The sequence below is a fragment of the Micromonospora sp. NBC_01796 genome (assembly GCF_035917455.1).
Taxonomy (GTDB): Bacteria; Actinomycetota; Actinomycetes; order Mycobacteriales; family Micromonosporaceae; genus Micromonospora_G.
Map to the genome: position 1 here is coordinate 2,467,436 of NZ_CP109078.1, position 112,517 is coordinate 2,579,952.

The 112,517-nt window shown below is 70.3% G+C and carries 114 protein-coding genes, 1 tRNA gene and 1 pseudogene (2 of these 116 running past the window's edge); 54 read left to right on the plus strand and 62 right to left on the minus strand.

Going from position 1 to position 112,517, the window contains the following annotated elements; all coding sequences use genetic code 11:
• From OIE47_RS11290 to mqnC, 4 genes are all read right to left on the minus strand, one after another.
• A protein-coding gene (locus tag OIE47_RS11290) for a hypothetical protein (RefSeq protein ID WP_326561451.1) crosses the window boundary here: on the minus strand, positions 1-474 show its 5' portion. The gene continues 27 nt to the left of window position 1, outside the view; only the first 474 of its 501 coding nucleotides appear in the window; the start codon lies at positions 472-474; its stop codon lies beyond the left edge, outside the window.
• 149 nt (positions 475-623) lie between these two features.
• Positions 624-1,334, minus strand: coding sequence for a demethylmenaquinone methyltransferase (locus OIE47_RS11295; RefSeq protein WP_326563056.1), 711 nt, complete (start codon positions 1,332-1,334; stop codon positions 624-626).
• Between the two features lie 156 nt (positions 1,335-1,490).
• Positions 1,491-2,651, minus strand: coding sequence for an LPXTG cell wall anchor domain-containing protein (locus tag OIE47_RS11300; RefSeq protein WP_326561452.1), 1,161 nt, complete (start codon positions 2,649-2,651; stop codon positions 1,491-1,493).
• Positions 2,652-3,046: 395 nt separating this feature from the next.
• Entirely contained in the window at positions 3,047-4,237 is a 1,191-nt protein-coding gene (gene mqnC / locus OIE47_RS11305; RefSeq protein WP_326561453.1) for a cyclic dehypoxanthinyl futalosine synthase, read from the minus strand.
• A gap of 126 nt (positions 4,238-4,363) precedes the next feature.
• Here mqnC and OIE47_RS11310 point away from each other — a divergent pair, with 126 nt between their 5' ends.
• Positions 4,364-5,902: a hypothetical protein gene (locus tag OIE47_RS11310; RefSeq protein WP_326561454.1), complete on the plus strand. Its 1,539-nt coding sequence runs from the start codon at positions 4,364-4,366 to the stop codon at positions 5,900-5,902.
• A gap of 59 nt (positions 5,903-5,961) precedes the next feature.
• Here the strand turns inward: OIE47_RS11310 and OIE47_RS11315 are convergent, their stop codons facing one another.
• Positions 5,962-6,945, minus strand: a complete 984-nt coding sequence (locus OIE47_RS11315; protein ID WP_326561455.1) for a zinc-binding dehydrogenase — start codon at positions 6,943-6,945, stop codon at positions 5,962-5,964.
• A gap of 55 nt (positions 6,946-7,000) precedes the next feature.
• Between OIE47_RS11315 and OIE47_RS11320 the strand changes: the two genes are divergently transcribed.
• Positions 7,001-7,771, plus strand: coding sequence for an AraC family transcriptional regulator (locus OIE47_RS11320; protein WP_326561456.1), 771 nt, complete (start codon positions 7,001-7,003; stop codon positions 7,769-7,771).
• A gap of 85 nt (positions 7,772-7,856) precedes the next feature.
• Here OIE47_RS11320 and OIE47_RS11325 read toward each other — a convergent pair whose 3' ends face one another.
• Entirely contained in the window at positions 7,857-8,462 is a 606-nt protein-coding gene (locus OIE47_RS11325) for a TetR/AcrR family transcriptional regulator (protein WP_326561457.1), read from the minus strand.
• 136 nt (positions 8,463-8,598) lie between these two features.
• Here OIE47_RS11325 and OIE47_RS11330 point away from each other — a divergent pair, with 136 nt between their 5' ends.
• Positions 8,599-9,285 carry an SDR family NAD(P)-dependent oxidoreductase gene (locus OIE47_RS11330; protein ID WP_326561458.1) on the plus strand — a complete coding sequence of 229 codons (687 nt, stop codon included), beginning with the start codon at positions 8,599-8,601 and terminating at the stop codon, positions 9,283-9,285.
• 4 nt (positions 9,286-9,289) lie between these two features.
• Entirely contained in the window at positions 9,290-9,682 is a 393-nt protein-coding gene (locus OIE47_RS11335) for an ester cyclase (RefSeq protein WP_326561459.1), read from the plus strand.
• A 262-nt stretch (positions 9,683-9,944) separates the two neighbouring features.
• Here OIE47_RS11335 and OIE47_RS11340 read toward each other — a convergent pair whose 3' ends face one another.
• The 3 genes from OIE47_RS11340 to OIE47_RS11350 form a co-directional block, all read right to left on the minus strand.
• Positions 9,945-10,673 carry an LPXTG cell wall anchor domain-containing protein gene (locus OIE47_RS11340; protein WP_326561460.1) on the minus strand — a complete coding sequence of 243 codons (729 nt, stop codon included), beginning with the start codon at positions 10,671-10,673 and terminating at the stop codon, positions 9,945-9,947.
• Positions 10,674-10,837: 164 nt separating this feature from the next.
• Positions 10,838-11,029 carry a DUF397 domain-containing protein gene (locus OIE47_RS11345; protein ID WP_326561461.1) on the minus strand — a complete coding sequence of 64 codons (192 nt, stop codon included), beginning with the start codon at positions 11,027-11,029 and terminating at the stop codon, positions 10,838-10,840.
• Positions 11,020-11,814 (minus strand): helix-turn-helix domain-containing protein, encoded by a 795-nt coding sequence (locus OIE47_RS11350; RefSeq protein ID WP_326561462.1) that lies wholly within the window; start codon positions 11,812-11,814, stop codon positions 11,020-11,022. Before OIE47_RS11350 ends, OIE47_RS11345 begins: the two co-directional genes overlap by 10 nt.
• 408 nt (positions 11,815-12,222) lie before the next feature.
• Between OIE47_RS11350 and OIE47_RS11355 the strand changes: the two genes are divergently transcribed.
• The 4 genes from OIE47_RS11355 (at position 12,223) to OIE47_RS11370 (ending at position 13,481) form a co-directional block, all read left to right on the plus strand.
• Positions 12,223-12,492 (plus strand): hypothetical protein, encoded by a 270-nt coding sequence (locus OIE47_RS11355; protein WP_326561463.1) that lies wholly within the window; start codon positions 12,223-12,225, stop codon positions 12,490-12,492.
• Positions 12,489-12,773 (plus strand): hypothetical protein, encoded by a 285-nt coding sequence (locus tag OIE47_RS11360; RefSeq protein WP_326561464.1) that lies wholly within the window; start codon positions 12,489-12,491, stop codon positions 12,771-12,773. The genes OIE47_RS11355 and OIE47_RS11360 overlap by 4 nt, the downstream gene beginning before the upstream one ends.
• Positions 12,774-12,987: 214 nt before the next feature.
• Positions 12,988-13,194 carry a hypothetical protein gene (locus tag OIE47_RS11365; protein WP_326561465.1) on the plus strand — a complete coding sequence of 69 codons (207 nt, stop codon included), beginning with the start codon at positions 12,988-12,990 and terminating at the stop codon, positions 13,192-13,194.
• Positions 13,194-13,481 carry a hypothetical protein gene (locus OIE47_RS11370; protein ID WP_326561466.1) on the plus strand — a complete coding sequence of 96 codons (288 nt, stop codon included), beginning with the start codon at positions 13,194-13,196 and terminating at the stop codon, positions 13,479-13,481. The genes OIE47_RS11365 and OIE47_RS11370 overlap by 1 nt, the downstream gene beginning before the upstream one ends.
• Positions 13,482-13,677: 196 nt before the next feature.
• Here OIE47_RS11370 and paaE read toward each other — a convergent pair whose 3' ends face one another.
• Genes paaE through paaA form a run of 5 tightly spaced genes read right to left on the minus strand, consistent with a single transcriptional unit; the run spans position 13,678 to position 17,372 of the window.
• Positions 13,678-14,793 carry a 1,2-phenylacetyl-CoA epoxidase subunit PaaE gene (paaE, locus tag OIE47_RS11375; RefSeq protein ID WP_326561467.1) on the minus strand — a complete coding sequence of 372 codons (1,116 nt, stop codon included), beginning with the start codon at positions 14,791-14,793 and terminating at the stop codon, positions 13,678-13,680.
• Complete coding sequence (paaD, locus tag OIE47_RS11380; RefSeq protein ID WP_326561468.1) at positions 14,790-15,269, minus strand: 1,2-phenylacetyl-CoA epoxidase subunit PaaD; 480 nt, start codon at positions 15,267-15,269, stop codon at positions 14,790-14,792. Before paaD ends, paaE begins: the two co-directional genes overlap by 4 nt.
• 11 nt (positions 15,270-15,280) lie before the next feature.
• Positions 15,281-16,006, minus strand: a complete 726-nt coding sequence (gene paaC / locus OIE47_RS11385) for a 1,2-phenylacetyl-CoA epoxidase subunit PaaC (protein ID WP_326561469.1) — start codon at positions 16,004-16,006, stop codon at positions 15,281-15,283.
• The gene (gene paaB, locus OIE47_RS11390) at positions 16,003-16,287 is read right to left on the minus strand and encodes a 1,2-phenylacetyl-CoA epoxidase subunit PaaB (RefSeq protein WP_326561470.1); all 285 of its coding nucleotides are present in this window, start codon (positions 16,285-16,287) and stop codon (positions 16,003-16,005) included. Before paaB ends, paaC begins: the two co-directional genes overlap by 4 nt.
• Entirely contained in the window at positions 16,284-17,372 is a 1,089-nt protein-coding gene (gene paaA / locus OIE47_RS11395) for a 1,2-phenylacetyl-CoA epoxidase subunit PaaA (RefSeq protein WP_326561471.1), read from the minus strand. Before paaA ends, paaB begins: the two co-directional genes overlap by 4 nt.
• Before the next feature lie 410 nt (positions 17,373-17,782).
• On the opposite strand from paaA, the gene OIE47_RS11400 reads away from it, so the two are divergent.
• Positions 17,783-18,760: a serine hydrolase gene (locus OIE47_RS11400; protein WP_326561472.1), complete on the plus strand. Its 978-nt coding sequence runs from the start codon at positions 17,783-17,785 to the stop codon at positions 18,758-18,760.
• Positions 18,760-19,710, plus strand: coding sequence for a serine hydrolase (locus OIE47_RS11405; RefSeq protein WP_326561473.1), 951 nt, complete (start codon positions 18,760-18,762; stop codon positions 19,708-19,710). Before OIE47_RS11400 ends, OIE47_RS11405 begins: the two co-directional genes overlap by 1 nt.
• A gap of 22 nt (positions 19,711-19,732) precedes the next feature.
• Here the strand turns inward: OIE47_RS11405 and OIE47_RS11410 are convergent, their stop codons facing one another.
• Genes OIE47_RS11410 through OIE47_RS11420 form a run of 3 tightly spaced genes read right to left on the minus strand, consistent with a single transcriptional unit; the run spans position 19,733 to position 22,571 of the window.
• On the minus strand, positions 19,733-20,581 hold the full coding sequence (locus tag OIE47_RS11410; protein WP_442792075.1) for a menaquinone biosynthetic enzyme MqnA/MqnD family protein: 849 nt from the start codon (positions 20,579-20,581) through the stop codon (positions 19,733-19,735).
• Positions 20,582-20,615: 34 nt separating this feature from the next.
• On the minus strand, positions 20,616-21,926 hold the full coding sequence (locus OIE47_RS11415; RefSeq protein ID WP_326561474.1) for an MFS transporter: 1,311 nt from the start codon (positions 21,924-21,926) through the stop codon (positions 20,616-20,618).
• A 60-nt stretch (positions 21,927-21,986) separates the two neighbouring features.
• Complete coding sequence (locus OIE47_RS11420; RefSeq protein ID WP_326561475.1) at positions 21,987-22,571, minus strand: helix-turn-helix domain-containing protein; 585 nt, start codon at positions 22,569-22,571, stop codon at positions 21,987-21,989.
• A 168-nt stretch (positions 22,572-22,739) separates the two neighbouring features.
• On the opposite strand from OIE47_RS11420, the gene OIE47_RS11425 reads away from it, so the two are divergent.
• A complete protein-coding gene (locus OIE47_RS11425) occupies positions 22,740-24,479 on the plus strand; it encodes an ATP-binding protein (RefSeq protein ID WP_326561476.1) in 1,740 nt (579 codons plus the stop codon).
• A gap of 202 nt (positions 24,480-24,681) precedes the next feature.
• Entirely contained in the window at positions 24,682-26,718 is a 2,037-nt protein-coding gene (locus OIE47_RS11430; RefSeq protein ID WP_326561477.1) for a HelD family protein, read from the plus strand.
• A 23-nt stretch (positions 26,719-26,741) separates the two neighbouring features.
• Here OIE47_RS11430 and OIE47_RS11435 read toward each other — a convergent pair whose 3' ends face one another.
• Positions 26,742-27,461: a hypothetical protein gene (locus OIE47_RS11435; protein WP_326561478.1), complete on the minus strand. Its 720-nt coding sequence runs from the start codon at positions 27,459-27,461 to the stop codon at positions 26,742-26,744.
• 346 nt (positions 27,462-27,807) lie between these two features.
• On the opposite strand from OIE47_RS11435, the gene OIE47_RS11440 reads away from it, so the two are divergent.
• The 9 genes from OIE47_RS11440 (at position 27,808) to OIE47_RS11480 (ending at position 35,352) form a co-directional block, all read left to right on the plus strand.
• Positions 27,808-28,734 carry a PIG-L deacetylase family protein gene (locus tag OIE47_RS11440; protein ID WP_326561479.1) on the plus strand — a complete coding sequence of 309 codons (927 nt, stop codon included), beginning with the start codon at positions 27,808-27,810 and terminating at the stop codon, positions 28,732-28,734.
• Positions 28,734-29,624 (plus strand): ATP-grasp domain-containing protein, encoded by an 891-nt coding sequence (locus tag OIE47_RS11445; RefSeq protein WP_326561480.1) that lies wholly within the window; start codon positions 28,734-28,736, stop codon positions 29,622-29,624. The genes OIE47_RS11440 and OIE47_RS11445 overlap by 1 nt, the downstream gene beginning before the upstream one ends.
• Positions 29,621-30,844, plus strand: coding sequence for a glycosyltransferase (locus OIE47_RS11450; protein WP_326561481.1), 1,224 nt, complete (start codon positions 29,621-29,623; stop codon positions 30,842-30,844). Before OIE47_RS11445 ends, OIE47_RS11450 begins: the two co-directional genes overlap by 4 nt.
• Positions 30,845-30,870: 26 nt before the next feature.
• Positions 30,871-30,946 (plus strand) — tRNA-Gly (locus OIE47_RS11455).
• A gap of 19 nt (positions 30,947-30,965) precedes the next feature.
• Complete coding sequence (locus OIE47_RS11460; RefSeq protein ID WP_326561482.1) at positions 30,966-32,639, plus strand: ankyrin repeat domain-containing protein; 1,674 nt, start codon at positions 30,966-30,968, stop codon at positions 32,637-32,639.
• A 76-nt stretch (positions 32,640-32,715) separates the two neighbouring features.
• Complete coding sequence (locus tag OIE47_RS11465) at positions 32,716-33,360, plus strand: transporter (protein WP_326561483.1); 645 nt, start codon at positions 32,716-32,718, stop codon at positions 33,358-33,360.
• Complete coding sequence (locus tag OIE47_RS11470; RefSeq protein WP_326561484.1) at positions 33,357-33,689, plus strand: transcriptional regulator; 333 nt, start codon at positions 33,357-33,359, stop codon at positions 33,687-33,689. The genes OIE47_RS11465 and OIE47_RS11470 overlap by 4 nt, the downstream gene beginning before the upstream one ends.
• Positions 33,686-34,600, plus strand: a complete 915-nt coding sequence (locus OIE47_RS11475) for an ABC transporter ATP-binding protein (RefSeq protein WP_326561485.1) — start codon at positions 33,686-33,688, stop codon at positions 34,598-34,600. The genes OIE47_RS11470 and OIE47_RS11475 overlap by 4 nt, the downstream gene beginning before the upstream one ends.
• A 14-nt stretch (positions 34,601-34,614) precedes the next feature.
• Complete coding sequence (locus tag OIE47_RS11480) at positions 34,615-35,352, plus strand: ABC transporter permease (RefSeq protein WP_326561486.1); 738 nt, start codon at positions 34,615-34,617, stop codon at positions 35,350-35,352.
• Between the two features lie 69 nt (positions 35,353-35,421).
• On the opposite strand, the gene OIE47_RS11485 is transcribed toward OIE47_RS11480, so the two are convergent.
• The 4 genes from OIE47_RS11485 to OIE47_RS11500 form a co-directional block, all read right to left on the minus strand.
• On the minus strand, positions 35,422-37,311 hold the full coding sequence (locus tag OIE47_RS11485) for a M14 family metallopeptidase (RefSeq protein WP_326561487.1): 1,890 nt from the start codon (positions 37,309-37,311) through the stop codon (positions 35,422-35,424).
• A gap of 200 nt (positions 37,312-37,511) precedes the next feature.
• Positions 37,512-38,303 carry a WXG100 family type VII secretion target gene (locus tag OIE47_RS11490; protein WP_326561488.1) on the minus strand — a complete coding sequence of 264 codons (792 nt, stop codon included), beginning with the start codon at positions 38,301-38,303 and terminating at the stop codon, positions 37,512-37,514.
• Entirely contained in the window at positions 38,300-38,611 is a 312-nt protein-coding gene (locus OIE47_RS11495) for a hypothetical protein (protein ID WP_326561489.1), read from the minus strand. The genes OIE47_RS11490 and OIE47_RS11495 overlap by 4 nt, the downstream gene beginning before the upstream one ends.
• Positions 38,608-39,210: a hypothetical protein gene (locus OIE47_RS11500; RefSeq protein WP_326561490.1), complete on the minus strand. Its 603-nt coding sequence runs from the start codon at positions 39,208-39,210 to the stop codon at positions 38,608-38,610. Before OIE47_RS11500 ends, OIE47_RS11495 begins: the two co-directional genes overlap by 4 nt.
• A gap of 138 nt (positions 39,211-39,348) precedes the next feature.
• On the opposite strand from OIE47_RS11500, the gene OIE47_RS11505 reads away from it, so the two are divergent.
• Positions 39,349-39,750 (plus strand): YbaB/EbfC family nucleoid-associated protein, encoded by a 402-nt coding sequence (locus tag OIE47_RS11505; protein ID WP_326561491.1) that lies wholly within the window; start codon positions 39,349-39,351, stop codon positions 39,748-39,750.
• 2 nt (positions 39,751-39,752) lie between these two features.
• Here the strand turns inward: OIE47_RS11505 and OIE47_RS11510 are convergent, their stop codons facing one another.
• The 3 genes from OIE47_RS11510 to mqnE all read right to left on the minus strand — a co-directional run bounded on the left by OIE47_RS11510 (position 39,753) and on the right by mqnE (position 41,750).
• Positions 39,753-40,061, minus strand: a complete 309-nt coding sequence (locus OIE47_RS11510; protein ID WP_326561492.1) for a DUF4229 domain-containing protein — start codon at positions 40,059-40,061, stop codon at positions 39,753-39,755.
• A 14-nt stretch (positions 40,062-40,075) separates the two neighbouring features.
• Complete coding sequence (locus tag OIE47_RS11515) at positions 40,076-40,498, minus strand: hypothetical protein (RefSeq protein ID WP_326561493.1); 423 nt, start codon at positions 40,496-40,498, stop codon at positions 40,076-40,078.
• An 82-nt stretch (positions 40,499-40,580) separates the two neighbouring features.
• Positions 40,581-41,750, minus strand: a complete 1,170-nt coding sequence (gene mqnE, locus OIE47_RS11520) for an aminofutalosine synthase MqnE (protein ID WP_326561494.1) — start codon at positions 41,748-41,750, stop codon at positions 40,581-40,583.
• 265 nt (positions 41,751-42,015) lie between these two features.
• Between mqnE and OIE47_RS11525 the strand changes: the two genes are divergently transcribed.
• The 4 genes from OIE47_RS11525 (at position 42,016) to OIE47_RS11540 (ending at position 48,634) form a co-directional block, all read left to right on the plus strand.
• Complete coding sequence (locus tag OIE47_RS11525) at positions 42,016-43,566, plus strand: NlpC/P60 family protein (protein ID WP_442792144.1); 1,551 nt, start codon at positions 42,016-42,018, stop codon at positions 43,564-43,566.
• Positions 43,567-43,769: 203 nt separating this feature from the next.
• The gene (locus OIE47_RS11530) at positions 43,770-45,662 is read left to right on the plus strand and encodes a hypothetical protein (protein ID WP_326561496.1); all 1,893 of its coding nucleotides are present in this window, start codon (positions 43,770-43,772) and stop codon (positions 45,660-45,662) included.
• A gap of 468 nt (positions 45,663-46,130) precedes the next feature.
• A complete protein-coding gene (locus OIE47_RS11535) occupies positions 46,131-47,864 on the plus strand; it encodes a DEAD/DEAH box helicase (RefSeq protein WP_442792145.1) in 1,734 nt (577 codons plus the stop codon).
• Between the two features lie 131 nt (positions 47,865-47,995).
• Positions 47,996-48,634, plus strand: coding sequence for a putative glycolipid-binding domain-containing protein (locus tag OIE47_RS11540; RefSeq protein WP_326561497.1), 639 nt, complete (start codon positions 47,996-47,998; stop codon positions 48,632-48,634).
• Here the strand turns inward: OIE47_RS11540 and OIE47_RS11545 are convergent.
• The gene (locus tag OIE47_RS11545; RefSeq protein ID WP_326561498.1) at positions 48,631-49,098 is read right to left on the minus strand and encodes an Lrp/AsnC family transcriptional regulator; all 468 of its coding nucleotides are present in this window, start codon (positions 49,096-49,098) and stop codon (positions 48,631-48,633) included. The two genes, OIE47_RS11540 and OIE47_RS11545, sit on opposite strands and share 4 nt — an antisense overlap.
• Before the next feature lie 248 nt (positions 49,099-49,346).
• Between OIE47_RS11545 and OIE47_RS11550 the strand changes: the two genes are divergently transcribed.
• Positions 49,347-49,628, plus strand: a complete 282-nt coding sequence (locus tag OIE47_RS11550; protein ID WP_326561499.1) for a BldC family transcriptional regulator — start codon at positions 49,347-49,349, stop codon at positions 49,626-49,628.
• A gap of 62 nt (positions 49,629-49,690) precedes the next feature.
• Here the strand turns inward: OIE47_RS11550 and OIE47_RS11555 are convergent, their stop codons facing one another.
• Positions 49,691-50,344, minus strand: a complete 654-nt coding sequence (locus OIE47_RS11555; protein ID WP_326561500.1) for a UbiX family flavin prenyltransferase — start codon at positions 50,342-50,344, stop codon at positions 49,691-49,693.
• Positions 50,345-50,527: 183 nt separating this feature from the next.
• Between OIE47_RS11555 and OIE47_RS11560 the strand changes: the two genes are divergently transcribed.
• Positions 50,528-51,547: a terpene synthase family protein gene (locus OIE47_RS11560; protein ID WP_326561501.1), complete on the plus strand. Its 1,020-nt coding sequence runs from the start codon at positions 50,528-50,530 to the stop codon at positions 51,545-51,547.
• Here OIE47_RS11560 and mqnP read toward each other — a convergent pair.
• The 11 genes from mqnP to hemL all read right to left on the minus strand — a co-directional run bounded on the left by mqnP (position 51,531) and on the right by hemL (position 62,900).
• Entirely contained in the window at positions 51,531-52,436 is a 906-nt protein-coding gene (mqnP, locus tag OIE47_RS11565) for a menaquinone biosynthesis prenyltransferase MqnP (RefSeq protein ID WP_326563059.1), read from the minus strand. The genes OIE47_RS11560 and mqnP overlap by 17 nt on opposite strands.
• Before the next feature lie 5 nt (positions 52,437-52,441).
• Positions 52,442-53,905: a menaquinone biosynthesis decarboxylase gene (locus OIE47_RS11570; RefSeq protein ID WP_326561502.1), complete on the minus strand. Its 1,464-nt coding sequence runs from the start codon at positions 53,903-53,905 to the stop codon at positions 52,442-52,444.
• A gap of 168 nt (positions 53,906-54,073) precedes the next feature.
• The gene (locus OIE47_RS11575; protein ID WP_326561503.1) at positions 54,074-55,546 is read right to left on the minus strand and encodes a hypothetical protein; all 1,473 of its coding nucleotides are present in this window, start codon (positions 55,544-55,546) and stop codon (positions 54,074-54,076) included.
• Between the two features lie 228 nt (positions 55,547-55,774).
• Positions 55,775-56,179, minus strand: a complete 405-nt coding sequence (locus tag OIE47_RS11580) for a hypothetical protein (protein ID WP_326561504.1) — start codon at positions 56,177-56,179, stop codon at positions 55,775-55,777.
• Positions 56,180-56,298: 119 nt separating this feature from the next.
• Positions 56,299-56,631: a hypothetical protein gene (locus OIE47_RS11585; RefSeq protein ID WP_326561505.1), complete on the minus strand. Its 333-nt coding sequence runs from the start codon at positions 56,629-56,631 to the stop codon at positions 56,299-56,301.
• Between the two features lie 131 nt (positions 56,632-56,762).
• On the minus strand, positions 56,763-57,749 hold the full coding sequence (gene ccsB / locus OIE47_RS11590) for a c-type cytochrome biogenesis protein CcsB (RefSeq protein WP_326561506.1): 987 nt from the start codon (positions 57,747-57,749) through the stop codon (positions 56,763-56,765).
• Positions 57,750-59,402 carry a cytochrome c biogenesis protein ResB gene (gene resB / locus OIE47_RS11595; RefSeq protein WP_326561507.1) on the minus strand — a complete coding sequence of 551 codons (1,653 nt, stop codon included), beginning with the start codon at positions 59,400-59,402 and terminating at the stop codon, positions 57,750-57,752.
• Complete coding sequence (locus tag OIE47_RS11600) at positions 59,402-60,247, minus strand: cytochrome c biogenesis CcdA family protein (protein ID WP_326561508.1); 846 nt, start codon at positions 60,245-60,247, stop codon at positions 59,402-59,404. Before OIE47_RS11600 ends, resB begins: the two co-directional genes overlap by 1 nt.
• Positions 60,247-60,906, minus strand: a complete 660-nt coding sequence (locus OIE47_RS11605) for a TlpA family protein disulfide reductase (RefSeq protein WP_442792076.1) — start codon at positions 60,904-60,906, stop codon at positions 60,247-60,249. The genes OIE47_RS11600 and OIE47_RS11605 overlap by 1 nt, the downstream gene beginning before the upstream one ends.
• Positions 60,907-60,910: 4 nt before the next feature.
• Entirely contained in the window at positions 60,911-61,558 is a 648-nt protein-coding gene (locus tag OIE47_RS11610; RefSeq protein ID WP_326561509.1) for a histidine phosphatase family protein, read from the minus strand.
• A 4-nt stretch (positions 61,559-61,562) separates the two neighbouring features.
• Entirely contained in the window at positions 61,563-62,900 is a 1,338-nt protein-coding gene (gene hemL / locus OIE47_RS11615) for a glutamate-1-semialdehyde 2,1-aminomutase (protein ID WP_326561510.1), read from the minus strand.
• Positions 62,901-63,055: 155 nt separating this feature from the next.
• On the opposite strand from hemL, the gene OIE47_RS11620 reads away from it, so the two are divergent.
• Positions 63,056-63,391, plus strand: a complete 336-nt coding sequence (locus tag OIE47_RS11620; protein WP_326561511.1) for an STAS domain-containing protein — start codon at positions 63,056-63,058, stop codon at positions 63,389-63,391.
• A gap of 12 nt (positions 63,392-63,403) precedes the next feature.
• On the opposite strand, the gene OIE47_RS11625 is transcribed toward OIE47_RS11620, so the two are convergent.
• The 3 genes from OIE47_RS11625 to OIE47_RS11635 form a co-directional block, all read right to left on the minus strand.
• Positions 63,404-63,958 carry a hypothetical protein gene (locus tag OIE47_RS11625; protein ID WP_326561512.1) on the minus strand — a complete coding sequence of 185 codons (555 nt, stop codon included), beginning with the start codon at positions 63,956-63,958 and terminating at the stop codon, positions 63,404-63,406.
• 95 nt (positions 63,959-64,053) lie between these two features.
• Positions 64,054-64,404 carry a hypothetical protein gene (locus OIE47_RS11630; RefSeq protein WP_326561513.1) on the minus strand — a complete coding sequence of 117 codons (351 nt, stop codon included), beginning with the start codon at positions 64,402-64,404 and terminating at the stop codon, positions 64,054-64,056.
• A 77-nt stretch (positions 64,405-64,481) separates the two neighbouring features.
• Positions 64,482-65,228: a GntR family transcriptional regulator gene (locus OIE47_RS11635; protein ID WP_326561514.1), complete on the minus strand. Its 747-nt coding sequence runs from the start codon at positions 65,226-65,228 to the stop codon at positions 64,482-64,484.
• A 117-nt stretch (positions 65,229-65,345) separates the two neighbouring features.
• Between OIE47_RS11635 and OIE47_RS11640 the strand changes: the two are divergent.
• Positions 65,346-65,533: pseudogene (locus OIE47_RS11640) on the plus strand (hypothetical protein).
• 135 nt (positions 65,534-65,668) lie between these two features.
• Here OIE47_RS11640 and OIE47_RS11645 read toward each other — a convergent pair.
• From OIE47_RS11645 to OIE47_RS11655, 3 genes are read right to left on the minus strand one after another with little or no spacing between them, the layout of a single operon-like run.
• Positions 65,669-66,238 (minus strand): uridine kinase family protein, encoded by a 570-nt coding sequence (locus tag OIE47_RS11645; protein ID WP_326561515.1) that lies wholly within the window; start codon positions 66,236-66,238, stop codon positions 65,669-65,671.
• Between the two features lie 56 nt (positions 66,239-66,294).
• Positions 66,295-66,849, minus strand: a complete 555-nt coding sequence (locus OIE47_RS11650; RefSeq protein ID WP_326561516.1) for a response regulator — start codon at positions 66,847-66,849, stop codon at positions 66,295-66,297.
• 28 nt (positions 66,850-66,877) lie between these two features.
• A complete protein-coding gene (locus OIE47_RS11655) occupies positions 66,878-71,239 on the minus strand; it encodes a HAMP domain-containing protein (protein ID WP_326561517.1) in 4,362 nt (1,453 codons plus the stop codon).
• Between the two features lie 167 nt (positions 71,240-71,406).
• Between OIE47_RS11655 and OIE47_RS11660 the strand changes: the two genes are divergently transcribed.
• The 3 genes from OIE47_RS11660 to OIE47_RS11670 all read left to right on the plus strand — a co-directional run bounded on the left by OIE47_RS11660 (position 71,407) and on the right by OIE47_RS11670 (position 75,381).
• Positions 71,407-73,470, plus strand: a complete 2,064-nt coding sequence (locus OIE47_RS11660; RefSeq protein ID WP_326561518.1) for a SpoIIE family protein phosphatase — start codon at positions 71,407-71,409, stop codon at positions 73,468-73,470.
• A gap of 93 nt (positions 73,471-73,563) precedes the next feature.
• Positions 73,564-74,181, plus strand: a complete 618-nt coding sequence (locus tag OIE47_RS11665; RefSeq protein ID WP_326561519.1) for a TetR/AcrR family transcriptional regulator — start codon at positions 73,564-73,566, stop codon at positions 74,179-74,181.
• 171 nt (positions 74,182-74,352) lie between these two features.
• Positions 74,353-75,381: an aldo/keto reductase gene (locus tag OIE47_RS11670; RefSeq protein WP_326561520.1), complete on the plus strand. Its 1,029-nt coding sequence runs from the start codon at positions 74,353-74,355 to the stop codon at positions 75,379-75,381.
• Between the two features lie 75 nt (positions 75,382-75,456).
• Here OIE47_RS11670 and OIE47_RS11675 read toward each other — a convergent pair whose 3' ends face one another.
• Positions 75,457-76,764: an FAD-binding oxidoreductase gene (locus OIE47_RS11675; RefSeq protein ID WP_326561521.1), complete on the minus strand. Its 1,308-nt coding sequence runs from the start codon at positions 76,762-76,764 to the stop codon at positions 75,457-75,459.
• A gap of 94 nt (positions 76,765-76,858) precedes the next feature.
• Here OIE47_RS11675 and OIE47_RS11680 point away from each other — a divergent pair, with 94 nt between their 5' ends.
• Both OIE47_RS11680 and OIE47_RS11685 read left to right on the plus strand, forming a co-directional pair.
• Positions 76,859-78,949 (plus strand): S9 family peptidase, encoded by a 2,091-nt coding sequence (locus tag OIE47_RS11680; RefSeq protein ID WP_326561522.1) that lies wholly within the window; start codon positions 76,859-76,861, stop codon positions 78,947-78,949.
• Positions 78,950-79,103: 154 nt separating this feature from the next.
• A complete protein-coding gene (locus tag OIE47_RS11685; RefSeq protein WP_326561523.1) occupies positions 79,104-80,345 on the plus strand; it encodes a family 16 glycosylhydrolase in 1,242 nt (413 codons plus the stop codon).
• Positions 80,346-80,404: 59 nt separating this feature from the next.
• Here the strand turns inward: OIE47_RS11685 and OIE47_RS11690 are convergent, their stop codons facing one another.
• Complete coding sequence (locus tag OIE47_RS11690) at positions 80,405-81,349, minus strand: threonine ammonia-lyase (RefSeq protein ID WP_326561524.1); 945 nt, start codon at positions 81,347-81,349, stop codon at positions 80,405-80,407.
• Positions 81,350-81,470: 121 nt separating this feature from the next.
• On the opposite strand from OIE47_RS11690, the gene OIE47_RS11695 reads away from it, so the two are divergent.
• On the plus strand, positions 81,471-82,550 hold the full coding sequence (locus OIE47_RS11695) for a DUF4352 domain-containing protein (RefSeq protein WP_326561525.1): 1,080 nt from the start codon (positions 81,471-81,473) through the stop codon (positions 82,548-82,550).
• A gap of 4 nt (positions 82,551-82,554) precedes the next feature.
• Here the strand turns inward: OIE47_RS11695 and OIE47_RS11700 are convergent, their stop codons facing one another.
• Genes OIE47_RS11700 through OIE47_RS11710 form a run of 3 tightly spaced genes read right to left on the minus strand, consistent with a single transcriptional unit; the run spans position 82,555 to position 85,390 of the window.
• A complete protein-coding gene (locus OIE47_RS11700) occupies positions 82,555-84,111 on the minus strand; it encodes an FtsX-like permease family protein (RefSeq protein ID WP_326561526.1) in 1,557 nt (518 codons plus the stop codon).
• Entirely contained in the window at positions 84,108-84,857 is a 750-nt protein-coding gene (locus tag OIE47_RS11705; protein WP_326561527.1) for an ABC transporter ATP-binding protein, read from the minus strand. Before OIE47_RS11705 ends, OIE47_RS11700 begins: the two co-directional genes overlap by 4 nt.
• Entirely contained in the window at positions 84,854-85,390 is a 537-nt protein-coding gene (locus OIE47_RS11710; RefSeq protein WP_326561528.1) for a PadR family transcriptional regulator, read from the minus strand. The genes OIE47_RS11705 and OIE47_RS11710 overlap by 4 nt, the downstream gene beginning before the upstream one ends.
• 201 nt (positions 85,391-85,591) lie before the next feature.
• On the opposite strand from OIE47_RS11710, the gene OIE47_RS11715 reads away from it, so the two are divergent.
• From OIE47_RS11715 to OIE47_RS11730, 4 genes are all read left to right on the plus strand, one after another.
• On the plus strand, positions 85,592-85,948 hold the full coding sequence (locus OIE47_RS11715; RefSeq protein WP_326561529.1) for an STAS domain-containing protein: 357 nt from the start codon (positions 85,592-85,594) through the stop codon (positions 85,946-85,948).
• Positions 85,949-86,076: 128 nt separating this feature from the next.
• Positions 86,077-86,550, plus strand: coding sequence for a large conductance mechanosensitive channel protein MscL (mscL, locus tag OIE47_RS11720; protein ID WP_326561530.1), 474 nt, complete (start codon positions 86,077-86,079; stop codon positions 86,548-86,550).
• 65 nt (positions 86,551-86,615) lie between these two features.
• Positions 86,616-86,870, plus strand: a complete 255-nt coding sequence (locus OIE47_RS11725) for a hypothetical protein (protein WP_326561531.1) — start codon at positions 86,616-86,618, stop codon at positions 86,868-86,870.
• 21 nt (positions 86,871-86,891) lie between these two features.
• Positions 86,892-87,269 carry a hypothetical protein gene (locus OIE47_RS11730; RefSeq protein WP_326561532.1) on the plus strand — a complete coding sequence of 126 codons (378 nt, stop codon included), beginning with the start codon at positions 86,892-86,894 and terminating at the stop codon, positions 87,267-87,269.
• 24 nt (positions 87,270-87,293) lie between these two features.
• Here the strand turns inward: OIE47_RS11730 and OIE47_RS11735 are convergent, their stop codons facing one another.
• Complete coding sequence (locus OIE47_RS11735) at positions 87,294-88,226, minus strand: SCO2521 family protein (RefSeq protein ID WP_326561533.1); 933 nt, start codon at positions 88,224-88,226, stop codon at positions 87,294-87,296.
• A gap of 282 nt (positions 88,227-88,508) precedes the next feature.
• Between OIE47_RS11735 and OIE47_RS11740 the strand changes: the two genes are divergently transcribed.
• A complete protein-coding gene (locus tag OIE47_RS11740) occupies positions 88,509-89,480 on the plus strand; it encodes an FAD-dependent oxidoreductase (RefSeq protein WP_326561534.1) in 972 nt (323 codons plus the stop codon).
• Positions 89,481-89,623: 143 nt separating this feature from the next.
• Complete coding sequence (locus OIE47_RS11745) at positions 89,624-93,961, plus strand: HEAT repeat domain-containing protein (RefSeq protein ID WP_326563060.1); 4,338 nt, start codon at positions 89,624-89,626, stop codon at positions 93,959-93,961.
• A gap of 38 nt (positions 93,962-93,999) precedes the next feature.
• On the opposite strand, the gene OIE47_RS11750 is transcribed toward OIE47_RS11745, so the two are convergent.
• The 4 genes from OIE47_RS11750 to OIE47_RS11765 form a co-directional block, all read right to left on the minus strand.
• On the minus strand, positions 94,000-94,959 hold the full coding sequence (locus OIE47_RS11750) for an SCO2522 family protein (RefSeq protein WP_326561535.1): 960 nt from the start codon (positions 94,957-94,959) through the stop codon (positions 94,000-94,002).
• Entirely contained in the window at positions 94,956-95,876 is a 921-nt protein-coding gene (locus OIE47_RS11755) for an SCO2523 family variant P-loop protein (RefSeq protein WP_326561536.1), read from the minus strand. Before OIE47_RS11755 ends, OIE47_RS11750 begins: the two co-directional genes overlap by 4 nt.
• A gap of 2 nt (positions 95,877-95,878) precedes the next feature.
• On the minus strand, positions 95,879-97,720 hold the full coding sequence (locus OIE47_RS11760) for an SCO2524 family protein (protein ID WP_326561537.1): 1,842 nt from the start codon (positions 97,718-97,720) through the stop codon (positions 95,879-95,881).
• Positions 97,721-98,050: 330 nt separating this feature from the next.
• Positions 98,051-99,070 (minus strand): helix-turn-helix domain-containing protein, encoded by a 1,020-nt coding sequence (locus tag OIE47_RS11765; RefSeq protein ID WP_326561538.1) that lies wholly within the window; start codon positions 99,068-99,070, stop codon positions 98,051-98,053.
• Between the two features lie 63 nt (positions 99,071-99,133).
• Between OIE47_RS11765 and OIE47_RS11770 the strand changes: the two genes are divergently transcribed.
• Entirely contained in the window at positions 99,134-99,853 is a 720-nt protein-coding gene (locus OIE47_RS11770) for a PP2C family protein-serine/threonine phosphatase (RefSeq protein ID WP_326561539.1), read from the plus strand.
• Positions 99,854-99,951: 98 nt separating this feature from the next.
• Here the strand turns inward: OIE47_RS11770 and OIE47_RS11775 are convergent, their stop codons facing one another.
• Together OIE47_RS11775 and OIE47_RS11780 are read right to left on the minus strand one after the other, a co-directional pair.
• Entirely contained in the window at positions 99,952-100,263 is a 312-nt protein-coding gene (locus OIE47_RS11775) for a hypothetical protein (protein ID WP_326561540.1), read from the minus strand.
• A 94-nt stretch (positions 100,264-100,357) separates the two neighbouring features.
• Positions 100,358-101,254, minus strand: coding sequence for an NAD-dependent protein deacetylase (locus tag OIE47_RS11780; protein ID WP_326561541.1), 897 nt, complete (start codon positions 101,252-101,254; stop codon positions 100,358-100,360).
• 222 nt (positions 101,255-101,476) lie between these two features.
• Here OIE47_RS11780 and OIE47_RS11785 point away from each other — a divergent pair, with 222 nt between their 5' ends.
• A complete protein-coding gene (locus OIE47_RS11785; protein ID WP_326561542.1) occupies positions 101,477-102,268 on the plus strand; it encodes a DUF4184 family protein in 792 nt (263 codons plus the stop codon).
• 57 nt (positions 102,269-102,325) lie between these two features.
• On the opposite strand, the gene OIE47_RS11790 is transcribed toward OIE47_RS11785, so the two are convergent.
• Genes OIE47_RS11790 through OIE47_RS11805 form a run of 4 tightly spaced genes read right to left on the minus strand, consistent with a single transcriptional unit; the run spans position 102,326 to position 103,778 of the window.
• The gene (locus tag OIE47_RS11790; protein ID WP_326563061.1) at positions 102,326-102,508 is read right to left on the minus strand and encodes a DUF397 domain-containing protein; all 183 of its coding nucleotides are present in this window, start codon (positions 102,506-102,508) and stop codon (positions 102,326-102,328) included.
• 45 nt (positions 102,509-102,553) lie between these two features.
• A complete protein-coding gene (locus tag OIE47_RS11795; RefSeq protein WP_326561543.1) occupies positions 102,554-102,742 on the minus strand; it encodes a DUF397 domain-containing protein in 189 nt (62 codons plus the stop codon).
• Between the two features lie 53 nt (positions 102,743-102,795).
• Positions 102,796-102,978: a DUF397 domain-containing protein gene (locus OIE47_RS11800; protein ID WP_326563062.1), complete on the minus strand. Its 183-nt coding sequence runs from the start codon at positions 102,976-102,978 to the stop codon at positions 102,796-102,798.
• Positions 102,975-103,778, minus strand: a complete 804-nt coding sequence (locus tag OIE47_RS11805) for a helix-turn-helix domain-containing protein (RefSeq protein WP_326561544.1) — start codon at positions 103,776-103,778, stop codon at positions 102,975-102,977. The genes OIE47_RS11800 and OIE47_RS11805 overlap by 4 nt, the downstream gene beginning before the upstream one ends.
• 445 nt (positions 103,779-104,223) lie before the next feature.
• Here OIE47_RS11805 and OIE47_RS11810 point away from each other — a divergent pair, with 445 nt between their 5' ends.
• The 4 genes from OIE47_RS11810 (at position 104,224) to OIE47_RS11825 (ending at position 107,318) form a co-directional block, all read left to right on the plus strand.
• Positions 104,224-105,399, plus strand: coding sequence for a DDE-type integrase/transposase/recombinase (locus tag OIE47_RS11810; RefSeq protein ID WP_326559317.1), 1,176 nt, complete (start codon positions 104,224-104,226; stop codon positions 105,397-105,399).
• Positions 105,400-105,564: 165 nt separating this feature from the next.
• Entirely contained in the window at positions 105,565-106,161 is a 597-nt protein-coding gene (locus OIE47_RS11815) for a hypothetical protein (protein WP_326561545.1), read from the plus strand.
• Positions 106,158-106,364 carry a hypothetical protein gene (locus tag OIE47_RS11820; protein WP_326561546.1) on the plus strand — a complete coding sequence of 69 codons (207 nt, stop codon included), beginning with the start codon at positions 106,158-106,160 and terminating at the stop codon, positions 106,362-106,364. The genes OIE47_RS11815 and OIE47_RS11820 overlap by 4 nt, the downstream gene beginning before the upstream one ends.
• Before the next feature lie 210 nt (positions 106,365-106,574).
• Positions 106,575-107,318, plus strand: a complete 744-nt coding sequence (locus tag OIE47_RS11825) for an SDR family NAD(P)-dependent oxidoreductase (RefSeq protein WP_326561547.1) — start codon at positions 106,575-106,577, stop codon at positions 107,316-107,318.
• Between the two features lie 64 nt (positions 107,319-107,382).
• Here the strand turns inward: OIE47_RS11825 and OIE47_RS11830 are convergent, their stop codons facing one another.
• On the minus strand, positions 107,383-107,655 hold the full coding sequence (locus tag OIE47_RS11830) for a helix-turn-helix domain-containing protein (RefSeq protein ID WP_326561548.1): 273 nt from the start codon (positions 107,653-107,655) through the stop codon (positions 107,383-107,385).
• Positions 107,656-107,690: 35 nt separating this feature from the next.
• Here OIE47_RS11830 and map point away from each other — a divergent pair, with 35 nt between their 5' ends.
• The gene (gene map, locus OIE47_RS11835; RefSeq protein ID WP_326561549.1) at positions 107,691-108,458 is read left to right on the plus strand and encodes a type I methionyl aminopeptidase; all 768 of its coding nucleotides are present in this window, start codon (positions 107,691-107,693) and stop codon (positions 108,456-108,458) included.
• On the opposite strand, the gene OIE47_RS11840 is transcribed toward map, so the two are convergent.
• A complete protein-coding gene (locus OIE47_RS11840; RefSeq protein WP_326561550.1) occupies positions 108,439-109,149 on the minus strand; it encodes a DUF4386 domain-containing protein in 711 nt (236 codons plus the stop codon). The genes map and OIE47_RS11840 overlap by 20 nt on opposite strands.
• A gap of 73 nt (positions 109,150-109,222) precedes the next feature.
• On the opposite strand from OIE47_RS11840, the gene OIE47_RS11845 reads away from it, so the two are divergent.
• The 5 genes from OIE47_RS11845 to OIE47_RS11865 all read left to right on the plus strand — a co-directional run.
• A complete protein-coding gene (locus OIE47_RS11845; RefSeq protein WP_326561551.1) occupies positions 109,223-109,912 on the plus strand; it encodes a TetR/AcrR family transcriptional regulator C-terminal domain-containing protein in 690 nt (229 codons plus the stop codon).
• A gap of 78 nt (positions 109,913-109,990) precedes the next feature.
• Entirely contained in the window at positions 109,991-110,542 is a 552-nt protein-coding gene (locus OIE47_RS11850; protein WP_326561552.1) for an RNA polymerase sigma factor, read from the plus strand.
• Positions 110,539-111,333 (plus strand): zf-HC2 domain-containing protein, encoded by a 795-nt coding sequence (locus tag OIE47_RS11855; protein WP_326561553.1) that lies wholly within the window; start codon positions 110,539-110,541, stop codon positions 111,331-111,333. The genes OIE47_RS11850 and OIE47_RS11855 overlap by 4 nt, the downstream gene beginning before the upstream one ends.
• A gap of 92 nt (positions 111,334-111,425) precedes the next feature.
• A complete protein-coding gene (locus OIE47_RS11860; protein ID WP_326563063.1) occupies positions 111,426-112,226 on the plus strand; it encodes an ABC transporter ATP-binding protein in 801 nt (266 codons plus the stop codon).
• Positions 112,223-112,517: the start of a hypothetical protein gene (locus tag OIE47_RS11865; RefSeq protein ID WP_326561554.1), read on the plus strand. It continues 1,094 nt past the right edge of the window; 295 of the gene's 1,389 nt are visible here — the first part of the coding sequence; the start codon lies at positions 112,223-112,225; its stop codon lies beyond the right edge, outside the window. Before OIE47_RS11860 ends, OIE47_RS11865 begins: the two co-directional genes overlap by 4 nt.

Below are 112,517 nucleotides of genomic sequence, written 5' to 3' on the forward strand. Positions count from 1 at the left end.
GGACCCGGCAGCCTCCAGATCGGACAGTGTCACCGGCGGCTCGTCCTGCCCGGTCAACCTGTTGGCCGGTGGGCCGTCCTGGTCCGCCGACGAAGTCGACTCCGCGTCCTCGGCACCCGCCGGCAGATCGACCGGGGCGTTCTCGTACCCGTCGGGAAGATCGACCGGCGGCTCCGCCCGCCCGGCGAGGTCGGCGTCACCCCCGGCCTGATCGGGGGCCGAACCCGCCGGCCCGTCGTATCCGGTCGCGCCGGGCAGACCCTTCGGCAACTGCTCACGCAACGCGCCGCCGGCCGCCCGGTCGAGCGCGGAGAGCACCTCGGCGACCACCTGCCGTACGCCGGCCGGGTCTGCATCGGCGGCCAGCTGCCGGATCTGTGCGATCAGTTCGGCCGCGTCCGTGTCGGCCGGCGCGCCGTGCTCCGCCGCTGCCGACCAGTCGTCGCCGTCCGGCTGCCGCTGTGCCCCCGCCATTTGCGCAGCGTACTGCCCGAGAGAGCACGAAAAGGACGAAACGCGAAATGTTGCTCATCCGGGCGTGGCCGGGCCGTATCTATCCGACCCGCGCTACTTCCGGGCGGCGCGGTGCGGTGCGGCGCCACTCCGGACCGATCCGACCCGCGCTACTCGCGAACGGCGCGGTGCAGCGCCACGATGCCGCCGGTCAGGTTGCGCCAGCCCACCCGACCCCAGCCCGAGGCGGCGATCCGCGCGGCCAGCCCGGCCTGGTCCGGCCAGGCCCGGATCGACTCCGCCAGGTAGACGTAGGCGTCCGGGTTGCTCGACACCGACCGCGCCACCACCGGCAGGGACCGCATCAGGTACGACAGATAGACGGTACGGAAGACCGGGTTGGTCGGCGTACTGAACTCGCAGACCACGAGCCGCCCACCCGGACGGGTCACCCGGGCCATCTCGCGCAGCGCCGCCTCGGTGTCGACCACGTTGCGCAGCGCCAGCGAGATCGTCACCGCGTCGAAGGAACGGTCCGGGAACGGCAGCCGCAGCGCGTCACCAGCCAGCAGCGGCACGTCCGGACGGGTCCGCCGCCCGGCCTGCAACATCCCGATCGAGAGGTCGAGCCCCACCGCGTACGCGCCCGAGTGGGCCAGTTCCTCGGTCGAGACCCCGGTGCCGGCGCCCACGTCGAGCACCCGCTCGCCGGGACGCAACCCGAGGGCGGCGCGGGTGGCCCGGCGCCAGCCCCGGTCCTGCCCGAAGGAGACGATCGTGTTGGTCAGGTCATACCGGGACGCCACGCCGTCGAACATCGCCGCCACCTCATGCGGCTGCTTGTCCAGGCTCGCGCGCTGTCCGTGCGGGGTACGGGTCACGCCGTACAACTCTGCCACCTCACCCTCCCCCACCCTCCTCCCCCACCCCACCCCGCGCCTCTCCCGTGGAACCGGACGCGCCTCTTGTAGAGAAAGAGTGGCTATCCGCGACGGGAAAGCCACTCTTTCTCTACAAGAGTGCTCGGGGCTCGGGCCTCAGGGGGTGAGGAGGGGGTGGCGGCGGCGGGTCAGGAGGAGGAGGCCGCTGCCGGTGGCCAGGGTGCCGAGGCCGAGGGTGCTGAGTAGGGCGGTGGGTGAGCCGGTCTGCGGGAGGCCGCCGCTGGTACCGGACCGGGTGGTGGTCGACACGGTGAACCGGTCGTTGTCGTCGGTGCTGTCGAGATCGGTGGCGACCAGGCCGGTGATGTCCTCGGGCAGGTCCGTCGCGGGCGGCAACTGACCGGCCAGGAGGGGTTCGACGTCGAGCCGGCCACCGCCCAGCCGGGCCGGCGCGGGCGCGGACGGGTCCACCGACAGCGGATGCCGGAAACGAAGCGCCGAGTAGTTCAGGTCGTCCGGATCACGGTCCGCCTCCGCCGTGATCAACGACAGTTCGGGGTACGCACAGGTCGCGTTGCGCCGCCCGGTGTCGTACGTGCACCCCGGTCGATCATCGGCGAACGTCACGTGCGCCGGCAGGCCGACCGTGACCACCATCCCGCTGACCGGCTCGGTCCCGTGGTTGCCGATCTCGAACCGGAGGTCACCCCCGCCTCCGGGAACCGCCGGGGTGATCGCACCGGTCCGGTCCGCCGGCCCGTCCCAGGCCCGGGCGTAGAGGTCGGGCTCGCCCTCGGCGAAGGTGATCGGCGCGGTGGCGGAGTTGTTGTCCCCCACCGGATCGGTGCCGCCGTGCCAGACCCGTACGGTCACCTCGCCGACCGGACCGACCCCGTGTGCCGACCGGACGATGGTGCTGGTCAGCCGGGTCGACTGGCCGGGGGCGAGGTCCGGCAGGGTGCACTCCCCGTCGACCGTCACCTCCAGCGAGGGGGCCGAGGTGGGTGGGCCCGGTGCCGGACTGTTTGCCGACGGTGGACAGAAGGCGACGCTGCTGGGATTGATCACTTCGCTGTCCACCCGGCCGTCGTAGCGCAGCCGGACGCCGTACGCGGTGGTGGCGCTCCGGTTGGTCACGGTCACGGTGGCGACCTTGTGCCGGGCCCGGTTGGTCAACGTGGTGCCGTCGATGGCGATCGTCAGGTCGACGTCGTCGGGCGACGGTAGGGCAGCGAACACCGGCGAGGCGACGGCCAGCCCGAGCGCGATGAGCAGACTTGCGCAGGCGGGCGCGGCCAGGAAAAGGTGTGTTCGCATGACTGCGTACTGTAGTCAAATACCCGACGCGACGCGCCTGACCAATCGCGTTTCACCTGGGAAAACAACAAATTGGTGGCGGACACGGTACGGGCGGGGTGCCGAAGCACCCCGCCCGCGCCGCCGTGCGTTATGTGGACGGCCCCGCTGGGCCGATGGAGTACGAAGTGAGCCACCGTCGCGGTCGACACGATCGCGGCGGAGGGCAGGAGATTCGGGATGTCGTCCCGGCAACGCGGGACCTGTAACCGACGTTAGCGATCTCTGCCGATCCGCCGCTACCCCAGTGATACATCCGTTATGACCTGCGGCGCAGCGGGTTCAGGATTGTCCCGATTGATCGGCCTTGCCGAACCGGAGTCCACCCGAACCGGTGTCTCGCACCGACCGTACGGCTACTTCGCCTCCACCAACGGCAACTGCTTTCCGACCCCTCCGCCGGGCAGCGCGATCGAGGAGAAGTGCGACACCACACGGTCGTCGTGCGGATCCTCGGCCGGCGTACGGTGCACCGCCAGGTGACGGTAGAGGGTGTCCCGCTGGGCCGGGATCCGGCCGGCGGAACGGATCATCCAGATCAGGTCCTGGAGGTTGGACCGGTGCCGGGCTCCGGCGGAGGAGATGACGTTCTCCTCCAGCATGATCGACCCCAGGTCGTCCACGCCCATGTGCAGGGCGAGCTGCCCCGCCTCCTTGCCCGTGGTCAGCCAGGACGCCTGCAGGTGCGGCACGGTCTCGAAGAACAGCCGGGCCACCGCGATCAGCCGCAGGTACTCCAGCGTCGTCGCCTGCGTACGCCCCTTGAGGTGGTTGTTCTCCGGCTGGTACGTCCACGGGATGAACGACCGGAACCCGCCGGTACGGTCCTGCACGTCGCGGATCATCCGCATGTGCTCGATCCGCTCGGCGTTGGTCTCGCCGGTGCCCATCATCATCGTGGCGGTCGACTCGACCCCCTGGCGGTGGGCGAGTTCCATCACCTCGAGCCACCGCTGCCCGGACTCCTTGAGCGGGGCGATGGCCTTGCGCGGCCGGTCGGGCAGCATCTCGGCGCCGGCACCGGCGATGGAGTCCAGTCCGGCCGCCTTGATCCGGCTGATCGCCTCGTCGAGTGAGACCTTGGACACCTTCGCCATGTGCAGGATCTCACTCGGCCCGATCGAGTGGATCACGAGCTGCGGGTACGCGGTCTTGACCGAGGAGAAGAGTTCCTCGTAGTACTCCACCCCGTAGTCGGGGTGGTGCCCGCCCTGGAGCATCACCTGGGTCGCGCCCAGCTCGACCGCCTCGCCGCACCGGCGCAGGATCTCCTCGGTCGGGTGGGTCCAGCCCTCGGCGTGCTTCGGCGCCCGGTAGAAGGCGCAGAACTTGCAGGCCGTCACGCAGACGTTGGTGTAGTTGATGTTGCGGTCGATCAGGTAGGTCACGATGTTGTCCGGGTACCGGCGTCGGCGTACGGCGTCGGCGGCCTCGCCGAGGGCGTGGAACGGCGCCTCGGTGTAGAGCAGCAGCGCCTCCTCGGGCGTGATCCGCCCGCCGTCGGCACCGCGCTGGAGAATGTTGTCGATCTCGCGGCTCCCAGTCACAGCTCCGAGCGTACGTGCCCGACCCGGACGGTCGCCCGGATGGTGCCGCCGACCGGCCCCGATCACACTCCACGGCTCCCCCGGTCCACCCGCACCCGCATCCGGCGGTGCCGAGTTGTACGCAGCATGGGCGCAGCCAGCAGCAGGTCACCGGAGATCACCGCGGCCCGTCGGCGGGTGGTCGGCGTACTGCGCCGGCATGCCGGGATCGGGATGCTGCTCGGGGTCGGTGTGGTGCTCCGGGTGCTGTTCATGATCGCGTACCGGCCGGCGTTCTGGTTCCATGGCGACAGCGGGGTCTACCTCAACCTGGCCGGGTCGGCACTGGCACCGCACCCGACCCGCCCGCTCGGTTATCCGGTGCTGCTCAAGCTGCTCGCGCCCACCGGCACGCACCTGGCCGTGGTGGCCGTGCAGCACCTGCTCAGCCTGCTGCTCGCGCTCACCGTCTACCTCCTGCTGCAACGCCGGGGACTGTCCCGCCGGCTCTGCTGCCTCGCCGCCGCGCCGCTGCTGTTCGACTCGCTGATCCTGACCACGGGTCACTACCTGCTGCCGGACATGCTCTTCACGGCACTTTTCGCGGGCGCTGTCGTACTGCTGCTCGGGCCGGGCACCCCCGGGCACCCGGCGGTGATCGGCGCCGGCCTGCTGATCGCGGCGGCCTGGATCACCAAACCCACCGCGCTCCCGGTGGCCCTCCTGCTCGGGCTCTACCTGCTGGTCCGCCGGGTCGGCTGGCGCCGGCTGGTCGGCTACGCGCTCGGCTTCACCATTCCGTACGTCGGGCTCCTGGTCTGGATCGGTGACCGCCCCAGCGTGTACGGCAGCCAGAGCGGAACCGCCCTGTACGGACGCGCCGCGATCATCGCCGACTGTGACCGCCTCCGGTTGACCGACCGGGAACGGGTCGCCTGCCCGGACCAGCCGCTGGGCCAGCGCTGGGACCGGGCCGACGCGTTCTTCTGGCGCCGCCCGGCCCGGCTCAACGACGTCTACACCGAGGCCGGCGCGCAACGGCTGGTCGACTTCGCGGTGACGGTGGTCCGGCAGCAGCCGCTGGACTACCTGCGGATCGTGGGCAAGGAGAGCGCGGCGCACTTCGTACCCGGGCTGTACCTGGGGCCGATGAACGAGTGCCTGCGCGAGCGCCTGGTCCCGCCGGCCGCGTTCCGGGGCACGCAACGGCTGCCCGACCGCTGCCCACCCGCCCAGGGCGCCGCCAACTTCGGCGGCGGCGCGACCTGGCCCGGCGCCGCGCCGGAGGGCACGGTCCTCACCACGGGACTGCACCGGTACGGCGAGTTGCTCCGGGTCGTGCCGATCGTGCTGCTCGTCGGCGTACTGCTCACCCTGGCGGCACTGGTCGTGCGCCGCCGCCGGGTCGACGGCATCCGACCACCCGGCGTACGCGTCGACGCGCGGGTCCGGCTGGACCTGGTGCTGCTAATGCTCGCCGGACCCGGCCTGACCGTGCTCACCGTCGCCGTCGGCATGTACGAGCCCAGGTACGCCCTGCCAGCCCTGCCGCTGTCCGCGATCGCGGCGGCGCTGGCCTGGCACGGACTGACCACCCGGCCGGCGGACGCACCACCACCGGTCACCATCCCTGCCACCCGCGAGCCGGAGCGCCGCGACAGCCTGAGTTCCGCCATTTACAGCTAGCCCGCCCCGACCCTGGGGTGCGCTCGGAGCTGCTGGAGTTCCGGCGGTGCGAGTCGGGCTCAGGACGTGCCCCGGGGCAGCATGAGGACCTTGCCGGTGGCCCGGTTCTCCTCCATGTACCGGTGGGCTTCGGCGATGTCGTCCAAGCCGAAGACCCGGTCGACGTTCGGCCGGTAGACGCCGGTCTCGACATTGCGGACAACCCTTTCGAGTACGGCCGCCCCCGCCTTGCCCCTGGCGTCGTTGCTGTGGAAGGCCGTGAGCCGGGTTCCGGAGGGGATCATCGCGATCGGCTCGAAGTCCCGGATCAGCCATCCGCTGAGGGAGCCCGCCACGCAGACGGTCCCGCCCCGGCGGACCAGACGCAGTGAGTCGACAACCGTGCTCGCCCCGACGAGATCCAGCACGTGGCTCGGCCCGTCGGCCCACGGGATGTCCAGCGACCCGCCGTCGTCGAGGAGAACGTGGTCGACGCCCGCCGCGCTCAACGCGCGTTCCTTCTCGGGCCGGCGGGTCGTCGCCGCGACCTCGACGCCGTGGCCGCGCGCGATCGACGCGGCGGCCATGCCCACCGACGAGGTACCGCCACGGATCAGCAGCCGTTCACCCGGGCGGATCCCCAGCGCGTCGATGGCGCCCTGCGCGGTCAGGTACGTCTCCGGCAGCGCCGCCAGCGTCTCCCAGGGCAGCGTGGTGGTCACCGGCATGAGCAGCTCGTTGGGCAGCAACGCGTACTCGGCGTAACCGCCGTCGAACTCCCGGCCCATCTCGCCCATCACCGCCGCGACGGTCGTGCCCTCCGGCAGCGCGGGATCGGTCGAGGCCGCCACCACGCCCACGCATTCGATCCCCAGCACCCGTGGGAACCGCACGCTCGGCGAGTGCCCCTGACGGGTACGCAACTCCGAACGGTTGAGGCCCGCGCCCATCACCCGGACCAGGGTCCAACCCTCCCGTACCGCCGGCACCGGCAGCTCACGAATCTCCAGGACCTCGGGGCCGCCGGCCCGTACGCAGACCGCTGCTCGCATCGTCGTTCTCATGCCCTGAACTGTCGTCATCGGGGCGTACGGCCGTCCACCGGTACAATGCCAAACTATGCCCGTAGCACGCCAATCCCGGATCTGGCCGTCCGGCGGGGTGCACCTCTGGCCCACGGGCGGGACCAGCCCGGCACACTCCCACCCAAGCGGACACCTGGTGTACGCGGCCAGCGGCGTCCTGTCCGTGCACACCGAGCGGGGCACCTGGATCGTTCCGGCCAACCGGGTCGCCTGGATCCCGGCCGGGTCCACGCACCACCACCGCGCGCACGGTGAGACCGACATGCGGATCGTCTTCCTGCCGCCCTCGCTCACCCGGCTGGCGCCCGCGCATCCGGCGGTGCTGCTCACCTCCGGCCTCGCCCGCGAGGTCCTGCTCACCCTCACCGGCACCCGGCAGCTCGACCGTGGCGCCCGCGCCCGCCTGCACCGGGTCCTGGTCGACGAGCTCCGCGAGGCGCACGAGCAGCCCACCCACCTGCCCGAGCCGCACGACGACCGGTTGCGAGCCATCGCTCGCATCCTGGACGACAACCCCGCCGACACCAGCCCGCTGGCCGCACTCGGCCAGCAGGTCGGAGCCGGCGCCCGTACGCTCAGCCGCCTCTTCCACGACGAGTTGGGAATGACGTTCTACGAGTGGCGCACCCAGCTACGCATCTGTCACGCGCTCGTCCTGCTCGCCGAGGGCCACGACACGACGCGCGTCGCCCACGCCTGCGGATGGGCCAACCCGAGCAGCTTCATCGCCGCCTTCACCGCGATCGTCGGTACCACCCCCGGCCGGCACCGCGCCGGGGCGTCGACACTTTCACCGGGTCGCTGAGCAGCCGGGGCCGGTCAGTTACGTAGAGCCGGCCCGCGTGCCGGTCGCGTCGGCGCGCTCACGCAGCCGACGGTGACGAGCCACCTCAACGCGGCAGGACGGCTCGCAGGGCGACGTCCACGGAGGCCTGGAGTTCCTCGCGGCTGGCACCGGCGGCGGCGTGGACGGCGTGGCCCTCGCTGAGCGCCATCACGAATCTCGCCAGCGACCGGGCCTCGACACCGTCCGGGAGGTCCCCTTCCCGCGCCGCCCGGGACAGCCGTTCCACCAGCGCGGACTCGGTAGCGGCCCGGCCGGTGGCCAGGACCTCGGAGATCCGGGCGTTCTCGGGTGAGCAGGCCAGGCCACCCTGTACGGAGAGGCAACCGGCGGGGTGATCGTCGGCGGTGAGGCCGTCCGCACTGGAGCGCAGGAACGCCTCGATGGCGGCGTACGCCGTGGGTTGTTCCATCGCCGCGCGGGCCTTGGCCACCTGGGTCTCGTGGTAGCGGTCGAAGGCGCGCCGGAACAGTTGTTCCTTGCTGCCGAAGGTGGAGTAAAGGCTGGGCCGGTTTATGCCCATCGCTCCGGTGAGGGCGCTCAGCGACGCACCCTCGTAGCCGTGCCGCCAGAAGACCTCCGCGGCCCGATCGAGGACCGTCTCCTCGTCGAAAGCCCGAGGTCGACCGGGGGTGTGCGTCTCAGTGCCCATGAACCCAGCCTACCGCTCGGTACAAATCGTGACCCGGCCCACCTACCGAACGGTACAAAATCTGTTACGGTGGCCGTGCAACCGATCGGTACAAAAACTGACCGGGCCCGGCCCGGCCGCATACCTGGGGAGACGCATGACCGTCACACTCATCACCGGCGCCAACAAGGGCCTCGGTTACGAGACCGCCAAGCAGCTTCTCGAACTGGGCCACACCGTCTACGTCGGCGCACGCGACGTCGAGCGGGGCGAGAAGGCCGCCGCGACGCTGGGCGCACGATTCGTGCAGCTCGACGTGACCGACGACGCGTCGGTACGCGACGCGCTGGCCACCATCGAATCGGCCGAGGGTCGACTCGACGTCCTGGTGAACAACGCGGGCATCCTCGGAGTCGGAACCGTCGACGGACCGACGGCCCTGCGGGTGTTCGACACCAACGTGGTGGGGATCGTCCGCGTCACGGAGGCGGCACTGCCCCTGCTGCGGAAGTCCTCGAATCCCACGGTGGTCACCGTGTCGAGCAGCATGGGATCTTTCTGGGCGGTGACGAATCCGGACCGGCCGGAGTTCAACCTGTCGGCCACGCTCTACTCGGCGTCGAAGTCGGCAGCCACCATGCTCACCGTCCAGTACGCCAAGTCCCAGCCGGGTATCAAGTTCAACGCGATCGAGCCCGGCTACACCGCCACCGACATGATGGCCGCCATCGGGGGCGGACGGCCACCGGCGGAAAGCGCCAAGACCATCGTGCAGTTGGCCGCGCTCGGCGCGGACGGCCCGACGGGAACCTTCCAGGACGAACTCGGGACGTTGGGCTGGTAGACGAATGACCGACGACCATCTGCGGAACTGGTACCTGCGCTACATCGCGGCACTCAACGCCCACGAGTTCGACGGCATGGACGAGTTCATCAGTGACCGGGTCCTACTGAACGGCGAGCCCGGCAACCGGGACGACGTCCTCGCGGTGCAGAAGCAGGACGTGGAAGCCGTTCCGGACCTTCACTGGGAGGTCAAGGAGCTGCTGTCCGACCGCGACCGACTCGCCGTACGCGTGATCAACACCGGGACTCCGGTGAAGGAGTGGCTCGGCGTCCCTCCGTCCGGGGCCTCGTTCGAGATCGTCGAGTACGCCATCTACAAGGTCAGCGACGGCCGGTTCGTACAGATGACGGCCCTGCACGACTCCGCCGAACTACTCCGGCAACTCACCACCTGAGATCACGATCCATGGCCGGCCTCCAGAGACCAGCCCGAACGCCCCCCCGGAGCGGTCGCGGTGGCTGTACACAGGCGAGCGGATCCGTGGTCCGGTGTTGTGCTCACCGCTGTGGCGTTCCACTGCCCCTATGGGGGCAGCAGATCGCCGCAGCCACGGGCGGATCTGTCAGCGGATGAGGATTTCGACGGGAGAACCTCGCCAAGCACAGCACCGATCGCGCCCGGCCCGACGAAGTATCGAGCCGGACGCGTCGAGGGAGCTATGCCACGAAGCGAGAACGGCGTCGGCGTCCGATCAGGTAGCCCGCGCCGCCGAGGAGCAGAATCGCACCGCCAATGCCGGCCACGGTCGCTGCGTCGGCACCGGTCACGGGCAGCCCACCGCCCTCGCCGCCGGGAGCGCCCGGGCTGGCGGAGGAAGCAGGGGTCGATGCAACGCTCGTCGTGGCGCTGGGCGTGGCGCTCGGTGTCGGTGTGGGCTGAGACGTCGGTGTCGGTGTCGGCTGAGACGCGCAGTCGGCCGCACGTGCGGCGTACAGGCCGTCGTTCAGGTAAGCCAGGTAGGTATCGATGGTCCCGTTCTTGAGCACCGTCTGCGTGGCCGCCTCCACGTTGGCACCAGCGCCCGTCAACGTCCGGACCACATTGATCCGCAGATCAGTTGACCAGGCGTTCTGCATGCCCGTCTTGAGGAACGCGCGGAGATCATCCGGGGTTCCCTTCAGCCGCTCCTGTATTGCGGGAGGCAGAACGATCAACGAGTCGGCCATTGCTGCGGCCAGGATATCGGCGGTCAACACCCGCACCTGTAGATCGGTGGCGGTGTCCAGGTCGATGGTGACAAGCTCGCGGATATCCTTGTACACCTTGCGCTCGACCGTTTGGCAGGCCTCGTTCAGCCCGGGCGCCTCGGTTTGAGCCACCGCCGGTGCTGCCGGAATGAAAAAGGCCAGCGCCACCAGGACGCCAGCCGGGACCTTCCATCGCATGTAGATCTTCCTCCCCGTTACAGGCCAAAACACGGGGATACTACCGTCACCGGGCGGAAGATCAAGAAGAGATGAAAGCTCACTCGACGCGTGACCGACATGGCCCCGAACGCAGCGACGCCCCCCGCGCTGGTGCAGCCGGGGGGGCGCGTGAGGTCTGTCTGTTAGCCCTGCTTCGCCATGCCGACGAAGGCCCGCCACGCGTCGGGGGCGAAGGTCAGCGTGCCGCCGTCGCGGTTCTTCGTGTCACGGACCAGCACGCGGCCGGGAAGGTTGTCGGCAACCTCGACGCAGTCACCGCCCTGCCCGTTGCTGCGGGAGGACTTCCGCCAGCGCGGCGCATCGATCAGCTCCATGATTCCGCTGCCTCCATGATCAGTTCGAGGGACGGACGTCCGGGTAGAGCGTACTCGCGGATGGACTCCCAGATCTCCTCAAGGGCCGCCACCCGGTCCGGGTCCTCGACCACCCGGCCGTCCAGCGGATCGTCCAGGAACGCGACGGTCCGACCGTTGACGGTCGCGAGCGCCAGTGGTCCGTTGAGGCCGGGATACGCGCCCGCCGACGCCGGGACGACGGCGACGCTGACGGTCGGCAGGGCGCACGCCTGCACGATCGCGTGCAGTTGGTCGGCCATGACCTTCGGTCCGCCCACCGACCGGCGCAGCACCGCCTCGTCGAGCACCGCGAACAGCCGGCACGGCTGCTCGTCCCGGCGCAGGACCGCCGCCCGCGCGATCCTGGTCGCCACCGTGACGTCCAGGTCCGGCACGCGCGTTCCGGCGTCCCGGAGGATGGCCCGGGCGTACGCCTCGGTCTGGAGCAGACCCGGGATTGCCGCCAGTTGGAAGCTTCGGACCATCGTGGCGTACTCCTCGTAGTCCAACCATGGCCTGATCCACACTGAGTCGCCGGACGTCGCCCGCGCCTCGGACGCGGATTCCTGGAACAGTTCCCCGGAGTCGAACACGATGTCGAGCTGTCGCGCTGTGTCCGATTGCGGCACCAGTCGGTTCGTCTCGATCTTGGCGATGAGCGATGTCGACACGTTCAGCCGATCGGCAAGCTGATCCTGCGTCATTCCGGACCTGGATCGAGCGAACTTGAGGATTCTTCCCAGTCCTCCGTTGTGATTCGACATTCCCAGTCCTTCCCGGGCCCCCGTTGGGTCCGTCAGCTCTATTGCCGGTTGTTTATCTTCCGTCACTGACGGCTCTCGGTCCAGGGTGGAGAGCAGGCGCTTCCGCTCGAATCCAGTCACCGCGATAGATCAATAAGGACGGGCGGAAGCTGCGCGGGGCTGTCCCGTGGGGGACGACGGGACAGCCCCGCTTCCAGCTACCGAGGGAGTGCGAATGTTCGTCGTTCAGGTCTGGTGGGACTTCGTACTACGGTTGATCGCGCCGAGTCCGCCGCCGGAATCCACCGCACTTCCACCGCCGGTTCCGCCGTCCTGGGCGAACGAACCGACGGCCGTGCACCGGCCGTACGTAATCACGCTCGGCCAGCGACTGGGCTACGACGTCGCTCGGCGGAACGGGTACCGGCGGTGAACGCGCGGGCGCTGGTGAGCGTCGGTGACATCGTCAACGCCGAAGCCGAGGACTACTACCGGGGCGGCCAGGTCGGCGTCCGGCACGGCGATGGTGACCTGCACATCCGCGTCACACACGTTCCGATGGACGCCGCGACGTGGGCCGGCGACTGGGTGACTCTACGCGGCGTGGAGATGCCGCCTGGCCAGCCCGAACGACCCGAAGCGTGCTTCGTCGTACACGCTCGTGCCCTGCCCGGCTTCATCCCGGCGCCGCTGTCGTGATCGACCCGAAGCCGGTCGCCACCCGGCCACTACACGTCCCGTTGCGGCCGATCTGGTGCTGCCGGGTCTGCGCCCAGCCGTGGCCGTGCGCGGATGCCCGGCTGGACCTGACGCAGAGCTTCCGGCATCAACACGTGGCCCTGACGATCTACCTCGCGACCCAGTTCGTGGACGCCGTATCGGATCTCAACGTCTTCGACCCGGCCCTCGGTCCGCCCCCGGACACCCAAGCTCTCTACCAGCGCATGCTCGGGTGGGCACCCACCGGCCGCACGAAGTGATCGACGTCCTGAAGGTCACAGTCGCCCTGGCCGTTCGCGCGACCGATGCCCTCGAAGACCTGTCTCGTGAGGCGCAGCCGCCCTCTGACCAGCACGACGAATAGAAAGGAGCGCCACAGTGACCGCCCGGTCGCGTGCCCCGCCTCTCGACGGGTGACAGACTAGTCGGGTGCTTCGATGATTGGCCCTATTTAGCACGATTGGATGGCTTTCAGTGAACGAGCCGGAGCTATTGGATCTGGTCGAAAACCTGTTCCGCGCTGCCGAGCACCCCGAGATCACCGAGGTTGGGCCGATTCCCGGCAGCGACCACGCCCCGGCGGGCGTAAAAGTGATGTTCGAGAGCGGCGCAAAGGGAATGCTGCTTGTCTTTCCTCGCGGCGGCTGGCCCAAGCAGTCAAGCCAGGGCGGGGGACGCTGATGCGCGCACCCAGGCTCATCGACTTCACCTATCAGCTTCTCTCGCGCGCCAACCATCCCGACATCGCCAAGGTCGAGCTGCTGACTGACGTACCCGGAAACCAGATGTCCCCCTGCGGGGTGGTGGTCACCATGCGGGACGGCAAGGTCGTCCGTCTCAAGATCGTCCGCACCTCCGGCCCCAGCGGGGACCGTCAGAGCGAGCCAGAACACATCCCCTACCCGGATTACGAGATCCCGGAGGTTCTGTCATGGCGCGAGGTAAGTGCAGCACATGCGGAGTCGTAACCAGCGTTAACGCTGGTCAGCCAGCACCGATCCACCAGGAGAAGGGCAAGCGGAACACCTGCTCCGGCTCGGGAGCGGCGACCACAAGCTAGCCGTCCCCACACCTGACAGGCCCGCTCTGGACGTCCGTCGTCTTCCTCGCGGCGGCCCCAGAGCGGGTCTGCATGGCCCTAACATGCTCGAACGGACCGGCCGGTCAGGCGTCGTAGTCGACTACGAGGGTGTCGGTTACCGGGCTGGACTGGCAGGTTAGGACGTAGCCTCGGGCGACCTCGTCTGGTTCCAGGGCGTAGTTGCGGGCCATGGTCACCTCGCCGGTGACGACCTTCGCGCGGCAGGTCGAGCAGACGCCGCCCTTGCAGGCGTACGGGAGTTCGCCGCGTACCTTGAGGGCCGCGTCGAGCACCCGTTCGGTGCGGCCCATCCGGAACGACGACGCCCGCCCGTCGAGCATGATCGTGACGTCGGTGCCGGCGGTGTCCGCCGTGGTCTGCCTGATCGGCGCCACGGGCGGCTCGTCGACATGGAACAACTCCGCGTGTACGGCGTCGCCGGGCACCCCGCGCGCGGCGAGCACCTCGCGGGCGTCGGTGACCATTCCGTACGGGCCGCAGAGGAACCATTCGTCGATCCGCTCGGCCGGCACCAGGTGCTCCAGCAGGCGGGTCAGCCGGTCGGCGTCCACCCGGCCGGAGAGCAGTGCCGACTCGCCCGGTTCCCGGGACAGCACGTGGATCAGGTGCAGCCTCGTCGGGTAGCGGTCCTTCAGGTCTGCCAGTTCCTCGGTGAACATGACGCTGCGGGCGTTGCGGTTGCCGTACACCAGGGTGAAGGTGCTGGCCGGTTCGACGGCCAGGGCGGTCGCGACCAGGGCGAGCACCGGGGTGATGCCGGAGCCGGCGACCACCGCGCCGTAGTGGCGGGTCCGGTCCGGCCGGAATCCGGTGCTGAACTGGCCCAGCGGCGGCATCACCTCGACCGTGTCGCCGGCCCGCAGCAGCCGGCCGGCGAAGGCGGAGAACGCGCCACCGGGGATCTCCCGGACCCCGATCCGCAGCCGGCCGTGGTCGGCCAGGTCCGCCGGGGTCGAGCAGATCGAGTACGACCGGCGCACCTCCGCACCGGTCGGCTCGTCGGTACGCCGCACGGTGAGGTGCTGACCGGCCCGGAAGGCGAAGGTGTCGCGCAGTTCGGCCGGTACGGCGAAGGTGACCGCCACCGCGTCGTCGGTGAGCCGGTCCACCGCGAGCACCGGCAACGGGTGGAATACCGGCCGGCGGCGTACCGGACGGGTGATCGTCACGCTGCTCATAGTGCCTTCATCTGATCGAACGGTTCACGGCAGGCGCGGCAGCGCCAGAGCGCCTTGCAGGCGGTGGAGCCGAACCGGCTGACCTGCTCGGTGTCCACCGAGCCGCAGAGCGGGCAGCGTACGGTCAGCCGTAGTGCCACCGGGCCGGATGACCGGTCCGCCGGTCCGGGCGGGGCGATGCCGGCCTCGGCCAGTTTGGCCCGGCCGGAGTCGGAGACCCAGTCGGTGCTCCACGCGGGTGCGTACACCGTCGCGACCTCGGCGTCCGGGTAGCCGGCGGCACGCAGCGCGGCCCGGATGTCGTCGCGGATCACGTCCATCGCCGGGCAGCCGGTGTAGGTCGGGGTGATGGTGACGGTGACCCGACCGGTCTCCGGGTCCTGGTCCACGGCACGCAGGATGCCCAGTTCGTCGATGGTGACCACCCGGATCTCCGGGTCCACCACCGCCGCCACCGCGTCCCGTGCGCTGATCATCGGCCGCAGGCTCACCAACGCGCGCCGGGATGGGCGCGGTGCAGCACCTGCATCTCGGCCAGCAGGTAGGACAGGTGCTCGGTGTGCACCCCGGTCCGGCCACCGGTCGGCGCCCAGCCGTCGGCGGGGCGTACCAGGGTCGCCTCGGTGAGTACGGCGTCCACGGTGGACAGGAACGCCGGGCGCAGGGTGGCCGGGTCGACGGGCGCGTTCGGGTCGGCCGCGAACAGCTCGTGGGTGTACGCCCAGATCTCGTCCACCGCCGCCTGCATCCGCCGGTGCGACTCCTCGGTCCCGTCGCCGAGCCGAACCGTCCACAGTGAACTGTGGTCGAGGTGGTACGCCGACTCCTTCCGAGCCTTCGCACCGATGGCGGCGAGCCGTTCGTCGGCGCATCCGGCCAGCGCGGTGTAGAGCGGAAGCTGGTACGCGGAGAGGAAGAGCAGCTTCGCCATGGTCACGCCGAAGTCGCCGTTGGGCAGCTCGACCAGCAGGCAGTTGCGGTACTGCCGGTCGTCGCGCAGGTACGCCAACGCGTCCTCGTCCCGGCCGGCGCCCTCCAGCTCCCCCGCGTACGACAGCAGGAGGCGGGCGGCACCGAGCTGGTCGAGGGCGATGTTGGCCAGCGCCACGTCCTCTTCCATCTCCGGTGCGGCAGCGGCCCACTCGCCGAGCCGCTGGGCGGCGACGAGGGCGTCGTCACCGAGCCCGAGCAGGTGTTCCACGGAGGCGGTCACAGGTGGGCCACCCCGTCCGGCACCTCGTAGAAGGTCGGGTGACGGTAGATCTTGTCCGCCGCCGGGTCGAAGAAGGCGTCCTTCTCGTCCGGGCTGGACGCGGTGATCGCGCTCGCCGGGACCACCCAGATAGAGACGCCCTCCTGCCGCCGGGTGTAGAGGTCCCGAGCGTTGCGCAGGGCCATCTCGGCGTCGGGCGCGTGCAGGCTCCCGACGTGGGTGTGCGACAGCCCGCGACGGGCTCGTACGAACACCTCCCACAGTGGCGACTGTTCGGTCACTGGGCCGGCTCCAGGGTGCGGGCGGCGGCGGTGCGCTTCGCGGCGTACGCGGTGGCGGCCTCGCGTACCCAGGCACCGTCGTTGTGCGCCTTGCGGCGGTGGTCGATCCGCTGCCGGTTGCACGGCCCGTCGCCCTTGATCACTCGCATCAGCTCCGCGTAGTCCGGCTGGGTGTAGTCGTGCGCCTGGCGCTGATCGCTCCACCGCAAGTCGGGGTCGGGCAGCCGCAGACCGAGGATGGCGGCCTGCTGTACGCACATGTCGACGAAGCGCTGGCGCAGCTCGTCGTTGGAGAAACGCTTGATCTTCCAGGCCATGGACTGGGCGGAGTGGGTCGAGTCGGTGTCCGGCGGGCCGAACATCGCCAGCGACGGGTACCACCAGCGGTCGATCGCGTCCTGCGCCATGGCCTGCTGTTCCGGGGTACCGTGGGCCAGGGTGTGCAGGATCTCGTAGCCCTGCCGCTGGTGGAACGACTCCTCCTTGCAGACCCTGATCATGGCTCGGGCGTACGGACCGTACGAACACCGGCACAGGGGGACCTGGTTGACGATCGCGGCGCCGTCGACCAGCCAGCCGATGGCACCGACGTCGGCCCAGGTGAGGGTGGGGTAGTTGAAGATCGAGCTGTACTTCTGCCGGCCTTCGAGCAGCATGTCGACCAGTTCGTCGCGGCTGATCCCGAGCGTCTCGGCGGCGGCGTAGAGGTAGAGGCCGTGTCCGGCCTCGTCCTGCACCTTGGCCAGCAGGATCGCCTTGCGCTTGAGCGAGGGTGCCCGGCTGATCCAGTTGCCCTCCGGCTGCATCCCGATGATCTCGGAGTGGGCATGCTGGGCGATCTGCCGGATCAGGGTCTTCCGGTAGGAATCGGGCATCCAGTCTCGCGGCTCGATCTTCTGGTCGGCCTCGATCACGGCGGTGAAGTAGTCGCCTAGATCACTTTCGCTGGCCCCGGCCAGGTCTACGGCGGCCCCGGGGCGCGCCTGGAGGGCCGCGGCACGCAGTGCCGCCTCGGCCGCCTCAACCTGGTCGATCAGGCCGCCGGTCGGCTCGTCGGACGCATCGGGGAAGTCATTGCCGTACACCTGTCCAGTGTTACAGCTCAGCCATGAGTAAGCCAGGGGGTGTCACAAGAAAACGGAGCGAGCACGGTGAGTAGTTGGGTGCCTACATACCGCGATAAATCGTTCCATCTTGGACAAATGATCCCCATCACAGAGCGTGAGGGGCCCGGAATGCATTGCCACATAAGGGCTTATTTCGGTTCTCTTTACGAAAACTTGATGGCTTCCTCATCTGGCACATCGAGCCTCGCCACGTAAACTTTCACGGTCGGCCCTGCCACCTCCCCCGGCAGCTCACGACGCGTCACCGCCCCGGAGCGGTCGGCCAAACAGGACAACCAGCGCAAACAATCCTAGAGCGAAGATCGACATCCCAAGCGCAGCACGCCCCGGTCCCCCCGGGCCCCGACTTTCTTGGAGCTCTTCCACCCATGCGCCCTCGCGTGATCATGGTGCTCGCCCTCGTGGCCATCGTTGCCGGCGGCGTCCTGCTGGTGCCGGCCGCGTACGCCCGGTTCGACGACACCAGCACGACCGCGACCGAATCCGCGACCGGGTCCGTGGCTGCGGCCAAGCTGGCCGCACCGCCACCGCCGACCCTCGCCGCCGGGCCGGTCTCGGTGAAGGTCGACAAGGGCTTCTTCTCCTGGGCGCTGCTCGACCGGGACACCGGGAAGATCTCCGGTGCCCCGAACCTGACCGCGACCAACACGACCGAGTCGATGATCAAGGTCTGGCTGGTCTCGGACTACCTGCGCCGGCTCGGCGACAAGCCGGCGCCGGCGGCGAAGCTGAAGCAGGCCAGCAGCGCGATCATCAACAGCGATGACACCGCCGCCGAGGCGCTGTTCCAGGCCGGTGGCGGCAAGCCGGTGATCGACCGCCTGATCGACATGTGCGGGCTGACGGACACCCAGCCGGTGATCCCGCCCGGCTACAAGACCGTCTGGTGGAGCTACACCAAGATCTCCGCCGAGGACGCGGTCCGGATGGGCGAGTGCATCAAGAACGGCACCGCCGCCGGGCCGAAGTGGACCACCTGGGTCCTGGACGAGATGACCAAGGTCCAGGGCAGCACCGCCGCCAAGGACCAGCAGCTCACCAGGGGCGGCGGGCGTTGGGGGATCATCGACGGCCTGCCCCAGGAGATCACCGACCAGGGTCCGGTCGCGATCAAGAACGGCTGGACGATGATCTTCGCGGACGGTCTGTGGCACGTGAACTGCCTGGCGGTCGCGGACAAGTGGGTGCTCGCCGTACTCCTGCGGTACCCGCAGAAGCAGGGGCTCGACTACGGCGCCGACGTCTGCTCCAGCGTGGCGACCCAGCTGGTCACCGCACAGCCGGGGGCGGCACTCAAGGTGCCCGTACCGGTGGGACAGACCACGCGCGCGGGTGGGGCGTCCTGATGGCGGGCAGTCGACGGGCCAGCCGGAGTACGGAGATCACCCCGCTGCGGATCGCGATCATCACCGGCGTACTCCTGGTCCTGGTCCTGGCCGCACTCAGGCTGCTGCCGGGGTCACCGCTGGCGGCCAACGCGGCGGCCCACTGGGGCGAGCCCAACCGGTCCGCGGCCACCGGGGAACAGGCCGATGACCAGCCGGCCAGCCGGTCGAACCGGTCGGCACCCGACCCGACGCCGACCCCGGAACTGCCGCCGCTGCCGATCGCCCCGGCCGACGTGAAGATCGACGCCAAGGGCTGGTGGGCCTGGTCGATGCAGGACACCCGGACCGGTGAGATCTCCGGCTCGGAGAACATGACCGAGACCAGCACCACCGCCTCGCTGATCAAGTCGTGGATCGGGGCGGACTTCCTACGCCGGTCCGCCGAGGCCGACAAGGAGCCGACCGACGCACAGTTGCAGCGGGTCCGGGTGATGATCCGGGACAGCGACAACAACGCCGCCGAGTCGCTCTACAACACCGTCGGCCGGGCCGCCTCGATCCAGCGCCTGATCAGCACCTGCAAGCTCACCGACAGCAGCGTGTCCAAGGACGGCGGGTGGAGCCGTACCCAGCTCTCACCGCGTGACATCACCCGGCTCGCGGCCTGCATCGGCGACGGGCGGGCCGCCGGACCGACCTGGACCAAGTGGCTCCTGGACGAGATGCGGGCGGTACGCGGGGTCGGCGACTTCGGCATCCGCAAGGCGTTCCCGGCCGCCGTGCAGAAGACGATCGCGATCAAGAACGGTTGGGTCGACCGGCAGGCCGAGCAGGAGTACCACGTGAGCTGCCTGGCCATCGGGGACGGCTGGACCATGGGCGTGATGACCAAGTACCCGATCAACCTCGGCTACACGTACGGGGCCAAGATCTGCCAGCAGGTCGCGGAACAGCTCCGCGTCGACTGAGCCCGAGCCGGGTAAGACCGGCTCAGCCGGCGAAGAAGGCCGGGCCGTCCGGCGGCAGGAGCGGGGTGGCGCCGATCCCGGCCGCCCGCCGGGCGAACTCCCGCAGGCCGCCGACCTGGCGTTCGCCGAGGGAGAAGTCGAGCACCCGGAAGTACGACGCCAGGGTCGCCGCGTCGAACGACTCCCACCGGGCCGCCGCCTCGGCCACCTCGTCCAGTTCGGACAGGCAGAGGTCGCGGGAACGCAGGAACGCCTGGTGTACGTCCTTGACCAGTCCAGGATGGGCGGCGGCGAAGTCGCGCCGTACCGCCCAGACGGCGAACACCATCGGCAGGCCGGTCCAGTCCCGCCACGCCTGCCCGAGGTCGGTGACCTCCAGCCCCCGCCCCGGTGCCTCGTACAGCGCGCGGAGCGCGACGTCGCCGATCAAAACCCCGGCATCGGCTTCGAGCAGCATCTGGGTCAGGTCCGGCGGGCAGGTGAAGTAGTCGGGGCGTACGCCGTACCGGTCGGCGAGCAGCATCTGGGCGAGCAGGACGCCCGTACGCGAGGTCGAGCCGAGGGCCACCCTCGCCCCGTCGAGATCGGCGAGCGGTCGGGTGGAGACCACGTTCACCGAGAGCACCGGTCCGTCGCTGCCGACCGCGAGGTCCGGCAGGAGCAGCAGCTCGTCGGCGTGCCGCAGGTATTCGACCAGCGTGATCGGGCCGATGTCGAGGTCACCGGCGACCAGGGCGGCGCTGAGTCGCTCCGGCGAGTCCTTGTGCAGGTCGACGTCGAGCAGGGCGCCGGACCGCATCAGCCCCCAGTAGATCGGCAGACAGTTGAGGAACTGGATGTGCCCGACCCGTGGCCTCTGAAGATCACCCATGATTTCCACCGTATCCGGCGCTTCGGACACCCGCTCAACCAGTCACCGAAGAAGTGGCCAACCCCGCACCGGTTCCGTCGGCCGGAGCCGCGACGGCGACCCGCTTCCGCTCCCGACGGGTGATCCGGGCCACCGGTACGGCCAGCCCCAGCACCACCGCCAGCCCGACCAGCCCGAGGCCGGCGACCAGCGGCCGGATCGGCACCCGGTCGGCGAGCAGACCACCGGCGAGGTAACCGGCCATGCTGGCTCCCTGGATGACGCCGCCCAGGGTGGCGAAGGCGCGCCCGAGCACCGCCTCGGGGACCCGGTTGCCCATCACCACTCCGGCGAAGACGTTCTCCCCGCCGTTGAAGGCGCCGCCGATCACCCAGAGCGGGATCAGCCAGATGACCGTACCGACCACGGCGGCGACCGGCAGGATCAGGCAGGTCGCGCCGAGCAGGACCAGGATCCCGACGACAAGCGCGGCATCGTCGCGGGTGCGTCGGGCCAGCCGGGCACAGAGCCAGGCGCCGGCCAGGAGCCCCACCATCCAGGCCGCCTCGACCACGCCGTACATGGTTTCCGAGGCGGCGAGGGTCTCGCGTACGAAGAAGACCGCGACCACGTTGATCGCGCCGACCACGCCGATCACGGCGGCGACCGAGACGACCATCGCCCGCAGCAGCGGGTCCCGCCAGAGCGACCAGGTCGCCGCCCCGCCGACCGCCGGGGATGCGGCCGGGTCCGTCGGGGTCGCGGCCCGACCACCCCGACGGGTACGCAGCAGCAGTCCCGCCGCCACCAGGGCGCCGTAGCTGGCCGCGTCGATCAGCAGCGGGACGGTGGTGCCGAACTGCCCGACCAGGAGGCCGGCGAGGGCCGGGCCGACGAGAGCGCCGACGGTGCCGGCGGTCTGGCTGATCGCGCCGGCCCGGGGCAGGTCCTCGCGCCCGACCATGGCGGGGATGAGCGCGGAGAGGACGGGTTGGCTGACCGCCAGCCCGCAGGAGAGCAGGAAGACCAGCCCGATGACCACCATCGGCTCGCTGACCAGGGCGAGCGCGACACAGACGGCGGCCTGACCGGCCCCTGCGGTGATGAGCAGCGTACGGCTGTCCACCCGGTCGGCGAGCCGGCCGGCGACCGGGGCGAGCAGGACCAGCGGGAGGGTCGAGGCGAGCAGGAGTGCGGCGACGGCGACCCCACCGGCCCCGGCCGACTGGAGGGTGAGGACCAGGGTGGTGGCGGCGAGGAAGTCACCGCAGATCGTGACGCCCTTCGCGGTGGCGGCGATGTACACGTCCCGCCAGACGGTGGTGCGTACGACGGGAGGACGCACCGTGGCAGACGTGAAAGACATACTTCGAAAATAATCCTTCACATCTGTTCGGCGCAAGGCCCGGACCGGGCCGACCTCGGGTCACTCCACCGGCAGCGTCCAGTAGTTGACGCGTACCACCCGGGCATCCGCCGGTGGGTCCGCCTGCCGGTTCCGCCGCTTGTACGGCTCCAGCAGGTCCATCACGGCCGCGTTCAGCCGGCTCAACTCCTCCGCGTCGAGCAGCAGCGTCGTCCCGTTGAGTACGGCGGCGTCGTACCACTCCTTCGGCTCGTCGTGCGCCCTGCGCATCCAGTCGCGCGCCCGCTCGACGTCCCGGTCCAGGTAGACGTCGACCAGCGACTGCGCGGCCTCCCGTGCCTCCGGCGGGGCATCCTGCCCGGCGTCGACCGCGAATGACGCCTGCACCGCCCGCCAGCGCCGCTCCCGCGCGTCCCCTCGACTCGGCGCCTGCTCGACCAGGCCGGTCTTGGCCAGCTCCCGCAGGTGGTAACTGGTCGCGCTCGGGGACAAACCGGCCACCTCGGCAACCTCGGTCGCGGTGACCGACTCTCCGGTAGATCCGAGATGCTCCATGATCGACAACCGGGCCGGATGGGCCAGCGCCCGCATCACCTTCGGGTCGCTGACCGTGGCCCACCGCCGCCCGGAAGTCTGCTCGCTCATCCCGCCATGATCCCGCCCCCGCCGTGGCCAGCGCTAATCCGCCCGCAGCGAGCAGTTGCCCCAGGCACGGACCGGGCCACCGGTACGACCCGCCGGGTCGTGGGTGCCACCGGATTCACCGCACAAGCCGCTAAAGTCTTTTGCGCAAGACTTTAGCAAGGAGGACCGGTGGGCGGATCAGAGCTGAAGCGCCTGGTGGCACTGCTACGCCAGGCCGGCACCGACCTCGAGGATGTTGAGGTGAAGGCGGGCAGCGGCGGCCTACCGAAGTCGGTACGGGACACCTTGAGCGCCTTCAGCAACGGTCGCGGTGGCACCCTCATCCTCGGTCTGGAAGAGGAGCACGCCTTCCGCCCCGCACCCGGTTTCAACGCCTCACGCATCCGCGATGCGCTCGCGGCCGCCTGCAACGACGATCTGCACCCACCTGTACGCGCGGAAATCGAGATCGTCGAATTCGAAGACACGCTGGTCGTAGTCGCCGAAGTCGGCGAGCTGGATCCCCGTTTCAAACCGTGTTACGTGGCCGCCCGAGGCGAGTACAACGGGTCCTTCACGCGTGGCGGCGACGGCGACAGGCGACTCACCGACTTCGAGATCCATCTGCTACACACCAATCGGGGCCAGCCCGATGACGACCGCCGACCGGTGTCCGATGCGACAATGGCAGATCTCGATCCGTTGGAAAGCCAGTTATTGGTCGCCCGGGTCCGCCAGCGGCAGCCCAGAGCATTCGCCGGACTGTCCGAGGAGCAGATACTGCGGCGACTCAACGTCATCGCAGACGACACGGAGGGTGTCACCCGCCCCACGCTGGGCGGCCTGCTGTCACTGGGCGCCTATCCGCAACAGTTCTTTCCTCAGCTGAACGTTACATTCGTCGCCTATCCCGGGGTTTCGGCCCAGGACATTCCTACGAATGGTCCCCGCTTCCTGGACAACCGCTCGTTCGACGGCCCGATCCCGGCGATCGTGGACGAGACCGTCAGCGCGATCCTCCGGAACACGTCGGTACGCTCCTTCGTCGACGGCAGGGGTCGGGCAGACGTCTACGACTATCCCGCAGAGGTGGTTCGCGAGGCTGTCGCAAATGCGCTCCTGCACCGCGACTATTCACCGTACTCGCGAGGAACCCCCGTACAAATCACGCTGTACGTCGACCGTCTGGTGGTCGCCAATCCGGGTGGACTGTTCGGCGCGATAACGGAGGACGACCTTGGCGGCGAGGGCGTGACATCGACGCGCAATCCCGTTCTGGCGAAACTACTCCAGGACGTGCGACTGCCCGAGACCGGACGAATGGTGTGCGAGAATCGGGCAAGTGGCATTCCGACCATGTTGCGTGAGCTGCGACGTGCCGGCTCACCTCTGCCCGAGTTCCACAGTCGGATAACGCGCTTCAAGGTGATCATGCCGAGGCACGCTCTGCTCGACGACGAGACGATGGCCTGGTTGACGGGGTTGGGACAGGTAGGACTCAGCTCTACACAGCACCTGGCGCTCGCCGAAATGCGCGCCGGCCGTACGGTCACAAATGGCACGATGCGAAATCTTGGCCTCGAAGCCCACCGCGCCACCAGTGAACTGTCAGATCTGGTGAACCGTGGCATTGTGGTACGTGTCGGCGAACGCCGCCACGCCCGTTACCTGCTCGCCCCGGAGACCGCCACACCGCCACCGGCTTTGCTTGCGGAACCTGCCACCGGGAGCAGCGCGGAAGATCTGGTCTCGCGGGCTCTCGCCGACGGGTCCGAGTTGAGCCGTCGGGATCTCGAGGAACGCACCGGGCTCAGCTACATGAAAGTGCTGCGCGCCCTCAAGACTCTGGAGGCGACAGGGCAGATCACACCCACGGCACCCGCTCGATCTCCCATGCGCAGGTACCGGCGCACCTCCTCGGCAGGATGACGGATCGGGCGACGACGGCCGCCCACCGACCGCGCGGATCCGTCGTCAACGTATTTCGGTGGAAGTACCCGGCGAGGGTGCGTACCGTGGTTGGGCTGACGGCCGAGGTGAACATGCACCGCAGCGGACGTCTTCGCGCTGGGTGACGGCCATCCGAACCCGGATACGCGAGCGAGCAGCAGACGATTTCGAGGAAGTCAGCATGCCCGCACCCGACCTGGACACCGACCTCACCGGCGAACGCGCCCATCTGGACGCCTCCCGTGCCGCGCTGCACCGGATGCGCCGCCGCGCCGAGGCCCTCTTCAGCACCGGCGAGAACGTCGCCGGTGACTCGTACACCGCCGAGATGCTCGGCCGCACCCTCTCCCGGCGGGTCGCCGAACTCGCCGACGACCCGACCACCCCGCTCTTCTTCGGCCGGCTCACCTTTCCCGAGGTCGACTACCACATCGGCCGCCGGCACGTCACCGACGACCTCGGCGAGCCCATGGTGCTCGACTGGCGGGCCCCGGTCTCCCGGTCGTTCTACCGGGCCAGCGTGCGCGACCCGCAGGGCGTCAACGTCCGCCGCCGGTTCGGGTTCAGTTCGGGTCTGCTGACCAGCTTCGAGGACGAGCACCTGGACCGGGGCGAGGAACTCGGTACCGCCTCCCGGATCCTCACCTCCGAGATCGAACGGCCCCGCGTCGGCCCGATGCGCGACATCGTCGCCACCATCCAGCCCGAGCAGGACGAGCTGGTCCGGGCCGATCTGGAGACGTCGATCTGCGTGCAGGGGGCGCCCGGCACCGGCAAGACCGCGGTCGGGCTGCACCGGGCCGCGTACCTGCTCTATCTGCACCGGGAACGGCTGCGCCGCTCCGGCGTACTGATCGTCGGGCCGAACCGGGCGTTCCTGTCGTACATCGCCGCCGTACTCCCGGCCCTGGGTGAGGTCGAGGTCGCGCAGGCCACGGTCGAGGACCTGGTCACCGCGTCCTCCGTCCGGCCGGAGAGCGCCGACCGGCCCAGGACCATTCCGGTACGCGGCACCGACGCCCCGGCCACCGCCGAGATCAAACACGACGTACGGATGGCCGAGGTGTTGCGCCGCGCGGTGGAGGCCCACATCCGCGAGCCGGAGCAGCCGATCACCGTCTCCGACGGCTCGTTCCGCTGGCGGATCGGGCGCGAGGTGCTGCGCCGGATCGTCGACGAGGTCCGCCGCGAGGGACTCCCGTACGGCACCGGCCGGGAACGGGTCCGGGCCCGGGTCGTCGGCCTGCTGCAACTCCAGTCCGAGGCGCGGGGCGAGTCGCCGACCGACGCCTGGCTGCGTCGGATGGGCAAGATCCAGCCGGTCACCGAGTTCCTCGACGCGGCCTGGCCGGCGCTCACCCCGGACGGGCTGGTGTACCACCTGCTCAGCGACCCCGTGGCGCTCGCCACCGCCGCCGAGGACCTGCTCACCGACGCCGAGCAGGCGCTGCTGCTCTGGGCGAAGCCCCCAAGGACGGCCAGGGCGGCGAAGTGGAGCACCGCCGACACGGTCCTGATCGACGAGGCGGCCGGGCTGATCGAACGGGTGACGAGCTTCGGGCACGTGGTGGTCGACGAGGCCCAGGATCTCTCCCCGATGCAGTGCCGGGCCATCGCCCGGCGCAGTGTGCACGGGTCGATCACCCTGCTCGGCGACCTCGCCCAGGGCACCGCGCCGTGGGCGGCCACCGACTGGCGGGAGTCCCTGGCCCACCTCGGCAAGCCGGACGCGGCCGTGGTGCCGCTGACCATCGGGTTCCGGGTACCCGCCGCGGTGGTCGCGTTCGCCAACCAGCTCCTGCCGGCGCTCGCGGTCGACGTACCCCCGGCCGAGTCACTGCGCCGCGACGGCTCGCTCGACCTGCGTACGGTCACCGACCTGGACGCCGCGACGGTGACCGAGGTACGGGCGGCGCTGGTCTACGAGGGCTCGGTGGCGGTGATCGCCGCGGACGCCGCGATCGAACGGCTGACCGCCGCCCTCACCGGCGCCGGCATCGCCACCTCGACCGCCGACGACGTCGAGGCACCGGAGCGGGTCACCGTCGTCCCGGCCAGCCTGGTCAAGGGCCTGGAGTACGACCACGTCATCGTCGTCGAGCCGGCCGAGATCGTGGCCGCCGAGCCACGGGGGCTGCACCGGCTCTACGTGGTGCTGACCCGCGCCGTGTCCCGCCTGGCGGTGCTGCACCACGAACCGTTGCCCGCCCCGCTGTAGGGTGCGCGCACGGCAGGCCCGGGTCAGCCGCGATGCCGCAGGTAGCGCAGCCCCTTCCTGAGGTACGCCCGCGGGTTGGTGTCCAGGTGCCGGCCCCAGTCCGGGTCGGCTTCGCCCCGCAGCCAGGCGTACGCGGCGAGCGCGTACCCGAACATCGGCTCGGTCAGGTACCCGGTACGCCGTGCTCGCCAGCCGCCGCCGTGGGCCGTGAAGTCGAACGCGGCGTTGGCACTGAACACGCCGTAGCCGAAGAAGACGGTGAGCAGGTCGGTGAGGGGTTCCGAGTCCCGCCGCTCCGGGGCGATCCGCTGCTCACCGAGGAGGAGTACGTGACCCAGCTCGTGGGCGACGGTCGCGACCAACGACATCGGGTTGGCCGCCTCGGCGCTGTTGATCGAGATGATGGCCCGGTCGCCACGGGGCTGGTAGTGGCCTGCCGCGCCGGCCCACGAACCGGCGAACGACGGCAGGCTGGCCAGCAGGTCGGCGTCGACGCCGTCGTCGAAGAACTCGACCTCCAGCCGGGCGGGGTCGACACCGAGCCGGCGGCAGAGCAACCCGACCACCCGGTGTACGTCGGCCTCGGTCCCGGTGTAGGTGTCGGGGAAGAACTCCGGGGTGGGGAGCACGACCGGGCGGCGCAGGACCTCGTTGCCGAACTCGCCGACCAGCCAGTCGAGCGAGTCCTCGATCCACTGTTGCTCGTCGGAGGTGACCGGGCACCCGGCCGCGAACCACCTCATGACACGTCACCCGACAACCGGACAAGAAACCCCGAACGCATCGACCGCCTCCGATCTGACTCGCTCCGACAAGTGTGCTCCCCCACCACAACCCGCCGCTCCCGCTCCCGCTCCCGCCTGCGGCGGGATCGGAGGCAGCTCTTGTAGAGAAAGAGGCCGTATTCCGCCCCGGCAAGCCCCTTTTTCTCTACAAGAGGGCGGATCTTGAGGGAGGGAGGGAGGTGAGGGGGTTCTCATCGGGGGTTCAGACGGGGCTCATCGGGGGGCGGGAGGCTGCGGGGGACCGACAAGAGGCAGCCGCGCCGTACCAGTTGCGCCGTCGCGGCCCGTACCGAGCGAGGTTGCCGTGACCGTCTCCCTGTCCGCTCCACTCCTGGTCGCACTGCTGGCGGCGGCGACCGCAGCGACCGGTGCCGACCGGCCGTTGCGCCGCCGCTTCCGCCGACCCCGACTGATCCAGGTGCTCGCGGTCGGCGCCGCGCTGGTCCTGGTGCCCGCCAACGCCGCGTACGGTCTGGCGAGTGAGTCCGGGCCCGACCGGCCGGCGGGCGGGACCGCCACCGGCGTCCAGTTGGCCAGCCTGGTTGTCCTCTGTGGTCTCGCCGGGCTCTGCGGCGTGCTCCGGATCGCCCCGGCGCCGACGCGGCTGCCCCGGCGGGTGCTTGCCATCGGCGCCCATCCGGACGACCTCGAACTCGCCTGCGGCGGCACCCTGCTGCGGCTGGTCGACTCCGGGCACGAGGTGCACGTCCTGGTGATGAGCCACGGCGGGCGCGGGGGCGACGGTGACGTACGGGCCGGCGAGGCCGAGTCGGCCGGGCGGTTCCTCGGTGCCAGCGGGATCGAGGTGCTCGACCTCCCCGACACCCGACTCGCCCGGCACGAGAACGAGATGGCGGAGGCGATCGAGCGGACGATCCGCCGCCACCGGCCGGATCTGGTTTTCACCCACTCCGGGAACGACCAGCACCAGGACCATCGGGCGGTGCACCTGGCCACGCTCCGGGCGGCCCGCCAGCACCCGGCCGTGCTCTGTTACGAGAGCCCGTCGGTCACCGCGGAGTTCCGGCCGAGCGTTTTCGTCGACATCTCCGACCAGCTCGACGCCAAGGTCTGCGCGGTAGCCACCCATCACGACCAGCGGGCCAAGCCGTACGTCGGTGAACGGCAGGTACGCGGCCTGGCGGCGTTCCGGGGCGGCCAGGCCCGGGTGCCGGTGGCCGAGGCCTTCGAGCCGGTACGGATGTCCGTGCCGCTGGTCGAGGAGCACTGATGCCCCGCCTGCTGGTGACCGGCGCGGCCGGACCCGCCGGCCGGGCGCTGCTGCACGCGCTCGCGATGCGTGCGGTGCCGGCGATCGGCGTCGACATGGCCCCGGCCGACGGGCGAGCGCCCGGTGGCCCCGGACCGGACGGAATCGAGCGGGTGCCCGCCGCTACCGACGGATCGTTCCTGCCGGAGCTGCTGACTGTCGCGCACCACCACGGCGTCGACCTGATCGTGCCCACGGTGACCGAGGAACTGCCGGTGCTGGCTCCGCTCGCGGCCCGGTCGACCCGACCGGCGGTGCTGCTGAGCCCACCGTCGGCAGTGGCGATCGCCGACGACAAGTGGAGGACCGTCCAGGTGCTGGCGGCGGCCGGGGTGGCCGTACCCCGTTCGGTGCTGCCGGGGGTGCTCAGCCCACAGGCGCTGCGCGGGTACCTCGGTTGGCCGTACCTGAGCAAGCCGCGCCGGGGGCGGGGTGGGCGCGGCGTCCGCGTGCACGACCGCACCGGGACGCCGCCGCCGGATCCGGGGGACCTGTTGCAGGAGTTCATTCCCGGTACGGAGTACGCCGTCGACGTCTTCGCCGACCGGCTCGGCCGGGTGGAGGCGATTGTGGTGCTCCGCAAGACCACGCTCGCCCAGGGACGGGTCGGCAACGCGGTACGGGTGGTCCGGGACAACCCGTCCGATGTGGCCGACCTGGCCCGAGCGGCGGTACGGGCGATCGGGGTGACCGGTCCGGCCGACCTCGACATCCGGCGCCGGCGGGACGGGACCCCGGTGGTCCTGGAGGTCAACGCCCGGTTCGGTGCGCACAGCGGGCAGGCGCCGGAGTTGCTCGACGCCCTGCTGGCCGGGTACGGGGTCGGGTTCCGGGCCGGGGCCACCACGTGATCGACCTGGTCTCCGGCGTGATCGTGCTGCTCACCGTGCCGTTGCTGCTGATCGGGGTGCTGGAGCTGGCCTACTACCCGGTGGCCGTGCTCGCCGAGGTGCGTCGTCGCCACCAGCCGGTCTTCGAGAGCGTGCTCCCGCTGGTGTCGGTGATCGTGCCGGCGTACAACGAGGAACGGGTACTGGCCAGTTGCGTCGAGTCGATCATCGCCACCCGGTACCCGCGCAAGGAGATCATTCTGGTGGACGACGGCTCGACCGACCGTACGCTCGCGGTGATGCGCCAGTTCGCGTACCACCCGGACGTGATGGTGTTGACCCAGCGCAACGGCGGCAAGGCCGCCGCCCTCAACACCGGTATCCGGCTGGCCCGGGGCGAGATCTGCTGTTTCGTCGACGCCGACGGGGTGTTCACCGCGGACACGATCAGCCAACTGCTGCTCGGCTTCGACAGCGCCACGGTCGGCGGGGTCTGCGGCAACGACGAGCCGGTGAACCTCGACCGGCACCAGACCCGGCTGCTGGCCCTGCTCACCCACGCCACCGCCCTGGTCCGGCGGGCGCTGGCGCAGGTCGGCTGCCTGACCATCGTCTCCGGCAACTGTGGCGCGTTCCGCCGCCGGGTGGTGCAGGAGGTCGGTGGTTTCGAGACCGGGACGCTCGGCGAGGACCTGGAACTGACCTGGCGGGTACGCGCCGCCGGTTACCGGATCAACTTCCAGCCCCGGGCGATGGTCTACGCCGAGGTGCCGTCGACGGTCTCCGGACTGTGGCGGCAGCGGATCCGGTGGACCCGTGGACTGGTGCAGACCGCCCGACGCCACCGCGACCTGGTCGGCAGTAGGCGACACGGCCGGCTCGGCTGGTACCTGGTCTACAACCTGGTCACCATGCTCGCCGTGCCACCGGTCCAGTTGCTGACGCTCGGGTTGGTGCTGCTGCTGGCCGCCACCGGGCAGCTGCCGAGCGCGCCGACCGTACCGGCACTGGTGTTGTGGATCGGGCTCGGCGCGGCGGCGGCGCACACCCTGGTGGCGATCGCCCTCGACCGGGCCTGGCGGGACCTGCGACTGCTCTACATCCTGCCGGCCGCCGCGATCTTCTCGGTGTTCAGCAGCGTGGTGACCGTACGGGCGCTGTGGTTGGAGGCCCGAGGGGCGCCGATGCGCTGGAACAAGCTCGACCGGACCGGCGTACGGAGCCGGTCCGTGGCGGGTTGATCATTCGGGTACGGTGCTGCGGTGGCGAGGCGGTAGCGCAGAGGTCGTCGCACCTTCTAGCCAAGAAGGGGGACGTCGGTTCGAATCCGACCCACCTCGCCACCCCGGAACGAGGAGCGCGATGCCGCCCGAGGACGCCGATCGGTCATTCCCCGCCGACCACGCGGCCAGTTGGCGACGGATACGCCGCTACGCGGTCCCGCGCTCGATGATCGAGGAAGCCACCCGGTGCCGCCTCGACGGCGATTGGCGGGCGGCATGTGCGGCGGCGAACGTGGACGTCGAACTCGACCTGCCGGCGCTCACCGTGTCGTACGGCAGCACGGTGGCGGCGGCGATCGAGGAGGATCTGCCCCAACTCGTGCCGGACCTGGTCCGCTGGCACCTGCCCCGGGTCCTGTACGGGGGCAGCACCATCGCCCCGCACCAGGTTGTCCTGCTGGCCGCGTACCCGCCGGAGCCGGGGCGGAGCCGGAAGCTGCCGTACCTGCATCTGCGGTTGCCGGACTCGCCGCACGGTTCCCAGCGGTTGACCCTGACGGTCGGTCCGGTCGACCGGACCGCACGGATCGGCCGGTACGGCCCGACCGTCGCACACCTGATCCAGGACTGGACCGGTGCCCGCCACCTGTGGCACGCCGGCCACACCGACGAGTTGCGCGAGCGGGTCGGCGGGGACGTACGGGTCCCGTTCTTCCGGTCCGACGGCACTCCCGTAGACGAGACGGCGATCCTCGACAGTGGACCGGGCGAGGGTCCAGCGGCGTTCACCGAGTACGTCACCGCCCTACACGAACGTGGCCGGGTGGTCGAGGCCCTTGCCGCCGCCGGCATCGACCTGGAGCCGGGTGAACCGGGCAGGCCCGGCTACCGGTACGCCCGGGATCCGCTCGGCCGGCTGGCCCGGCTTCCGGTGGCGCTGACCCGGCTCCGGCCCGAGGCCGACCGGCTCGCCCGGACGACGGGTGCGCAGCGCTTCCAGGTCCGGCACGGCTGGCCGGGCGATCTGTTTGTGGAACGCGGCGACCGGCTGCGGATCCGGGTGCTGTACGACGTTCGGGACATCGAGGCTCCGGTCCTGCCGGAGGCGAGCTGGCGCCGGCTGCCCGACCTGGACCTGCTGCGCCGGGGCATGATCGACGCGGACCGGTTGCACCCGCTGGTGCGTACCGCGCTCTTCCCGGACCTGGCGCCGTCCGGTGGTCCGGTCGGCCCGCCGGACGCATCGCTGCCCACCCCGGTGAGAGTGCGGTGCGGTGGGGAGTGGCACGAGGTGTGTTTCGCCGACGGTGAGCTGCGGATCCCGCACGACGAGGAGGATCCTGCGCGCGACGGTGGCACCGGCTGCGTGGCGGTACGGCGTACCTGGCGGGACGGTGTCGGGCGGTTGCCGAGGGGCCTGCGCTCCCAGCGGGACGAGTTGCTGGAGCTGGTCCGGCACGGCGATGTCCACGGGGTGTCCCGGCTGCTCGACGCCGGTGTCGACCCTCGGGTACGGGACGGCCGGCGCAGGAGCCTGCTCCACCTGCTCCACCTTGTCGACCACACGGTTCTGCTGCCCCGGCTCCTGTCTGCGGGGCTGGACCTGGAGGCGCGGGACCAGGACGGTCGTACGCCGTTGTTCGCGGCGATCGACGGCGGCGGCTCGGCGGCGCTGGTGAAGGCGCTGCTCGGCGGCGGCGCCCGGTACGTCGGGGACCGGACGGGTGGCTCGATCGGCGCGTTGCTCCGGAGCCGTGGGCGCGGCGACCTGGCCGACCTGCTCGACGACGGCGGGAGCGACGGTTCGGCCTGACGTCCGGGAGTTGCGCACTGTCGGGTGGGCGACGGGGTGATCCGGACCAGCAGCTTTGCAATGTAAACTAGTTTGCGTGCCCCTGGACGATGACGACGAACAGCCTCCGGCGAACCCGGCCGAGACCCTGCGACTGATCCGGCAGCAGCAGGCCGAGGCGGCTCGGCAGCTCAACCCGGATCCCCGGCTGATCTACTGGCCGTGGGGCGTCGCCTGGCTGGTCGGGTTCGGCCTGTTCTTCCTCCGGTTCGGCCCGGACGACCGGATCTTCGTCAACCTGCCCGAGTGGCTGCCGCTGACCGCACTCTTCGTCCTGCTCGGCGCCGCCGGAACCCTCTCCGCGATCACCGGCGCCCGGTCGTACGGGCAGATCACCGGCGACTCGGCCCGACGCGGCCAGTGGTACGGCGTCGCCTGGCTGCTCGGTTTCGTCAGTTACGGAATCATCCTCGGCCGGGTCACCGACCAGCAGCCCGACGACCTGGCCCGGCTGCTCTGGGCCGCCGCCGCGGTCGGCCTGACCGGGGTCCTGCACGTGGCCGGCGGGGCGATCTGGCTCGACCGCAACCTGTTCCGCCTCGGCATCTGGCTCAGCGTCATCAACATCGTCGGCGTGTACGCCGGACCCGGCTGGCACGCGCTGATCGTCGCGGTCGCCGGAGGCGGGGGCATGCTGATCGGGGGCACGATCGCCTGGCTCGGCCGCCGGGACAGGACATGACCACACCACCGGAACTCGACCCGGTGATCCACGCCCAGGCCCGACTCCGAGTGGTGTCCACCTTGGCCACCCTGGCCGAGGGCGACCGGATCACCTTTCCCCGACTGCAGGAGATCCTGCGGATGACCGCCGGAAATCTCTCCGTGCACCTCCGCAAACTCGAAGACGCCCAGTACGTCGAGATCACGAAAACCCATCACGGGCGTACGCCGGCCACCCTGGTCCGGCTGAGCCGGCGGGGCCGACTGGCCTTCGAGGAGTACACCGCCGCGCTACGCGCCCTGCTCGACCCGCCCGAGGCAGCCACCCCCGCCCAGGAGTCGTCATGATTCTCGCCCGCGCCGACCAGGCCACCCGCCGGTACGGCACCGTCACCGCCCTCGACCAGGTCAGCTTCGAAGTCCGTACCGGTGAACTCGTCGGCCTGCTCGGGCCGAACGGGGCCGGCAAGAGCACGCTGTTGAACATGCTGGTCGGCGTACGCCGGGTCACCTCCGGCCGGGTCGAGCTGTTCGGCGGCGATCCCCGCGACCCGGGCAGGCGACAACGTCTCGGCGTCACTCCGCAGGAAACCGGGCTGCCGCCCACCCTGCGGGTCGGCGAGGTGGTCGACTTCGTCTCCGCCCACTACACCGACCCGGTCCCGCGCGGCGAACTGCTCGACCGGTTCGGCATCACCGACCTGGCCCGGCGACAGACCGGCGGGCTCTCCGGCGGGCAGAAGCGGCGGCTGGCGGTGGCGCTGGCCTTCGTCGGTCGCCCCCAACTGGTCGTCCTGGACGAGCCGACCACCGGCCTGGACGTGGAGGCCCGGCACAGCCTCTGGGCCGCCATCCGGTCTTTCCACGCCGACGGCGGGACGGTCCTGCTGAGCAGCCACTACCTGGAGGAGATCGAGGCGCTGGCGCACCGGGTGGTGGTGCTCGGCCAGGGCCGGGTGCTCGCCGACGACACCGTCACCGCGATCCGGGACATCGTCGGGGTACGCCGGGTCAGCCTGGTCGCCGATGACCTGCCGGCGCTGCCCGGTGTGCTCGGCACCGAACACACCGACGGGCGTACGCACCTGCTCACCGCCGACGCGGACCAGCTCGTCCGGGACCTGGTGGCCAGCGGGGTCGGCTTCTCCGGACTGGAGATCCGACCCACCTCGCTGGAGGAGGCGTTCCTGACTATCACCGCCGGCACCGACCGACCGGTCGGGACCGGTGCGTCCACCACCCAACCGATCACCGCCTGACCGGGGGAACAGTCATGCAGCTCGCGCTCGTACACGCCAGGTACCAACTCCTGGAGACGATCCGGATCCCGATCGCGGTGATCGGCAGCGCCTTCTTCCCGGCCGTCTCGATGCTCTTCTTCGTGGTGCCGTTCACCGGGGACGACCCGGCCGGCGCCACCTTCGCCACCGCCTCGATGGTCACCTTCGCGGTGATGAGCAGCAACATCTTCCAGTACGGGATCGGGGTGTCCGAGGACCGGGCGCAGCCCTGGGATCCGTACACCCGGACCCTGCCGGCCGGGCCGGCGCCGCGCTTCGCCGGCCGGATCCTGGCCGGTCTCGCGCTGACCTTCGTCTCGCTGATCCCGGTGGTGGTGATCGCGGCGGTGGCGACCCCGGCGACGATCACGGGGGGCGGGTTCCTGCTCGCGCTCGGCGCGGTGGTCGTGGCCGCGGTGCCGTTCACCCTGCTCGGACTGACCATCGGGTACGCGCTGCCGAGCAAGGCGGCGATCGTGGTGGCGCAGGTCGTCTTCTTCCCGCTCGCCTTCGGCGGTGGCCTGCTCTCCTCACCGGGCAACGCACCCGGTTTCATCGAGACGATCGCGCCCTTCCTGCCGACCCGTGGCGCGGTCGAGCTGATGTGGGCGGCGGTAGGTGACTTCACCCCCGAGCCGACCGCGCTGATCATGCTCGGTGTCTGGGTGGTGGTGCTGGCCTCGGCGGCCGGGTGGGCGTACCGCCGGGACGAGGGGCGCCGGTTCAGCTGAACCAGCCCCGACACGCACCGCCCCGCCGACCGGAAGACCGGTCGACGGGGCGGTGTCGTTGGTGGACGATCAGGAGCTGGTGATCGTCACGTTGTCCACGCCCGCCTCGACCAGGCTCGCGCCGGAGGCGTCGGTCGCCTCCACCAGGATCCGGACCGACTGTCCCGCGTACGAGGACAGGTTGAGGTTGGCCGACGTCCACGCGCCGTTGCGGTTGCTCGCCGCCCCGGCCTGGGTCAGCAGTGCGGTGGTGCCGCCGTTGTGCACCACGCTGACCCGGAAGAAGTCCGCCGAGGACGAGTTCGAGCCGTGCGCGAGGTAGTACGACAACGACAGCGACAGCGTGCCGCTGGAGGGCAGCGTCACGGCCGGCGAACGGGCACTGGTGAGCCCGCCGTCGATGTCGTAGTCACCCGCGGCGGTGCCGGCGAGCCGGCCGGTGGACAGGTCGTTGCTGCCGCCCGCCGGGGCGAGCTGCTTGGCACCGCTGGAGGTGGTCGCCTGCGACGTACCGCGCTCCCAGGCACCGGAGGTGGCGGTGTCCGTACCGGAGGGGTTGATGGTCCAACCGGTCGCGGTCTCGAAGGTGTCCGACCAGACCGTGGTCCCGCCGCCACCGCCGCCGCAGTACTGCGCCTGCTTGCCGATCACCCGATACGGGCAGTCGGCGGCCTCACTGAGGATCAACACCGCTTCCCGGTTGCGTGAGGTCTGGGCCGGGATGACCTCGTCGGGCGGGTAGAACCCGCCGCCGCCGGACGATCCGGGGTACATCTCGAAGGTGTACGCCCAGATCTGGTGCGTCGCCCACATCCAGTCGAGGCTGTCGCCGTCGGTGATGTAGAGGTCGGAGGACTGCTCCGGGGTGTACCCGTTGGTGGCCGCCATCTGCTGGCCCAGCGTGCGGAACGTCGCCTCCTGGTCGGCGTTCAACCCGGCCGCCGTGTTCGCCGTGGTGTAGCCGTACGGCCAGAGCACCAACTGCGAGTACGTGTGGAAGTCGATGTTCGCCTTGATCTGCTGGGTGCCGCCGACCACCCGGCTGTTGACGAAGTTGCGCAGCGCCTGGGTCTCCGGGGCGGAGAAGGCGGACGGGCCACGGTAGGTCTCCGACGACGTCGTGCCGGAGGAACCGCCGCAGCAGCCCCAGTTGTAGCCCCAGTTGCGGTTCAGGTCGGTGCCGACATTCGACGAGCCGCTGTTCGGCTGCCGGTTCTTCCGCCATGACCGGTACGAACCGGTGGCGATGTCGTACTCGCTGCCGTCGGGGTTGACCGTCGGCACGATCCAGATCTCCCGGGTGTTCACGATGTTCGTGATCCGGGAGTCGGAACCGTAGCTGTCGGTGAAGAGGTTGAGCAGGTAGATCGCCATCTCGACGGTCAGGTGCTCACGGGCGTGCTGCTGGGAGTTGAACAGGATCTCCGGTTCGGCCTCGTCCGTACCGACGTTGTCCGAGATCTTGATGACGGGCAGGTCCCGACCCTCGTACGAGCTGCCGATGCTGGACTTGCGGGCGATCGTCGGGTGGTCCGAGACCACCTGGTTGATGACCGCGGTCAGCTCGGCGTAGTCGTGGTAGTTCGAGTCGGCGGGCGGGAAGGCATTGATCCCGACACCGTCGGTGGCGCCGCGTGCGGGCGGCGCCGGTACGGCCTCCAGGGTGAAGCCGAGCGCGGTGATCGCCTTCACCTCGGCTGCGGTCGCGGTGACGTTCAGGATGCCGTGCTCGCTGTAGTTGATCGCCGCGCCGGTCTTGACGACGGCGTTGCGGTCCTCCAGCGTGCGCGGACCGAGCACCCGGTACTCGGCGCTGGTGTCGGCACTGATCGCGCCCGGCTTCGGATCGGCGGAGACCGGGCTGGTCACGACGGCGAACAGGCCGATCGCGACGGTCGTCGCGAGGGCGATGGTCCGGCGTCGGGACGACCGCCGGGGTACGAGGGTACGGAAGGGCATGCAAAACCTCCTGGGGGTGCGGAGATTCCCGCTCTGTACCGCACACTGCACCACCCCTTACATGGTCATATCAATAACGATCACTCTCTCTGTTCCATCTCAACATCATCGTCATACCGGCGAAAACCGCCGGGGCGGTCGGCTTTCGTTGGCGCTCGGTTTCAGCAGCCGGCCTCCCACCCTGCTCGGGCCGGCGTCGGTCAGAGCACCTGTGGCAGGTCCCAGGCCTGGTCCGCGCCCGTGACCTTGTCGACCGTCGGGCCGAGGATCGGCTTGACGATCGTCTGTTTGATCACCCAGTTGGTGGCGAGCAACTGGTAACCGGCCTGGGTGGAGTAGCGAGCACCGACCCAGTTCTGCACCCCGACCTTGTGGATGCTCGTCAGCTTGTACGCCCGCGCGAAGTCGCTCATCTTCTTCAGGAAGATGGCGACCTTGCGGAGCAGATTGGCCAGTTTCAGACCGACCGCCGCCGCCCGGGTGCCGGCCAGCGCGGCCTGTACCCCGGTTGCCGCTGCACCCGCCAACATCGACGCACCGGCGGTGATCCAGGCCGAGGCGAGCGCCACGATGATGGTGATGATGGCCCAGGCGATCAGTTCCTTGACGATCTGCTCGACCAGTTCCTGCGCCTGTCGGGCCCCCTCGGCCGACCCCTCCAGCAACTCGGCTGTGGCCACGAAGTGGTCGCCGATCTCGGCCAACGACTGGTTGATCTGGCTCATCTGCGCGTTGAACGACTCGGCCGCCTCCCCCTCCCAGTAGGAGAGCAGGTCGGTCCGGGCACCCACCTCGTCCAGCACGAACTGGTCCATCCGGGTCGCCGCGTCCCGCCACGCCTTCGCCTGGGCGTTCAGCAGGTCCGGGTCGCCGGTCACCGCGTCCATAGGGTGGGTCAGGAACTCGACGATCGGCTTGATCACCGAGTACGCCGCACCGGCCGGTCCGAGATAGTCCTCGATCCTTTCCGCACCGCTCGGCGCCCGGGTCACTTCCCTCCCCCGAACCGGTCCCCGGCGGCCTGGTCGGTGCCCTGGTAGTTGTCCCGCATCTGCCGGAACGCCACCGCCAACTCCCCGAACACGTCCTCCCCGGTACGCAGCACCTCCAGCCCGTCCGTGGTGCGCTGCTCGTAGACCGTCGCGACCTCTCGGGACTCCGGCAGCATCCCGAAGCTGTCCTCGGTCACGTCGGCGTCCACCAGCAGGGCGCGGGTGTTGCCGAAGGCCGTACCGAGGTCCTGCATCGCGTCCGCGTACCTGGTCATCGCGTCGAGATAGACCTTCACCGGTTGTGTCATGCCTGCTCCTCCCCAGGAGTACCCGCCGCCGGCCGGGGCGGGCCGATGGCTTCCGCCGCCCGCCGACCCGCCTTCGGCGGCCCGCCGATCAGGGCACAGACCGATCCGTCGGTGAAGACAACCAGGAACCGTCCTCGGCGGAGCACACCCGCCGGCGCCATGATCGCCCCGACGATAGCGTCCCTCGGCGATTCGTGGGTCAACGTCGCCACGTACTCCACCGGACCGAACCACCGGTCGGTCCAACTTCCACCCACCCGGTCGACCGACCCCAGGTTGGCGACGAGCAACCGGTCGTCGGTGACCGCCAGGGTGGGTGCGAAGGTCGCCTCGACCGCGGCGTGCAGCCGCCCGGCGGGGCTGTCCGCCGGCCCGATCACCGCCCGACCGAACGCGGCCTGCTGCAACAGGTTCCCCGGATGCGTACCGAGGCCGAGCAGGATGGTCGGGTCGAGCAGGTTCTTCAGTTCGTCGGAAATGGAGACGTCTTCGGTCGTACCGACGTCCTTTATCAGCATCGCGGCGGTCAGCAACCGCTCCCCGGGCGCGAGGAGTGGACGCAGCGCCGGCTCAATGTGGAGCGTGTCATCCTTGGCCACCGGGCAAGAATGCCACCGCCCCAACCGGCCTCGCTATCCTGTCCACCCTGACCCGCCGTGGGGAGGGCCGCCCTGTTGTCGCGCTCGCTCGTACCAGGTGCCCCTCCCGGCGGCCGACACCGGCCGAGAGGATTCGACGTGCCCGACATCCGGAATCTGGAGGATCTCGCCGAGTACGCCCACCAGCAGGTGGCGCGGATCCAGCGGATGCAGGACGACCTCGCCGACCAGTACGGCACCGGCGAATCGCCGCGCGGTTACGTCCGGGCCCGTACCGGTCCGGGCGGCGCGATCCAGGAACTGCGGATCGACCCCGGCGCCCTGCGGCTGTCGGCGGAGGACGTCGCGGCGGAGGTCACCGCCGCGATCGGCGAGGCCCAACGGGAGTACAACGGCCGGGCCAACGAGATCATCGCCCCGGTCCTGGCGGCTGCTCCGAGCGAGGATTCGCTGGGCAGGCTGGACGAGGGAATGCGCCGGCTGGACGGCCTGATGGACGACCTGGACCGGGTGGCCCGGCGACGCGACCTGGACCGCTGAGCTCAGCGAGCGGTGTCGGGGTCGGCCGGCGGGGTGGTCGAGGAAGCCGGCGGAGCGGTGGCGGGCTGGTCGTCACCGGAGAGCGCGGCCCGCAGCCGTGCCTTCTCCTCCTGCCGCCGCTGGACCGCCCCGGCCACCTGTTCGGCCATCTCGTTACGCCAGGTCTTGAGCAGGAAGAAGGACGCCGCCGCCGAGAACACCACCGCCAGCATGAGCTTGAGGAAGATGCTCATGGGAACCGGCAACAGCGCGGCCATGACCACCACGAACAGCCCGACCCGGCCCAGCGTGTACTTCACGGCGGGACTCACGATTCCATCTCCGATCAACCCGTCCGGCGGTCCAACCACCGGACGCCGAAATACCAGACCAGCGTATATACCAGCGCGAACGCCCCGGCCGCCGCCGCGCCCGACACGATCGGCGGCGCTCCGGCGGCCAGCCCCGCGGCGAGCAGACCGGTGGTCAGGCCGAGCCCGGCACCCACCACGGCCGCCGCCGCCCTGGCCGGACCCGGCCCCCAGGCCCGGTACTCGTCGACGAAGAGCCAGGCCGGGAGGATCACCGCCAGCCAGCCGTTGGTCTTGCCGAAGTCGGCCAGGCCCATCGACTCGAAGGCCCAGTCGAACAGCACCAGCGCCAGCACACCGATGACCAGGCCGGCGAGGACCACGCCGCCGAGATCGGCCAGGCCGGTGATCCTGCCGCTGGCGTCCCGCCGGGGAAAACTGCTCTGTGCTTCGCTCATGACCCGTCAAGGCTACGTGAGCTGCGCGGTTCGCCGCCGATCCGGGCGGAGGGCGCCCAGCGACGGGTCGGGCCCAGCCGGATCAGGCCCAGACCTGCTGCGGTTCCGCGCGGCGCTGCGCCAGGGTCGGCGGGCGCTCGTACTCCCGGACCACGTTGTAACGGGTGTCCCGCTCGACCGGCTGGAAACCGGCGTCCCAGATCAGGTGCAGCAGGTCGTCCCGGTGCATCGTGTTCGGCGTGCCGTACGAGTCGGCATCGTGGGTGATCTTGTATTCGACCACCGAGCCGTCCAGGTCGTCGACCCCGAAGTTGAGGGACAACTGCGCCACCGACAGCCCGTGCATCACCCAGAAGCACTTCACGTGCGGCACGTTGTCGAAGAGCAGCCGGGAGACGGCGAAGGTCTTCAGCGACTCGGCCGGGGACGCCATCGTGGTCTGCGCCTGGATCCGGTTACGGATCTTGCCGTCCGCCGAGTCGACGAAGTCGTGCTGGTAGCGCAGCGGGATGAAGACGGTGAAGCCGCCGGTCTCGTCCTGCAACTCGCGCAGCCGAAGGACGTGGTCGACCCGGTGACGCGGCTCCTCGATGTGGCCGTAGAGCATCGTCGACGGGGTCCGCAGGCCCTTCGAGTGGGCCAGCCGGTGGATCCGCGACCAGTCCTCCCAGTGGCAGGCGTGGTCCACGATGTGCTGGCGGACCTCCCAGTCGAAGATCTCCGCGCCGCCACCGGTGAGCGACTCCAGCCCGGCGTCGATCAGCTCGTCCAGGATCTCGTCCGCCGGCAGTCCGCTGATCTTCTCGAACCACTGCACCTCGGTCGCGGTGAACGCCTTCAGCTTCACGTTCGGCAGCGCGGCCTTCAGCTCGCGGAGCACCTTCGGGTAGTAGCGCCACGGCAGGGTCGGGTGCAGCCCGTTCACGATGTGCAGCTCGGTGAGCTGCTCGTCCTGCATCTCCTTGGCCTTGCGTACGGCCTCTTCGATCCGCATCGTGTACGCGTCCTTCTCGCCCGGCTTGCGCTGGAACGAGCAGTACGCACACGAGGCGCTGCAGACGTTGGTCAGGTTCAGGTGCCGGTTGACGTTGAACATCACCCGGTCGCCGTTGCTCTCGGTCCGGCGGTGGTGGGCCAGCCGGCCCAACCAGGCCAGGTCGTCACTGTCGTAGAGGTCCTCACCGTCCTGGCGGCTGAGCCGCTCCCCGGCGTAGACCTTCTCTTCCAGCTCGCGCTTGCGTCCGGCGTCCATGTCGGGGCCCGTCCCTTCCCTACGATCCAGCACCGAGCGTACGTGGCTCCCGGCACCGCCACCCGGACGGCCGGTCCCACAGCGACGTAGTTCACCGGACGTCCGGCTGTCATCAGACTCTCAGGCTCTTGTTACCCCCACGCCAATCGACTTCCTCGGCCTGGTGCGGTAGACAAAAGTGGGACGCCGGGCACATCGCCGGACACGAGGGCACCGGGGCACCACCGACCGGGGCCCTTGATGCTGGATGGGGAGCGGAATGGCAATGAGAACGGGCAGCCGACCGAGACGACGCAGACGACCGCTGATCAACTCCGTGCTACGGCCGCTGGCCTGGTCGGCACTGATGAGCGCGGCGGTCGCGTTCGCCTTCGCCAGCCCGGTCTACGCGGATCCGGCCCCGACCACCGTGCCCGACGCCGGTGCCCGGCCCGCGGTCGTCGGTACGTTGCTCCTGCCCGGCGCGACCGCCCCGTCCGGCTCGACCGGGCCCCAGACCCCGCTGCCGGCGCTGCTGAACGGCCCGCTCGCCACCCAGATCCAGGCCAAGGAGACACAGCTCGCCCTGCTGGGTGAGGAGTTACTCCAGCTACGCACGGATCGTGACACCGCCGCCGGCCTGCTGGTCACCGCGGACACCGAGTGGCAGACCGCGCACCAGCAGTTGACCAAGGCGCAGGAGGTCGCCGACGCGGCGGCGGCCGACGCGTTCAAGGACGCCGCCGGGCTCCCGCCGGGCGCACTCGGCTCCGACCTGCACGATCTGAGCGCGCTCAGCCGGCTACAGAAGGGCGAGCAGTCCGGCGCGGACAGCATCGCCCCCGCCCGCGAGCTGACCCGTGCCCGCAACGCCGAGCAGACTGCCCGGGAAGCACAGTTGGCCGCGTCGACGGCGTCGACCAACGCGACTGCCCTGTTCACCACCAAGGAATCCGCGTACAAGCAGTTCGAGGCCGATCTGCTGAAGCTGAAGCGGGACAACGCCGATCAGCTCGTCGTGATCGAGAAGGCCCGGGAGACCGCTGAGCAGCAGCTCAGCCCGGCCGGGGTGGGCAACGACAGCGTCGCCGGCAAGGTCGCCAACCCGAAGGCGCTCAAGGCGGTGCAGTACGCGCTCGCCCAGCGGGGCGACCCGTACGTCTGGGCGGCCGAGGGTCCGAACCAGTTCGACTGTTCCGGTCTGATGTACGCCGCGTACCGGAGCGTCGGCACCACCCTGGCCCGGGTGGCGAAGGACCAGTACTACACCACGCGCACCCGGTCGGTCGACCGCTACTCCCTGCTCCCCGGAGACCTGATCTTCTTCGCCTCGGGCACCAGTTGGACCACGGTTCACCACGTCGCCATGTACATCGGCGACGGCAAGATGGTGCACGCCCCGAACTCGGGCGACGTGGTGAAGGTGTCCACGGTCTGGTGGTCGCGGTTCTACGCCGCGACGCGGATCTTCGACCCGGTGGACGCGCCGGTCACCGGCCCGACGAGGCCGCCGACCACCCCACCGCCCACCACGGCGCCCCCCACCACCCCGCCGGCAACCACTCCGCCGCCGACCACCCCGCCGGCAACGACCCCGCCGCCGACCACGCCACCGACCACCCCGCCGGCAACCACCCCGCCGCCGCCGACCACCCCGCCGCCGGACAACCCCGCCACCCCGCCGCCCCCGGTCGTCCAGACCCCCAAGCCGACCAGTCCTCGGCCGACCCGCGACGTTCCCTCGACCACCTCGGCGGGCGCGACGACGACCGCGCCGAATCCGCCCGCTAGCACCACGCCCCCCGCGACGGCGGGCGCCACGCCGAGCACCACCTAGGACGGGGTTTCGTCGATCGGACGTGACGCCGGGTCCGCCTCGGGGCGGGCCCGGCGGGTCCGGGCCAACGGCTCGATCGTCGCGTCCGTTCGAACCGGACAACGGGCTCCGACTGTCCGCTCGTGCCCGGATGTGGCACGGTGAGGATCGAGGGCACTCCGGTCCGGCGCCACCGGTCCGGGCGCGGGCGCGGGAGGCAGACGATGGCTGAAGAGCAGACACCGCCAACGGTGGGACCGGTCGGGTCGAGTAGTGCGACCCTGACGACGCCCCCACCGGACGCGACCGGACCGGAACCCACAGCCGGAACCGCCGAACCGGTCACGGCCGGCGACGCCACCGAACCGGGTGCGGCCGAGGCCACCGCCGGGTCGATCGACAACAACAACCCGGCGGTACGGGGACGAGCGGTCAGCGGTGCGGGTGCCGTACCGAGCGCCGCCGACCTGGCCGCGGTGCCGGCGACTGCAGCGGCGGGAACCACCTACCGGGCCGGCGAGCCGAGCAGTCCGGACCCGGTGACCCCCACACCGCAACCGGCTCCGATCCGGGCCGCTCAGAGCAGCATCCCGCTGCAACGCCGTACGCCCAAGGCGCCGCAGGCGGAGGTGCCCTGGTCCGCGTTCGGCAGTCCCCGGCAACAGCCGGAGTCGACGGGGACACCACCGGCGCCCACCGACCCGCCGAAGGCCGGTCCGACGGTCACGTACGTGGTCCCCCCGCAACGCTCCGGACTGCTGGGCGAGAGCCCTGCGGCCCGAGCCAGTGCCTCGGTGCCCGGCTCCGCCCCGCCCTCCGCCGACGAGCGGGCCGAGCAGGCGGCTGGCACGTCGACCCCGACCGCCCGGGCGAAGGTGTACCGAACCGGCGAATACGCCGCCCTGGTCAAGAAGGCCGCACCGGAAGAGGATTCGGCGCCGGTCAAGGACGCCGCACCGGCCGACGAAGGTGCGCCGGTCAAGGACACCGCGCTGGTCAAGGACGCCGAATCGGGCAAGGATTTGGCCCTGGTCAAGGGCTCGGCACCGGTCGAGGATCCTGCGCCGGTCAAGGACGCCGAACCGATCGGGACAGCTTCGCCGGTCAAGGACCCCGAACCGATCGGGACAGCTTCGCCGGTCAAGGACACCGGACCGATCGGGACAGCTTCGCCGGTCAAGGACGCCGAACCGGTCGAGGAGGTCGAGGAGGTCGCGGCGGTCGAGCCACCCAACCCGCCCCGGCCGCCGGATCCGGCCGAGCCGCCGAAGCCGGCGGAACCGCCCAGGCCCGCGCCGCCGAGCCCGCCCGGTCCGGGACCGGCACCGACGCCCTTCCCCGCGCCACCCGTTCCCGCGCCGACTCCGCCGGTGCCTGCGCCGACCCCGCCCGTACCCGCGCCGACGCCGCCGGTGCCTGCGCCGACCCCGCCCGTACCCGCGCCGACGCCGCCGGTGCCTGCGCCGACCCCGCCCGTACCCGGGCCGACGCCGCCGCTCCCCGGTCCCACGCCGCCCCGGCCGACCCCGCCGCCTCCCGGACCCGGTCCCGTGCCGCCGGCTCCGCCGGTTCCGCCGGGCCCGCCGGGCCCGCCCGTGCCGGCACCGGTGCCGCCGTTCCCGCCGCCACCGGCGATGACCGGCTCGGTGTACCCGTCGTCGGCCGCGCCCGCCGTCACCCAGCGGATCACCACCACCGGGCGACCGTCGAGCACTAGGCCGCCCGCGACCACCACCCCGTCACCGGCGGACGCCACCCAGCCGATCACCACCCCGCCACCGGCGGAGGCCACCCAGCCGATCCGGCTCCCGGACCAACGGACGGCGCCGGAGCAGCAGGGTGGCCGCGGAACCGTGTACGGCGGACCGGGCAGTGCCCCGCCCGCCGACATGACGGTCGCCATCCCGATCGGCAACCCGGTGGAGAACACGGGTTCGCTGACCGGGCACATCCTGGCCCAGGGCTGGTCGGACTCGTCGGCGTCGAACGCGGGCACCGGGAAGATGATCGGGGTCCTGGTCGCCGGTCTCGCCGTACTCGTGGCGATCGGTCTGCTCGTGGTGTTCGCCGCCGGAGACACGTTCAGCGCCATTTTCGGCGGGATGCTCGGGAGCTGAGCTGCCGGGCCGACCGGGCATCCACGCTGGCCGTGACGTTGGCCGCAACGGGTTGTCCGGTGGGGTGACCCTGCCCACTGGGCGGGGTCGGTCGATGGCAGCGATGCCGAGAAGCCGTACACTTGACGCGATTACTGACCTGGCGCGCACAAAGCGCGCCCCTGGGCGATCTTGCGGGCGATTCAGCGGCGGACGTTAGCCGCAGCGGGCCATTCGCGAAGATGCGCCCCGCTTGAGAGGTTTTTCTTGACGCCCTTCGCTGATCCCAGCACGTTCCCGTCCGTCTTCGACTCTGTCGACAGTGCAGAACAGCCCGACCTGACCGTGTCGCCGGCCGAGCCGGTCGCGACCAACTCACCCGTTCCGGGCGACGAACCCGGCACCACCGAGGCACCGGTCGCGAACGACGAGCCCGTCGCCACCCCCGAGCCCGTTGCGGCCGACGCGTCGGTGGCTGCCGACGAGGCCGTGGCGAGCGACGAGCCGGCCGACGCGGCGACGCCCGTGGAGGCGGAGCCGGTCGCCGTCCGGGACTTCGCGGCGCTCGGTCTGCCGCACCAGTTGGTCCGCGCCCTCAACCGCGAGGGCATCAGCACACCGTTCGAGATCCAGCAGGCGACCGTGCCGGACGCGCTGGCCGGACGGGACGTACTCGGCCGTGGCCAGACCGGCTCCGGCAAGACCCTGGCCTTCGGTCTGCCCGTACTGGCTCGGGTCGCGGCGGGTGGCCGGGCCCGGCCACAGCACCCCCGGGCGCTCATCCTGGTGCCGACCCGCGAGCTGGCCATGCAGGTCAACGACGCGCTCGTGCCGCTGGGCAAGGCGGTCGGCGTGTTCCTCAAGACCGCTGTCGGCGGGGTGCCGTACGACCGCCAGATCGACGCGCTCCGGCGCGGTGTGGAGATCATCGTCGCCACGCCGGGCCGGCTCGGCGACCTGATCGCCCGTGGCGTGTGCAAGCTCGACGAGATCGAGATCACGGTCCTGGACGAGGCCGACCAGATGGCCGACATGGGCTTCCTGCCCGAGGTCACCGATCTGCTCTCCAAGACGCCGGCGAACGCGCAGCGGCTGCTCTTCTCGGCCACGCTCGACGGTGACGTCGACGCCCTGGTCCGCCGGTTCATGCACGACCCGGTGACGCACTCGACCTCACCGGCGACCGCTGCGGTGTCCACGATGGACCACCACCTGCTGCTGATCCCGCCGCACGACAAGTTCGCGATCGCCGCGTCGATCGCCGCCCGGCAGGGCCGCACGATGATGTTCGCCCGTACGCAGATGGGCGTGGACCGGCTGGTCGAGCAGCTCGCGGCGGTCGGCGTACGCGCCGGGGCGCTGCACGGCGGCAAGACCCAGCGGGTACGCACCCGCACGCTGGCCGAGTTCAAGGAAGGCCGGACGAGTGTCCTGGTCGCCACGGACGTGGCCGCCCGGGGCATCCACGTAGACGGCGTATCGCTCGTCGTGCACGTGGACCCGCCGAAGGACCCGAAGGACTACCTGCACCGGGCCGGCCGTACGGCACGGGCCGGCGAGTCCGGTGCGGTGGCGACCCTGGTGCTGCCGAAGCAGCGCCGGACCACCCTGGCCATGCTGGAGAAGGCCGGTGTCGAGCCGGCGCAGACCCGGGTACGTCCCGGCGACGCGGTGCTGGCCGAGCTGACCGGTGCCCAGGCGCCGAGCGGTGTGCCGGTGCTCGTGGAGCCGGAGCGCTACAGCGACCGTCCCCGTGGCGGTGACCGCCGTTACGGCGACCGTCCGCAGGGTGAGCGCCGTTACGGCGACCGCCCCCAGGGCGAACGTCGGTACGGTGACCGCCCCCAGGGTGAGCGCCGCTACGGCGACCGCCCGCAGGGCGAACGTCGCTTCGGTGACCGCCCCCAGGGCGAGCGCACCTTCGGCGACCGTCCGCAGGGTGAGCGCCGCTTCGGCGACCGTCCGCAGGGTGACCGTCCGCAGGGGGAGCGCCGCTTCGGCGACCGTCCCCAGGGTGACCGGCCGCAGGGTGACCGGGCTGCCGGTGGACGTCCGGCGGGCGAGTGGCGCGCCGGTGGCGAGTGGCGGTCCGACGACCGCCGTGGCGGGTACCGGCACGAGAGCGCACCTCGGCACGACCGGCCGGCCGACGCCCAGGGCGATCGTCCGCGTACCGGTGGCGACCGGCAGTTCGGCGCGCGGCGTCCGACCCGTACGCACTGATTTTCGCGCTTTCCGGCGCTGATGGCGGCGGGCGGTGCGGCACGGTCTGACCGTGTCGCACCGCCTGCCGCTTTTGTTCATCCTGGCGTCGCGGCCGGCACGGTGGCGGTGCCGGCGGTAACGTCCGGCCCATGCCGATGATGCCGAGATCGCTGCTCTGGAACCGTACGGACGTGCCGGGCGCCGACCACGTGCTGCTCGACGACCGCCGTGGACTCCTCGCCCGGGGGGTGGCGCTGGCCGTGGACCCGCTCCCCTACACCTGCCGGTACGAGCTGACCACCGACGAGAGCTGGGCGGCGGTACGGCTGGAGGTGAACGTCGAGGGCGCCGGTTGGCTGCGCAGCCTGCGGCTGGAGCGGGCGGCCGGGCGCTGGCGGGCCAGCACCGCCGAACAGGGTGACCTGGACGGCGCCCTGTCCGCCGCCGGTGCGCCGGGGGCCGGCATTCCGGGGATCGAGGAGCCGGACCGGTTGGTCGACGCGCTCGACATCGATCTCGGTGGCGCTCCCCTGTTCAACACCCTGCCGGTACGCCGGCTCGGGCTGCGCGACGCCGCACCGGGCACGGTGCACCGGATCACGGTCGCCTGGGTCCTGGTGCCGAGCCTGCTGGTGGTTCCGTCCGAACAGGTCTACACGGCGCTGGACGGCGGCAACGTACGGTTCCGGGACGACGACTTCGAGGCGGACCTCGGCCTGGACGCGGACGGTTACGTGGTCAGCTACCCCGGGCTGGCCGAGCGGGTCGGCACCGAGGTACGCCGCTAGCCCGCCTCGGTGGTCCGGGTGCCGCGCGGCTGGGGGCGGTTCTCCCACTTGGTGGAGAGGGCGATCCCGGTCCGGGTCGAGGCGACGCCGGCGGTCCGGTTCAGCCGTACGATCAGCTGCTCCAGTTCGGCGATCGTGCCGACCCGCGCCTTGAGCAGGAACGACTCGACGCCGGCCATGAAGTAGCAGGACTCGATCTCGGGCATCTCGCGGAAGGTGGCGAGCACGTCGTCGGTGTCGCCGCCGGAGTCCTGCACGATCCCGATCAGGGCGGTGACGCCGAGCCCGACCTCCTCCGGCGCCACCTCGGCCCGGTAGCCGCGAATGACCCCGCCGGCTTCGAGCTTGCCGACCCGCTCGTGTACGGCGGGCGCGGAGAGGCCGACCTGCCGGGCCAGCTCGGCGTAGGAGAGCCGGGCGTTGGTCTGCAGCAGATCGACGAGTACCAGGTCGATGGCGTCCACGGACTGTAGACACTATCCCGGTGGATGGGATGGGTAACGACCGGTAGGCGGTGCCCCGCGCTCAAAGCGCGTAAAAACCACATATCGGCCAAGCTAACTTCCCACTCAGGGCGTTTTCGCGTTCGCCGGACACGACACTCTGGCGGTGCTGTAATTGCCGTACGTCCCCACCGAAGGCTCTGGCAGGCACTTTTGTCCCGGGGGCGGTCTTACCAGTCCGGGGACTTCGTGGACGCGAGGAGGGGGCTGTGGACACTGGAGATCGTCTGCTGACGCCGGGCGAGGTAGCTGCGCTGTTCCGCGTCGACCCCAAGACCGTCACCCGATGGGCTGCTGCCGGACGGATCGGCAGCATCCGGACACCGGGCGGGCACCGGCGGTTCCGGGAGTCGGAGGTGCGTGCTCTGCTCGAGGGCGAGGGCATGCTCGATGAGGTCGACGACAGCATAGCCAACCGGCCGCGTAACAACGGTCCGGCAACGCCGACAGGCCCGAATTCAGCCAGCGCCGGCAACGTCGGCCTGCACTGAAGTAGTAGGCCACTGGGTAACACCCGGGCTCGGGCCGAGCTTCATCGGCCCGGACCGGGGTTTCACCCGGCCCGATCCGGGCCGCTCCGAGCCCGGCCGGCGCCGAGTTCGCCGGCCCACCGCCGAAGCAGCGAGTGCGGAACACCGAGCGCGTCGAGCACCTTGGCGGCGACGAAGTCGACGAGCTGCCCCGCCGAGGCGGACGCCCCCGCGCCGTAGAAGCCGGGACTGGCGGGGAGCACCACCGCCCCCGCGTCGTGCAGCGAGATCAGATGCTCCAGGTGACTACGGGTCACCGGGGTCTCCCGGGGCACCACGACCACCGGCCGGCGCTCCTTCAGGTTCACCTCGGCCGCGCGCTGCAACAGGTCCTTCGACAGGCCGATCGCGATGCCGGCGCAGGCTGCCGTACTCGCCGGCACCACCGCCATCCCGAGCACCGGGTACGACCCGCTGCTCGGGCCGGCGGCCAGGTCACCGGCCGGCCAGTGGGCCAGGTCGGCACCGGACAGGTCCCGACCGAGCCAGGCGGCCAGGTCGTCGCGCCAGTGCGCGTCACGGAACGACGTACCGGTCTCGTCGAGGATGGTGAGCCGGGCCGCCCGGGAGACCACCAGGTCCACCGCCGCCCCCGCGTCCAGCAGCCCGCCGATGACCGCCGCCGCGTACGGCGTACCCGATGCTCCGGAAACCCCCACCACCCACGGCCTGCGCATACCCCCAAGCCTGCCCGGTCCGGCCGGTGGGCGTGTCACCGACCCACCACCGGGCGGCTCCGGTCACGCCGGTCGGCGGCAAATCCCCGTGGTCCATCGACGTTATTGAGTAATGCCAGGCCGGCGTGGAAATGCCATGCTTCTCTGCGGGCCCGCAACCGGTCGTTCTGGGGAGGCGTCGGCATGAACGCGGAGGAACCCTGGAAAATCAAGCTCGAATGTCCGATTCCATCCCAGATCTCGCCGCACGCCGACGCGGTCCAGGCGTGGCTGCCCGGCTGGCTGCGCAGCGCCGGCCTGCCCCTCGACGAGTACGGGGCGCGGCAGTTGGACCGGCACGGGTTCGCCCGGTACGCCGGCCGCCTCTACCCGGACACGTCCGCCGCCGACCTGCGTACGCTCACCGCGCTCTTCACCTGGTTCTTCCTGCTCGACGACGCCTGTGACGGGACCGCCGGACCGGATCCGGTCTTCGTCCGTGGCCTGCGCGACGGGATCCTGCGGCTGCTCCGGATCGGCCCCCGCACCCGCCATCCGGGCTTCACCGGCCCGCTGCGCCGGCTGTTGGTCGACGCCTGGCGGGTGCCCGACCGGCGGCTCTCCCCCGTCGCCCGGAACCGGTTCGTCGACGCCGTCGACCACCACCTCGACGGGGTACTGGTCGAGGCGGGCGACAAGGCGGCCGGCCGGCACCCGAGCGTGCCCGAGTACGTCGAGCTGCGCCGGGCCACCTCGGCCGCGTACGTGTCGTACACGCTGATCGAGTTCGCCACCGGCCGGGCGCTGCCGGACGCGGTCTACCACCACCCGGCCGTACGCGAGTTCGCCACCACCGGGAACGACCTGCTCTCCTGGTTCAACGACCTGCTCTCCCTGAACCGGGACACGGCCACCTCGGGCGGGCACAACCTGGTGCTCGCCGTGGCCCGTGCGGACGGGCTGCCGGTCCGGGCGGCGGCGGAGGTGGTGGCCCGGCGCTGGCAGTGGACCATGGACCGGTTCGTCCGGCTGCGCGCGGCGATGCCGTCGTTCGGCCCGGTGCTCGACGAGCCGCTGCGCGACCACCTCGACGGGGTGACCCGCTCGGTGCGCGGCACCATCGACTGGTCGCTGGAGAGCGGTCGTTACCGGCACCCCGCCGGACCGCGCATCTCGGTCCCGGCGCTGGTCGTCCAGGGCGACGGGGTCAGGCGCGCAGGTTGAGCCGGATCACCAGGTCGAGCAGGGCGAAGAAGAAGAGGGCGATGCCGACGAACCCGTTGGCGGTGAAGAACGCCCGGTTGACCTTGGACAGGTCGGTCGGGCTGACCACCACGTGCTGGTACACGAACGCGACCGCGGTCAGCAGCAGGCCGATCCAGAACAACCAGCCGAAGCCGATCAGCGCTCCGTACCAGCCGAACAGGGCGAACGTCACCACGTGCGTCGCCGTCGACAGGTGCAGGGCGAACCGCTTACCGTACCGGGCCGGCACGCTGCGTACCCCGATCTCGCGGTCGATCTCGGCGTCCTGGCAGGCGTAGATCAGGTCGAAGCCGCCGATCCAGAGCCCCACGGCGGCACCGAGCACCCAGGCCGGGCCGGAGCCGTCGAAGCTCCCGCTGACCGCCAGCCAGGCACCGACCGGGCCGACCGCCTGGGCGAGCGCGAGGATGGCGTGCGGCCAGTCGGTGAACCGCTTGCCGTAGGGGTAGAGCACCAGGGGCACCACGGCCAGCGGCGCGAGCGCGAGGCAGAGCGGGTTGAGCGCGGCGGCGGCGCCGAGGAAGACGATCACGGCGACGATCGCCCCGGTCCAGGCCGTCCGGACGCTCACCGCCCCGGTGACCAGTTCCCGACCGGCCGTACGGGGGTTACGCGCGTCGATCCGCCGGTCGATGATCCGGTTCGCCGCCATGGCGAAGGTACGGGCACCGACCATGGCGATGGTGATCAACAGCAGGTCGAGCCAGCGCACGTGCCCGCCGTCGGCGAGCATCGCGGCCAGCGCGGAGAGGTACGCGAACGGGAGGGCGAACACCGAGTGCTCGATCGCGACGAGCTTCAGGAACGACTTCACCCGGCCGGGACGTTCGGGGGCGGTCGCGGTGATGGTGGTCACTGGATTCCGTACTCCTTCCAGCGCTTGTCGACCAGTGCCCGTACCTCGGGCGACATGGTCATCTCTTCCGGCCACCCACGGGTGTAGCCCTCGGTGGGCAGTTTCCGGGTGGCGTCGACACCCGCCTTGCCGCCCCAGAACTGCTGGTACGACGCGTGGTCGAGGTGGTCGACCGGCCCCTGGGTGATCAGCAGGTCGTGCGAGTAGTCGACGTTGCCGAAGGCGCGGAACGCGACCTCGGAGTAATCGTGCACGTCGCAGTCCTCGTCGACCACCACGATCAGCTTGGCCAGCGAGAGCAGGTGGGCACCCCAGATGGCGCTCATCACCTTCTGGGCGTGCTTGGGGTAGCGCTTGCGGATCGAGACGATCACGCAGTTGTGGAACACCCCGGCGGACGGCAGGTCGTAGTCGACGATGTCCGGGATCAGCATCTTGAGCAGCGGCAGGAAGATCCGCTCGGTGGCCTTGCCCAGGCCGTGGTCCTCCTGCGGCGGCTGCGACGTGACGATCGAGTGGTAGATCGGGTCGCGCTGGGTGGTGATCACCTCGACGTGCATCACCGGGAACGGCTCGACCGGGGTGTAGAACCCGGTGTGGTCGCCGAACGGGCCCTCCGGCAGCCGCTCGCCCGGCTCGATGTAGCCCTCCAGCACGATCTGGGCGTTCGCCGGCACCTGTAGCGGCACGGTCAGGCAGTCGACCATCTCGACCCGTTCGCCGCGCAGGAAACCGGCGAACAGGTATTCGTCGATGTCACCGGGGAGCGGTGCGGAGGCGGCGTAGCTGACCACCGGGTCGCAGCCGATCGCGATCGCCACCGGGAGCCGCTCGCCCCGGCGCTCGGCGACCGCGTGGTGCGCGGTGGAGTCCTTGTGGATCTGCCAGTGCATGCCGATGGTGTTGTGCGAGTGCTGCTGGAGCCGGTAGAGGCCGAGGTTGCGTTTGCCGGTCTCCGGGTGCTTGGTGTGGGTCAGCCCGAAGTTGTGGAAGATCCCGCCGTCGCCGGGCCAGACCTGCAGGCCCGGCAGCCGGTTCAGGTCGACGTCCGCGCCCCGGTAGACGATCTGCTGGCAGGGCGCGGTCTTCACCTTCTTCGGCGGCAACGACTTGAGTTGCAGGACCTTGCCCAGGCCGTCGCGGATGCCGGACCAGCCGACCGGCAGGTCCGGCTTGATCATGGCCCCGATCCGGTCGCCGACCTCGTCGAGGCGGTCCACGCCGAGGGCCATCGCCATCCGGCGTTCGGTGCCGAACAGGTTGATCGCGACCGGCATCTCGCCCCGGGTCGGGCGCTCGAACAGCAGCGCCGGGCCGTCCGCCCGGACCGTCCGGGTCACCACCTCGCTGATCTCGAGCGTGGGGTCGACCGGCACGGTCACCCGGCGCAGCTCGCCCGCGCCTTCGAGCGCGGCGAGAAAGTCCTTGAGATCGGCGTACGGGAAGCCACGAGCCACCATGCTGCCAGTCTCCCGCACTCCCGCGCCGGTCGACGCAGGCGGGGGTGCCCGAAGCCGGAGCGCGTACGGGGGCGGCGGCACCGGGCCCTCGCCCCCGTACGTGCGGGTGTGCGGAAGATCAGTCGACGACCGTGACGATCCGGCGGCGCCGGGTCACCACGACCGCCGCTACACCGGCGCCGACCAGCAGCGCGTCACCAGCGGCCAGACCAGCCGCGACCGCGCCGATGATTGGCAGCCCACCACCGGCACCGACACGATCGAGATCGAGGCGGTGTTGTTCGCGGTGTCCGGGTCCTGTACGCCGCCGTCGACGACGATCGAGCCGGCCGCACCGGCCGGACCGGTGCTGTCCGCGGTGAACGCGAAGAGATCCGTGCTCCCGGCCGCGACGTCCTCCAGGGGCTCGCACCGGTAGACCAGGCCCTTGGGCTGGCCCGCCTGATCCCAGTCCGGCTCTCCGTCGACGATCGGTACGCACCGGGAGTCGACCTTGCGCACGGTCAGACCGACCGGGAGGGTGATCAGGGCGGAGGAACCCCAGTTGTCGTCCGGGCCGAGGGTGTCGGCGGGGCCGGCGTTGCGAATTCCGACCTTGATCGTTTCGGTTCTGCCGCTCGCCCCGTTGACCGTCGCGCCGACCGCGATGCTGTCCGCCCGGTGCAGCGGCACCGTGACCGTGAAGGCGGACGTGTTGTCATCGGTGTTCAGGTCGTAGTAGGCCGCGCGGGCCGCCTTGTTGGTGGCCGGGATCAGCCGGAGTTGCTCTCCACCGGCCTTCTTGGCTGCGCTGACCTTCTGCGCCAGTTCCTCGGCGTTCAACGGTGCCACCCCTGCCTCGGCACCGTAGGTGTACGGGCCGGGCGCCGCGTCGGCCACCTTGAGCCTGAGCGGCGTCGCCGGGTCGACGACGAAGGTCTCGTCCGGGCCGACCGGCTGGTCGAAGAAGCAGAGCAGCTCCAGGTAGTTGGGATCGTAGGAGCAGTTGCTGTAGCTGTTCGCCAGTTCCAGGTGGTCGTTGTACGCCCGAAGGAGAACCGTCACGCCGTCCGCGGTCACGTTGCCCACGTTGCGCAGCCCGATCGGCACGTCCGTCGAGGCGCCGGGAGCCAGCGCGACATCGTCGATGTCACCGATGACCAGGTCGATGCCGGGTCCGGTGAGTTGTACGAGAGCTTCGGTCGACTGCTCACCCGGGGTGTTCTCCGCCCACGAGGTCGCACTGATCCTCCCGCTCCACTCGCCGGCCTCGACGCCGCTGGGCCCGACCTCCATCGTGTAGTGGTGGGTGGCACCGCCGGCGAGTTCCGCCAGCTCGCAGGTGGCCACGCCACCCGAGACGGTGCAGCCCTGGTCCGCGCCGGGCAACTGCGCGGTGATGCGTTCCGGCAGACGGGTTATGTCGATCTTCATCGTGACGTTGCGAGCGGCCAACGGGGTCTGGTTGTAGACCCCGACCTTGATCGTCTTCAGCTTGGTCGCGTCGCTGGGCACATTGGTGAGGTACGGCAGCGTCGGGTTCACCCAGGTGTGCGCCGGAGCAGCTTCGCGCGCGGTGGCCGGTGCGGCTGCGGCGAAACCTGCCAGCCCGGCCACGGCGGTGGCCAGACCGATCCTGGACAGCGTTGAGAAGGGGTGCATTGGCACCTTTCAGAATGAAGGCGAGAGTCACCGGCAGTTGATCACGGTGAACGTAGCGAGGCTAGATCGTCGCAACGAGGCGGGCAACCCCGTATGGACAATCCACACAAGACCACCACCTCGGCAATTCCGCGACAACCACTCCCGGAACGCGGGGATTCACTTCCGACCTTCGCGGCGCAACCGCACGTGCCCGGTGGAGAAACTGTCATCCGCCGGGCGGTGGTACTACAGCAGTCCGACGCCGAGCAGGACGGTGCCGGCCACCAGGCTGATTCCCCCGGCCACGACCAGCCAGATCAGCTTGTTCGGCCGGGTGTCGGAGGGGCGGACGATGGAGAGGAAGAAGCCGAGCGGCATAAGGATCGGCGCGGCCACGAAAAGGCCACGGATGAGGTTCTTCCAACCGTCCGAGTAATCCGCCTGATCCAGATAGAGCAGGGCCACCAGGGCAAAGAGCACCAGCACACCGGCATGCGCGTGTCCTGCGGTCCAGAGTGCCCGCCGGACTGGATTGTCCAGGTAGCCGGGAATGCGACGGACCAGATTCATGAGCAGCGACAGCCCGCCGAACGCGATCGTGGCCACGGTGATCAACAGGATGGCGGCGGTGGTACGGGTTTCCGGTGTCACGGCAGGCTCCCGGTAGGCGAGTCGTACGCAGCTTGTCACTGTCAAGATTGGCGCCATGAGAGGCATCTTGTCAACAGCTAGATTCCCGCTGGTCGGTCGGTGCCGTACAACCCGCGCTGTCAGTCGCCGCCGTACAACCGCTCCAGGTCGACCAGCAGTACGTCCGGCCGGCCCGCCGAGGCGGCGACCAACTGGTCGGTGAAGCCGACCGCGCTGGAGAGCAGCAACCGGGTCCGCTCGCCGCTCACCCCCGGCCGCCGCCGCAACAACTCCCGTATGCCGTCCAGCCGGTCGAGATCCGGTTGCCCCAGGGTCCGGCCCCACTTGACCTCGCCGATGGCCAGCACCGGACGGGGGCCACCGCCCAGCGCCGGCTCACCGAGCGCGACCAGGTCCAGCTCATGACTGGTACGGGCCGCCGAGTCGGTCAGGTTCGCCGACCCGACCTGCACGCAAGTCCACGGCGTCGCGATCGAAGATCTCAGCCGGCTTGCGTAGGCTCGCGGTTACCGTCCGGAGTAGAAGTACGCTTCTTAGAAGTGAACTTCTACTCCCCGCGAAGGTGTTCCGACCTGCCGGAGGGTCAGTTCACCCCGGCGTACGAGTGCAGGCCGGTGAAGAAGTAGTTCACCCCGAACAGGTTCATCAGCATGGTCAGGAAGCCGAGGATCGAGATCCAGGCGACCACGTTGCGCTTGACGCTCGGGGTGGCGCGGGCGTGCAGGTAGCCGGCGTAGACGACCCAGGAGATGAACGCCCAGGTCTCCTTCGGGTCCCAGCCCCACGCCCGGCCCCAGGCCGCCTCGGCCCAGACCGCACCGGCGATCACCGCGAAGGTGAAGATCGGGAAGGCGAACGCGTTCAGGCCGAAGGTCAGCCGCTCCAGCGTGACCGCGCTCGGCGACCGGCGCGCCAGGACGTACGGGAAGCTGCGCTTGCCCGACTCGTAACCGGCCCGCATCAGGTACATCGCGGCGGGTACGAAGGCGAGCAGCAGGATGCCGGACGAGAAGACGATCGTGGTCACGTGGATCTCGAACCAGTACGAGTTCAGCGCCGGGACCAGCGGTACGACCGGGGTGTAGAGCACCAGCCCGGCGATGCCGAGCAGCACCACCATCACCAGCGTCAGGACCAGCCCCAACTGGCGTACGGACGGCCAGCGGAAGAGGAGGTAGAGCCACCCGGCGGCACCGACGAAGGTCACCGTCAGCACGAACTCGTACATGTTGCCCCAGGGCAGCCGGTCGGCCGCGACACCGCGGGTCACCAGTGCGCCGAGGTGCAGGGCGGTGGCGAGCACGGTGGCCACCAGGGCGATCCGGGCGGCGACCTCGGCCCGTCCGGTCGACCTCGGCGGGACGTTCCCGGTCGACGGGTTGCCGGCCGGCGCGTCCGGTACGTCCGAATCGGACCCCGCCGCACCCACCGTGACGAGCTGTCGGGCCGGGCGGGAGATCGCGGCGACCGCGCCCCTGCCACTGAAGGCGTACGACGCGGCGTGGCTGATCATCGCGATCAGGTATCCCAGGATCGTGAACACCAGGAGCTGGTCGGAGAGTGCGGCCATTTACTCGGTCCCTTCTCGGCCCCCGGCACCGCGTTCCACCGCGGCGACGAGCTGGTTGAACTCGTCGGCGAATCCGGCATAGTCGGTGCGCGGCAACCCACCGGCCTCGATCAAGCTACTACCGCCCGTCGTGGACCCATCCTCCGGGGCGGCCGGAGTGACCCGGAACCAGACCCGGCGCCGTCGCCCGAACAGCGAGAACATCAGCCCGATCAGCAGCAGTACCGAGCTGACCAGCATCAACGTCGAGGCCGGGGCGTACCGGACGCTGAGCGTTATGTACTGCTGGGTGCCCAGGAACTCGACCGTCGTACCGTCGTCGAGCGTCCACCTGTCGTTCGGGCGGAGCAGCTTCGCCTCCCCCACCTGGGTCAGCTTGCCCTCGCGTACCTGCTCCTGGTTGAGGCTGTAGACCGAGGACGGCATCCCGGCGTCCATGCCCAGGTTGCCCCGGTACGGGATCAGCATCAGGGCCGGGTTGCGCTCAGCCGGGAACTGCGAGCGTACGAAGGGCGCCTCGTCGGGCGCGGTCGGCAGGTAGATGCCCTCGAACGCGACCTGGGCCTTCGGGTCGCGCTGCCCGGTCGACGGGTCGAGGTTCACGTCCGGAAACGTGGCCACGCCCTCGCTGGTCAGGTTGCCGTCGTTGCTCAGGAACGGGAACGTCTGCGTCTGCGACCTGCCGTTGCGGTCGGTGTAGCGGATCACCGGGGCGTAACCGTGGCCGAGCAGGTAGACGTTCGCCCCGTCCAGCCGCAGCGGGGAGTTGACCGAGAAGTCCGCCGCCCGCTGCGCGCCGCCGTCCTGGTCCACCAGGACCGAGGCGCTGAACGACTCAGGTTGCCCGGACGGCAGGAACCGGGCCTTGAAGTTGGTCAGCTCCAGGCAGAACCGGGGCAGGTCGGTGGCGTGCACCCGGGGCCCGAGACCGGACTCGCTGAACTGGTCGAGGGTGCTGCAGAAGGAGGAGTCCTTGCCGGCGACGAGCAGCCGGTTGCCGTGCCACCCGTACCAGGAACCGAACGCGACCCCGACGAGCATGGCCAGCAGCGAGATGTGGAAGAGCAGGTTGCCGCTCTCCTTGAGGTAGCCCTTCTCGGCCGCGACGGTGTTGCCCCGGACCACCACCCGCCAGCGCCGCTTGCGCAGCATCGCCGCGATCGCCGACAGCTCCGCGTCCGCGTCGCCCCGCGCCCCGGCCACGTCCCGGTCGGCCAGGACCGCGTGTTGCGGCAGCCGGTCCAACCGCTTCGGACCCACCGGCGGTACGGAACGCAGCGTACGGAAGTGGTCGCGCAATCGCGGGGCGATGCAGCCCACCAGCGAGGTGAACAGCAGCAGGTAGATCGCGGAGAACCAGATCGAGGCGAAGACGTCGAAGCCGCCGATCCGGTCGAGTACCGGGGCGAGGTCGGGGTGCTGGTCGAAGTAGGCGTTGACCTTCTCCGGGTTGATGTTGCGCTGCGGGAGCACCGAGCCGGGAATGGCGGCGACGGCGAGCAGGAAGAGCAGGATCAGCGCCGTACGCATGCTGGTGAGCTGCCGCCACGAGTTGCGCAGCAGCGCGAGCACCGCGTTGGACCGGCGTACCTTCGGTGGGCCGCTGCCGGTGGTGTCCGTACCGGGGTCGGTCCGCTGTTCGACGCTGGACATCAGATGCTGACCTCACCCACGCCGAACGTCGTCTGCAACCAGATCACGAAGTTGAGCCACCCGCCGGTGACCAGGGCCAGCCCGATCACGATCAGCAGCGCCCCACCGATCCTGGTGACCCACGCGCTGTTGCGCCGGACCGCCTTGAACACCCCGAGCAGGCGACGGAAGGCCAGCCCGAAGATCACGAACGGCAGCCCGAGCCCGAGGCAGTACGCCACCGCCAGCAGCGCGGCCCGGTCGGTCTGCCCACCGGCGGCGGCCATCCCGAGTACCGCGCCGAGCGTCGGCCCGGAACAGGGCAGCCAGGACAGGGCGAACACCGCACCGAAGACCGGGGCACCGATCAGCCCGGCCGCCGGCAGCCGCTGGATCCGGAACTCGCGTTGCAGGCCGGGGACCAGTCCCAGGTAGGCGAGGCCGAGCAGGATGATCAGCACCCCCACGCCGATCTCCAGCGGCCGACGGTGGGCGAGGAGGACGCGGCCCACACTGGCGACGAGGATCGCGCTGAGCACGTACACGACGGTGAAGCCGGCGATGAACAACATCGTGCCGGCGAGGACCCGACCCTTGACCGCGCGAGCCTCCCGGCTCGCCACCGCCACCCCGCCGCCCCCGTCCGGAAAGGCGCCTTCCGGGGCGGGACCCGATGACGCGGTGCCCTGCCTGGCGCCGGTGGCACCGAGGTCTGCGCCGGCCAGGCCGGTGACGTACGACAGGTAGCCGGGGACCAGCGGGAGGATGCACGGCGACAGGAAGCTGACCAGGCCGGCGAGGGCGGCGGCGGCGAATGCCAGCAGCAGCGGCCCGTCCTCGGCGAGGCGGGCGAAGGTGTCGCCCATCAGCGGGCCACCGGGGACGATGAGCCCATCGGGGACGGCGAGCCGGCGCCGGGCGCCGGGGACGGCGAGCCGGTCGGCGCGCCCCCGGTCGCCGGTGCTTCGGCGGCGACCCGGGCCACCACCGGCTCCAGCATCGAGCGCAGGACCGGCTTGCGGAAGACGGCCGCGATCCGGCCCTCCCGGTCGAGCACGATCGTCGCCGGGGTGCTGTTCGGCGGGATCTCGAAGTTGAGCGCCACCCGGTTACCCGGGTCGAACAGGCTCGGGTAGGTCACCCCGAGGCTCTGCTCGAACGCCTTGGCCTTGTCCCGGCCGTCCTGGACGTTCACGCCGAGGAACCGGACCCCCTGCTGGGCGGTCGCCTGGTAGGTGCCTTCGAGGTCGTCCGCCTCGGCCCGGCAGGGCGCGCACCACGAACCCCAGAAGTTGACCACGACCACCTGGCCCCGGTCCTGGGTCAGGTCGTACCGGCCGCCGTCGAGCAGGTCACCGCTGATCCTGGTGGCCGGGGCCCGGTTCTCCGGGCTGCACTCGATCGCCTTGTCCGCGTTGGTCGAGCACTTCGACTCCCAGTTCTCGCCGCCGGAGCAGCCGGTCAGCGCCACCACCGTGACGGCGGCGAGCGCGACACCGAGCCAGACCCGCGGCAGGAGTCTCATGTCGTCAAGCCCCCTTGGCCGTCCGTGCGGTCGGTGACATGGCAACCAGGTGCGCGGCCGGCTCGGAGTAGCCGATGCCGACGACCTTGGCCCCCTCGAAGTGGAACGAGGTGAGACTGGCGAGCCCGCACTGGCGCTTGCGCGGGTCGTGCCAGAGACGCTTGCGCTCGACGTACCGGCGCAGGGTCCAGATCGGGAGCTGGTGCGAGACGCAGACCGCCTCGCGTCCCTCGGCGGCCACCCGGGCGGCGTGTACGGCGGCGAACATCCGCTCGGCGATCACCCGGTACGCCTCGCCCCAGGACGGGGTCACCGGGTCCCGCAGCACCCACCAGTTGCGCGGGTCGCTGAACGAGCCGTCGCCGGGCGACACCCGCTTGCCCTCGAACCAGTTGGCGCTCTCGATCAGCCGGTCGTCGACCGCCACCGGCAGGCCGAGCTGGGCCGCGAACGGTTCCGCGGTCTGCTGGGCGCGCTCGAGCGGGCTCGCCACCACGTACGCGAGGTCGCGGTCGGCGAGCGACTGGGCCGCCGCCTTGGCCATCTGGACACCCAGCTCGGACAGGCGGAAACCGGGCAGCCGACCGTAGAGGATCTTGTCGGGGTTGTATACCTCCCCGTGCCGCAGCACGTGGACGACCGTCTTGCTCACTTGCCTACCCCCCGAGACTGGCCGCCGCTGCCGCAGCCGCTGCCACGGGCAGGGCTGCCGCGTACTGCTCCAACGCGGCGTCGTCCAACGCCGCCGACACGAACCACGACTCGAAGGCGCTCGGCGGCAGGTAGACGCCGTGGGCCAGCATCGCGTGGAAGAACGCCCGGAACGCGGACACGTCCTGGGTACGAGCGGACTCGTAGTCGACCACGTCGTTGTCGGTGAAGAAGATCGAGAACATGCTGCCCGCGTACGACAGGTTGTGCGGCACCCCGGCGGCGGCCAGCGCGTCGCTCGCCAGCTTGCCCACGGCGGCGGCGTTGGTGTCCAGCCGCTGGTAGAGCGCGTCGTCGGCGAGCCGGAGCGTGGCCAGCCCGGCGGCGCAGGCGAGCGGGTTACCCGAGAGGGTCCCGGCCTGGTAGACCGGCCCGGCCGGGGCGAGGCGCGACATGATCTCGGCCCGGCCACCGAAGGCCGCCGCCGGCAGTCCGCCGCCCATCACCTTGCCGTACGTGAACAGGTCCGCGTCGACCGGTTCGAGCCCGGCCCAGCCTCCCGCCGACACCCGGAACCCGGTCATCACCTCGTCCACCACCAGCAGGGCGCCGTACGCGTGGGCGATGCTGGCCAGGGCGGCGTTGAAGCCCTCGCGGGGAGCCACCACGCCCATGTTGCCCGGCGCCGCCTCGGTGATGATCGCGGCGATGTGCTGGCCCTCCTCGGCGAACGCGGCCTCGACCGCGGCCACGTCGTTGTACGGCAGCACGATCGTCTCGCTCGCCGCGGCGCCGGTGACACCGGGCGAGTCGGGCAGTCCCAGGGTGGCCACGCCGGAGCCGGCCGCGGCGAGCAGCGCGTCCACATGCCCGTGGTAGCACCCGGCGAACTTGACGATCTTCGAGCGACCGGTGAAACCACGGGCCAGCCGGATCGCCGTCATGGTCGCCTCGGTACCCGAGTTGACCAGGCGGACCTGCTCCACCGGCGTACGCGCGACAATCTCGGTGGCCAGGTCGACCTCGCCCGGCGTGGGCGTACCGAAGCTGGTGCCGAGCGCGGCGGCGGCCTGGACGGCGGCGACCACCTCGGGATGGGCGTGCCCGGCGATCAACGGTCCCCAGGAGCAGACCAGGTCGACGTAACGCCGGCCGTCGGCGTCGAACAGCCACGGGCCGGAGCCACGGACCATGAAGCGGGGGGTGCCCCCGACCGCCTGGAACGCGCGTACGGGGGAGTTGACCCCGCCCGGCACGATGGCGCGGGCGCGGTTGAACAGGGCCTCGGAAGCCGGGGCGTCGGCCGGGTACGGGCCGGTGCCGGCAGAGTACGTATCGGTCACGGTGCCGCCATTCTGTCAGCGCTGCCGCACAGCAGGGTAACCACCCCTGCTGGGGTAACCCCGCTCACGTCCCGCTCGCCTGTCCGGAGCGGGCCCGACAGCGCGGCGGTACGCCTCACCCGGCCGAGTCACCTAGATCGCGATACGCTGATCCGGTGGAGCGAGCCGAGCTGACCATCGCGGTCCAGCGGACCGCCGACGAGGTGACTCTCAGCCTCGCCGGCGAAATTGACATGCTCACCGCCAGCCGGCTGTCGGCCGTCGTGAACGAGGCACTTTCCGACGCCCCGCCCCGGTTGGTACTTGATCTCGCCGGAGTCACCTTCTGTGACTCGCAGGGCCTCGGCACCCTGGTCGTACTGAGCCGCAAGGCCAGTCACGCCCAGACCCTCCTGGTCCTCACCAACGTGGGCGACTTCCTCCTCCGGGTCCTCGACATCACCGGCCTCCGGTCCGCCCTGATGATCCGCAACGAACCCGCCAACAGCTAGGCCCTGACCGGGTTACTCGCGTACCAGTCCCGGCGGTAGGGCGTCCTCGTCGGGTCCGACCGGGCGGGCGTTGACCAGCGGGTTGTGGCGCAGGGCGGCGATCAGGTCGGCGGTGCCGCCGATGTCGGTCCAGGTGTCGTCCCAGAGGGCGGAGACGAGCCAGGACCGGTCGGCGGGGAAGAACAGATCGGGCAGCGGCCCGTCGCCGCGCATGTGACCGGTCCGCCAGGTGAGAGCCTGTTCGGGACCGGCCTCGACCAGCACGTACGGCCAGTTCCAGTAGAGGAACACCCTCGGGGCATCCGGGAAGACGATGTCGTGCGGCCCCGTTTCGAGGTAGCCCAGCCACCAGGGCTGGTCGGGGGTGTGCCGGGCGAGCACGTCGACCACGGCGCGTTCGTGGGCCACGTAACCGACACCCTCGGGCGGGTAGAAAGTGGCGTACGCCTCGAACACCGGCGGGATCGCCGTGGTGATCGTGAGATCCTCCGTGGTCTGGCCGACGAGCCAGGCCACGTCGTCAGCCGTGCCGATCCGCCAGCTCCGCCCATCCCTGGTGACCTCCATACCTCCCATCCAACCGGAAGTCGGCCAGCGAGCTGTGGCGAACCGCTGCCCCCGGAGGGGCACGAATCCGCCACAGCCCACCCGGTCAATCCGGGTCACGGTTGGGTGGGGGCGCCGACGAGGTGGCGCATGGAGGTCCGGAACTCGGCTCGACTGTCGTTCATGCCCTCGGAGATCGCGGCGTGTGCCTCGTCCAGCCGGACGAGTACGTCCGCAAGGTGCGTGAGCCCGTCGCCGAGCTGCCATGCCTGCCACTGACCGCGCAACTTGTCGAGCGCCTGGGCCAACAGCTCAAGCGTGAGTTCGTGGGCGGCGATGGCGGCGACGGATCCGATCGCCTCTCCCACCACGTCGGGTTCGTCCGCGATCAGCTCAAGCAGCTCACGCGCGTCGATCTCGTAACCGAGTTCGGCGGCCATCTTGCACACCTGGTCACGAAGGTCCACGTCATTCCCCAATCCCTGGGCGAAATCGATGGATCGATTCTTGCCTAGACTTCGAACTCTTGGCAAGAGTTGTAAGTCTAGGCCGGGAACTCGTACTCCAGCTCGTACGCGGTTGCATCGAGAACCATCCGCGTCACCTCCACACAGCGGTCGGTCCCGTCGTAGGCGAATCGGGTGATCTCGATGACCCGAGCACCGGCGCCGGACGAGAGGGCGAGCTGTTCACGCTCCTGCGGATTCGGCGCCCGGTCGGTCAGCCGCTCGACGAACCGCACCGGAGCGAAGCCCAGTTCGGCCAGCCGGGCGTAGGCGCCGCCGGGTCCGGTGTCCGTGTAGGTGATCGCCGTCCCGCGTACCAGTTCCAGCGGAAGGTAGGAGGTGGCCAACTGGACCGGGCGGCCGTCGACCTCGAACCGTCGCGCCCGGCTCAGCACTGCGGCGTCGTTGTCCACGCCGAGCGCCGTCGCCACGTACTCCGGTGCCGGCACCTCCCCGACCACGACGTCCAGGACCCTTGCCCGTACGCCGGTGTCGTGGTCCTGGATGGCTCGACCCTGTCCCCAGTGGGAGCGGGAAAGTCGGCCCGGCGAACTGCGCCGGATCCGTTCGAACCGGCGGACGTAAGCGCCCGCGCCCTGCCGGGTGACGACCAGGCCCTCGCCGCGCAGCACATTAACCGCGTTGTGCGCGACGGTCGTTGTTACGCCGAATTGGGCGGCCAACTCCGGCAACGACGGCATCCGGTCGCCCTGTGCCAGCTCTCCGGAGAGGATGGCGGCCCGGATCTCGTCCGCGACCCGCTGGTACGCCGGCCCACTGCCCACGACTCTGCCCAGAACCCTTCCCGCCGACGAACAGTGCGACTCTACGCGCCGGACACCCTCGAACCGGACGCCGGCCGATCGCCGCCTCGCCGCCGCAGACCGACCAGCGCAGACAAGGTGATCCTGAGCCTCGCCGGCGAAATTGACATGCTCACCGCCAGCCGACTGTCCGCCGTCGTAAACGAGGCCAGTCACGCCCAGATCCTCCTGGTCCTCACCAACGTGGGCGATGTCCTGCTCCGGTCCTCGACATCACCGGGATGCGCTCAGCCCTGATGATCCGCAACGAACCCGCCAACAGCTAACCCACCCCCTCCCCCCACCCCCTTTCACGCGTCGATCTTGCAGTTGTGGCGCCCAGCTTGCCCCGTTTTGGAGGTTTCGCGAACGACCACAACTGCAAGATCGACGCGTGGGGTGGGGGCGGGGTGGGGGCGGGGCTAGGAGGGGGTGGGGTGGGCGGTGTTGATCGTGAGGTTGGCGCGGGCTTGGGTGGCGTCGGAGTTGAAGAACTGTTCTTCCTCGGTCATCCACTTCTGCCAGAGCTGTTCGGCGCCTGCGAAGGATCTGTCGCGGGCGAGGCCTCGCGCGAGCCGCAGCGGCGCCGGCGCGTCGACCCAGACCGTGTAGGCGAGTCGGCCGATCGTCTCGCGGCGGGTGCAGGTGACCCCTTCGAAGATCACGATGGGCGCCCAGGGCTGGGTCTTCCACTCGCCGAGGCTGTTGCCGTACCAGTCCCTCCAGTCTCTCGCCTGGTAGTGGGCACTCTCACCGCGAAGCAGCGGCGTGAGTACCTGGGCGTCGAAGCGTGGCCACCATCCGGCGAAGTTGTCCCAGGAGACGAAGTCGTCGATCTCGATGATCGGCGCCTTCAGCACCTCGGAGAGGCCGCGGGCGAGGTGGCTCTTCCCCGAGGCGCTCGGGCCGTCGATGCCGACAATGCGTATGCCGTTGACCGGCTCGCGGGACGCGACGGCGGCGGCAGCCTGATCCACGACGTCGACGGCCATGGGCGCAGCCCAGCCAGTGGTCGGCTGAGCTGACACATCGGTTCCGAGGGCAGCCTTCAGGAGGTGGTGCCCCAGCGGGCCTGTTCGAGGATTTCGGTGGCGCGGGCCTGGGCGGTCGGGTCGTCGGTGCGGAGCAGGCGGGTGGCCTCGTCCACGGCGTCGGTGAGGTTGCGCCACTGGGCGTTGCGCTCGCGTACCACCTCGGCCTGGGCGACGAGCTGCCGGTTCTTGGTCCAGAGGTCCACGAAGACCGACACCTTGGCCCGCAGGACCCACGGGTCGAACGGCTTGGTCAGGTAGTCGACCGCACCGACCGCGTAACCGCGGAGTGCGAGCTGGGCGTCCCGGTCCGCGGCGGTCAGGAAGATGATCGGTACGTGCCGGGTCCGCTCCCGCCGCTTGATGTGGCTAGCGGTCTCGAACCCGTCCATGTCCGGCATCTGGGCGTCGAGCAGGATCACCGCGAAGTCGTCCACCAGGAGCTGCTTCAGCGCCGCCTCACCGCTCTCCACCGCGACCGAGTGCACCGGCAGGCCCTGCAGGATCGCCTCCAGGGCCAGCAGGTTCTCCCGCCGGTCGTCGACCAGGAGCGCCTTCGCCACCTCGCTCATCGGACCACCACGTTACCGCCGTACGCGCTCACTCGGTCATCTCCCGTCCGCTGCCGTTGACCCAGGAGGCCATCAGCTCGATCAGCTCATCCAGGTCGACCGGCTTGGTGATGTAGTCGCTGGCCCCGGCCCCGAGCGCCGACTCCCGGTCGCCCGGCATCGCCTTCGCGGTCAGGAAGACCACCGGCAGGTCGGCGAACCGGTGGTTGCGCCGGATCGCCCGGGTGGTCTCGTAACCGTCCTGGTCGGGCATCATCGCGTCCATCAGCACGATGTCGACCTCCGGATGCTCGGCGAGCAGCCGTACGCCGTCCACCCCGTTGTCCGAGTAGAGCACGGTCATGCCGTGCAGCTCCAACGCGCTGGTCAACGCGAAGACGTTGCGTACGTCGTCGTCGATGATCAGTACGGTGGCGCCGTCGAGCTGCCGGGTGACCGGTGCGCTCACCCGCTCCAACTCGGTCGAGCGCAGCAGCGGCGGCATCTCGTTGCGGACCGGCATCGTCGGCAGCGGCATCGGCGCGACCACCGCGTCCGGCGCCAGCACGTCCGGCACGAACAGGGTGAAGGTCGAACCCTGACCGGGCGCCGAGGCCACCGTGATCGTGCCACCGATCAGGCGGGCCAGGTCGCGGCTGATCGACAGCCCCAGCCCGGTCCCGCCGTAGCGCCGGCTGGTGGTGCCGTCCGCCTGCTGGAACGCCTCGAAGATCAGCGACAGCTTGTCGTCGGAGATGCCGATGCCGGTGTCGATGACCGTGAACGCGACCACCTGCCTCGCCGTGGCCAGCGCCGGTACGTCGAAGTACATGCCCTCGGGCGCGGGCGCGATCCGGAGCGTGACCGCGCCGTTGTCGGTGAACTTGACCGCGTTGGAGAGCAGGTTGCGCAGGATCTGCTGGAGTCGCTGGGCGTCGGTGATCACCGCTTCGGGCAGGTCGCGGGAGACGCGTACCTGGAAGTCCAGGCTCTTCTCCTCGGCCTGCGGTGCGAACGCCTGCTCGACGTACCCCCGGATCTCGGCGAACCGGACCTCGGTCGGCTCGACGTCCATCCGACCGGCCTCGATCTTGGACAGGTCGAGGATGTCGTCGATCAGCCGGAGCAGGTCGGAACCGGCGCTGTGGATGGTCCGGGCGAACTCGGTCTGCTTCTCGGTCAGGTTCTGCTCCGAGTTGTCCGCGAGCAGCCGGGCCAGCAGCAGCAGCGAGTTGAGCGGGGTACGCAGCTCGTGGCTCATGTTCGCCAGGAACTCCGACTTGTACGCCGACGCCCGGCTGAGCTGCTGCGCCTTCTCCTCCAGACCGATCCGGGCCATCTCGATCTCCCGGTTCTTGGTCTCGATGTTGCCCTTCTGCTCGGAGAGGAGCTGCGCCTTGTCCTCCAGTTCGGCGTTGGTGCGCTGGAGTTCGGCCGACTGTTCCTGCAACTCGTGGGCGAGCCGCTGGGACTGTGCCAGCAGTTCCTCCGTACGCCGGTTGGCCTGGATGGTGTTGACCGCGATGCCGATGGTCAGGACCAGCCGTTCCAGGAAGGTGATGTGCAGCTCGGAGAAGGCGGCGACGCTGGCGAACTCGATCACGCCGAGCATCTCGCCCTCGAACAGCACCGGCAGTACCACCAGGTCTGCCGGGGGTGTCGCCGCCAGCCCGGACCGTACGGTCAGCTTGCCGTCGGGGACGTTCACCCTGATCGTGCGCCGGGAGAGCGCGGCCTGTCCGACCAGCCCCTCACCGGGTCCGAAGGTGACGTTGTGGTGCCGGGCGACGTATCCGTACGAGGCGGTCAGCCGCAGCCGCATCGACGCCTCTTCGGTGTCGGCCAGGAAAAACGCGCCGAGTTGCGCGTCGACCAGCGGGGTCACCTCGGTCATGATCATCCGGCAGACCTCGCCGAGGTCGCGCTGCCCCTGGAGCAGGCCACCGATCCGGGCCAGGTTGGAGTCGAGCCAACCCTGCTCGGCGTTCTTCTTGGTCGTCTCCCGGAGGGTGACGATCATCTGGTTGATGTTGTCCTTCAGCTCGGCGACCTCGCCCTGCGCCTCGACCGTGATCCGCTGGGTCAGGTCGCCCCGGGTCACCGAGGTCGACACCTGGGCGATCGCCCGCAACTGGGTGGTGAGGGTGGAGGCGAGCTGATTCACGTTCTCGGTCAGGTCCCTCCAGGTGCCGGAGACCCCCTTCACCTGTGCCTGACCACCGAGCTTGCCCTCGATGCCCACCTCGCGGCCGACCCGGGTCACCTCGTCGGCGAACGACGACAACTGGTCCACCATGATGTTGATGGTGTTCTTCAGCTCCAGGATCTCGCCCTGGGCGTCCACGGTGATCTTCTGACGCAGGTCACCGCGCGCCACCGCCGTGGTCACCGAGGCGATGTTCCGCACCTGGGAGGTCAGGTTCGACGCCATCGAGTTCACGTTGTCGGTCAGGTCCCGCCAGGTACCGGAGACGCCCTTCACCTCGGCCTGGCCGCCGAGCTTGCCCTCCGTACCGACCTCGCGGGCAACGCGGGTCACCTCGTCGGCGAACGAGGAGAGCTGGTCGACCATCGTGTTCACGGTCGACTTCAGTTCCAGGATCTCGCCCTGGGCGTCGACCGTGATCTTCTGTGACAGGTCACCGCGCGCCACGGCGGTCGACACCTGGGCGATGTTCCGCACCTGGGAGGTCAGGTTCGACGCCATCGAGTTCACGTTGTCGGTCAGGTCCCGCCAGGTGCCGGCGACACCGCGTACCTGGGCCTGGCCGCCGAGCTTGCCCTCGGTGCCCACCTCGCGGGCGACTCGGGTCACCTCGTCGGCGAACGACGACAACTGGTCCACCATCGTGTTGACCGTGGACTTCAACTCCAGGATCTCGCCCCGGGCGTCGACCGTGATCTTCTGACCGAGGTCGCCCCGAGCCACCGCCGTGGTGACCGAGGCGATGTTCCGCACCTGCGACGTCAGGTTCGACGCCATCGAGTTCACGTTGTCGGTCAGGTCCCGCCAGGTGCCGGAAACGCCCTTCACCTGGGCCTGGCCGCCGAGCTTGCCCTCCGTACCGACCTCGCGGGCCACGCGGGTGACCTCGTCGGCGAACGAGGAGAGCTGGTCCACCATCGTGTTCACCGTGGACTTCAACTCCAGGATCTCGCCCCGGGCGTCCACGGTGATCTTCTGCGACAGGTCGCCCTTCGCGACCGCGGTGGAGACCTGGGAGATGTTCCGCACCTGGGAGGTCAGGTTCCCGGCGAGCTGGTTCACGTTCTCGGTCAGGTCACGCCAGGTGCCGGAGACACCGCGTACCTGGGCCTGGCCGCCGAGCTTGCCCTCGATGCCCACCTCACGGGCCACGCGCGTCACCTCGTCGGCGAACGACGACAACTGGTCCACCATCGTGTTGACGGTGTCCTTGAGTTCGAGGATCTCGCCCTGCGCCGCCACGGTGATCTTCTGGCTCAGGTCGCCCCGGGCCACCGCCGTCGACACCTGGGCGATGTTCCGGACCTGGGAGGTCAGGTTCGACGCCATCGAGTTGACGCTGTCGGTCAGGTCCTTCCAGGTCCCGGCGACGTTCGGCACCTCGGCCTGACCGCCGAGCTTGCCCTCCGTACCGACCTCGCGGGCAACCCGGGTCACCTGCTCGGCGAAGAGGCGCAGGGTGTCGGTGAGCGAGTTGAAGGTGTGCGCCAGCTCGGCCACCTCACCCTTGGCCGACACGGTGATCTTCTGACTCAGGTCGCCCCGGGCCACCGCCGTGGCCACCTGTGAGATCGATCGCACCTGGTACGTCAGGTTCGACGCCATCGTGTTGACCGACTCGGTCAGGTCCTTCCAGGTGCCGGCGACCCCGCGTACGTCGGCCTGGCCACCCAGTTCACCCTCGGTGCCCACCTCGCGGGCGACCCGGGTCACCTCGTTGGAGAAGGACGAGAGCTGGTCCACCATCGTGTTGACCGTGCGGCCGATCCGGAGGAACTCACCGCGCAGCGGGCGGCCGTCCATCTCCAGCGCCATGTGCTGCGACAGGTCACCGTCGGCGACCGCCACGATGACCCGGGCGATCTCGGTGGTCGGGTTGGTCAGGTCGTCGATCAGGGAGTTGATCGCCCGCTGCCCGTCGGCCCAGGCGCCGTCAAAACCCTCCTCGTCGAGCCGCTCGGTGAGCCGACCGTCCCGGCCGACTATCCGGCTGACCCGCCGCAGGTCCAGGTTCTGCCGCTCCTGCAGGGAGACCACCTCGTTGAAGGCGTCCGCGACCTCGCCTCCGACTCCCGCGCGGCGCGGTAGCCGTACCTTGAGATCGCCGCGACGGACCCGCCGCAGCGCCTCGGCGAGCTCGCCGAGCAGGACCGCGTCGTCGGTGGTCGACGGGTCCGCGGCGGACAACTGTTTCGCCGTGGTCATTCTTCCTCGCTCAGCTGGGGGAGGTGGACCGTGCCTGGCCGGCCCCCTGTTGGCGGCGGCGGCACCCCCATCATTGTGCTCCGGTCCCGCTGATACCAGTCCATGCTGAGCTGGGGCGGCGTGCCGGCAGGCTTGGCACCGGCAGCCGCGCGGTGGAGGATGAAACGGTGTCAGCGGAAATCGGGGGGCCGTTCAGCGACGGTGCGGACGAACGCGTCCGGCGGGTACGGCTACCAGCCGACCGCCGTACGCCGGCTGCCGCACGGGCGATCGTGCGGTCGGTGCTCGCCGAGGCACAACTGGACGAACTGCTCAACGAGGCGCTTCTGCTCACCACCGAGCTGTCCACGAACGCGGTGGAACACGCCGGCACAGAGTTGGACATCGAGGTCGTAGCGGACGAGAGCGGACTGACCGTCACTGTCTCCGACTTCGCCGTCGGGCCACTGGAAAAGGTGACCGCGCGCCCGAAAAACGACCTGACGGACATCTCCGAGGTATCGGAACGCGGCCGGGGACTGCTCCTGGTCGACCACTTCGCCAGCCGCTGGGGCACCACCCACCTCCCCACCGGCAAGGGCGTCTGGTTCCGGCTCGACCGCAAGAGCGCACCCGAGCCCCCCACCGGCCGCCCCGGCTCGACGCTGGTCGGCGGTACGCCCACCGGTCCGGCGCCGAGCGCCGGTGCACTCACCGCCCTGATGCACACCGTGCCCGACCCGTACACGGACGACCCGCTGCCGGACTTCGCCGCCAACCTGCTCGCCCGGGTCGCCGAGATGGTCGGCGCGGCCGGCGGCACCGTACGACTGGACCGGGGCGACGGCAACGGGTCACAGGTGCTCGCCCGTTACGGCCGGCATCCCCGCCCCGGTGACGACCTGCTCCGGGTGCCGCTCGCCGTGCACCGCCCGTACGCCGGGGAACTGGAACTCGACGCCGCGCCCTCGGGATATGCCCAGCCGCTCGCCGCGCTGATGGCCGAACGGCTCTCCCTGCACCTGGAGAACGACCGGCTCCGCCGGGCCGACGTACGCCGGCAGACCTGGCTGACCTTCCTCGCCGAGGCGAGCGAACTGCTCGCCCAGTCCCTCGACGTCGACCTGACCATGGCGCTGATCCCGCAGCTCGTGGTGCCCCGGCTCGGCCAGTGGTGCGCGGTGCACACCGCCGACGAGTGGGGTCGGCTCAAGCTCGCCGCGGCCAGCCACGCCGACGAGGCGGTCCTGCCGGAACTGCACAAGGTCCTCAGCGAGGACGGCCCGGACTCGGTGCAGGCCCGGCTGCGGGAGGCGTCCCGCAGCGGTTCCCAGGTGCCGATCGGGGGTCCGATGGACGGCTTCGCGGTCCCCCTGGTCGCCCGGGGTCAGCGTCTCGGCACCCTCGCGGTCGGACGCCACCTGCGACACCGGCACGACCCGGACGAGGTCGCGGTGCTGGAGGACGTGGCCCGGCGGGCCGCCCTGGCGATCGAGAACGCGCGGATCCACGCCGAACGGCGGCGGATCGCGCACACCCTGCAACAGTCGCTGCTGCCACCGGTGCTGCCGGTCGTCGACGGCATCGGCTTCGCCGCCGAGTACGTACCGACCGGTGACGACGCGGACGTGGGCGGCGACTTCTACGACGTGGTCCCGCTGCCGGACGGGCGGTGGTTGGTGGTGGTCGGGGACGTTTCCGGCAAGGGCGTACAGGCCGCCGCGGTCACCGGACTGGTCCGGGACGTGATCCGGGTGCTGGTCGGTGACGGCAAGCCGCTGCCCGAGGCACTCGACCGGCTCAACGAGACCCTGGTCGAGCGCGGCGGCGGGCGCTACTGCACGCTCGCCCTCGCCGCCGTCGGGCAACGCCAGGACGGGCAGCTCACGGTCGAACTGCACCTGGCCGGCCACGATCGTCCGGTCCTCGTACGCGGAAACGGCCGGGCCTCGTTCGTCGGGACCGGCGGTACCGCGCTCGGCCTGCTCGACTCGATCGCCACGCCCTCGGCCAGTGTGCCGATGGGTCCGGGCGACTCGCTGATCTTCTACACCGACGGGGTCACCGAGCGGCGGCGCGGTCGGGAGCTGTTCGGACTCGACCGGCTCCGGGACGCCGCCGGACCACTCGCCGGCTACTCGGCGGACGTGGTCGCGGCCCGGCTGCGCTCGACCGCGATCGGATTCTCCGGTGAGACCCCACGCGACGACATCGCCATCCTCGTCCTGCGCAACGACGCCCTCCCGGTCTGAGCCGCCGAGCCGGATCCGCGCTGCGGAAGGCGGTGAACGGCCTGGCGGGTCGGCGCGGGTCGGGGGGAAGTCGGCCGATCTAGACTGGCGGCCATGCCATCGATCACCCGACGCTCAGTGGATCCCGATCGTCGGGCCTCGGTCGAGGCCGAGATCGTGGCCGCGACCGTGCGTCTGCTGACCGAAGGGGTGAGCTTCACCGAACTCGGGGTGCAGCGGATCGCCGCCGAGGCGGGGGTGGCCCGGTCGACCTTCTACACCCACTTCCGGGACAAGAGCGCACTGCTCATGCGGCTCGCCGGCACCATGCGTACCACCGGCTACGACATCGTGAGCACGTGGCAGATCACCGACGGGCTGGACGGCCTGATCGACATCTTCCAGCGGATCACCACGCTCTACCGGGAGTACGCCGTGGTGCTCACCGCGATCAACGAGGTCGCCGCGTACGACACCACTGTGCGGGAGTTCTGGGCGGCCGGGTCGAACCGGTTCCTCGAATTCGGTGGGCGGATCCTGGCCGAGGAGCAGCAGGCGGGTCGCACCCCGGCCGACCTGGACGTGCCGACGGTGAACCGGATCATCGTGATCGGCGGCGAGCGGGCCATCGCCGACCATGTGGCGACAACCGACGACAGCAGCGGCGACGACGCCTTCGGCGCGGAGCTGGCCAAGCTCTGGTGGTACGGGGCGTTCCGGCGCCAGCCGTAGCCGGATCGGGTGGTGAGGCGGACGAACGCGCCGTACCACCGCCGCTCCCACGGAACGCCTGCTCACGCCCTCCGTACGGCTTGAGCGCTTTCGCCCCTGTCCGGCGACCACGGGTAGCAGAGTGAGGGGGCGGAGCCCGGCCGACTCGACCGACACCTTCTGGGAGCTGTGGTGAAATACCGCCTGATGGGCCGTACCGGCCTGTACGTCTCGGAGATCTCCCTCGGCGCGATGACCTTCGGCGGCTCCGGGCCGATCTGGGACATGGTCGGCGGGCTCGGGGTGGCGGACTCGGAACGGATCGTCGGCACCGCCCTCGACGGCGGGGTCAACCTGATCGACACCGCCGACGGGTACGGCGACGGCGAGAGCGAGGAACAGCTCGGCACCATTCTCAGGGGCCGCCGCGAGGACGTCATCCTGACCACGAAGGCGCACGCCCGTACCGGGCCGGGGCCGAACGACGTGGGCCAGACCCGGCTGCACCTGATGCGGAACCTGGAGCAGAGCCTGCGCCGGCTCCGGACCGACTACATCGACGTCTACATGATGCACAACTTCGATCACCTGACCCCGTTCGAGGAGACGCTGCGCACCCTCGACGACGCGGTACACCAGGGCAAGATCCGGTACATCGCCGCCGCCAACCTCTCGGCCTGGCAGGTCAGCAAGGCGCTGGGCGTCTCCGGTCGACTCAACCTGAACGGCTTCGCCGCCCTGCAGAGCTACTACTCCCTGGTCGGCCGGGACGCCGAGCGGGACATCATTCCGATGGTGCTCGACGAGGGTGTCGGCCTGTTCGTCTGGGCACCGCTGGCAGCCGGCTTCCTGACCGGCAAGTTCAACCGTGACGCCAGCGACTCCAACGGTCGGCGCGGGAGCGAGGGTTTCCCCGACTTCCCACCGGTCGACCACTCGCGCGGGTACGACATCCTCGACGTGGTCCGAACCATCGCCCAGCGGTACGACGCCAGCATCGCCCAGGTCTCGCTCGCCTGGGTGCTGGCCAAGCCGGGGGTCACCAGCGTCACCGTCGGTGCCCGCAAGCCGCACCAGCTCACGGACAACCTGGGCGCCATCGACCTGACGCTGACGGAGCAGGACCTGGCCGAACTCGACGAGATCAGCAAGCCGGCGCCGAGCTACCCGAACTGGGTGCAGAGCGGCTTCTACCGGGACGTCCGCTACCCGCAGCAGTAGTACGGGAAAGCTGACGCCCGGCACCCTGCTGGTGGCGCGGTGCCGGGCGTCAGCGGCTCGGGTGCCCCGGAGGGGTCAGATGCCGCCGGTGTACCGGCCGGGAGCGAGCCGGTGGTCCGGGTCGAACCGCTCCTTGACCCGGCGGAGCAGCGGCAGGGTGGGGAGCTGGCCCCAGAAGTCGATCTCCCGGCGGATCCGGGGCGGGGCGGACAGCACCACACACCGCCCGTTGCGGGCGAGCAGCACCCGCCGCACCACCCCGAGGATCGAGGCGATCTGCTCGGGCGCGACGTAGCCCGGCAGTGCCGCGTAGACCACGCCGAGTCCGGCCGAGCCCCGCACCGGAACCGGCGTCCCGGCGGCGTCACGCAGCGCGTAGACGGCGGCGTGCAGGTCGGCGGCGGGTACGTCGATGCGGAGCGCGACATCGTCGGCGGTGAACGGGTAGCGGCCCCACCAGGACGGCGCGGTGGTGTGCACCCGGCTGTCCCCCTCCAGCAGCTCGACCAGCCGGGCCACCCTGCCGCCGACGTCTGCCTGCCCGCCCTCCAGCAGCACGGCGAGACTGCCGGCCTCCGGCGGACCGGCCCGGTGGCCGGCGGCCGAGAACCCTTCCTTCGGCAGGTCGATCTCGATCGCCGCCGGGCTCAGCCAGGATCCGTGGATGAGCCGGACCAGGTTGTACATCTCCAGTGGGGACTGGACCGGGCGGGTCACCCAGATCTGGCTGGCCGGCACCGGCTGCACCCGCAGGGTCGCCGAGACCAGCACCCCGAGCGCCCCGTTGGATCCGCAGAGCAGCCTCGCAAGGTCGTGTCCGGCGGTCTCGCCGGCCGCCCAGCCGCCCGCGTGGTGCAGGACCCCGGACGCGTCGACGTAGCTGACCCCGAACAGCCGGTCGCCCGGCGAGCCGTGCCGGTGCCGCATCGGACCGGTCTCGTCGGCGGCCACCACCCCGCCGATGGTCGCCTCGGTGGAGGGCGCGTCGATCGGCAGCCGCATCCCGGTACGGGCCAGCGCGGCCTGCACCGCCCGGACCGGTGTGCCGGCGCCCACCTCGGCGACCATGTCCTCACCGGAGTGGTGCCAGACCCCGGCCAGCCGACCGGTGTCGAGGACGATGTCCACCCGCGAGGGTGGTGCGCCCCAGTCCAGTTTGGTGCCGGCGCCGCGCGGAACCACCGACAGCGCCCGGTCGGCGGCGGCCCGCAGCACCGCACCCACCGCCTCGGCGGTGCCCGGTGCGGCCACCCAGGCGGCCGGTGCTCCGGCCACCCCGTCGGCCATTCCGGCCGGTCGGGCGAAACGCTCTCCACAGATCTCGGCCAGACGCTGACCGATCCCCCCACCAGTTGTCCGCTCCACCGCTGTCGATGTCCCCACGAGGTTTATCGTACACATGTTCGAACGATTGCCAACGGTCGGCGCCGGACCGGCGGGGGGCGGGGGCGGGGGCATGGGCGGTAACGTGGCCGGGGTGAGCACTGAGACGCCCGTTGCCGCCCCCGTCGCCAACCGGATCCCCACCGAGCGCACCCACCACGACGACACCGTCATCGACGAGTACGCGTGGCTCGCGAACAAGGAGGACCCGGCGACGATCGCCTACCTGACCGCCGAGAACGACCACACCGACGCGGTCACCGCACCACTGGCCGCGCTGCGGGAGACGCTCTTCGGCGAGACGAAGGACCGGACCCAGGAGACGGACCTGTCGGTGCCGGCCCGCAAGGGCGGCTACTGGTACTACACCCGCACGGTCGAGGGCCAGCAGTACGGCATCCAGTGCCGCCGCCCGGTCGCCGACGGGGAGACCGAGCCTCCGGCGACCGGCGACGGCGCCCCGCTGGACGGCGAGGAGATCCTGCTCGACGGAAACGCGCTCGCGCAGGGCCAGGACTTCTTCGCCCTCGGCACCTTCGACGTCAGCCCGGACGGGCGGTGGCTGGCGTACTCGACGGACTTCGCCGGGGACGAGCGGTTCACGCTGCGGGTCAAGGACCTCTCGACCGGTGAGGTGCTCGCCGACGAGGTGCCGGACACGTTCTACGGTTCCGCCTGGTCCGGCGACGGGTCCACGCTGTTCTACCTGACCGTGGACGAGGCGTGGCGGCCGAACCAGGTGTGGCGGCACACCGTCGGCGCGGCCGCGGCCGACGACGTTGTCGTCTACCAGGAGGACGACGAGCGGTTCTGGGTCGGGGTGGAGCTGACCCGGTCGGAGAAGTTCATCGTCATCGACTCGCACAGCAAGGTCACCAGCGAGGTACGGGTCATCCCGGCCAGCAACCCGACCGGCGAGCCGGCGGTCATCGCGCCCCGCCGGCAGGGCATCGAGTACTCGATCGAGCACCACGGGCACCGGTTCCTGATCCTGCACAACGACGGTGCCGAGGACTTCGCGCTGGCGTACACGTCGGCGGACAGCCCCGGCGACTGGGTGCCGATGATCGACCACCAGCCGGGCACCCGGCTGGAGTCGGTGGACGCGTTCGCGAACCACCTGGTCGTGTCCCTGCGTTACGAGGGTCTGACCGGGCTGCGGGTGGTCACCGCCGGCAGCACCGACTCGTACGACATCGACTTCCCCGAGCCGATCTACAGCGTCGGACTGGACGGCAACCCGGAGTACCAGACCGACACCGTACGGCTGCGTTACACCTCACTGGTCACCCCGGACTCGGTCTACGACTACAACCTGGTGACCCGGTCGATGGTGCTGCGCAAGCGCAAGCCGGTGCTGGGCGACTTCGACCCGGCCGCGTACGAGCAGCACCGGGTGTGGGCGCTGGCCGACGACGGCACCCGGGTCCCGGTGTCGCTGGTCGCCCGCGCCGGTACGCCCCGCGACGGCTCGGCACCGTGCGTGCTCTACGGCTACGGGTCGTACGAGGCGAGCATGGACCCGTGGTTCTCCATCCCCCGACTGTCCCTGCTGGACCGGGGCGTGATCTTCGCGGTGGCGCACGTACGGGGTGGCGGTGAACTGGGCCGGCACTGGTACGAAGAGGGCAAGATGCTGGCGAAGAAGAACACCTTCACCGACTTCGTGGCGGTCGCCCGGCACCTGGTCAAGTCCGACTGGACGTCGACCGACAAGCTGGTGGCGCGGGGTGGCTCGGCCGGTGGACTGCTGATGGGGGCGGTGGCGAACCTGGCCCCGGACGCGTTCGCCGGGATCGTCGCGCAGGTGCCGTTCGTGGACGCGCTCAACTCGATCCTGGACCCGTCGTTGCCGCTGACCGTGACCGAGTGGGAGGAGTGGGGCAACCCGCTGGACGACCCCGAGGTGTACGCGTACATGAAGTCGTACACGCCGTACGAGAACGTGGCGGCGGTGGACTACCCGGCGATCCTCGCGGTGACCAGCCTCAACGACACCCGGGTGCTGTACCACGAGCCGGCGAAGTGGATCGCCCGGCTGCGGGCGGTGGCGCCGGGCGGGTCGTACCTGTTGAAGACGGAGATGGGCGCCGGGCACGGTGGGCCGAGCGGGCGCTACGACTCGTGGCGCGAGGAGGCGTTCGTCAACGCGTGGACGCTCGACCGGTTCGGCCTGGGTGACTGACCGAACCCGACGCGAGGCGCGGGAGCGCGCCTGATCGGTACGCACTGGTGGAGAGTCGCGGCTGTCGCGGCTCTCCACCAGTCTTGTCGGAATTGACTTAGTTATTAGTTAACAACCTTGCCAGAAAGCCGCCGGATGTTATAGAAGTATTTCCATGCGTATACGACGGACCGCCCTGGCTCTCGCCCTGTTGGGGGCAAGCCTGGCCACCCTGCTGACGGCTCCAGCGTCCGGCGTCGCCCAGGCGGCCCCGGGCGCACTCACCTGGAGCGACGAGTTCAACGGAGCCGCGGGCACCAGCCCTGACGGCGGCAAGTGGAAGTTCGACATCGGTGGCAGCGGCTGGGGCAACAACGAGCAGCAGTACTACACCAACTCCACCCGCAACGCCGCGCACGACGGCAACGGCAACATGGTGATCACCGCCCGCCGGGAGAACCCGGCGAACTACCAGTGCCACTACGGCACCTGCCAGTACACCTCGGCCCGGTTGCTGACCGCGGACCGGTTCACCCAGACGTACGGTCGCTACGAGGCCCGCCTGAAGATCCCGCGCGGCCAGGGCATCTGGCCGGCGTTCTGGATGCTGGGCACCGGCTCGCAGGGCTGGCCGGGCAACGGCGAGATCGACATCATGGAGAACATCGGTCGGGAGCCGAACACGGTCTACGGCACCCTGCACGGTCCCGGCTACTCCGGCGGCAGCGCGATCAGCAGCGCGTACAGCCTCCCCGGCGGGCAGGCGTTCGCGGACGCCTTCCACACCTTCACCGTGGACTGGGCCCCGGACTCGGTGACCTGGTACGTCGACGGCATCCAGTACGCCCGCAAGACCGCCGCCGACCTGCGCGGCAACCCGTGGGTCTACAACCACCCGTTCTTCATGATCATGAACGTGGCGGTCGGCGGGTACTGGCCCGGCTACCCCGACGGCAGCACCGTGCTCCCCCAGCAGATGCTGATCGACTACGTCCGGGTCTACGCCTGGAACTCCGGTGGCACCCCGCCGCCCGCCACCGGCGGGCAACTGATCGGGTACGGCAACAAGTGCGTCGACGTGCCCGGCGGTACGCCCACCGACGGCGCCCTGTTGCAGTTGTGGGACTGCAACGGCACCGACGCCCAGCGGTGGAGCTTCCCCGGCGACGGCACCGTCCGGGCGCTGGGCAAGTGCATGGACGTGGCCTGGGGATCGGTCACCAACGGCGCGAACATCCAACTCGCCACGTGCAGCGGCAACGCGGCCCAGCAGTTCGTCCTGAGCGGTGCCGGTGACCTGGTCAACCCGCAGGCGAACAAGTGTGTCGACGTACGCGACTGGAGCACCGCGAACGGCGCCAAGCTCCAGCTCTGGACCTGCCTCGGCGGGGCGAACCAGAAGTGGCGTCGCGGCTGAGCACACCTCCGGGTCGTACCTGACCCGGTGCCGGTGCTCGCCTGAGCGGGGGGATCCGCTCAGGCGAGCACCGCGGCGGCCAGCACGGCCGGATCGACGTTCCCGCCGCTGATCACCGCCACCGTCCGGCCGGGCGGCAACTCGGCCGGACGGAACAGCCGGGCGGCGGTGGTCACCGCGCCACTCGGCTCGACCACCAGCCGGGCTCCCCGTACCAGGCGGGCGGTGGCGGCGGCGATCTCGTCCTCGGTGACGGTCACGATCCCGTCGAGGTGTTCCCTCAGGTGGGCCAGGGTCAGCTCGGCGAGGTTGGTACGCAGCCCGTCCGCGCTGGTCCGATGGGTTCGGGCCAGGTCCCAGACGACAAGCTCCCCGGTGGCCAGCGACTCCTGCGCGTCGGCCGCGTACGCGGGCTCGACCCCGTAGACCCTGGTCGACGGGGAGAGCGCCTTGATCGCGGTGGCGACGCCGGAGGAGAGTCCGCCCCCGCCGACCGGGACCAGCACCACGTCGACCTCGGGCAGGTCCTCGACGATCTCCAGCCCGATGGTCCCCTGGCCGGCGATGACGTCGCGGTGGTCGTACGGCGGGATGAGCGTCCGCCCCCGCTCGGCGACGATCCGCTCGGCGGTGACGAGCCGGTCGGCCGGCGGTACGAGCAGCACCTCGGCGCCGAGCGCGCGAACCTGCTCGATCTTGATGGCCGGCGCCCCCTCGGGGATCACCACCGTGCACGGGACCCCGGCGGCCCGAGCCGCGTACGCCAGCGCCTGACCGTGGTTGCCGGAGGAGTGGGTGACCACGCCACTGGCCCGCTGGGCCTCGGTCAGCCGGGCGACCGCGTTGGTCGCGCCGCGCAGCTTGAACGAGCCGACCGGCTGGAGGCTCTCCGGTTTGAGCCAGAGCTCCGGGTCCCAACCGGCGGGCAGCAGCGGGGTACGGACAACCCGGCCGGCGATCCGTTCCGCGGCGGCCCGGACATCGTGCAGCGTCACCAGGTCCATTCGATCATCATGCCGCAGGGGCGGTTCCGCCCACCGCCATCAGAAACCACGATCTCGAACGGGCAAAGCGGCACTAAAGCCTAGAATCAGGCAAAGTGTTCCGCGTGATCGGGGGACCGCGATGCCCACGCCCGACCCTCCGGATAACGGCACGCCCGAACCCACCCCGGACCCGCACGGCTCCCCGCCCTCCCGCTCGGAGCCGCCGCAGTCGCAGCCGCCGACCGGCCCGAGCACCGCCTCCGACCCGCCGGAGGAGTCGGGCCCGCACGCCCAGCCCTGGACCTGGTCGGTGGACCCGGACCCGCCCACCAGCGAGCCGACCCCGGACCCCGAGGGCGGCCCCTTCGTGGACGACCCGACACCCCCGCCCCCGGTGACCGCGCCACCGCCCCCGGAGCCGCCCGCCCGTCCCCCGGACTGGTCCACCCCGGACACCCCGGTGGTCGCCCCACCCATCGGTGGCGACTTCGCGCCGCCGCCCCATCCGGACCAGACCTCGCCGTACGCCGAGCAGCCCCACCCCGAGGCCCAGCCGTACCCCGAGCAGGAGTACGGGGAGCAGCAGCAGTACGCCGACGAGCCGTACCCCGACCCGCCGGGGGCGTACTGGCCGGACCACGCGCCCTGGCTGGACGAGCCACCGGGGTACGTACAGCCGCCGCCGGAGCGACGCCGTCGGCTCTGGCTGTTGCTCGGGGTGAGCGTGGCCCTGGTCCTCTGCTGCTGCGCCGGCGTCGTCGGTACGGCGTTGACCTGGGGCGGCGACCTCTACGCCGAGGTGGAGAGCCGGGGTCAGCGGATCGTCGGGTTGAACCAGCCGGGCCGCGACGGCGACCTCGAATTCCTCGTACGCGAGGTCGAGTGCGGTGTCGGGCGGGTCGGTGACCCCCTGGTCAACCAGCTCGCGGTCGGTCAGTTCTGCGTGGTCGAACTCGCCGTACGCAACGTCGGCAAACGACCGGTGTTCTTCACCGACACCCTCCAGGAGGCGTTCGGACCGGGCGGCGAGCAGTTCGGCGCGGACAGCGGCGCGAGCGTGCTCGCCAACTCCGACCAGCAGGTGTTCATGAACGAGATCAACCCCGGCATGAAGGTGACCGGTGCGGTGGTCTACGACATCCCGGCCGGCGCCCGGATCGTACGGATGCGGCTGCACCACATGCCCAGTTCGCCCGGCCTGGTGGTCCGGGTGGAGTAGCCGCTCAGGCCACCCGCAGTTCGGTCAGCGTGGTGCTGCGGCGCAGGAAGAGCAGCCCGACGCCGACCATCACCAGCACCGCGCCGAGCGCGCCGGCACCATAGAGCGCCAGCTCCGCCAGGGGTACGGGCACCGACCCGCCGACCAGCGGCTCCGCCACCGTCCGGCTGTACTCGGCCGAGGTGGCCGGGTTGTCGCACAGCGCCGGCCCGGCATCGCAGACGGTGTAGCTGTAGCCGCCGTGGCTGGGCGTACCGAAGAAGCCCCTGGCGAGGAGCACCCCGACCGTCAGCGCCATCACGATCGCCGGCACCACGGGGGCGAGCGCCTGCCAGGCGACCGACCGCCCGAGTACGGACGCGGGCACCCCGGTCGCGATCAGGGCGGCGTACGCCCGGCGTCGGGACACGATGCCCTCGACCAGCGCGACCAGCAGTCCGGCGGCGGCGATGGAGAGCGCGACGATCACCGCCACGTCGACCAGCTCGACGGTACGCAGATAGAAGGGGTCGTTCAGCTCGACGATCTGCGGTTGCCCGGCGGCCAGTGCGTGCTGACGCTGTACGGCCTCCCGGACCCGGTCGTCGGCCTGGAAGTACGCCCGCGCCCCGGCCGCCCCCGCGCCGAACAGCACCGCTGCGAGCATCGCGCCGAAGGTACGGCTGCCGGTCCACGGATCGGCGATCAGCCGCCGGGCCGCCAGCAGCGTCGCCGGGGACCGACCGAACCTGTGCAGCAGCCGCCCCGAGGTGTACGAGAGCCACCCGGTCCCGAGCACCACGCCGAGCGCGGCCAGTACGCCGCCACCGAGGAGCAACAGGATCATCAGCCCCTGGTCCGCGCCGTTGTCGCCGCCGTACCGGCGGTTGATCGAATCCGCGCTGCCGGCCGCGAACAGGCCGAGCGCGATCAGTACCCCGGGCCAGGGCCACGGGCTCCCGTCCCGTCGCGTCCGGCGGTAGACCCGGAACGGGGTGATGACGGTCCGGCGGGCGAGGAACGCGCCGATCAGCGCGGTCAGCAGCGGCAGGCCGATCAGCACGGCGATCAGCGCGCCCGGTGCGGGCAGCACGTCGGTGGGCAGGGCCAACCTGCCCTCGGCGTCCGGCCGGTGCAGCACCCGCCGGCCGACCAGGTAGACCGCGGTACCGAACCCGGTGCCGAGCAGGCTCGCCACCCCGGTTTCGGTGGCGATGATGGCGATCGCCTGGCCCGGTGTGGCTCCGGCCAGCCGGATCGCGGCCAGCCGGCGCTCCCGGGCCGGCGCGCCGAGCCGGGCGCACTGACCGGCCAACGCCAGTACCGGGATGGTGAGCAGGATCAGCGCGATCACCACGCCGGGTCGCAGCCCCGGCTCGATCAGCACGTTGTTGGTGTACTGGGTGGAGTTCTGGCTCGACCAGTTGTCGCCCACCATCGGCGGCGTCGGGATGGCGAGCACGGTCAGGGCGGCCAGGGCGATGAGGGCGGCCAGGGCGGCGCTGAGTGCGGTCAGCACCACCCGGAGCGTGTCCGTACGGGTCCCGGCCAGGGCCAGCCGGACCAGGGTCGGGGGTCTCATCCGGCACCGGCCAGCAGTGTGCCCAGCCCGAGCCCGGTCCCGTCGAGTTCACCGTCCCGCATGGTGATCTCCCGATCGGCGTAGCCGGCCACCCGTGCCTCGTGGGTGACCAGTACCACCGAGGTCCGCTGCTCGCGGACGACCCGGACCAGTTCGCCCAGCAGCCGCTCCCCCGCGAGTACGTCCAACGCACCGGTCGGCTCGTCGGCGAAGAGCACCCGCGGCTCGGTGACGAGCGCCCGCGCCATCGCACACCGTTGCTGCTCACCGCCGGACATCTCGCCCGGCTGGTTGTCGGCCAGGTGTGCCACGCCCAGCCGGTCGAGCCAGGCCAGGGCCGCCGACCGTGCTGCTCGCCGCCCCGTGCCGGCGAGCAGCAGCGGCAGCGCGACGTTCTCCGCCGCGGTCAGTTCGGCGACCAGTTGGCCGAACTGGAACAGGACCCCGAACTCGGTCCGGCGCAGCCGTGCGCGGGCCGCCTCCGACCAGGTGTCGAGCCGGTGTTCGCCGTAGTGGACCTCGCCCGAGTCGGGGCGGAGGATGCCGGCCAGGCAGAGCAGCAGGGTCGACTTGCCGCAGCCGCTCGGGCCGGTGATGGCCACGATCTCGCCCTCGGCCACCGTCAGGTCGATCCCCCGCAGCGCCGGGGTACGCCCGTACGACTTCACCAGGTTGTCGGCGCGCAGCAGGGGCGGTGTGGTCGATTCTCGCTCGGCTTGGTCAGCCCGTTGTTCCGGCTCGGTCATGGCCGCACCTCCCGGTGCCAGTCGGCGACGCGTTCCAGGGTGGCCTGCAACCACCGCAGGTCGGCGTCGAGATGGACGATGGCGAAGTCGGCGGCGACCACCTCGGCGAGGCTGGCCGACGCACTGATCTTGATCTGGGTCAGCTCGCGCAGCCGTACGGTGTGCGCCTGCCGTTGTGCGATCAGGTACTCCCTGGTCCGGTCGACGCCGACCACCAGGAGCGCCACCGCGACCTTGGCGAACAGGGTGCCACTCACGTACGGCGCCGGTGGCTCGACCACCGCCAACCAGGCGTCGAGCGCGGCGTGCCCGGTGTCGGTGAGCGCGTACGAGGTCCGGTCGGGTCCGCCGTCCCGGTCCTGTCCGGCCGGCGCGACCAGGCCGTCCCGGGCGAGCCGGCCGAGCGTGGCGTAGACCTGGCCGTAGCCCAGTGGCTTGGTCCGGGGCAGTCGTTCGTCATGGGCCCGTTTGAGCTCGTACCCGTGCTGCGGGCCGCCGGCAAGCAGCCCGAGCAGCACCTGAGCCGTCGACATGGCGCCACTATTCACTGAATGAATAGTTGCCGTCAAGCCCACCGCGTCCGAGCCGACACACCGGTCGGCGATCGACTCGCCGGGGGCCGCCTGCCTCCGGTCGCCGCACGACCAGGAAGATGAGCACGCCCACCAGGGCGTCCGGTCCTGCCGCCGAACCCTCCGGTGGAGTACCGTTCGATCGATAACAGGAGGTCGCGAATGTCCTTGACGGTGCACACCGAGCAGCGCGGCGACGTGGTCGTCGTGGCGGTCGCAGGCGAGCTGGACATGGCCACCGCGCCGCAGCTACAGGACGAGATCACGGATCTGCTCGACCGGGGCAACAGCCGCCTGGTGTTCGACCTGTCCGACCTGACCTTCTGCGACTCGACCGGGCTCTCCGTGTTCGTCCGGGCGAAGAACAGCAGTGACGAGGTCGGCGGGGTGGTCCGACTCGCCGCACCGCAGCGCGGCGTGTTGCGCATCCTGGAGGTCAGCGGCCTGGTCGAGGTGTTGCAGACGCACCCCTCGGTGGAGCAGGCCATCGCGGCGGACCAGACCTCCGCCTCGTCGTAACAGCACACGCCCGGTCATGACGTGATCACCGCCTGGTCCGCCGCACAGCGGGCCAGGCGGCACTTTTCTCCGCACCCTCGACGGGGCATAGGTTGTCGGTCGACACCGCCAACCTTTCGGAGACGCGAATGCTCAAGGGTTTCAAAGACTTCATCATGCGCGGCAACGTCGTCGACCTCGCGGTCGGCGTCGTCATCGGCACGGCCTTCACCACCCTGGTCACCCAGCTCACCAACTCGTTCCTCAAGCCGCTGATCCAGTTGATGGGCGGCGACACGGGGGTGACCGCCGGGACATGGCCGGTGGGCGACGTCGAGTTCGACTGGGCGGCGTTCGTCAACGCGATAATCACCTTCCTGATCACCGCCGCGGTGCTCTACTTCCTGATCGTGCTGCCGCTCAACAAGCTGGCCGAGCGGCGTCGGCGTGGCGAGGAGCCGCCGCCGGCCGCCCCGAGCGAGGAGATCAAGCTGCTGACCGAGATCCGTGACGCCCTGGTGGCCGGGGCACGAGTGCCGGCGCAGCACCGGGAGTCGTTCGACAACCTGACCGGCCGGGACTACCCGCCAGCCGGTCGGGAGTACCCCTCGGCCGGTCGCTGAGCCGCCGGCACCCGACTTTCCCCCTCCCCGCACCCTATCGAACACGTGTTCGATAGGGTGCGATCATGGAACAGCGGAAACACTGGTGGAACGGCAAGTGGGGGCACCTCGCGAGGCGCGATGTCTACCTGCGGACCGACGCGGACCAGTGGCACCTGGAGCAACGGGCCGGCGGCGCCGAGGGGATCTCCCGGTTCTACGAGTTCGACAGCGAGGACGAGGCGTACGAGGCGGTGCGCGGCCTGCTGGTCGGACCGGACAACTGGCGGGAACTCTCGGCCCGACCGCCCGGACTCGGCAGCGGTGGTTTAACCGGCTGACCGGGCGGGAATCGCCCAGACATGCACACCGATGTCCCGAACAGCCCCGAACCCATCGCCCAGGTGACCAGCGGCATGCGGGTGATCGACCCGGGCGGCGAAGAGGTGGGCACCGTCATCGCGGTCCAGCTCGGCGACCCGAACGCGGTGGCCGCCCAGGATCCGCCGAGCGGTGACGGCGTACTCGGTGACGGGGTGCCGCACACCGCGACCGGCGACGAGCCCGACGTACCGCCGGACCTGGCGGCCCGGCTGATGCGTACGGGCTATCTGAAGGTGGACAGCCGAGGGTTCCTCGCCCACGACCTCTACATCGAGGCCGACCAGATCGCCAAGGTGAACCAGGACGTGGTGGAGCTGACCGTGGACCGCAACCGGCTCCTCCCCGAATCCCGCTGACCCCGCCCGGCGGGCCGGAACCGGTCAGCGGTACGGGGTTTCGAGCATCGCGATGGTGCCGAGACTGACCTGGTCCCGGATCCGGGTCACCGACGACTGCCACTGCCGGCTGAACCCCGGCCGCCGCTCCAGCGACTGCCAGACCGACAGCACGGACTCGTCCAGCCGGGCGGCGGGCATCCACAGGTGCAGCAGGCAGTCGATCGCCGGTCGGAGCCGGTCCAGCTTCTGCGCCCGGGTGCCCGGCCCGGTGAGGCTCGACTCCATCAGCGACACCAGCGTGGTGAGCAGCCAGTCGTGCAGGGCCAGGTCCTCGCAGAGCTCGACGATCGCCTGCATGTCCTGCCGGGCCGCGGTCAGTTCCAGCGTACGCAGGGTGTCCGACTCGACCCGGAAGGTGCCCTGCAACTCGGCCTCCGGATCCTCGACCGGAACCACCGCCCAGCGCAGGCAGGTGCGCTGGGCCCGGAACGGGGGCCGGTGGTCCAGCGTCGCCGACGCCTGGACGGTGTCCATCGTCCGGGCGCTGACCGCACCGAGGTTCAGCGCCGCGGCCTGGTACGCCGAACCGAGGAAGCCACGGGTGATGTCCCGTACGTCGACCTTGCCGATCGTCTCCACCTGCCCCGGCCGGGAGAGGTAGTGCGACCAGACGAGCCGACGGTTGGCGGCGGCGCGGTCGATCCTGGTGTGGGTCGACCCCTGGAGCACGTGCCCGCCGGTGACCGCCGCGTGGGAGACGACCGTGCCGACGCCCCGGCTCCGGCTGCCCGAAGCGGTCGGCAGCCGGCAGTCCACCCCGCTGAGCTGGTCCGGAGAGACGGCGTACGCGATCGGCCGTTCCGACCGGCGGACCCGCTCGCCCACCAGCAGGTCGAGCAGGCCGGCGGTCCGGTCCAGCGGCAGTGCGGTCGAGTTCTGCAACAACCCGGTGTGGACCTCGCCCACGGTCAGCATGGCACCTCCGCAACGTCACGCGTCGCCACCGGCCACGGTCACGCCGCGGTCAGAGCCGATCGACCGGTTTCATCCCATCATCGGACCGACGCGCAACGTACCGGACACGCATGAGCGCGAATGATAATTCCCGGTCCTCACGTGCACGGCCGTCGCAAATACCGTCGAACCGACGGGACATCGGGTTATGACGAGCGGTTTCCGAGGGAAGTCCCTGATGCGCCTTTTCACCGAACTTCCAGGGCCAGCGTCGGATCGCATTTCCCGCCATAGGCTCAACTGGTGGCTCCTGCGAACATAGACGTACTCGTCGTCGGTGCCGGGGTGACCGGGCTGACCACGGCGGTGTGTCTGGCCGAGAGCGGGCGTTCGGTGCTGGTCCGTACCCGGGACCGGCCGGCGGACACCACGTCGTTCGCGGCGGGTGCGATCTGGGGGCGGGTGATCGCCGCGCACGAGCGGGCAGCGCACTGGGGTCAACAGACGCTTTCCCTGCTCAAGCCGTTGGCCCGAGCGGCCGGGACCGGGGTGCGTCTGGTCACCGGCCTGGAGGCGACCCGGGTGCCGTGCCCGCCGCACCCGTGGCTGACCGGGATCGACGACTTCGAGGTCTGCCCGCCGGCCGAGCTGCCCGCCGGTTTTGTCGCCGGCTGGCGCTACACCGCGCCCGTGGTCGACATGCCGCGCTACCTGGAATACCTGGTGAATCGGCTGGGCCGGGCCGGTGGCCGGATCGAGCGGGCCACCGTCGGGTCGTTGGCCGAGGTCGCGGCCGAGGCGCCGGTGGTGGTCAACTGCACCGGCGCCGCCGCGCGGGAACTGGTGCCGGACAACGAGGTGCAGCCCACCCGGGGCCAACTGGTCGTGGTCGACAACCCCGGCGTGCACTGGTTCTTCGCCGAGAGCGACACCGAGACCACCGAGCTGACCTACTTCCTCCCGCACGGCGACCATGTCGTGCTCGGCGGGACGATGGAGGTCGGACACTCGGACGCCGCACCGCAGGCCGAGACGGCGGCGGCGATCGTACGGCGGTGTGCGGCTGTCGAACCCGCCCTGGGCCGGGCCCGGATCCTCGATCACCGGGTCGGATTCCGGCCGGTACGCCCTCAGGTCAGGTTGGAACAACTGGATCTCGACGGCGGCATAATGATCCACAATTACGGGCACGGTGGCAGCGGAATCAGCCTTTCCTGGGGCTGTGCCCTCGAAGTGCTGAACATGATCGAAACACGTACGGCAACCCCGTCCTGAAAATCATTGGCGCCGATGTCTTCGCAGGCCGGCGATACTGCTGTCGGGGGCCGGACGAGGGGACAAATATTCTTGCCCCCCATTGATACGGTGACCTCACGTGCCGCTCACGCCGCATAGGAGCCGCCGTGACCAAGGTCTACGTGTCAGCCACTTTCCGAGATCTACAGGAGTGCCGTGCCTCAGTGCAGCTCGCGCTGCGCCGGCTCCGGGTCGAGGACATGGCGATGGAATCCTATGTCGCGGAAGATCGACGGCCGCTGGAAAAGTGTCTGGCGGATGTCCGCGAATGTGATGTCTACGTGGGCATCTTTGCCTGGCGCTACGGTTTCGTGCCGCCGGGTTACGGCCGGTCGATCACCGAATTGGAATACCGCGAGGCGCTCAACAACGGAAAGCCCTGTCTGATCTTCCTCCTGGACGAGGAGGCACCCTGGCCGCGCCGGTTCGTCGACCGGGGGCCGGAGGCCGAGCAGATCGAGGCGCTGCGGGCCGAGCTCGCCGACCGGCACATGTGCAGCATCTTCACCGAGCCGGGTGACCTGGCCGCGCGGGTCACCGCCGCGGTCGCCGTACGGCTGGCCGAGACCGGGTGGTCCGGGCACGGGTTGAACGCCCTCGGCCAGGACACGGTCCAGCGTTACTTCGCCCGGCTGCGCCAGCACTACGGCGTACTGGACCTGGACGCGTTGACGCCGACCGAGAGCGAGGACTACCTCCAGATCGGGTTGGCCTCGGTTTTTGTCGAGCAGTCCGTACGGGCGGATCCGCCGCCGGCCGAGATGCCCCGCGAGTGGCGCCAGCGGGTGCCGACGAACGGGCATCTGAGCAGCGAAGACGTCCCCGCCGAGGTGAACCCGACGGATCTGGTGCACCTCCAGGAGTCGTACCGGGCGAAGCCGTTGCAGCGGCTGTTCGACGTACTCGCCTCGCCGGAGCAGCGGGCGGTGGTGCTGCTCGGAGACCCCGGCTCGGGCAAGTCCACCGCAGCCCGTTACCTCGTTCTCGCCCTGGCCGGCGGGCACCCCGACGACCGGCTCGCCGCCCTGACCGACCATCTGCCGCTCCTGGTCGAGCTGCGCTCGTACGTGACCCTCGCCGCCGAGAACCGCTGCCAGAGCTTCGTCGACTACCTCGACCACCGCGCGCACACCGACGGGCTCGGGATCGACCGGACGGCACTGCTGCGCCACCTGACCCTCGGCCGTACGGTGGCCGTCTTCGACGGGCTCGACGAGGTCTTCGACCGCCGCCGCCGGGAGGAGGTGGCCAGCCAGATCGCCAACTTCGCCGCGGACTTCCCCCAGGTACGGGTGATCGTCACCTCGCGGGTGGTGGCGTACTCCCGGCGGATCCTCACCGACGTCGGTTTCACCCACTTCACCCTTCAGGACCTGGACGCCGACCAGACCGCGGAGTTCCTCGGCCACTGGTACCGGTTGGCGATCCACGACCGGCCGCAGGACGCCCTGGTCCGCCGGGCCCGGCTGCTCGACGCGATGCGGCACTCGCACGCCATCCGGGAACTGGCCGGCAACCCACTGCTGCTGACCATCCTGGCGATCATCGGCAGGCACCAGGCGCTGCCCCGCGAGCGGTGGAAGCTCTACGACCACGCGGCGACCGTGCTGGTCGAGCACTGGGACGTGAACCGGCACCTGCGCGACCAGCACCAGGACCCGGACTTCATCGGCACCGAGGACAAGAAGGAGCTGCTGCGCCGGCTCGCGTACCGGATGCAGTCGGCCGACCGTGGTCTGGCCGCGAACTACATCGCGGCCGAGGAGTTGAGCCAGGTCTTCGAGGACTACCTGGTCGAGCGCTACCACCGGGATCCGGCCGCGGCTCGGGCGATCGCCCTGTCGATGATCAACCAGTTCCGGGAGCGGAACTTCATCCTCAGCCGGTACGGCCCGCACCTGTACGGCTTCGTGCACCGCACCTTCCTGGAGTTCTTCTGCGCGGACGCGGTGCTGACCAGGTTCGCGCACGACCGGGTGCTGACCATCGGCGAGGTGAAGGACCTGTTCCGCCGGCACTGGGTGAGTCCGTCCTGGCGGGAGGTGCTCCGGCTGCTCGCCGGGGCGCTGCCGGAGGAGCGCACCGCCGAGGTGGTCGACCTGCTGACCAACGAGGTGAACCGGTCCTGGCCGCCGACCGCGTTCCCCACCCCGCCGTGGAACCTGGCGCTCGCGGTGCAGTGCCTCGCCGAGGTCCGGACCATCACACCGGCGGTGGCGAAGCCGGCCGCCGCCCTGCTCCGGAAGGTGATCCTGCTCCTGGAGCACGGTGTCGCGATCAACGACCGGGAGACCGCGAAGCTGATCGAGGAGGAGATCCTGCCCGCCGCCCAGGCGATCGGGACCGACTGGCCGGGCCGGGAGGACTACCTCTCCTGGTACCGGCGGCGCGGGGTCCGGGTGGTCTGGAGCCCGGTGTCGGCGTACGCCGCCCGGCTGGCCGCGATGCTCTCCACCCCGGCTGAACGGATCGACGACCTGTTCGACGAGGTGCTCGGCGGACTCGACGACAGCTCCGCCGCGTACGCCTGGGTTGCCGGGCTGGCCGAGGTGGCGCAGCTCGCGACCGCCACGGAGGACAGCCCCCCGCATCGCGCCGCCGCCGAACGGGTCCGCAACCGGCTGGTCAGGCGGGCCCGCGACGACGGTTACAGCGGAGCGCGGCTCACCGCCGTACAGGCCCTCGGGGAGTGCTTCGGCACCGACCAGCGGGCCCGCGAGTTGCTCGCCGAACGCGCCAGGATGGACGGGTACGCCGGGGTCCGGCTCGCCTGTGTGCAGGCGCTCGGCGAACGGTTCCGGGGCGAGACACCGGTACGCAACCTCCTGCTGGCGCAGGCGGGCCTGGACAGCAACGCGGGCGTACGGCGGGCCGCCCTCCAGATCCTCGGTGAGCGCTGCGGCGGTGAGGACGAACTGCGGTCCCTGCTGCTCGACCGGTTGGAGACCGACACCGACGCCGACGTGATCCGGATGGCCGCCCAGGTCCTGATCGAGCGGTTCAACGCCCCCGGCGAGGTTCGTGACCTCCTGATCGGGCGGGCCGGTGCCGATGTCGACCCGGTCCTGCGTCGGGCCGTCGTCCGGGCCCTCGGCGAACGGCTCGGGATCGACCCGGTGGTCCAGACGGTCCTGGTGGAACGGATCCGGGTGGACACCGACGCCGGTGTCCTCCGGGCGGCGGCGCAGTCCCTGGTGGAGCGGTTCGGTCCGGACGAGGAGCTGCGCAAGCTGCTGGTGTCCCGTGCCCTGGAGGACACCGACGAGGTGGTCCGCCGGGCCGCCCTGCGGCTGCTGATCGAGTGCTTCGCCCGCGAGGTGCCGCTCTGCGAACTGCTGATCACGGTGGCACGGGCCGACCGGGACACCGACGTCCGGCTGGTTGCCGTACGGGCGTTGGCGGACCAGGTCGGCACGGCACCGGAGGCGGTCGACGCGCTCGCCGAACTGGCCCGTACCGACCTGGCGCCCAGGATCCGGTTGCTGGCCGTCGGGGCGCTGGTGGACAGGGTCGGCATGGACCCCGACGTACGGGACGTGCTCGCCGGGCTGGCCCGCGCCGACACCAGCGCGGCGGTACGGCTCGCCTCGGTACGGGCACTCGCCGAGTGGGTGACCGAACGGGACCTGCGGGAGCTGATCGTCGAGCGGGCCCGTGAGGACAGCGGGGCGGAGGTCCGGCTCGCCGCCGTACGCGCCCTGGCCCGCGAGGCGGGTACGGATGCCGAGGTGCACGCCGTACTCGTGGATCGGGCCCGGCACGACTCGGACGGTGGCGTCTTCGCGCACGCCGCGGCGGTGATCGCCGGGCTGGCCGAGCAGGACGAACCGGCCTGGGAACTGCTCGCCCGGCGGGTCGGGGTGGACAGCAACGCCCGGCTCCGGCTCGCCGCGACCCGGATGCTGGTCGACCGGTTCGGCACCCGGCCGGAGGTCTCCGAGATCCTGCTCGACCGGGTACGACTCGACCCGGACGCGGAACTGCTCCGGGCGGCGGCGACCGCGCTGGTCGCCCAGTTCGGTCCCGAGGTGGCGCAGTGCAAGGCGTTGCTGGCCCGGGTCGACAGCGACGACGTCCCGGTACGGTGTGTGGCGGTGCGGATCCTCGGCGAGGAGTTCGGGGCCGACCGGGGCGTCCGCGAGGTGCTGATCGACAAGGCCCGCAAGGACGACGACGTGCAGGTACGCCGGGAGGTGCTCCGGGTCCTGGGTGAACGCCTCGCCGACCACCCGGAGGTCCGGGCGCTGTTCGTCGAGCGGCTGCACGACCACGACTGGTCGGTACGGGTGACCGCCGTCCGGCTGCTCGGCACCAGGTTCGGCGCCGACCCGCAGACCCGTACGCTGCTCACCCGGCTGGCCCGCGAGGACGACGACCACGGGTTCCGCCGGTTCGCCGGTCAGGCGCTGACCTGGCTTCCCGGTGCGGACCCGGACCAGTTACCGGACGTGCCGCGATGAGCCCGTCGACGGGGCGACCGGTGCCCGACGGTCGCCGGTCAGTCCGAGATGAACGTGTACTCGATCCGTTCGACCAGGTCCTTGGGGACGTCGACGTGTTCGTGCCGGCTGCGGGTGTGGATCTGGTCGAGCACCGCGGGACCGATCGACACCTGACTGAGGATCGTCCGGACCGCGTGCTCGATCGGCAGGAAACGCGACCCGAGGACCGAGAAGGTGCGGTACGCGCTGAACGGCGCCGCCCTCGGGTTCAGCTTGACCACGGCCGGCAGGTCGTCCCAGTCGTCCGGCCACTCCTCGACCTGGTACGGGTTGGTCACCCCTTCACCCTCGTGCCGCAGCAGGCCCAGTCGCATGAGCTGCCACACCCCGGCGAGGAAGGGGCAGGACCAGCGCAGTTGCCCGTCCTCCTCGTAGTCCCACAGCTCGACGTCCATGAAAATGGAGTGCCGGTTGGCCGCGTTCTGGACCGGGGGCTGCCAGGTGTAGTCGCTCATCGCCTGGGCCGGGCCGGTGGCCGGGGAGCGTTTGCCGTTGCAGAGCCAACCGGTCTCGGTGAGCGGTGGACGTTCGCCGTTGGTTTCCGGAACCGGATCGGAGACGAGCTGGTCGAGTACGAGTTTCGCGAGCGGGATGTCGTCGGCCTGGGCACACCCGGACTCGCGGGCGAAGTAGTCGATGACCAGGCCGGTGCCCTCGGTCGCTTCCTGGAGTTGCCGGACCACCTCGCCGGGCGTACTGAACCGGGTGAAGTAGTCGTCGATGAGGAAGCAGGTGCTGATCCGGGCCCGGCCCTTGGGGACCCGGTCGATCGCCGCCTGCCTGGCCGCCGCCACCCAGGGCGCGACCCGAGAGAAATGTCGACGGAGTTGCTGGACCCCGCCGGCGAACTCCTCGATGTAGAGGTGGCCGAGTTCGATCGAGAGATGGGACAGGGGGACCGACTCGATGGTGCGCCGGGCCGCGGTCTCCTCGAAGCTCACATCCGTTTTTGTCACAGGGTCTCCCAGGCCGCGTCGTCGACTATCCGTTTGGCCAGGGAGGAGAACGCTTCGACCGTCTCCAGGTTGGCGATCCGCCGGGCGTACACGTCGTTGTCGGAGATGAGCTGCTCGCGCCATTGCAGGACCGGGTCCAGCGGCACCGAGCCGATCATCATGGTCCGACCCACCCGGTTGTTGCTGGCCAGCTCCAACAGGTCCTGGTTGCACTCACGCAACCAGGCCACCTGTGGCGGCTGGAGTCCCTCCAGCTCGGGCGAGTCGGGGTCGACCACGGCGGTACGCACGAAGCGCAGCGCGTTCATCAGGTCGTCGTGTTTGTGGCCGCGTCGTACGCCGGTGTCGAGGATGCCCTTGGCGCCGTACACGAGGCTGGAGGCGGCGAGCACGTGCTGCCGGGTCCAGCGGTGGAACACCAGCCAGCGGGCCTTGACCGCCCGCAGTTCGGGGGAGGCGGTGGCGGCGAGCACGATGTCGGTGGCGTACGACCGACCGGCGCTCAGGTCGATCAGGCTGAGTTCGAACTCCTCCTCGAGCCGGAGGAAGAGTCGTACGCACTGCCGGACCCGTTCCTCGCTGCTCGGGAACTCGCCCCCGCCGACGTCACCGGGCAGGAGCATCAGCCGCCCCGCGCCGGGCGGCCGGTTGCGCAGGCTGGCCCGGTCGGACTCGGACCACACGTCGATCCGGTTCGGCTCGGCGCACTCGCCGTTGAGGTAGACGTGCAGCCCGGTCTGGGTGGTGGTGCCGTGCACGACGGAGTCGATGTTGAAAATGGCCCCGGCCGTGGGCGACCCGAAGTCGAAGTCGAGATAGCAGACGTCGATGCCCTGCAACGCACTCCGGTAGAGCACGTTGCTGCTGGTCACGGAGCGGCCGGTGCCGCCCTTGTCGGAAGTAGCGAAGATCAGCATGGTCAGCCCGCCTCCGAGACGTCACGGCGGGCGGCGTCCAGTTCGTCGAGTGAACGCAGCACCTCGGTGGACAGGGCTGCCGCCGAGCCGGGCCGGTCCTGCACGATCTCCCGGGCCCGGCGCAGGTTGACCCGGATCAGGTGCAGGGTCTGCTGCATCTTCGGGCCGCCCTCGGCGGCGCCGCTGAGCAGCTCCATGTCGTACAGGTGCTCGGCCTCGCTGAGCAGGTCCAGGGCGTAGTCCGCCAACCGGTCGCTGCGCAGTGGCGGTCGGTTCAGCATGTTGGCGGTGGTGACCAGCCCCTGCACCACCCGCTCGGTGTAGTACCAGGAGGTCCCGTCCTGGTTCTGTTTGATCTGGCGGAAGACCTTCGCCGGCTGGTCCCACAGGCTGCGCCCGGCGCCGCCGTCGAGTCGCCGGTCGGCCAGGTGGTCCCAGATCCGGTCGGCGAGGTCGAGCAGCGAGGCGCGCTGCTCGGCGTCGCTGAGCAGGCCGGCGATGAACGAGGTCCGTTGCAGCAGCAGGGCGGAGAACTCGCTGACCATCCAGCGCAGCCGTGGGCCGCCGAGCTGCTCACTGCCGATGAGGGTCAGCCGTACGCCGGGTGAGTGCAGGGTCAGCGCCGGGTCGGCGTCGAACGGGCGGCGGGTGATCCGGGCCCGGTTGGCCAGCTCGCTCAGGGCCAGCCCGACCCGGGACAGCTCGGCGTCGGAGCCGCGTTCCAGCATCAGGCCCTTGACCGCCAGCGAGGTGACCAGCAGCGTGTAGTAGTCGGAGGAGTCCTCGTCGGTGGTACGCCACGGGATGTCCTCCAGCGGCCACCGTTGCCCGTCGCCGAAGGTGGCGACCGTGGCCCAGTAGGTCCTGGTCAGTTCCCACCGCAGTTGCAGCGCTCGGGACAGCCGCTGCTGCTCGTCGTTGAGCAGCCCGAGGATGCGGGTACGTTCGGAGAACAGGTCCTCGATGGCGTCCACCGCGATGACGGTGAAGTAGAGCCAGGGCAGCTCGTGTGCCACGCCCTTGGGTTGTTCGCCGACCGGCTCGTCGGTCTCGACCACCGGGGCGTCGTTGACGATCCCCCAGGACCAGCCGCACTCGAACAGTCGGTTCGCGCTTTCCAGGTCGGCGACCTGGCCGGATCCGATCAGGACCTCACGGAAGGTCGCCATGGTCTGGCGCAGGGCCCGGCGCAACTGCGAGACGATCTGGCGTTGCGGCAGCCCGGCCTGGTTGACCGTACGGATCAGCGCCCGGCCCTCGTTGGAGTCCACGTCGAAGACGTTGACCGCGAAGCTGCGCAGCAGTCCGACCATGGCCGCACTGAGCCGGGCGCTGGCCATCGCCTCCAACTCGGCGATCTCCTGGAGGATCTCCTCGCGGCGGACGGCGCCCCGGAACACCCGGACGAAACCGATAGTCGCCAGCGACAGGGTGACCGACATCGCGAACGAGTCCACGATGTCCAGGTCGCGCTGCTGCGGGGTGGCCGGCTGGGCGGGGTCGTCAATGCCGAAATAGCTGCCACCCGAAAAAATGGGCGTTCCGGACTCATGGGTGTAGCGGCGGAAGTATTCGCTCAGGATCTGCACCAGGACCAGGGGTATCTGGGTCGCCGTACCGAGCGGGCGCAGGACTTTGATCATTTCGTCGGCGGTCTCGTCCGGACGGTCGATGTTGAACGCGTCCACCTGGGTCGCCGGCAGGAGCAGGCAGAGCAGTTGCTCGGCGTCACTGATCGAATTGGAGCCGTTCTCGCCGCCCCATACCCATCGGCCGTCCCGCCAGGACGACCGTACGACGGCCGACCAGATCTCCAGGAGCTGCTGACGAGGCTGAATCCTCATCTCTCGTGCACCACCATCCGCCAATTGTCATGGATCCAGGTACGCCGGAGACCCGGAGAGCATGTGATTATCGATCATGGTTCGGCGCCAATGCGCGTGGAACCAGGTCAGTGAATCAAGCAAAGAAGCTGGCCAGCCCAGGGATTAAATGATCTTTCTACAGTGGCGCCACGAGTCATGGCGACCACCCCCTTCTCGCGGGCCCAGTCCTATCTGCCAATGATGTCGTACGCGTCAAGGGTGGAGAAATCGCCGACCAGCCGCTGGACAATTGATCAATTAGCCACAGTGGTGCTGGTGGGACCCGTTGAGCCTGTCCCGAGTCGGAAATCAGACCGATTGGCTCGGTCCGGTCAACTGCCGGCGTACCGCCCAGAGGGCCGCTTCCGTACGCGACGCCGAGCCGGTCTTGCGCAGCAGGTTGGACACGTGCACGGTCACCGTCCGGACCGAGATGCCCAATGATCGGGCCACCTGCTTGTTCGACATCCCGGCGGCCAGGCACCCGAGCACCTCGACCTCCCGCGCGGTCAACTCCGCGCCGATCGGCTCGGGCGGCACGCTCAGGTGCTCCGGCGACGGCTCCCCCACCAGTCCGTCCGGCCCGTGCCCGCCCCGCGTGGCGATCAGCTCGGTGAGCCGGTACGGGTTCCCACCGGTCCGCTCCCGTACCGTCTCGACCAGTTGCCGGTCCACCGGCCCGTCCGGGTACACCTGGGCCAGCACCGCCGCCACCTGGTCGGCGGTCAACGCGCCGAGGTGCTGGCGTACGGCACCGGGCGCGCCGGTGAGACGGGCGAGCGTACGCGCGGCAAGCTCGGGCGCCAGCGCGGTCTCCGGTGGCCGGCTGGCGACCACTAGCAGGACCGGCAACTCCGGCGCGGCGGCCAGCTCGCCGATCAGGTTCAGGCTCGCCGGGTCGAGCGCGTGCAGGTCCTCGACCACGATCACCGCCGGTCCCGCCCCGACCAGCGCCCGTACGGTCGCCACGGCCAGCCGGAGCAGCGTGCCGGGGGCGTACCGCTCACGGGGTGCGTTGGGGTGCTGGGCCAGCCAGGCCAGCGCGTCGGCGGGCAACGGAAGACCGGTCGTGTCCCGGCCGCTGAGCACCGCCGCCAACCAGTCGTACGGCGCCGGATCGTGCACCCGGGCGGTGCCGAAGAGCACGTTGCCCGGTCGCGGGTCGAACCCGTCCAGCGCGGCGGCGACGAGCAGGCTCTTGCCCACCCCGGCCGCCCCGGTGATCACGACCGTACGGCGGGCCGGCGGATCCGAGCCGGCCAGGCTGGACCAGGCGCGGGCAAGCTCGGTCAGCTCACCGACGCGCCCGACCATGGCGACCGGCATCATGGATCAACCCTACGCAACACTGCGTAGAGACGATCCGGTGCTCCGCTTGGCATGCTGCACGGCATGAACCTGCGCCTGCGTACCGCGATCGTCAGCGACCCCGGCCTGGTCCGCACGAACAACGAGGACGCCGCCCACGCGGGCGAGCGCCTGCTCGTGGTGGCCGACGGTGTCGGCGGGCAGCCTGCGGGCGAGGTCGCCAGCGAGATCGTGATCCGGAACCTGCTGCCGCTGGACCGTACCCCGATCGACGGTGACCCCACGACGGCGCTCACCGGGGCGCTCGCGGCGGCCAACCGGCAGATCGCGGAGGTCGGCCGGACCGACCCGAGCCGGACCGGCCTGGGCACCACGGTCACCGCCGTCCTGTTGACCGGCGACCGACTGGCCCTGCTGCACGTCGGCGACTCCCGCTGCTATCTCGCGCGCGACCCGAACTTCTACCAGTTGACCAGGGACGACACCTTCGTCCAGGAGCTGGTGGACCGGGGCGCGCTGACCCCGGAGGAGGCCCACCGACACCCGCAGCGGTCGATCATCACCCAGGCGGTGCAGGGCGGTGAACTCGTACCGGCGACCGTGGTCGTACCGGTGGTGGCCGGCGACCGGCTGCTGCTCTGCAGCGACGGCCTATCCGACGTGGTCGACGACGACGCCATCGGCGAGGCGCTCGCCCAACACACCGAACCCCAGCAGTGCGCCGAGCAGATGGTGAAGCTCGCCCACCAGGGCGGCGCCCCCGACAACGTCACCGTCATCATCGCCGACCTCATCCCGGCCTAACCCTCACCACCTCTCCTCAGCTCCTTGATCACGAAGAGTTCGGCTCGCTATGACCGGCCGAACTCTTCGTGATCAAGAAACGTAATCAGGAGAAGTGGTCAGAGGCCGAAGACGTCTTCGGCTGCGCCGTCGCGGGCGCCGTCCACGAAGCCACGGAAGGCGGGGTCCTCGCGGTCGGCGGTGACGCTGGTGACGGTTTCCCCGGTGGTCTCGGCCACCGCGTCGACCAGCGGGGGGTAGTCGAGTTCGACGTCACCGAGATCGTCCTCGTCCGCCTCGGCCAGGTTCAGCACCTGCTGGAGGTCGTCCGCCGAGGTGTCCTGGTCGGTCGCCCAGGCGTGCCCGATGGAGTAGCACTCGTCGTACAGCCCGCGTTGATCGTCGGTCCAGTCATCGTCGTAGTCCGGCACGCTGCGCCTCCTTCGGGGGCCGTTCCCTTTGCAGCATGCCCGCCCGCAGCCTGAGCACGAGCAGGGACGACAAAACTCGCGTACCCGTACGCCTCTAGAGGATTACGGCGCGAGCCGCCGTACCGGGCTCGACGGGAAGGCGTACGGAGAGCGGGTCGGGGCAGAGCCGGACGAGTTCCGGCAGGACCACACCGAGCGGGGCGTCGATGGTCAGCGCCGAGTACGTGTCCCCACGGGTCGGACCCTGGTTGACGATCACCACCGGGATGCCGAGTTTCGCCGCCCGGATGACAAACCGGCGGCCGGACATCACCGCCAACGACGACCCGAGCACCAGCAGCATCCTGGCGCTCTCCACCAGGTCGAAGCACTGTCGGACCCGGTCCGGGGGCACCGTCTCGCCGAAGAAGACCACATCCGGCTTGAGCGTGTCGCCGTCACACGCCGTACAGGCGACCATCCGGAACCGGTCGACGGCCTGGTCCGACAGGTCCACGTCACCGTCCGGGTTGACCGCCGTCGCCTCCGCGTCGAACTGCGGGTTCGCCAGGCCGAGGCGCCGGTCCAACTCGGCCCGGGAGGTCAGGTCACCGCAGCCCAGGCAGATCACCTTGGCCAGGCTGCCGTGCAGCTCCACCACCCGGTCGGCGCCGCCCGCCTGGTGCAGCCCGTCCACGTTCTGGGTGACCACGCCGGTCACCAGCCCCCGCTGCTGCAACTGGGCAACCGCGCGGTGCCCGGCGTTGGGGCGGGTCCGGGCCATCCGCCGCCAGCCGAGGAAGCTGCGCGCCCAGTAGCGCTGCCGGGCGACCGGGTCACCGGTGAAGGTCTGATAGGTCATCGGGCTGGTGCGTACCAGGGCTCCGCTCGGCCCCCGGTAGTCCGGGATCCCCGAGTCGGTGGAGAGTCCGGCGCCGCTGAGCACCACAACGTCGCCGCCGGCCAGCGACCCGGCCAGCTCGGCGCACTTCTCGGCCGTACCCTCATGCACCCGTCCATGCTGCCGCACCCGGAGGCCGATCGGCCAGGCGCGGCGAACAACGTGGGCCAGGACTCAGACGGTACGGTGCAGCCGACGACAATTCCGTACGATTGAGCGCTTTCGCCCGTTTCACGAATGGCTGACGGGAGCATTCCCGCGCACCGCACCGGGCTCCGTGGCGGTTAGCTGAAGCAGAGCGGCCACGTACCACCCGCGCGGATCGGAGGAACCATGCCGTTCACCGGTAGCCACCCCGCCGCCGTCCTGCCGTTCCTGCGTACCGGGCTGGTGCCGTCCGCGCTGGTCATCGGCAGCATGACACCGGACCTGCCGTACTTCGTCCCGCTCCGGTTCTCCGGGAGCACCACCCACACCCTGACCGGGGCGCTGACCGTGGACGTACTCCTGGGTGGGTTGGCCTTCGGGGTGTGGCAGGCGGTGCTGGCGCCGTTCGCGATCGCGATGGCCCCGGCGGCGGTGCGGGAGCGCATCGACCCCAAGCTGCCGCGTGGTCTCCTGCACCACCTGCGAAGCTGGCGCCGACTGGGGCTGCTGGGCGCCTCACTGGCGGTCGGTGCCGTGACCCACGTCGTCTGGGACTCGTTCACCCACGTCCCCGCCTGGGGGCCGGCGCACATCGCCTGGCTGAATGGGATCCACGCGGGGATCCCCGGCTACCGCTGGGTGCAGTACGGCAGCACCGTCGTCGGCGGGGCGGCCCTGGTCGGCTGGTTCACCCACTGGATGTACACGAGTACGCGGCGGCCGAGCACCGATGCTCCGGTGGCGATGCCGCCCCTGGTAGCACACGCGGTGTGGGCCCTGATCGGGTTCGCCACGGTTGCCGGGGGCCTGCTCGCCGCCCGCCCCGCCTACCTGAACGGCTCCGGCCCGTACGTCACCGTGTTCCTGGGGTTGACCAGAGGCGGTGGGGCCGGCTTGATCGCGGCGCTGGGCTGCGCCCTCGGCTGGTTCTACTACCGCAAGCAGGTAGTGACGAACCCATTGCCGCCTCGGCAGTAGACGGATGCAGCAACGCCTCCGCGCCGAGCAGGGGCGGAGGCGTGATGCCGAGAAGGGTCAGTGCTGCTTCGCCAGGCCAACGAACGCGCGCCACGCCTCCGGCCCGAAGGCCAGCGTGCCGCCGTCACGATCCTTGGTGTCCCGGACCAGGACGCGTCCGGGGAGGTTGTCGGCCACCTCCACGCACGCGCCGCCGTTGTCAGTGGATCGGGACGATCTGCGCCATTGCGCACCGGTCATGTCGTACATGTCTCTGCCCCTTTCTCGGTCACTTCGGCAACAGGGTCAGCGCTGCTTCGCGAAGCCGACGAACGCACGCCACGCTTGAGGCGCGAACGCCAACGTGCCGCCATCGCGGTCCTTCGTATCCCGCACCAGTACGCGCCCAGGTTGGTTGTCGGCCACCTCCACACAGGACCCGCCGTTGCCACCGGACTTGGTTGACTTCCGCCACTGGGCGCCGGTCATGTCCATGTCCTCGCCACCTCCTTGATCAAGCTGAGGGAGTACAGACCCATCTGTCGAGGTCAGTGCTGCTTCGCCATACCGACAAAGGCGCGCCACGCCTCCGAGCCAAAGGCCAGTGTGCCGCCGTCACGATCCTTGGTGTCCCGCACCAGTACGCGCCCAGGAAGGTTGTCGGCCACCTCCACGCACGAGCCGCCGTTGACACCCGAGCGGCTGGACTTACGCCATTTCGCACCCGTCATGTCGTCCATGTCTTCACCGCTTTCTTGATCAGCTCGATGGATTGCGCCCTGGCGAGGGAATCACTCCTGATCGCCTCCCAGAGTCCCTGAAGGGTGACGATGTCATCGGCACCGGTGAGCACCTGCGCACGAACCTGATGGTCGACCTGGGAGACAACCGTTCCGTCCTGATAGGTCGCCAAGATGAAGGCGCCCTGCAGCCCAGGGTAGACGCCAGCCTCCCGAGGAACCACATGTATGTCGATGTTCGTTTGCTCGGCACAGGTCAGCAGATGCTCAAGCTGCTCCACCATCATCTCGGGCCTGCCATGCACTATCGGCCGGTACAGGATCGTCTCGTCGATCACGAAGATGAACCGTGTCGGACGGTCACGCTTGAGCGCCTCCTGCCGTTCTAGTCGGGATGCCAACAACTGCTCGGCCGTCTCGGAGCTGATCCGCGCGTCCCGCAGCACCTGGCGTGCGTACGCCTCCGTCTGCAACATGCCGGGTAGGTAGAGCGGCTCGAACCAGCGCAGGAGCGTTGCCTTCTGCTCGTGCACGAGCCAATCCCGATGCCAGACCGGCTCGGCCTCGATACTTGCGAACTTGGCCAGGAGCCGGGTGTAGACGCCACCGGTCTGGAATGCCTTGTCGATGGCAGCGACGTAGTCAGCGGTTGGTGGTCGGTGCTGGGTCTCCACCGAGCTGACATGAGTTGGCGAGAACTTGATCTGGCGCGCCCACTCCTCCTGGGTCATCCCTCGGCACGTACGTGCCGCGATCAGTTCCTCGACCAGTAGATCAATCAAAGCGCTCATCTACTCAACCTCCACTCGGATTCCCTCGGCAACTACTCAACCCACGCGCCACTACGCGTATCGCCGTCTGACCAGTGCGAATAGCCCGTGAGCCTATCGACCTTAGTGCAGTCCTATTCAGACTGTCACCTATGCGGGACCGCTCGAATCCGGCTACCCGATCGCCCTGCGAAAGGACGGGCGGAACCGCGCGGACCACCCCGGCCTTCCCCACCCCCGGGGTGGTCCGCTTCCAATACCGAGCAGGAGGTGCGCGATGTTCAGAACCATTCGCGATTGGTGGACCACCCACCGATCCAACCCCGCGAAGATCAAAGAGGAATCGACCGAGCTGTGGCGTTCCAGTGCCCCTATGGGGGCTCTTCAGTCCCATGAGATCTGTCGCAGTTGATGTCCCGGTAGATGTGTCACAAGATCAGTGGTCCGGGCGGTATGACTGCTGGGCATGGCGAACCGGCGGCAGGTCATGACCGCGTTGGATGCCCTGCTCGCAGCAGGCGTGAAGATCGATAACGTGCAGCAGTGGTGCCGCGACAACGGCGTCAACGCCCGCACCTACTACCGACACCGGGCTCGCATCGAAGCCGAAGGGGCATGGCGGCAACGATCCCGACGACCGCACCACAGCCCCTCCATCACACCCCCGGAACTGGACGCGTGGATCTGCAAGCTCCGCGCCGACCTCGGTGTGGACAACGGCGCGGACCACATCCGCGACGAACTCCAACGCATCGCCTCCGAAACCACCCCCGCCTGGGCGGTACCAGCACGATCGACCATCAACCGGGTCCTCGCCCGCCACGACCTCCTCGACCGCAATCCCGCCAAACGACCCCGCAGCTCCTGGCGCCGCTTCGCCTACGCCCAACCCCGAGACTGCTACCAGATCGACGCCACCGGCCTCACCCTCGCCGACGGCACCCCCGTAGTCATCTTCGACGTCCTCGACGACTGCACCCGCATGCTCGTCGCCTGCCGAGCCGCCCCCGCAGAGACCGCAGCCGCCGCGATCACCAGCATCCGCCGAGCATTCACCGACCACGGCCCACCCGCGATCGTGCTATCCGACAACGGCCTGGCATTCACCAGCCGCCTACTACACACCAACGCCGGCCCCTCACGCTTCGCCAAAGCCGTCCACCACTACGGCACCCGCCTGATCCACTCCAGTCCCTACCACCCACAAACCTGCGGCAAGGTCGAACGGCACCACCAAACCCTCAAAAAATGGCTCCGCGCCCAACCACACCAACCCCGCACCCTGCGACAACTACAACACCAACTCGACACCTACCGCGACCACTACAACCACCGCCGCCACAGCGCCCTACCCGGACGAGCAACCCCGCACCACGCCTGGACCACCGCCCCACAGCACGGCAGCCCCCAAGCACTACCGATCCAAACCGACGCAACGATCCATCGCACCCGCGTCACCGAGACCGGCACACTCCACGTCGGCCAAACCCGGATCGGCATCGGCCGCGCCTACCACGGCCAAACCCTCACCGCGATCCGCGACAACAACCACATCACCGTCTACACCACCAGCGGCCACCCCCTCGGCCACGTCACCATCACCCCCGGCAAGAGCTACACCCCACTCACACCAACCCACTGACACATGTCCCGGGACACCCCTTTGACAGATGACCCGGGACATGACAGCCCCTATGGGGGCAGCGGATCGCCACAGCCCGACGTGGCACAGTGCGCCGACGGCCGAATACCGCCCGAGGATCATGACTTTGGGGCAGTTGACCGCGTACCGGGTGGTGCGGTCGCGGTGAGCGGTCCGTTTCGGCTGCGGGTGGGGGAAATTCTGGACCTGACCGCCGGGAGCTATCTGATCAGTCCCGATCCGTCGAGCGCCAGGCTCACAAACCTTCGGGTACGTGTAAAGCACGTCCCGCCCGGCACCACCGGCTGGCAGGGCGACTGGCTGAGCCTGCTCGCCGTCGAACTGCTCCCCGGCGACGTCGACGGCCGGGACCTCGCCCTGGTGGTGCACCGCCGCGCCCTCACCGAACGACCACACCCGCAGCCGCCACCGGCCACACCGGCGGCACCGGCACCGGCACCGGTGCCAGCGCCGCCCGTTCGAGAACTGACCGGCGCGTTCGCGTCAGACCGGGGACTGCACATACCGCTGCGTCCGATGTGGTTCTGCCGTGTCGATGCGATGCCGTGGCCGTGTGCCGAGGCGCGGCTCGGGCTGACCGAGGGGTACCGGGGGCTGGAGATCAGTCTCTGCTGTTACCTCGCCATCCAGTTCCAGCAGGCGTTGACCGACCTGCACACACTCAACCCGGACACCGCGCCGGAACCGCGCGCCCTCTACGAACGGTTCCTCGGCTGGGTGCAGGTACGCCGGAACCCGTGAGCGAGCTGACGAAGGTCACCGTCAACCTGACACCGGCAGCCGAGGCGGCGTTGACCAGACTTGCGGTTGTCCAGCGGGATACGCGTACCGATGCGTTGAACCGGGCTTTGCGACTGGCCGCGCTGATGCTCGACCTGGCCCCCGACGGACATTTCACGCTCGTCCAGCCGGACGGTTCAGTCGACCGCGTCCACCTTGTGTGAGGAGCCAGGAGCACCGCCCCGCCCCGGTCGGGCCGTATGACGCGTCAATGTTGTACATCGTCTTTGAGGTACGTACATCAAAGACGATGTACGAGTCGAAGGCGTTAGTTTTCCCAGAGCGAGCGCCGGGCGAGGTCCGGTCGACTGCGGCCGAACGCGAGGTCCAATTTCCGCCGGACTCGCGACCGCTGATCGAGCACTCTTTCCTCCATGCACACGACACTGGACGGAAAAGCGGCACTGGTGACCGGCGGCGGCCGGGGCATCGGGGCGGCGGTGGCGGTACGACTGGCCGAGAACGGCGCCGACGTCGCGTTCACCTATCAGCGCGATGCTGAGCACGCGGCACAGGTGGTGGAACAGATCAAGGCCACCGGGCGGCGGGCGTTCGCCATCCGGGCCGACAGCGCGGACGTGAACGCGTTGACCACGGCTGTGGATGACGTGGCGGGCGAGTTCGGCCGACTCGACATCCTGGTCAACAATGCCGGACTCTTTCTCGTCGCCCCGGTCGAGGATCTCGGACCGGCCGAGTTCGACAGTACGGTGGCGGTCAACGTGCGGGCACCGTTTGTCGCGGCGAAGGCGGCGGCCCGGCACATGGTCGACGGCGGAAGAATCATCAACATCGGCAGCAACATGGCGGAGCGAGCGCCGTTTCCCGGTTTCTCGCTCTACGCGATGAGCAAGACCGCGCTGATCGGGTTGACCAAGGGACTCGGGCGGGACCTCGGTCCGCGCGGCATCACCGTGAACCTGGTCAATCCCGGCCCGACCGATACCGACTCGAACCCGGCGGACGGTCCCGCCGCCGAGACCATCCGGGGGTTCACCGCCCTGAACCGGTACGCCGCACCCGCCGAGATCGCGGCGGCCGTCGCCTTCCTCGCCAGCGACGACAGCCGGTACGTGACCGGCGCGTCCGTCAACGTCGACGGCGGCTTCACCATCTGAACCGGCCCGCGTGAGCCCCCGCCCACAGAAGCCGTGCGGGGGCTGACGCGTCGGCACGGCCTGGCTACGAGGCCAGCCGGTCCGGCAGGCGTACGGGCGCGGCGAGCGCGTCGGCCAGGTCGTTGAGGTCCAGGTCGAGCACCTCCGCGAGCGCGGCGACGGTGAAGAAGGCGGGGGTCGCGATCGCCCCCCGCTCGATCTTGCGCAGGGTGTCCAGGGAGATGCCGGCGCGCAGCGCCACCTGGGCGGCACTGCGGGTGCCCCGGGCCCGTTGCAGGATCCGGCCCAGCGCGAGTCCCCGTTCCCGTTCGTCCTCGGTCAGCGGTGTACGAACCATGGCCTGGATAGTAATCCTAGTATTAAAATACCAGCATGGTTGTGCTCAAGTCAGAAGCCGAGATCGCGACGATGCGGGAAGCCGGTCGGGTCGTCGCCAACACCCTGGCCGCGGTTGCCGCCGCAGCCCGGGTCGGCGTACGCCTGATCGATCTCGACGAACTCGCCGCCGGGCTCATCGCCAGCGGTGGCGCCAAGCCGTCGTTCCTGAACTACCACCCCGCCTGGGCACCGATCCCCTACCCGGGCGTGCTGTGCCTGTCGGTCAACGACGACATCGTGCACGGCATCCCCGGCCGCCGGGCGCTGGCCGAGGGGGACCTGCTCTCCATCGACTGCGGGGCCTACATCGACGGCTACCACGGCGACGCGGCGATCACCGTCGGCATCGGGCAGATCGACGAGGCCGCCCGACGGCTCTCCGACGCCACCGACCGGGCCCTCGCCGCCGGCATCGCCGCCGCCAGGGTCGGCGCCCGGATAGGCGACATCTCCCACGCCGTCGAGACCGTCGCCCGTGAAACCGGGTACGGACTGCCGGACGGCCTCGGCGGTCACGGCGTCGGCAAGGCCATGCACGAGGCGCCCTCGGTGCCGAACACCGGCCCGGCGGGCCAGGGCATGCCGCTGTCCGAGGGGCTGGTGATCGCGATCGAGCCGATGCTGCTCGAAGGCGGCGGGAACCGGTGCCGGACCCTGGCGGACGGTTGGACCATCGCCACCGTCGACGGCAGCCGGGCGGCCCACTTCGAACACACCATCGCCGTCACCGCCGACGGCCCGGTCATTCTGACCGCACCCTGACCGGCACCGCCGCCTCGCGCGGCGGTTCGGCCAGCGCCCCCGGGTGTACGCCACGGACGAGCAGGTAGCCGATCATCCAGAACTCGCCCACGGTCGCCGGGATCACGAGGGCGTCGGCGACCACGCCCGCGTCGGGGGCGAGGTATCCGACAAACGCCCCGAGTACGTACCCGACGCCGCCCACGATGAGGATCCACCCCAGGGCGCGGGGCATGAATCCCGAGCGGTGCACGCACACTCCCATCGGGATGAGCCACAGTCCGAAGAAGAGTCCGCCCACCGTCCACAGATGGCCGCTGATGACGTACATGAGTTGGGCGGTGGTCGCCGGGTCGCCGAAGGGTGCGACGGCCACCTCGGTCGCGGTCGCGAGCAGGGCCGCGCTGCCGAGGACCGCGACGGCGTTGACCAGGCCGAAGGCGGCGATGCTGGCGGCGGCGACGGAATCGACCGTACGGAACAGCCGGTAGAACCAGACCGCGGTGAGCGTCTGGGTGAGCACGACGAGCAGTTCGAGGGCGATCCCGGCGCGTGCCAGGGACTCGTGCTCGACCAGGTTGGCCAGGGTCGCACTCGGGTCGTCGGCCACGAAGAGTTGCTGACGGATGGTCAGGAAACCGAGTGCTCCGGTGACGGCGAGGCCGAGATAGAACAGCCCGGTCGCGCGCGCGGTACGGACCAACGGGTGCATGGTGGCTCCTTCGGGTGAGCCTTACAACGTAAGGTAACCATACAATGTAAGGCCACGAGAGGGAAGAGGATCGATGGCAGCGAAGAGACCTCGGGAGCCGCTGAGCCGCGAGCGCGCCCTCGCGGTGGCGATCGCCATCGCCGACAAGGAGGGGATCCCGGCGCTGACCATGCGTCGCCTCGCCACCGAACTCGGCGTCGAGGCCATGTCGCTCTACCACCACCTCCCCGGCAAGGAGGGCCTGCTCGACGGCCTCGCCGAGGCCGTCATCGCCCAGATCGAGGCCGAGGTCGCCCGCACGGCAGAGACAGGGTCCAAAAAGGATTGGCGTACGCGACTGCGCCGGCGGTTCCTCTCGGCGCGCGAGGTCATGCTCCGTCACCCCTGGGCGCCCGCCCTGCTCAGCTCCCGCCCCACCATCCCCACAGCCGTGTACGCCTATTACGACGCGATCGTGGCCACCCTGGTCGACGGCGGATTCTCGTACCGGATCGCCCACCGAGCGATCCACGCGTTCGGCAGCCTGGCCCTCGGGTTCGCCCAGGAGATCTTCCGTCCCGCGTCGGCGGGCGGGAACACGGACGTCGACGTCGCGGAGGCGGACCTGGCCGCCATGGCCGGGGCGCTGCCCCACCTGACCGCGATGGTCGCGGCCGAACTGCACGACCTGTCCGACCCCACGCTGGGCTGGTGCGACAGCCAGGTCGAGTTCGAGTACACCCTCGACCTGCTCCTCGACGGACTCGAACGCGACCGCGGCTGACGCGTTCCGGACCGGAAGTGTGACCGGGGTCACGTCGGGAGGAGAACCGTGGAGCAGGTGCGGTTCGTCTTGCCTGATGTGAGACGAAGCTTGGACGGACTCGACGAGGGTGAGTTGCTGCGTCGCGTCGCCCGGGGCGATCGGCGCGCCTTCGACGAGTTGTACCGGCGTACGGCGCCGTGGTTGACCGCGCGGTTGCGGCGGCGGTGCGCCGACGAGGACGTGGTGGCCGAGGTCCTCCAGGAGACGTACCTCGCGGTGTGGCGCTCCGCCGGAAGTCAGGCGCACGCGGTGGCCGGAGGCAGTGCGATCGGCTGGTTGTGGACGATCGCCGCCCACCGGCTGGTGGACGCGTTCCGGCACCGGGCCCGGCGCGATCGGGTGCCGGCGGTGCAGACCTTCGAGACGGTGGCTCCGGCGGCCGAGGAGGAGGCACTGGCCGGCGAGATCGGCGCCGATATGGAGCGGGCCCTGCTGGCGTTGCCTGCAGAACTGCGTCAGGTCCTGCGCGCGATGGTCCTCGACGGATTGACCACCCGCGAGACCTCACTGCTGCTCGGCATGCCGGAAGGAACCGTGAAGACCCGCGCCCGGCGGGCCCGGATCGCAATGCGGGAGGCACTGTCATGACCACTCACCCCACACCGGCACTGATCTCCCGGTACGCCGAGGGTGACACCGGTCTCGACGACGCCACCGCCTGGGCGGTGGAGGCCCACCTGGAGTCGTGCGCCGCCTGCCGGGCCCTGCTGGCCGACGCCGTCGACCCGGGCACCCGGGACCTGTTGGATCGGGTGGCCGCCGGAATCGCCACCGGAATCGCCACCGGCCCGGCTCCGACGCGTCACCGCCGGCTGCGGCGTACGGGGGTCACCGGACGGGTCCTGCCCTGGCTGCTCACGGCGGCCACGCTGATGCTGGTGGCCGTCCTGTTCGAGCGGACCTTCGTCAGCATGCCCTCCCTGGTGCTGCTGATCGCCCCGATGGTGCCACTGCTGCCCGTGGCGGCGGCCTGGAGCAGGCGCCTCGATCCGGCCTGGGAGCTGATGGCCACCACGCCCCGTACGGGGTTGTGGCTGCTGTTGCGCCGTACGTTGGCGGTGCTGGTGGCGGTCGTTCCGGTGCTGGCGGTGGCGGGTTGGGGAACAGGACACTCCCCGGCGCTGTGGCTGCTGCCGTCGCTGGGCTTCACCGCCGGGACCCTGGCGCTGGGCGGGTTGGTCGGGGTGGACCGGGCCGCGCTCGTACTGGCGGTCACCTGGTCCGTGGCGGTGGTGGCGCCGAGCCTGGCCAGCCGGCAGCTCCCGGCCATCCTGGCCGACGGCAGTTGGCCCGGATGGACGGTGGTCACCGTCGCGATGGCGGCCGTGGTGCTCCTCCGGGCGGGCGAATACCGCCGTCTCGGCGTCGACCGGACCTGATCCCGCTCGACCGAACACCCCTGCATCCCGTCCGACGGGAGCACTCCGACGTCCGCGAGGACGTACCAGGCATGACGAATGGAGAGATCATGATGCGTACGGTCAGCGTGGCGGAGACCGCACCGACCACCTACGCGTGGGCCGTGCACGCCGAGAAACTGCAGGTCCGAGCCGGCCGGCACCTGGCGGTCAACGGGCTCGACCTGGCGCTGGGCACCGGCGTGCACGGACTGCTCGGACCCAACGGTGCCGGCAAGACGACGCTGATGCGAGCCCTGGCCACGGTGCTGAAACCCGCCGGAGGGCGGCTGACCCTGCTCGGCGAGGACGTCACCGGCAACGCCGACCTGCCCAAGGTACGCCGCAGCCTGGGCTACCTCCCGCAGCAGTTCGGCTTCTACCCGCGCTTCACCGTCCGGGAGTTCGTCGAGTACATGGCCTGGCTCAAGGAGATGCCCAGGACGGTCGTCCCCGGCGCGGTGCAACGGGCCATCGAACGGGTGGGCCTGGCCGACCGCGCCGACTCCCGGATGAAGACCCTCTCCGGGGGCATGCTGCGCCGCGCCGGCATCGCCCAGGCGATCGTCAACGACCCGGAGGTGCTGCTGCTCGACGAGCCGACGGTCGGCCTGGACCCGGAACAGCGCCTCGACTTCCGCGAGTTGCTGCGCGAGATCGGTGTGGACAGTTGCGTACTCGTCTCCACCCACCTGGTCGAAGACGTCGCGGTGGCCTGCACCGACGTGGTGCTGGTCAACGAGGGTCGGTTGGTGTGGCAGGGCACCGCCGGACAACTGGCCCAGCAGGGAGGCCCCGGCGACGCCGGTGACAGCGCCACCGAGCGCGGGTACTCGGCGTTGCTCCGGGCCCATCGTGGGCAGGTGTCGGCATGACGGGGCGGTTCCTGCGCGTCGAGCTGCGCCGCTCGGCGGCCGGCGGCATCGCCCTGTTGATGCTGGTGGTCGGCACGGCGATGCTGCTGTCGTCCACCCAGTTCTTCGCCGGGCGGTGGATGCAACTGGCGGTCAACACCCGGTCGATGCTGATGGTGCTCCTGCCGTTGGCGCTGGCCGGTGGAGCGTGGCTGGGCCGGCGGGAGACACGTCACCGGGTCGACGAGCTGTTCGCCAGCACCGTCAGGCCCCGGTGGCACCGTGTCGTCCCGACCGCCGGCGCGCTCGCGA

Coding starts and splice junctions, on each gene's coding strand:
- OIE47_RS11600 (WP_326561508.1), bottom strand. CDS start 60,247: ATGGGCGACACCTTCGCCCGCCTCGCCGAGGACGGGCCGCTGCTGCTG.
- OIE47_RS11515 (WP_326561493.1), bottom strand. CDS start 40,498: ATGAGCGAAGCACAGAGCAGTTTTCCCCGGCGGGACGCCAGCGGCAGG.
- OIE47_RS11480 (WP_326561486.1), top strand. CDS start 34,615: ATGCAGCTCGCGCTCGTACACGCCAGGTACCAACTCCTGGAGACGATC.
- paaD (WP_326561468.1), bottom strand. CDS start 15,269: ATGATCAGCGCACGGGACGCGGTGGCGGCGGTGGTGGACCCGGAGATC.
- OIE47_RS11335 (WP_326561459.1), top strand. CDS start 9,290: ATGACCGACGACCATCTGCGGAACTGGTACCTGCGCTACATCGCGGCA.
- OIE47_RS11690 (WP_326561524.1), bottom strand. CDS start 81,349: ATGGACCTGGTGACGCTGCACGATGTCCGGGCCGCCGCGGAACGGATC.
- OIE47_RS11695 (WP_326561525.1), top strand. CDS start 81,471: ATGCCCACGCCCGACCCTCCGGATAACGGCACGCCCGAACCCACCCCG.
- OIE47_RS11715 (WP_326561529.1), top strand. CDS start 85,592: ATGTCCTTGACGGTGCACACCGAGCAGCGCGGCGACGTGGTCGTCGTG.
- OIE47_RS11860 (WP_326563063.1), top strand. CDS start 111,426: ATGCGTACGGTCAGCGTGGCGGAGACCGCACCGACCACCTACGCGTGG.
- OIE47_RS11330 (WP_326561458.1), top strand. CDS start 8,599: ATGACCGTCACACTCATCACCGGCGCCAACAAGGGCCTCGGTTACGAG.
- OIE47_RS11300 (WP_326561452.1), bottom strand. CDS start 2,651: ATGCGAACACACCTTTTCCTGGCCGCGCCCGCCTGCGCAAGTCTGCTC.
- OIE47_RS11655 (WP_326561517.1), bottom strand. CDS start 71,239: ATGACCACGGCGAAACAGTTGTCCGCCGCGGACCCGTCGACCACCGAC.
- OIE47_RS11435 (WP_326561478.1), bottom strand. CDS start 27,461: ATGAGGTGGTTCGCGGCCGGGTGCCCGGTCACCTCCGACGAGCAACAG.
- OIE47_RS11540 (WP_326561497.1), top strand. CDS start 47,996: ATGCCGATGATGCCGAGATCGCTGCTCTGGAACCGTACGGACGTGCCG.
- OIE47_RS11485 (WP_326561487.1), bottom strand. CDS start 37,311: ATGCCCTTCCGTACCCTCGTACCCCGGCGGTCGTCCCGACGCCGGACC.
- OIE47_RS11810 (WP_326559317.1), top strand. CDS start 104,224: ATGGCGAACCGGCGGCAGGTCATGACCGCGTTGGATGCCCTGCTCGCA.
- OIE47_RS11420 (WP_326561475.1), bottom strand. CDS start 22,571: ATGAGCGAGCAGACTTCCGGGCGGCGGTGGGCCACGGTCAGCGACCCG.
- OIE47_RS11625 (WP_326561512.1), bottom strand. CDS start 63,958: ATGGAGGTCACCAGGGATGGGCGGAGCTGGCGGATCGGCACGGCTGAC.
- OIE47_RS11765 (WP_326561538.1), bottom strand. CDS start 99,070: ATGATGCCGGTCGCCATGGTCGGGCGCGTCGGTGAGCTGACCGAGCTT.
- OIE47_RS11855 (WP_326561553.1), top strand. CDS start 110,539: ATGACCACTCACCCCACACCGGCACTGATCTCCCGGTACGCCGAGGGT.
- OIE47_RS11530 (WP_326561496.1), top strand. CDS start 43,770: ATGGCTGAAGAGCAGACACCGCCAACGGTGGGACCGGTCGGGTCGAGT.
- OIE47_RS11410 (WP_442792075.1), bottom strand. CDS start 20,581: ATGGGTGATCTTCAGAGGCCACGGGTCGGGCACATCCAGTTCCTCAAC.
- OIE47_RS11370 (WP_326561466.1), top strand. CDS start 13,194: ATGCGCGCACCCAGGCTCATCGACTTCACCTATCAGCTTCTCTCGCGC.
- OIE47_RS11560 (WP_326561501.1), top strand. CDS start 50,528: ATGAACGCGGAGGAACCCTGGAAAATCAAGCTCGAATGTCCGATTCCA.
- OIE47_RS11320 (WP_326561456.1), top strand. CDS start 7,001: ATGCCCGTAGCACGCCAATCCCGGATCTGGCCGTCCGGCGGGGTGCAC.
- OIE47_RS11345 (WP_326561461.1), bottom strand. CDS start 11,029: ATGGAGCTGATCGATGCGCCGCGCTGGCGGAAGTCCTCCCGCAGCAAC.
- OIE47_RS11460 (WP_326561482.1), top strand. CDS start 30,966: ATGCCGCCCGAGGACGCCGATCGGTCATTCCCCGCCGACCACGCGGCC.
- OIE47_RS11605 (WP_442792076.1), bottom strand. CDS start 60,906: ATGAGACTCCTGCCGCGGGTCTGGCTCGGTGTCGCGCTCGCCGCCGTC.
- OIE47_RS11350 (WP_326561462.1), bottom strand. CDS start 11,814: ATGTCGAATCACAACGGAGGACTGGGAAGAATCCTCAAGTTCGCTCGA.
- OIE47_RS11645 (WP_326561515.1), bottom strand. CDS start 66,238: ATGGCCGTCGACGTCGTGGATCAGGCTGCCGCCGCCGTCGCGTCCCGC.
- OIE47_RS11845 (WP_326561551.1), top strand. CDS start 109,223: ATGGCAGCGAAGAGACCTCGGGAGCCGCTGAGCCGCGAGCGCGCCCTC.
- OIE47_RS11650 (WP_326561516.1), bottom strand. CDS start 66,849: ATGAGCGAGGTGGCGAAGGCGCTCCTGGTCGACGACCGGCGGGAGAAC.
- OIE47_RS11665 (WP_326561519.1), top strand. CDS start 73,564: ATGCCATCGATCACCCGACGCTCAGTGGATCCCGATCGTCGGGCCTCG.
- OIE47_RS11755 (WP_326561536.1), bottom strand. CDS start 95,876: ATGCTGATCTTCGCTACTTCCGACAAGGGCGGCACCGGCCGCTCCGTG.
- OIE47_RS11735 (WP_326561533.1), bottom strand. CDS start 88,226: ATGCTGACCGTGGGCGAGGTCCACACCGGGTTGTTGCAGAACTCGACC.
- OIE47_RS11575 (WP_326561503.1), bottom strand. CDS start 55,546: ATGCACCCCTTCTCAACGCTGTCCAGGATCGGTCTGGCCACCGCCGTG.
- OIE47_RS11700 (WP_326561526.1), bottom strand. CDS start 84,111: ATGAGACCCCCGACCCTGGTCCGGCTGGCCCTGGCCGGGACCCGTACG.
- OIE47_RS11800 (WP_326563062.1), bottom strand. CDS start 102,978: ATGACGGGTGCGAAATGGCGTAAGTCCAGCCGCTCGGGTGTCAACGGC.
- OIE47_RS11730 (WP_326561532.1), top strand. CDS start 86,892: ATGCACACCGATGTCCCGAACAGCCCCGAACCCATCGCCCAGGTGACC.
- OIE47_RS11760 (WP_326561537.1), bottom strand. CDS start 97,720: ATGAGGATTCAGCCTCGTCAGCAGCTCCTGGAGATCTGGTCGGCCGTC.
- OIE47_RS11400 (WP_326561472.1), top strand. CDS start 17,783: ATGCGCCCTCGCGTGATCATGGTGCTCGCCCTCGTGGCCATCGTTGCC.
- OIE47_RS11710 (WP_326561528.1), bottom strand. CDS start 85,390: ATGTCGACGGCTCAGGTGCTGCTCGGGCTGCTTGCCGGCGGCCCGCAG.
- OIE47_RS11525 (WP_442792144.1), top strand. CDS start 42,016: ATGAGAACGGGCAGCCGACCGAGACGACGCAGACGACCGCTGATCAAC.
- OIE47_RS11315 (WP_326561455.1), bottom strand. CDS start 6,945: ATGAGAACGACGATGCGAGCAGCGGTCTGCGTACGGGCCGGCGGCCCC.
- OIE47_RS11685 (WP_326561523.1), top strand. CDS start 79,104: ATGCGTATACGACGGACCGCCCTGGCTCTCGCCCTGTTGGGGGCAAGC.
- OIE47_RS11445 (WP_326561480.1), top strand. CDS start 28,734: ATGCCCCGCCTGCTGGTGACCGGCGCGGCCGGACCCGCCGGCCGGGCG.
- OIE47_RS11770 (WP_326561539.1), top strand. CDS start 99,134: ATGAACCTGCGCCTGCGTACCGCGATCGTCAGCGACCCCGGCCTGGTC.
- ccsB (WP_326561506.1), bottom strand. CDS start 57,749: ATGGCCGCACTCTCCGACCAGCTCCTGGTGTTCACGATCCTGGGATAC.
- OIE47_RS11795 (WP_326561543.1), bottom strand. CDS start 102,742: ATGGACATGACCGGCGCCCAGTGGCGGAAGTCAACCAAGTCCGGTGGC.
- OIE47_RS11340 (WP_326561460.1), bottom strand. CDS start 10,673: ATGCGATGGAAGGTCCCGGCTGGCGTCCTGGTGGCGCTGGCCTTTTTC.
- OIE47_RS11325 (WP_326561457.1), bottom strand. CDS start 8,462: ATGGGCACTGAGACGCACACCCCCGGTCGACCTCGGGCTTTCGACGAG.
- OIE47_RS11430 (WP_326561477.1), top strand. CDS start 24,682: ATGCCCGCACCCGACCTGGACACCGACCTCACCGGCGAACGCGCCCAT.
- OIE47_RS11805 (WP_326561544.1), bottom strand. CDS start 103,778: ATGAGCGCTTTGATTGATCTACTGGTCGAGGAACTGATCGCGGCACGT.
- map (WP_326561549.1), top strand. CDS start 107,691: ATGGTTGTGCTCAAGTCAGAAGCCGAGATCGCGACGATGCGGGAAGCC.
- OIE47_RS11475 (WP_326561485.1), top strand. CDS start 33,686: ATGATTCTCGCCCGCGCCGACCAGGCCACCCGCCGGTACGGCACCGTC.
- OIE47_RS11785 (WP_326561542.1), top strand. CDS start 101,477: ATGCCGTTCACCGGTAGCCACCCCGCCGCCGTCCTGCCGTTCCTGCGT.
- OIE47_RS11790 (WP_326563061.1), bottom strand. CDS start 102,508: ATGACCGGTGCGCAATGGCGCAGATCGTCCCGATCCACTGACAACGGC.
- OIE47_RS11725 (WP_326561531.1), top strand. CDS start 86,616: ATGGAACAGCGGAAACACTGGTGGAACGGCAAGTGGGGGCACCTCGCG.
- OIE47_RS11495 (WP_326561489.1), bottom strand. CDS start 38,611: ATGACACAACCGGTGAAGGTCTATCTCGACGCGATGACCAGGTACGCG.
- OIE47_RS11570 (WP_326561502.1), bottom strand. CDS start 53,905: ATGGTGGCTCGTGGCTTCCCGTACGCCGATCTCAAGGACTTTCTCGCC.
- OIE47_RS11840 (WP_326561550.1), bottom strand. CDS start 109,149: ATGCACCCGTTGGTCCGTACCGCGCGCGCGACCGGGCTGTTCTATCTC.
- mscL (WP_326561530.1), top strand. CDS start 86,077: ATGCTCAAGGGTTTCAAAGACTTCATCATGCGCGGCAACGTCGTCGAC.
- OIE47_RS11310 (WP_326561454.1), top strand. CDS start 4,364: ATGGGCGCAGCCAGCAGCAGGTCACCGGAGATCACCGCGGCCCGTCGG.
- paaE (WP_326561467.1), bottom strand. CDS start 14,793: ATGAGCAGCGTGACGATCACCCGTCCGGTACGCCGCCGGCCGGTATTC.
- OIE47_RS11470 (WP_326561484.1), top strand. CDS start 33,357: ATGACCACACCACCGGAACTCGACCCGGTGATCCACGCCCAGGCCCGA.
- OIE47_RS11830 (WP_326561548.1), bottom strand. CDS start 107,655: ATGGTTCGTACACCGCTGACCGAGGACGAACGGGAACGGGGACTCGCG.
- OIE47_RS11555 (WP_326561500.1), bottom strand. CDS start 50,344: ATGCGCAGGCCGTGGGTGGTGGGGGTTTCCGGAGCATCGGGTACGCCG.
- OIE47_RS11415 (WP_326561474.1), bottom strand. CDS start 21,926: ATGTCTTTCACGTCTGCCACGGTGCGTCCTCCCGTCGTACGCACCACC.
- OIE47_RS11405 (WP_326561473.1), top strand. CDS start 18,760: ATGGCGGGCAGTCGACGGGCCAGCCGGAGTACGGAGATCACCCCGCTG.
- mqnE (WP_326561494.1), bottom strand. CDS start 41,750: ATGGACGCCGGACGCAAGCGCGAGCTGGAAGAGAAGGTCTACGCCGGG.
- OIE47_RS11705 (WP_326561527.1), bottom strand. CDS start 84,857: ATGACCGAGCCGGAACAACGGGCTGACCAAGCCGAGCGAGAATCGACC.
- OIE47_RS11825 (WP_326561547.1), top strand. CDS start 106,575: ATGCACACGACACTGGACGGAAAAGCGGCACTGGTGACCGGCGGCGGC.
- resB (WP_326561507.1), bottom strand. CDS start 59,402: ATGTCCAGCGTCGAACAGCGGACCGACCCCGGTACGGACACCACCGGC.